Annotated in this window: 108 protein-coding genes and 2 pseudogenes (2 of these 110 running past the window's edge); 61 read left to right on the top strand and 49 right to left on the bottom strand. The window is 68.1% G+C overall.

All coding sequences use genetic code 11. The features are described from left to right. The 8 genes from ACYVKL_RS01355 to ACYVKL_RS01320 form a co-directional block, all read left to right on the top strand. On the top strand, positions 1–263 hold the 3' portion of the coding sequence (locus ACYVKL_RS01355; protein WP_379170330.1) for an NAD(P)/FAD-dependent oxidoreductase. 1,063 nt of this gene lie to the left of the window's left edge; 263 of the gene's 1,326 nt are visible here — the last part of the coding sequence; its start codon lies beyond the left edge, outside the window; the stop codon is at positions 261–263. Further along, positions 260–985 (top strand): DUF1365 domain-containing protein, encoded by a 726-nt coding sequence (locus ACYVKL_RS01350; RefSeq protein ID WP_379170328.1) that lies wholly within the window; start codon positions 260–262, stop codon positions 983–985. Before ACYVKL_RS01355 ends, ACYVKL_RS01350 begins: the two co-directional genes overlap by 4 nt. After that, the gene (locus ACYVKL_RS01345; protein ID WP_379170326.1) at positions 982–2,304 is read left to right on the top strand and encodes a class I SAM-dependent methyltransferase; all 1,323 of its coding nucleotides are present in this window, start codon (positions 982–984) and stop codon (positions 2,302–2,304) included. Before ACYVKL_RS01350 ends, ACYVKL_RS01345 begins: the two co-directional genes overlap by 4 nt. After that, positions 2,301–2,705: a hypothetical protein gene (locus tag ACYVKL_RS01340; protein WP_379170324.1), complete on the top strand. Its 405-nt coding sequence runs from the start codon at positions 2,301–2,303 to the stop codon at positions 2,703–2,705. The genes ACYVKL_RS01345 and ACYVKL_RS01340 overlap by 4 nt, the downstream gene beginning before the upstream one ends. After that, positions 2,702–3,598: a MerR family transcriptional regulator gene (locus ACYVKL_RS01335; protein WP_379170322.1), complete on the top strand. Its 897-nt coding sequence runs from the start codon at positions 2,702–2,704 to the stop codon at positions 3,596–3,598. Before ACYVKL_RS01340 ends, ACYVKL_RS01335 begins: the two co-directional genes overlap by 4 nt. Continuing rightward, positions 3,570–4,586, top strand: coding sequence for a phosphotransferase (locus ACYVKL_RS01330; protein WP_379170320.1), 1,017 nt, complete (start codon positions 3,570–3,572; stop codon positions 4,584–4,586). The genes ACYVKL_RS01335 and ACYVKL_RS01330 overlap by 29 nt, the downstream gene beginning before the upstream one ends. A 172-nt stretch (positions 4,587–4,758) precedes the next feature. Next, positions 4,759–4,968: a hypothetical protein gene (locus tag ACYVKL_RS01325; protein ID WP_379170664.1), complete on the top strand. Its 210-nt coding sequence runs from the start codon at positions 4,759–4,761 to the stop codon at positions 4,966–4,968. A gap of 125 nt (positions 4,969–5,093) precedes the next feature. Then, positions 5,094–5,426 (top strand): hypothetical protein, encoded by a 333-nt coding sequence (locus ACYVKL_RS01320; RefSeq protein WP_379170318.1) that lies wholly within the window; start codon positions 5,094–5,096, stop codon positions 5,424–5,426. 13 nt (positions 5,427–5,439) lie between these two features. Here the strand turns inward: ACYVKL_RS01320 and ACYVKL_RS01315 are convergent, their stop codons facing one another. Continuing rightward, positions 5,440–5,775 (bottom strand): STAS domain-containing protein, encoded by a 336-nt coding sequence (locus ACYVKL_RS01315; protein WP_379170316.1) that lies wholly within the window; start codon positions 5,773–5,775, stop codon positions 5,440–5,442. A gap of 151 nt (positions 5,776–5,926) precedes the next feature. Here ACYVKL_RS01315 and ACYVKL_RS01310 point away from each other — a divergent pair, with 151 nt between their 5' ends. Beyond that, positions 5,927–6,628 carry a PAS and ANTAR domain-containing protein gene (locus ACYVKL_RS01310; protein WP_379170314.1) on the top strand — a complete coding sequence of 234 codons (702 nt, stop codon included), beginning with the start codon at positions 5,927–5,929 and terminating at the stop codon, positions 6,626–6,628. After that, positions 6,625–7,251 carry a hypothetical protein gene (locus tag ACYVKL_RS01305; RefSeq protein ID WP_379170312.1) on the top strand — a complete coding sequence of 209 codons (627 nt, stop codon included), beginning with the start codon at positions 6,625–6,627 and terminating at the stop codon, positions 7,249–7,251. Before ACYVKL_RS01310 ends, ACYVKL_RS01305 begins: the two co-directional genes overlap by 4 nt. A 64-nt stretch (positions 7,252–7,315) precedes the next feature. Here ACYVKL_RS01305 and ACYVKL_RS01300 read toward each other — a convergent pair whose 3' ends face one another. Beyond that, the gene (locus tag ACYVKL_RS01300; RefSeq protein ID WP_379170311.1) at positions 7,316–8,005 is read right to left on the bottom strand and encodes a DoxX family protein; all 690 of its coding nucleotides are present in this window, start codon (positions 8,003–8,005) and stop codon (positions 7,316–7,318) included. Between the two features lie 247 nt (positions 8,006–8,252). On the opposite strand from ACYVKL_RS01300, the gene mbp1 reads away from it, so the two are divergent. Then, positions 8,253–8,498 carry a microaggregate-binding protein 1 gene (gene mbp1 / locus ACYVKL_RS01295; protein ID WP_379170309.1) on the top strand — a complete coding sequence of 82 codons (246 nt, stop codon included), beginning with the start codon at positions 8,253–8,255 and terminating at the stop codon, positions 8,496–8,498. Between the two features lie 399 nt (positions 8,499–8,897). Continuing rightward, positions 8,898–10,790, top strand: a complete 1,893-nt coding sequence (locus ACYVKL_RS01290; protein ID WP_379170307.1) for a potassium transporter Kup — start codon at positions 8,898–8,900, stop codon at positions 10,788–10,790. Positions 10,791–10,816: 26 nt separating this feature from the next. Here the strand turns inward: ACYVKL_RS01290 and ACYVKL_RS01285 are convergent, their stop codons facing one another. Beyond that, complete coding sequence (locus tag ACYVKL_RS01285) at positions 10,817–11,140, bottom strand: hypothetical protein (RefSeq protein ID WP_379170306.1); 324 nt, start codon at positions 11,138–11,140, stop codon at positions 10,817–10,819. Between the two features lie 224 nt (positions 11,141–11,364). Between ACYVKL_RS01285 and ACYVKL_RS01280 the strand changes: the two genes are divergently transcribed. Further along, positions 11,365–12,426: a GGDEF domain-containing protein gene (locus ACYVKL_RS01280; RefSeq protein WP_379170304.1), complete on the top strand. Its 1,062-nt coding sequence runs from the start codon at positions 11,365–11,367 to the stop codon at positions 12,424–12,426. Positions 12,427–12,775: 349 nt separating this feature from the next. Here the strand turns inward: ACYVKL_RS01280 and ACYVKL_RS01275 are convergent, their stop codons facing one another. After that, positions 12,776–13,147: a nuclear transport factor 2 family protein gene (locus ACYVKL_RS01275; protein WP_379170302.1), complete on the bottom strand. Its 372-nt coding sequence runs from the start codon at positions 13,145–13,147 to the stop codon at positions 12,776–12,778. Between the two features lie 193 nt (positions 13,148–13,340). Between ACYVKL_RS01275 and ACYVKL_RS01270 the strand changes: the two genes are divergently transcribed. Together ACYVKL_RS01270 and ACYVKL_RS01265 are read left to right on the top strand one after the other, a co-directional pair. Next, positions 13,341–13,907 (top strand): NADPH-dependent FMN reductase, encoded by a 567-nt coding sequence (locus tag ACYVKL_RS01270; protein WP_379170300.1) that lies wholly within the window; start codon positions 13,341–13,343, stop codon positions 13,905–13,907. A 130-nt stretch (positions 13,908–14,037) separates the two neighbouring features. Then, entirely contained in the window at positions 14,038–14,733 is a 696-nt protein-coding gene (locus ACYVKL_RS01265) for an alpha/beta fold hydrolase (protein ID WP_379170298.1), read from the top strand. Between the two features lie 183 nt (positions 14,734–14,916). On the opposite strand, the pseudogene ACYVKL_RS01260 reads toward ACYVKL_RS01265, so the two are convergent. After that, positions 14,917–15,264 (bottom strand): annotated as a pseudogene (locus ACYVKL_RS01260) (SDR family oxidoreductase); the annotation flags it as partial. A 430-nt stretch (positions 15,265–15,694) separates the two neighbouring features. Between ACYVKL_RS01260 and ACYVKL_RS01255 the strand changes: the two are divergent. Then, a complete protein-coding gene (locus ACYVKL_RS01255) occupies positions 15,695–16,288 on the top strand; it encodes an Rv1733c family protein (RefSeq protein ID WP_460770955.1) in 594 nt (197 codons plus the stop codon). A gap of 15 nt (positions 16,289–16,303) precedes the next feature. Here ACYVKL_RS01255 and ACYVKL_RS01250 read toward each other — a convergent pair whose 3' ends face one another. The 3 genes from ACYVKL_RS01250 to ACYVKL_RS01240 all read right to left on the bottom strand — a co-directional run bounded on the left by ACYVKL_RS01250 (position 16,304) and on the right by ACYVKL_RS01240 (position 17,967). After that, positions 16,304–17,221 carry a 2-hydroxyacid dehydrogenase gene (locus tag ACYVKL_RS01250; protein WP_379170294.1) on the bottom strand — a complete coding sequence of 306 codons (918 nt, stop codon included), beginning with the start codon at positions 17,219–17,221 and terminating at the stop codon, positions 16,304–16,306. Between the two features lie 70 nt (positions 17,222–17,291). Beyond that, on the bottom strand, positions 17,292–17,444 hold the full coding sequence (locus tag ACYVKL_RS01245; protein WP_213554950.1) for a hypothetical protein: 153 nt from the start codon (positions 17,442–17,444) through the stop codon (positions 17,292–17,294). Between the two features lie 46 nt (positions 17,445–17,490). Further along, a complete protein-coding gene (locus ACYVKL_RS01240) occupies positions 17,491–17,967 on the bottom strand; it encodes a LapA family protein (RefSeq protein WP_379170292.1) in 477 nt (158 codons plus the stop codon). Between the two features lie 264 nt (positions 17,968–18,231). Here ACYVKL_RS01240 and ligD point away from each other — a divergent pair, with 264 nt between their 5' ends. The 4 genes from ligD (at position 18,232) to hpnE (ending at position 22,845) form a co-directional block, all read left to right on the top strand. Beyond that, positions 18,232–19,221 (top strand): non-homologous end-joining DNA ligase, encoded by a 990-nt coding sequence (ligD, locus tag ACYVKL_RS01235; protein ID WP_379170290.1) that lies wholly within the window; start codon positions 18,232–18,234, stop codon positions 19,219–19,221. 21 nt (positions 19,222–19,242) lie between these two features. Then, positions 19,243–19,686 carry a pyridoxamine 5'-phosphate oxidase family protein gene (locus ACYVKL_RS01230; protein WP_379170288.1) on the top strand — a complete coding sequence of 148 codons (444 nt, stop codon included), beginning with the start codon at positions 19,243–19,245 and terminating at the stop codon, positions 19,684–19,686. Between the two features lie 207 nt (positions 19,687–19,893). Next, the gene (locus ACYVKL_RS01225; protein WP_379170286.1) at positions 19,894–21,300 is read left to right on the top strand and encodes an amino acid permease; all 1,407 of its coding nucleotides are present in this window, start codon (positions 19,894–19,896) and stop codon (positions 21,298–21,300) included. A gap of 141 nt (positions 21,301–21,441) precedes the next feature. Further along, positions 21,442–22,845: a hydroxysqualene dehydroxylase HpnE gene (gene hpnE / locus ACYVKL_RS01220; RefSeq protein ID WP_379170284.1), complete on the top strand. Its 1,404-nt coding sequence runs from the start codon at positions 21,442–21,444 to the stop codon at positions 22,843–22,845. Here hpnE and ACYVKL_RS01215 read toward each other — a convergent pair. Continuing rightward, positions 22,806–23,465: a TetR/AcrR family transcriptional regulator gene (locus ACYVKL_RS01215; protein WP_379170282.1), complete on the bottom strand. Its 660-nt coding sequence runs from the start codon at positions 23,463–23,465 to the stop codon at positions 22,806–22,808. The two genes, hpnE and ACYVKL_RS01215, sit on opposite strands and share 40 nt — an antisense overlap. A gap of 65 nt (positions 23,466–23,530) precedes the next feature. On the opposite strand from ACYVKL_RS01215, the gene ACYVKL_RS01210 reads away from it, so the two are divergent. Both ACYVKL_RS01210 and ACYVKL_RS01205 read left to right on the top strand, forming a co-directional pair. Then, complete coding sequence (locus tag ACYVKL_RS01210; protein ID WP_379170280.1) at positions 23,531–24,559, top strand: oxygenase MpaB family protein; 1,029 nt, start codon at positions 23,531–23,533, stop codon at positions 24,557–24,559. A gap of 4 nt (positions 24,560–24,563) precedes the next feature. Beyond that, positions 24,564–25,340, top strand: a complete 777-nt coding sequence (locus tag ACYVKL_RS01205; protein WP_379170278.1) for a hypothetical protein — start codon at positions 24,564–24,566, stop codon at positions 25,338–25,340. On the opposite strand, the gene ACYVKL_RS01200 is transcribed toward ACYVKL_RS01205, so the two are convergent. The 3 genes from ACYVKL_RS01200 to ACYVKL_RS01190 all read right to left on the bottom strand — a co-directional run bounded on the left by ACYVKL_RS01200 (position 25,324) and on the right by ACYVKL_RS01190 (position 27,345). Then, a complete protein-coding gene (locus ACYVKL_RS01200) occupies positions 25,324–25,671 on the bottom strand; it encodes a hypothetical protein (RefSeq protein WP_357201055.1) in 348 nt (115 codons plus the stop codon). The two genes, ACYVKL_RS01205 and ACYVKL_RS01200, sit on opposite strands and share 17 nt — an antisense overlap. Positions 25,672–25,785: 114 nt before the next feature. Further along, on the bottom strand, positions 25,786–26,445 hold the full coding sequence (locus ACYVKL_RS01195) for a LysE family translocator (protein WP_379170276.1): 660 nt from the start codon (positions 26,443–26,445) through the stop codon (positions 25,786–25,788). Positions 26,446–26,547: 102 nt separating this feature from the next. Continuing rightward, positions 26,548–27,345, bottom strand: coding sequence for an SDR family oxidoreductase (locus ACYVKL_RS01190; protein ID WP_379170274.1), 798 nt, complete (start codon positions 27,343–27,345; stop codon positions 26,548–26,550). Positions 27,346–27,404: 59 nt separating this feature from the next. On the opposite strand from ACYVKL_RS01190, the gene ACYVKL_RS01185 reads away from it, so the two are divergent. Then, positions 27,405–27,764 (top strand): winged helix-turn-helix transcriptional regulator, encoded by a 360-nt coding sequence (locus ACYVKL_RS01185; protein WP_379170272.1) that lies wholly within the window; start codon positions 27,405–27,407, stop codon positions 27,762–27,764. A gap of 11 nt (positions 27,765–27,775) precedes the next feature. Here ACYVKL_RS01185 and ACYVKL_RS01180 read toward each other — a convergent pair whose 3' ends face one another. Next, positions 27,776–29,779 carry an APC family permease gene (locus ACYVKL_RS01180; protein ID WP_379170270.1) on the bottom strand — a complete coding sequence of 668 codons (2,004 nt, stop codon included), beginning with the start codon at positions 29,777–29,779 and terminating at the stop codon, positions 27,776–27,778. Positions 29,780–29,954: 175 nt separating this feature from the next. Here ACYVKL_RS01180 and ACYVKL_RS01175 point away from each other — a divergent pair, with 175 nt between their 5' ends. Next, entirely contained in the window at positions 29,955–30,731 is a 777-nt protein-coding gene (locus tag ACYVKL_RS01175) for a winged helix-turn-helix domain-containing protein (RefSeq protein ID WP_379170268.1), read from the top strand. A 231-nt stretch (positions 30,732–30,962) separates the two neighbouring features. Here ACYVKL_RS01175 and ACYVKL_RS01170 read toward each other — a convergent pair whose 3' ends face one another. Then, entirely contained in the window at positions 30,963–31,154 is a 192-nt protein-coding gene (locus ACYVKL_RS01170; protein ID WP_379170267.1) for a hypothetical protein, read from the bottom strand. A gap of 390 nt (positions 31,155–31,544) precedes the next feature. On the opposite strand from ACYVKL_RS01170, the gene ACYVKL_RS01165 reads away from it, so the two are divergent. Both ACYVKL_RS01165 and ACYVKL_RS01160 read left to right on the top strand, forming a co-directional pair. Next, the gene (locus ACYVKL_RS01165; protein WP_379170265.1) at positions 31,545–31,775 is read left to right on the top strand and encodes a DUF397 domain-containing protein; all 231 of its coding nucleotides are present in this window, start codon (positions 31,545–31,547) and stop codon (positions 31,773–31,775) included. An 87-nt stretch (positions 31,776–31,862) separates the two neighbouring features. Further along, positions 31,863–32,750 (top strand): helix-turn-helix domain-containing protein, encoded by an 888-nt coding sequence (locus ACYVKL_RS01160; protein WP_213554957.1) that lies wholly within the window; start codon positions 31,863–31,865, stop codon positions 32,748–32,750. Positions 32,751–32,870: 120 nt separating this feature from the next. On the opposite strand, the gene ACYVKL_RS01155 is transcribed toward ACYVKL_RS01160, so the two are convergent. The 3 genes from ACYVKL_RS01155 to ACYVKL_RS01145 form a co-directional block, all read right to left on the bottom strand. Then, on the bottom strand, positions 32,871–33,119 hold the full coding sequence (locus ACYVKL_RS01155; protein WP_379170263.1) for a hypothetical protein: 249 nt from the start codon (positions 33,117–33,119) through the stop codon (positions 32,871–32,873). Positions 33,120–33,427: 308 nt separating this feature from the next. Next, a complete protein-coding gene (locus ACYVKL_RS01150) occupies positions 33,428–33,727 on the bottom strand; it encodes a hypothetical protein (protein WP_379170262.1) in 300 nt (99 codons plus the stop codon). Between the two features lie 90 nt (positions 33,728–33,817). Then, positions 33,818–34,381: a hypothetical protein gene (locus tag ACYVKL_RS01145; RefSeq protein WP_379170260.1), complete on the bottom strand. Its 564-nt coding sequence runs from the start codon at positions 34,379–34,381 to the stop codon at positions 33,818–33,820. A gap of 159 nt (positions 34,382–34,540) precedes the next feature. On the opposite strand from ACYVKL_RS01145, the gene ACYVKL_RS01140 reads away from it, so the two are divergent. Continuing rightward, complete coding sequence (locus tag ACYVKL_RS01140; RefSeq protein ID WP_246597591.1) at positions 34,541–35,392, top strand: acyl-CoA thioesterase domain-containing protein; 852 nt, start codon at positions 34,541–34,543, stop codon at positions 35,390–35,392. A 138-nt stretch (positions 35,393–35,530) separates the two neighbouring features. Further along, entirely contained in the window at positions 35,531–36,931 is a 1,401-nt protein-coding gene (locus ACYVKL_RS01135; protein ID WP_379170258.1) for a lipase family protein, read from the top strand. Between the two features lie 116 nt (positions 36,932–37,047). Here the strand turns inward: ACYVKL_RS01135 and ACYVKL_RS01130 are convergent, their stop codons facing one another. Further along, entirely contained in the window at positions 37,048–38,598 is a 1,551-nt protein-coding gene (locus ACYVKL_RS01130) for an acyl-CoA carboxylase subunit beta (RefSeq protein WP_213554961.1), read from the bottom strand. A 255-nt stretch (positions 38,599–38,853) separates the two neighbouring features. Here ACYVKL_RS01130 and ACYVKL_RS01125 point away from each other — a divergent pair, with 255 nt between their 5' ends. Together ACYVKL_RS01125 and ACYVKL_RS01120 are read left to right on the top strand one after the other, a co-directional pair. Then, positions 38,854–40,221, top strand: coding sequence for an ABC1 kinase family protein (locus ACYVKL_RS01125; RefSeq protein ID WP_379170662.1), 1,368 nt, complete (start codon positions 38,854–38,856; stop codon positions 40,219–40,221). A 103-nt stretch (positions 40,222–40,324) separates the two neighbouring features. Continuing rightward, entirely contained in the window at positions 40,325–40,672 is a 348-nt protein-coding gene (locus ACYVKL_RS01120) for a hypothetical protein (protein ID WP_379170256.1), read from the top strand. A 120-nt stretch (positions 40,673–40,792) separates the two neighbouring features. Here ACYVKL_RS01120 and ACYVKL_RS01115 read toward each other — a convergent pair whose 3' ends face one another. Further along, positions 40,793–41,017 (bottom strand): hypothetical protein, encoded by a 225-nt coding sequence (locus ACYVKL_RS01115; protein WP_379170254.1) that lies wholly within the window; start codon positions 41,015–41,017, stop codon positions 40,793–40,795. A 261-nt stretch (positions 41,018–41,278) separates the two neighbouring features. Between ACYVKL_RS01115 and ACYVKL_RS01110 the strand changes: the two genes are divergently transcribed. Then, positions 41,279–41,707, top strand: a complete 429-nt coding sequence (locus ACYVKL_RS01110) for a hypothetical protein (RefSeq protein WP_379170252.1) — start codon at positions 41,279–41,281, stop codon at positions 41,705–41,707. 21 nt (positions 41,708–41,728) lie between these two features. On the opposite strand, the gene ACYVKL_RS01105 is transcribed toward ACYVKL_RS01110, so the two are convergent. From ACYVKL_RS01105 to ACYVKL_RS01095, 3 genes are all read right to left on the bottom strand, one after another. Further along, positions 41,729–44,737: an alpha-mannosidase gene (locus ACYVKL_RS01105; protein WP_379170660.1), complete on the bottom strand. Its 3,009-nt coding sequence runs from the start codon at positions 44,735–44,737 to the stop codon at positions 41,729–41,731. 88 nt (positions 44,738–44,825) lie between these two features. Beyond that, a complete protein-coding gene (locus ACYVKL_RS01100; protein WP_379170250.1) occupies positions 44,826–45,491 on the bottom strand; it encodes a respiratory nitrate reductase subunit gamma in 666 nt (221 codons plus the stop codon). Between the two features lie 109 nt (positions 45,492–45,600). Continuing rightward, the gene (locus ACYVKL_RS01095; RefSeq protein ID WP_379170248.1) at positions 45,601–46,080 is read right to left on the bottom strand and encodes a pyridoxamine 5'-phosphate oxidase family protein; all 480 of its coding nucleotides are present in this window, start codon (positions 46,078–46,080) and stop codon (positions 45,601–45,603) included. A 126-nt stretch (positions 46,081–46,206) separates the two neighbouring features. Between ACYVKL_RS01095 and ACYVKL_RS01090 the strand changes: the two genes are divergently transcribed. Further along, entirely contained in the window at positions 46,207–48,156 is a 1,950-nt protein-coding gene (locus ACYVKL_RS01090; protein WP_379170246.1) for an FAD-dependent oxidoreductase, read from the top strand. A 22-nt stretch (positions 48,157–48,178) separates the two neighbouring features. Here the strand turns inward: ACYVKL_RS01090 and ACYVKL_RS01085 are convergent, their stop codons facing one another. Continuing rightward, entirely contained in the window at positions 48,179–48,787 is a 609-nt protein-coding gene (locus ACYVKL_RS01085) for a TetR/AcrR family transcriptional regulator (protein WP_379170244.1), read from the bottom strand. Between the two features lie 108 nt (positions 48,788–48,895). Here ACYVKL_RS01085 and ACYVKL_RS01080 point away from each other — a divergent pair, with 108 nt between their 5' ends. From ACYVKL_RS01080 to ACYVKL_RS01010, 15 genes are all read left to right on the top strand, one after another. Next, entirely contained in the window at positions 48,896–50,137 is a 1,242-nt protein-coding gene (locus ACYVKL_RS01080) for an alkane 1-monooxygenase (RefSeq protein WP_379170242.1), read from the top strand. Then, a complete protein-coding gene (locus ACYVKL_RS01075) occupies positions 50,137–50,316 on the top strand; it encodes a rubredoxin (RefSeq protein WP_379170240.1) in 180 nt (59 codons plus the stop codon). Before ACYVKL_RS01080 ends, ACYVKL_RS01075 begins: the two co-directional genes overlap by 1 nt. Next, positions 50,316–50,501, top strand: coding sequence for a rubredoxin (locus ACYVKL_RS01070; protein ID WP_357201012.1), 186 nt, complete (start codon positions 50,316–50,318; stop codon positions 50,499–50,501). The genes ACYVKL_RS01075 and ACYVKL_RS01070 overlap by 1 nt, the downstream gene beginning before the upstream one ends. Next, entirely contained in the window at positions 50,498–51,748 is a 1,251-nt protein-coding gene (locus ACYVKL_RS01065) for an NAD(P)/FAD-dependent oxidoreductase (protein ID WP_379170238.1), read from the top strand. The genes ACYVKL_RS01070 and ACYVKL_RS01065 overlap by 4 nt, the downstream gene beginning before the upstream one ends. 301 nt (positions 51,749–52,049) lie before the next feature. Continuing rightward, the gene (locus tag ACYVKL_RS01060) at positions 52,050–52,877 is read left to right on the top strand and encodes an MlaE family ABC transporter permease (protein ID WP_379170236.1); all 828 of its coding nucleotides are present in this window, start codon (positions 52,050–52,052) and stop codon (positions 52,875–52,877) included. After that, positions 52,877–53,746, top strand: coding sequence for an MlaE family ABC transporter permease (locus ACYVKL_RS01055; RefSeq protein ID WP_213554970.1), 870 nt, complete (start codon positions 52,877–52,879; stop codon positions 53,744–53,746). Before ACYVKL_RS01060 ends, ACYVKL_RS01055 begins: the two co-directional genes overlap by 1 nt. Positions 53,747–53,749: 3 nt before the next feature. Beyond that, positions 53,750–54,781, top strand: coding sequence for an MlaD family protein (locus tag ACYVKL_RS01050; RefSeq protein ID WP_379170234.1), 1,032 nt, complete (start codon positions 53,750–53,752; stop codon positions 54,779–54,781). After that, positions 54,774–55,781: an MCE family protein gene (locus tag ACYVKL_RS01045; RefSeq protein ID WP_379170232.1), complete on the top strand. Its 1,008-nt coding sequence runs from the start codon at positions 54,774–54,776 to the stop codon at positions 55,779–55,781. Before ACYVKL_RS01050 ends, ACYVKL_RS01045 begins: the two co-directional genes overlap by 8 nt. Beyond that, the gene (locus ACYVKL_RS01040) at positions 55,781–56,791 is read left to right on the top strand and encodes an MlaD family protein (RefSeq protein ID WP_379170230.1); all 1,011 of its coding nucleotides are present in this window, start codon (positions 55,781–55,783) and stop codon (positions 56,789–56,791) included. Before ACYVKL_RS01045 ends, ACYVKL_RS01040 begins: the two co-directional genes overlap by 1 nt. After that, a complete protein-coding gene (locus ACYVKL_RS01035; RefSeq protein WP_379170228.1) occupies positions 56,792–57,718 on the top strand; it encodes an MCE family protein in 927 nt (308 codons plus the stop codon). Continuing rightward, positions 57,715–58,716, top strand: a complete 1,002-nt coding sequence (locus ACYVKL_RS01030; RefSeq protein WP_379170226.1) for an MlaD family protein — start codon at positions 57,715–57,717, stop codon at positions 58,714–58,716. The genes ACYVKL_RS01035 and ACYVKL_RS01030 overlap by 4 nt, the downstream gene beginning before the upstream one ends. After that, the gene (locus tag ACYVKL_RS01025) at positions 58,717–59,667 is read left to right on the top strand and encodes an MlaD family protein (RefSeq protein WP_379170224.1); all 951 of its coding nucleotides are present in this window, start codon (positions 58,717–58,719) and stop codon (positions 59,665–59,667) included. 14 nt (positions 59,668–59,681) lie between these two features. Next, entirely contained in the window at positions 59,682–60,314 is a 633-nt protein-coding gene (locus tag ACYVKL_RS01020) for a hypothetical protein (RefSeq protein WP_379170222.1), read from the top strand. Next, the gene (locus ACYVKL_RS01015; RefSeq protein WP_379170220.1) at positions 60,254–60,976 is read left to right on the top strand and encodes a TetR/AcrR family transcriptional regulator; all 723 of its coding nucleotides are present in this window, start codon (positions 60,254–60,256) and stop codon (positions 60,974–60,976) included. The genes ACYVKL_RS01020 and ACYVKL_RS01015 overlap by 61 nt, the downstream gene beginning before the upstream one ends. Further along, positions 60,973–61,647, top strand: coding sequence for a TetR/AcrR family transcriptional regulator (locus ACYVKL_RS01010; protein ID WP_379170218.1), 675 nt, complete (start codon positions 60,973–60,975; stop codon positions 61,645–61,647). Before ACYVKL_RS01015 ends, ACYVKL_RS01010 begins: the two co-directional genes overlap by 4 nt. A gap of 209 nt (positions 61,648–61,856) precedes the next feature. Here ACYVKL_RS01010 and ACYVKL_RS01005 read toward each other — a convergent pair whose 3' ends face one another. Beyond that, positions 61,857–62,777 carry a hypothetical protein gene (locus tag ACYVKL_RS01005; RefSeq protein ID WP_379170216.1) on the bottom strand — a complete coding sequence of 307 codons (921 nt, stop codon included), beginning with the start codon at positions 62,775–62,777 and terminating at the stop codon, positions 61,857–61,859. A gap of 352 nt (positions 62,778–63,129) precedes the next feature. Further along, positions 63,130–63,408 (bottom strand): hypothetical protein, encoded by a 279-nt coding sequence (locus ACYVKL_RS01000; RefSeq protein ID WP_379170214.1) that lies wholly within the window; start codon positions 63,406–63,408, stop codon positions 63,130–63,132. 14 nt (positions 63,409–63,422) lie between these two features. Between ACYVKL_RS01000 and ACYVKL_RS00995 the strand changes: the two genes are divergently transcribed. Next, entirely contained in the window at positions 63,423–64,010 is a 588-nt protein-coding gene (locus ACYVKL_RS00995; protein ID WP_379170212.1) for a hypothetical protein, read from the top strand. A 167-nt stretch (positions 64,011–64,177) separates the two neighbouring features. Here the strand turns inward: ACYVKL_RS00995 and ACYVKL_RS00990 are convergent, their stop codons facing one another. Next, positions 64,178–65,035, bottom strand: coding sequence for a cyclopropane mycolic acid synthase family methyltransferase (locus ACYVKL_RS00990; RefSeq protein WP_213554982.1), 858 nt, complete (start codon positions 65,033–65,035; stop codon positions 64,178–64,180). A gap of 217 nt (positions 65,036–65,252) precedes the next feature. Here ACYVKL_RS00990 and ACYVKL_RS00985 point away from each other — a divergent pair, with 217 nt between their 5' ends. Both ACYVKL_RS00985 and ACYVKL_RS00980 read left to right on the top strand, forming a co-directional pair. Next, positions 65,253–66,155 carry an expansin EXLX1 family cellulose-binding protein gene (locus tag ACYVKL_RS00985; RefSeq protein ID WP_379170210.1) on the top strand — a complete coding sequence of 301 codons (903 nt, stop codon included), beginning with the start codon at positions 65,253–65,255 and terminating at the stop codon, positions 66,153–66,155. An 85-nt stretch (positions 66,156–66,240) separates the two neighbouring features. Further along, the gene (locus ACYVKL_RS00980) at positions 66,241–67,164 is read left to right on the top strand and encodes an alpha/beta fold hydrolase (RefSeq protein ID WP_357200966.1); all 924 of its coding nucleotides are present in this window, start codon (positions 66,241–66,243) and stop codon (positions 67,162–67,164) included. 15 nt (positions 67,165–67,179) lie between these two features. Here the strand turns inward: ACYVKL_RS00980 and ACYVKL_RS00975 are convergent, their stop codons facing one another. Then, positions 67,180–68,580: a WS/DGAT/MGAT family O-acyltransferase gene (locus ACYVKL_RS00975; protein WP_379170208.1), complete on the bottom strand. Its 1,401-nt coding sequence runs from the start codon at positions 68,578–68,580 to the stop codon at positions 67,180–67,182. A 268-nt stretch (positions 68,581–68,848) separates the two neighbouring features. On the opposite strand from ACYVKL_RS00975, the gene ACYVKL_RS00970 reads away from it, so the two are divergent. Beyond that, a complete protein-coding gene (locus tag ACYVKL_RS00970; protein WP_379170206.1) occupies positions 68,849–69,496 on the top strand; it encodes a cutinase family protein in 648 nt (215 codons plus the stop codon). Positions 69,497–69,706: 210 nt separating this feature from the next. Here the strand turns inward: ACYVKL_RS00970 and ACYVKL_RS00965 are convergent, their stop codons facing one another. From ACYVKL_RS00965 to ACYVKL_RS00950, 4 genes are all read right to left on the bottom strand, one after another. Beyond that, the gene (locus tag ACYVKL_RS00965; RefSeq protein ID WP_379170205.1) at positions 69,707–71,752 is read right to left on the bottom strand and encodes an SDR family oxidoreductase; all 2,046 of its coding nucleotides are present in this window, start codon (positions 71,750–71,752) and stop codon (positions 69,707–69,709) included. Between the two features lie 434 nt (positions 71,753–72,186). Then, a complete protein-coding gene (locus tag ACYVKL_RS00960; RefSeq protein WP_379170204.1) occupies positions 72,187–72,438 on the bottom strand; it encodes a hypothetical protein in 252 nt (83 codons plus the stop codon). A gap of 161 nt (positions 72,439–72,599) precedes the next feature. Next, the gene (locus ACYVKL_RS00955; RefSeq protein ID WP_379170202.1) at positions 72,600–73,922 is read right to left on the bottom strand and encodes a GDSL-type esterase/lipase family protein; all 1,323 of its coding nucleotides are present in this window, start codon (positions 73,920–73,922) and stop codon (positions 72,600–72,602) included. An 89-nt stretch (positions 73,923–74,011) separates the two neighbouring features. After that, on the bottom strand, positions 74,012–74,920 hold the full coding sequence (locus ACYVKL_RS00950; protein WP_379170200.1) for an ADP-ribosylglycohydrolase family protein: 909 nt from the start codon (positions 74,918–74,920) through the stop codon (positions 74,012–74,014). A 261-nt stretch (positions 74,921–75,181) separates the two neighbouring features. On the opposite strand from ACYVKL_RS00950, the gene ACYVKL_RS00945 reads away from it, so the two are divergent. Further along, positions 75,182–75,952 carry a GNAT family N-acetyltransferase gene (locus tag ACYVKL_RS00945; RefSeq protein WP_379170198.1) on the top strand — a complete coding sequence of 257 codons (771 nt, stop codon included), beginning with the start codon at positions 75,182–75,184 and terminating at the stop codon, positions 75,950–75,952. Further along, the gene (gene infA, locus ACYVKL_RS00940; protein ID WP_357200941.1) at positions 75,949–76,182 is read left to right on the top strand and encodes a translation initiation factor IF-1; all 234 of its coding nucleotides are present in this window, start codon (positions 75,949–75,951) and stop codon (positions 76,180–76,182) included. Before ACYVKL_RS00945 ends, infA begins: the two co-directional genes overlap by 4 nt. Before the next feature lie 40 nt (positions 76,183–76,222). On the opposite strand, the gene ACYVKL_RS00935 is transcribed toward infA, so the two are convergent. The 12 genes from ACYVKL_RS00935 to ACYVKL_RS00880 all read right to left on the bottom strand — a co-directional run bounded on the left by ACYVKL_RS00935 (position 76,223) and on the right by ACYVKL_RS00880 (position 92,075). Next, positions 76,223–77,083 carry an amidohydrolase family protein gene (locus ACYVKL_RS00935; RefSeq protein ID WP_379170196.1) on the bottom strand — a complete coding sequence of 287 codons (861 nt, stop codon included), beginning with the start codon at positions 77,081–77,083 and terminating at the stop codon, positions 76,223–76,225. An 84-nt stretch (positions 77,084–77,167) separates the two neighbouring features. Next, the gene (locus ACYVKL_RS00930; protein ID WP_379170194.1) at positions 77,168–78,319 is read right to left on the bottom strand and encodes a glycosyltransferase; all 1,152 of its coding nucleotides are present in this window, start codon (positions 78,317–78,319) and stop codon (positions 77,168–77,170) included. Continuing rightward, positions 78,319–79,656 (bottom strand): glutamate-1-semialdehyde 2,1-aminomutase, encoded by a 1,338-nt coding sequence (locus ACYVKL_RS00925; RefSeq protein ID WP_379170192.1) that lies wholly within the window; start codon positions 79,654–79,656, stop codon positions 78,319–78,321. The genes ACYVKL_RS00930 and ACYVKL_RS00925 overlap by 1 nt, the downstream gene beginning before the upstream one ends. Next, entirely contained in the window at positions 79,649–80,974 is a 1,326-nt protein-coding gene (locus ACYVKL_RS00920) for a GNAT family N-acetyltransferase (RefSeq protein ID WP_379170190.1), read from the bottom strand. Before ACYVKL_RS00920 ends, ACYVKL_RS00925 begins: the two co-directional genes overlap by 8 nt. Then, positions 80,971–82,290, bottom strand: a complete 1,320-nt coding sequence (locus ACYVKL_RS00915) for a glycosyl hydrolase family 28-related protein (protein WP_379170658.1) — start codon at positions 82,288–82,290, stop codon at positions 80,971–80,973. Before ACYVKL_RS00915 ends, ACYVKL_RS00920 begins: the two co-directional genes overlap by 4 nt. 116 nt (positions 82,291–82,406) lie before the next feature. Further along, the gene (locus tag ACYVKL_RS00910) at positions 82,407–83,708 is read right to left on the bottom strand and encodes a Wzz/FepE/Etk N-terminal domain-containing protein (RefSeq protein ID WP_379170188.1); all 1,302 of its coding nucleotides are present in this window, start codon (positions 83,706–83,708) and stop codon (positions 82,407–82,409) included. Next, the gene (locus tag ACYVKL_RS00905; protein ID WP_379170186.1) at positions 83,699–85,075 is read right to left on the bottom strand and encodes a hypothetical protein; all 1,377 of its coding nucleotides are present in this window, start codon (positions 85,073–85,075) and stop codon (positions 83,699–83,701) included. The genes ACYVKL_RS00910 and ACYVKL_RS00905 overlap by 10 nt, the downstream gene beginning before the upstream one ends. Positions 85,076–85,152: 77 nt before the next feature. Next, positions 85,153–86,157, bottom strand: a complete 1,005-nt coding sequence (locus ACYVKL_RS00900) for a CgeB family protein (RefSeq protein ID WP_379170184.1) — start codon at positions 86,155–86,157, stop codon at positions 85,153–85,155. Then, positions 86,154–87,437, bottom strand: a complete 1,284-nt coding sequence (locus ACYVKL_RS00895) for a lipopolysaccharide biosynthesis protein (RefSeq protein ID WP_379170656.1) — start codon at positions 87,435–87,437, stop codon at positions 86,154–86,156. Before ACYVKL_RS00895 ends, ACYVKL_RS00900 begins: the two co-directional genes overlap by 4 nt. A 448-nt stretch (positions 87,438–87,885) precedes the next feature. Further along, positions 87,886–89,079: a glycosyltransferase family 4 protein gene (locus tag ACYVKL_RS00890; RefSeq protein ID WP_379170182.1), complete on the bottom strand. Its 1,194-nt coding sequence runs from the start codon at positions 89,077–89,079 to the stop codon at positions 87,886–87,888. Then, positions 89,076–90,137: a glycosyltransferase family 4 protein gene (locus tag ACYVKL_RS00885; RefSeq protein ID WP_379170654.1), complete on the bottom strand. Its 1,062-nt coding sequence runs from the start codon at positions 90,135–90,137 to the stop codon at positions 89,076–89,078. Before ACYVKL_RS00885 ends, ACYVKL_RS00890 begins: the two co-directional genes overlap by 4 nt. 543 nt (positions 90,138–90,680) lie before the next feature. Further along, a complete protein-coding gene (locus ACYVKL_RS00880; protein ID WP_379170180.1) occupies positions 90,681–92,075 on the bottom strand; it encodes an HNH endonuclease signature motif containing protein in 1,395 nt (464 codons plus the stop codon). 334 nt (positions 92,076–92,409) lie between these two features. Here ACYVKL_RS00880 and ACYVKL_RS00875 point away from each other — a divergent pair. From ACYVKL_RS00875 to ACYVKL_RS00860, 4 genes and pseudogenes are all read left to right on the top strand, one after another. Next, positions 92,410–92,832 (top strand): annotated as a pseudogene (locus tag ACYVKL_RS00875) (serine/threonine-protein kinase); the annotation flags it as partial. A 128-nt stretch (positions 92,833–92,960) separates the two neighbouring features. Continuing rightward, the gene (locus tag ACYVKL_RS00870; RefSeq protein ID WP_379170678.1) at positions 92,961–94,031 is read left to right on the top strand and encodes a serine/threonine-protein kinase; all 1,071 of its coding nucleotides are present in this window, start codon (positions 92,961–92,963) and stop codon (positions 94,029–94,031) included. A gap of 182 nt (positions 94,032–94,213) precedes the next feature. Then, positions 94,214–95,569, top strand: coding sequence for a polysaccharide pyruvyl transferase family protein (locus ACYVKL_RS00865; RefSeq protein ID WP_379170178.1), 1,356 nt, complete (start codon positions 94,214–94,216; stop codon positions 95,567–95,569). Then, positions 95,566–96,405 carry a glycosyltransferase family 2 protein gene (locus ACYVKL_RS00860; RefSeq protein WP_379170176.1) on the top strand — a complete coding sequence of 280 codons (840 nt, stop codon included), beginning with the start codon at positions 95,566–95,568 and terminating at the stop codon, positions 96,403–96,405. The genes ACYVKL_RS00865 and ACYVKL_RS00860 overlap by 4 nt, the downstream gene beginning before the upstream one ends. Positions 96,406–96,466: 61 nt before the next feature. Here the strand turns inward: ACYVKL_RS00860 and ACYVKL_RS00855 are convergent, their stop codons facing one another. After that, positions 96,467–97,093, bottom strand: a complete 627-nt coding sequence (locus ACYVKL_RS00855; protein ID WP_357200904.1) for an MspA family porin — start codon at positions 97,091–97,093, stop codon at positions 96,467–96,469. 245 nt (positions 97,094–97,338) lie between these two features. Beyond that, a complete protein-coding gene (locus tag ACYVKL_RS00850; RefSeq protein ID WP_379170174.1) occupies positions 97,339–98,457 on the bottom strand; it encodes a class I SAM-dependent methyltransferase in 1,119 nt (372 codons plus the stop codon). Positions 98,458–98,471: 14 nt separating this feature from the next. On the opposite strand from ACYVKL_RS00850, the gene rfbC reads away from it, so the two are divergent. Next, a complete protein-coding gene (gene rfbC, locus ACYVKL_RS00845) occupies positions 98,472–99,041 on the top strand; it encodes a dTDP-4-dehydrorhamnose 3,5-epimerase (RefSeq protein ID WP_379170172.1) in 570 nt (189 codons plus the stop codon). On the opposite strand, the gene ACYVKL_RS00840 is transcribed toward rfbC, so the two are convergent. From ACYVKL_RS00840 to ACYVKL_RS00825, 4 genes are read right to left on the bottom strand one after another with little or no spacing between them, the layout of a single operon-like run. Continuing rightward, the gene (locus tag ACYVKL_RS00840; RefSeq protein ID WP_379170170.1) at positions 99,025–100,053 is read right to left on the bottom strand and encodes an NAD-dependent epimerase/dehydratase family protein; all 1,029 of its coding nucleotides are present in this window, start codon (positions 100,051–100,053) and stop codon (positions 99,025–99,027) included. The genes rfbC and ACYVKL_RS00840 overlap by 17 nt on opposite strands. Positions 100,054–100,055: 2 nt before the next feature. Beyond that, on the bottom strand, positions 100,056–100,706 hold the full coding sequence (locus tag ACYVKL_RS00835) for a PIG-L deacetylase family protein (protein ID WP_379170168.1): 651 nt from the start codon (positions 100,704–100,706) through the stop codon (positions 100,056–100,058). Further along, entirely contained in the window at positions 100,703–101,485 is a 783-nt protein-coding gene (locus tag ACYVKL_RS00830; RefSeq protein ID WP_379170166.1) for a sugar phosphate nucleotidyltransferase, read from the bottom strand. The genes ACYVKL_RS00835 and ACYVKL_RS00830 overlap by 4 nt, the downstream gene beginning before the upstream one ends. Positions 101,486–101,490: 5 nt before the next feature. Then, entirely contained in the window at positions 101,491–102,747 is a 1,257-nt protein-coding gene (locus tag ACYVKL_RS00825) for a methyltransferase domain-containing protein (protein WP_379170164.1), read from the bottom strand. A gap of 518 nt (positions 102,748–103,265) precedes the next feature. Between ACYVKL_RS00825 and ACYVKL_RS00820 the strand changes: the two genes are divergently transcribed. The 3 genes from ACYVKL_RS00820 to ACYVKL_RS00810 form a co-directional block, all read left to right on the top strand. Next, positions 103,266–104,777 carry a sugar transferase gene (locus ACYVKL_RS00820; protein ID WP_379170162.1) on the top strand — a complete coding sequence of 504 codons (1,512 nt, stop codon included), beginning with the start codon at positions 103,266–103,268 and terminating at the stop codon, positions 104,775–104,777. A gap of 144 nt (positions 104,778–104,921) precedes the next feature. Continuing rightward, entirely contained in the window at positions 104,922–109,406 is a 4,485-nt protein-coding gene (locus ACYVKL_RS00815; protein ID WP_379170160.1) for a caspase, EACC1-associated type, read from the top strand. Between the two features lie 182 nt (positions 109,407–109,588). Continuing rightward, positions 109,589–112,079: the 5' portion of a phosphotransferase gene (locus ACYVKL_RS00810; RefSeq protein WP_379170158.1), read on the top strand. Its footprint extends 1,091 nt past the window's final position; the window shows 2,491 of its 3,582 coding nt (coding positions 1–2,491); the start codon lies at positions 109,589–109,591; its stop codon lies off the right edge, out of view.

The following is a 112,079-nucleotide window of genomic DNA, read 5'->3' as shown; positions in this document are numbered from 1 at the left end:
TCGGGGACGACGACCGGGTGGCGCCCGAGACCGTGCTCGCCGCCATGACCTACGAGCACCCGCAGTACACCCCCTCCGCCATGGCCGCGCGCCGACGGCTGCCCGAAATCGGTGACCACACCGTCGCTTTCGCCGGCGCGTGCCACGGGTGGGGATTCCACGAGGACGGCGCACTGTCGGGCCTGCGCGCCGCCGAACGCCTCGGCGGGCGCTGGGCGACGGGCGCTTCGATGTCGATCGCCTCCGCGCAGGAGGTGCCGTGACCCGAGCACGCCTGGTGCGCACCGTGATCCGCCACCACCGCAGCGCTCCGGTGCGCCATCGCTTCGCCTATCGCAGCTACAGCTGGCTGGTCGATGTGGACGAGCTGCCCGTGCTGCCCTGGCCGTGGCGGGCGTTGGCGGGCTTCCACGCGCGCGACCATCTCGGCGATCCCGACGTCCCCTTGCGTGACAATGTGGTTCGGTATCTCGCCGGGTACGGGATCGATGTGCGCGGCGGTCGGATCCTGATGCTCGCCAACGCCCGGGTCCTGGGATACGTCTTCAATCCCCTCACCGTCTACTGGTGTCACGACCCCGGCGGCGCCCTGCACTGCGTCGTCGCCGAGGTGCACAACACCTACGGTGAACGGCACCGCTACCTGGTGGAGCCGGACACGGAAACCGTTGTCGCCAAACAGTTCTACGTATCACCGTTCAATCCCGTCGCGGGCCGGTACCGGCTACGCCTGCCCGAGCCGACCGATCAGCTGCGCCTGGCGATCACATTGGAGCGCCCCGACGGCCGGACGGTGTTCGCCGCCACCGTCGTCGGCCGGGTACTGCCCGCCGACCGGCGCACCGTGGCCCGCACCCTGCTCGCCCATCCGCTCGAAACGCTGCGGATCGCCGCCCGCATCCGCTGGCAGGGCCTGCGACTGCGGGCCCGCGGTCTGCCGATCGTCGCCCGCGAACCGTCCGTTCCTCAGGAGGCACTTCCGTGACGATATCTCCCTACGCGGCCGAAACCGATACCGCCGTAAGCGATGTCGCGCCCGGTGGCGGATCGGTCGCCGGGCCGCCGCCCCCGCCCGGCGGCCTTCGCGCGGCCGTGGGCGGTCCGGTGGTCATGGCGTTGTTCGGCCGTGCGGTGCGCCGGCTCGCGCTTCGGGTCGAACTGCCCGACGGGCGGATGCTGGGCGGTGCCGTTCATGATCCGGCGGCGCCGCGCATGCTCGTGCACGACTCGCGGGCCTTCGCCGCGCGGGTCGCCGCGACCGGGCTCATCGGTTTCGGTGAGGGCTATATGGCCGGGGACTGGTCCGCGCCGGATCTGCCCGCGGTGCTCACCGTGCTGGCCGCCGATCTCGCCCATCTGGTCCCCGCGCCGTTGCAATCGCTGCGGGCGCTCGTGCTGCCGGGGCATCCGTCCGCGACCCGAGCCGATGCGGCGGGGGCGCGCCGCAATGCGGCCCACCACTACGACCTGTCCAACGAGTTCTTCGCGACGTTCCTCGACGAGACCATGACCTACTCCGCGGCGCTGTTCGACCGGCTCGACCCGGTCCCAGTCTGGTCCGATCTCGCTGCCGCGCAACACCGCAAGATCGATCGGCTGCTGGACGGCGCGGGTGTCGGTCCCGGGAGCTCGGTGCTGGAGATCGGCACCGGCTGGGGAGAATTGGCCGTTCGCGCGGCGCAGCGTGGCGCCACCGTCCGGTCGGTCACCCTGTCCTCCGAGCAGCAGGGATGGGCGCGTCGGCGCGTTGCCGCGGCGGGATATTCGGATCGGGTGTCGGTCGAACTGCTCGACTATCGAGCCATCGACGGGCAGTACGACGCCGTGGTGTCGGTGGAGATGATCGAGGCGGTCGGATACGAGTACCTGCCGGACTACCTGGCGAGCCTGGATCGATTGCTCGCACCGGGCGGGCGCATCGCCTTACAGGTCATCACCATGCCGCACGACCGCATGCGGGCCACCCGCCACACCCACACCTGGGTGCAGAAATACATCTTCCCCGGCGGCTTCCTGCCCTCGGAAACGCTGCTGACACAGCTGCTTTCGACACACACAGGGCTGCACGTCGAAGCACGGCAGGCGTTCGGTGACCATTACGCACAGACGCTGCGACTCTGGCTGGACCGCTTCGACACCGCTGCCGACCGGATCGCCGCGCTGGGCTTCGATGAGGTCTTCCGGCGCATGTGGCGGCTGTATCTGGCGTACTCCGAAGCGGGATTCCGGTCCGGCTACCTCGACGTTCTGCAACTGGTGCTCGCCCGCCCGGCCGGCACCGAGCTACCGGAGGTGCACCGATGAAACCCGCCGGACCCGCCAGGCTGCTGGGCGCGGCGACCGCGCTCTACGGTGCCGCCGTCCTGCTGCGACCCGAGATCCTGTTGCGCCCAACCGGACTCGGCACCGGCGCGGAGCCGGGCCTGCGTGCCACCGCCCGGATGATCGCGCTGCGCGACCTGATCTCCGGCCTCGCCTGGGCGGTGGCATCGACTCCTCGTGCGCGTCGCGCTGCAGCCGCCATTCGCGTGGGGTCGGACGCCGCCGACACCGTGGTGCTCGGGCTCGCGTTGCGGGGCCGCGCCGAACGGGGCAAAACCCTTGCGGTGACGTCGAGTTGGGGACTGCTGTGCGCAGCGGCGGCGCTCCATGAAGTCCGCCGGGACCCGGGGCGGCGCGGCCGGGCGGGGGCGCGCCGACCGTGACCGTCCCGCCGGGCGCGCCCGACCCGGAGGCGGTCACCGAGTTCACCGTCGGTGTTGTTGCGCGGCGGCTGGGGGTTCCCGTGGCCACGCTGCGGAGCTGGAATCAGCGCTACGGACTCGGCCCGCAGCGCCATCGGCCGGGACGGCACCGCCACTACACCGAAGCCGACCTGGCCGTGGTGACCCGGATGGTGGAACTCGTCCGGGCCGGCGCCGGCCCGGCGAGCGCCGCCCGGGCCGCGCGCGTCCTGCTCGAACCCGCACCGCCACCCGACGATGCGCGGCCGGTGATCACGGCCGCGGAACACATGCAGGCCGCCCGGCTGCTCGGCATGATCTCCGTCCACCTGGCGCACTACGGGGTGATCGTCACCTGGAACCAGCTGTGCCGCCCCGCCTTCGCGGAGATCGTGGCGAACCAGCGGCTCGGGCGCGGTTACATCGACGTCGAGCACATCCTGTCCGCGGCGATCACCACGGCCTTGCATCGTGGCGTCCCCGCCCTGACCGACCTGCCCGCAGAACCGGAGATCGTCCTGGCCTGTACCGGTGGCGAGCAACACGTGCTGCCGCTGGAAGTGCTGCGGGCGGCGCTGGCCGAACACGGCCGGTCCGCGCTCCTGCTCGGCGCGTCGGTACCCCCGGAGGCGCTGGCCCAGGCCCTGACCCGGCGGAAGCACCCCGCAACGGTCGTGCTCTGGTCGCAGTCGGAGTCGACCGCGGTCGGCGCGGCGATTGAGGCGGTCGAGAGCTCACGTGGCGCGGTGCTGCTCGCCGGGCCGGGCTGGGAGCATGCCGACATCGCCTCCGGACGAAGACATCTCGATTCATTGGACGATGCCATAGCGACCCTTGTCGGCCCTGATGACACGGCTCGGTTACGCAGCCCTTGACGGCGCGGCGACGTTGCGCTGGGCGGGGGAGGGCTCGGACAATACGCGGGTGGTCGTCTTCGAAGGCGTTGCGCGACGCGATGAATGGCCCGAGCTTCCGGAGCCGGTGCGGGAGGCGGTGGCCGACCGGCTGGGTGGGACGGTCGTTTCGGCGGTCAACCAGCGCGGGGGTTACAGCCACGGCATGGCCGCGGTGCTCACGCTCGCCGACGGGAGCAGGGTCTTCGCCAAGGCGGTGCGCGACAGCGACGGTCTGGCCCGTGCCTATCGTGTGGAAGCAACTGCCGCACAGGGTCTTTCGGAACTCGTATCGACCCCGGCGGTATTGTTCACGCTCGGCTCCGACGGCTGGTTCGTCGTCGTGTTCGAGTTCGTCGACGGCCGTCACCCCGACTTGAGCCGGCCCGACGAACTGCGCGCCGTCCTGGCGTTACTCGCTCGCATGGCCGAAGCGTTGACTCCCAGCCCGCTGGCGGGGATACCCACGGTGGCCGGGAAGTTCGGACCGATCCTGCGATCCTGGACCCGCTTCGCCGAGCAGGGCGCGCCACCGGACCTGAATCCGTGGGCGGTCCGACACCTCGAGCGGTTGGCCGACCTCGAAACCCGCTGGCTGGACCGATCCGGCGGCGACACGCTGCTGCACACCGACCTCCGCCCGGACAACCTCCTGATCGATACGGGCGGATCGGTGTCCGTGGTGGACTGGGCGTGGCCGTGCCATGGCGCGGCCTGGCTGGACCTGGCCGCCCTGGCCCCCGCGATCGCGTCCGCCGGCGTCGACCCCGACCCGATCCTGGCGGAACACCCCGTCACCGCCGACCTCGACCCCGCGGCCATCGATTCGTTCCTGTGCGCGCTGGCCGGATATTGGTCGGTGCAGTCCCGTCAGTCGCCACCACCACGCTCCCCGGGACTGCGGCTGTATCAGGCCCGCGCGGCACAGACGTCGCTGAGCTGGCTCGAGTTCCGGACCCGATGGCCCTAGCGGACTCGCCGATTCGACCCGCCGCTATCGGGTATGCGCAGCATATGACGCAATTCGAACAACGAATCGGATGGTGAAGACCGCATCGGCGTTACAAGATTCAACTGTGGAGTGAGAAATGAGAAGGTATCCCAGGGGCAGCTGGAGAATTCGTGGACGTTCGACGGTGGGGCTGACCCGACTGGTTCCGTTGCTGGTGGTCGTGTGGCTGATCATCGGAGTGGTCGCCGCCGGGCAGCGGCACTACTTCGACAACGCGCCGACCAACTGCGCGACCACCGGCACCATCGCGGTCACCATCATCGCGGGCCCGCTGAATTACTTCGGCGTGAACCCGAAGATCGCCGACTGCCACGTCGATGTGCCGCAACCCAGCCCGTAATCGCCGATAGGGACTATCGGGCGCTGCGGCGGATTCCCGTGTCCATCGTTTGATCCTCCGGCTGTGGGTATCTCCGAAGGGCAGGCATCGGGCAGCTCGCCCGGGCCGGATGGGAGGTATCGACAATGACGACGGAAGAAGCGCTGGAGTTTCCGCCGCTCGACGGCGCCGCGGATCTTTCGCGCGCAACACCGGCGGGGCGCGGCGAGGTGCCGGCCGACCGCCGGAAGTCGGTGGGCTTCGCCTGGATGTACTCGGGCGCCATCGCAGCGGTGATCGCGTTCCTGGGCCTGTGGCTGGATCAACACACCGTGGGCTTGGTCGCCGCGATCCTGGTCGCAGTCGGCGGTGTCGTCGGCGTCGCGCTCATCGTCCTGGAACGACGGAGGAGCTCGACGGTGACGACGGACAACGACGGGCCGTTGGTCTGGCGTCCCGCCGGGCCGCCGCGGTATTGAGATCCGGGTATCGTCATTGCGACGCGATGAGGTCGAAATCCGCTGCGACGCCGGTTGCTTCGAGCACCCGATTGACGCACCGCGGGGCCGAGATACACAGTGAGCCGTGTCGTTGCCGGGCATAGTCCCGGGCGACCATCAGCGCTCTGATTCCTGCCACCCCGAAGAAGGTGACACCGCTCAAGTCGACCAGCGTGGCTTCACCGTCGCGAAGACTGTCGATCAGCGCTCGACGGAAAATTGCCGCGGTCTGGATATCGATTTCGCCGACGACGGTACACAGCGGTGTGGAGTCGGCACGCGTCGTCGCCGTGGCGATCAGCAGTGCAGAATTCGGGAGGTTGTTCATGACAGCACCTCGTCCAGGGCGCGGCGATCGAGAGCATGGCGCGAGCCTGCTGCCACGCCGCGGAAACCACATTCGACCGGGCTGTCTGTTGAACCCGAGAACCTATTCTACCGGGAGGCGCGGCAACGCGCGTCGGGCGGATAATCGGGGGGTGAGTGAGGGTGGCGAGATCTCATCCGAGGACGCTCGGGCGTTCGAGTCGGTGCTGGGGGTGGAGGGGCCGCAGCTGGTCGGCGGCTTCCGGTTCTGGTTCGAGGATCAGCGGTGGGAATGGTCCGACGAGGTGGCGACGATGCACGGCTACGCACCCGGGAGCGTGCGGCCGACCACGGAACTGCTACTCGCGCACAAGCATTCGGACGACCGTGAACAGGTAGCCGGCACCATCGCCCGCTCGGTCGAGAATGCGGAAGCCTTCTGCAGCCGGCACCGCATCGTCGACACCGCCGGGCAGGTGCACGACGTGCTGGTCGTCGGCGATCAGATGCTGGACGGGGACGGGCGAGTGGTCGGAACTGCCGGGTACTACATGGACATGACCGACACGTTCGCCGAGCACAGCCAGGAAACCCTGGCCGACCGGCTGCCCGAGTTGTATGCGGCGCGAGCGGTCGTCGAACAGGCCAAGGGTGCGCTCATGCTGGTGTACGGAATCAGCGCCGAACAAGCGTTCGGCATCCTGGCCTGGAGGTCGCAGGATACCAACGTCAAATTGCGCCTGCTCGCGACCCAACTGGTCGCCGAGCTGCCCTCGATCGCCGATTCGAGTGCCGGACTGCGGACGAGATTCGACCATCTGCTGCTCACGGCGCACGAACGCATTCAGCCCGCCCGATGCGACCTGGGCGATTGATTTCACCGAGTTTCTTTGCCTGCGGAACGGGTACGCGGCTAGTGAACACACGTGCAATCGAACGCTCTACCGATGGATGGTGGACGAAAATGGATTCGCTGCGGAACAAGGGTTGGGGCAACGGTCGGGTGTCGAATCCCGTTGCGGCCCGAATTATCGCGGACCGTGATGCCGAACGATTCGTGTCGTATTTCGGGCTGGAGCGGAAATCCGATCCGGGAATGGTTCGAGTGCAGGTTCCAGCCCATCCCTCATATGTGTTTCTGCTACGGGCCTTTGTCGAGATCCTCATGCTGGCGGAGGATTTCACCCTCGATGTGGTGACCGACGTCTGTGTGGCGCTCGACGAGGTGGCCGGCGAGCTGATCGATTCCGCGGTGCGCGGAGCGATGGTCGACTGCGAATTCCGCTGCGACGCCGAGGGGATCGTGGTTCGGCTGGGTTCGGTGTGTGAGACCGACAGTCCCCTGGAAGAAGACGGTCTTGCCCGGATCGCACTCGGGACCCTGACCGACTCGCTCCGTACCACGCGGGTGGCGTTCGACACGGTGCTCACCGGATATCCCATGGTCGTGCGATTCAGCCGATCGCGGCTGGATATCGATGACCGCTCGCCGGGGTGATATCGGATCCTCCGGTCGCGTGAAGACCTTGCGACGCGTTGACTTCGACGTTCCCCATGTTGTCCTACTCGGATGAAGGCGGCGCCCAGGCGGCCCGGGTCGCATCCGCGAACCGAGTCCCGTGCTGCCGCGCCGCCTCTGCCAGCCGCTCGCTCCGATCCTTCAGCGCCGCAACCAGTTCAGGGCCGTGTTCGCGGGCGGAATCCGCCACGTGCTCGCCGCGGGCCAGCAGTGCCGAGGCAAGTTCGGGTCCGTGGACCTTCGCGGCGTCGGCCAGCCGGTTGGGTGCCGAGTCGTCCGCGTGCAGCCTGGCCACCGCGCGCCGGCCACGCCATCCGAGCGACGGTTTGCCCTGCCGGTCGGTCGAGGCGATCAGCAGCCCGCCCAGCAGGCTCACATCCTCGAGCAGCGCGTTGCGCCGGGCCGAACGCCGTTCGAGGTCCTCCTCGGTCCAGAATCCCGGTTTGGAAAGGGCCGCGGGGACCACGGTCGCGGCGAGCACGGCGGTGGACAGGCGGGGCAGCTTGCCCATGGCCAGCAGCACACCGCTGCCGATGCGGACCGCGGCGGTGATCCGGACGATCCGGGCCGGATCATCGGGCAGGTGGGATGCGATTCCGGGCGGGAGCCGCTGCTCGCCCTGCTGCACCGCCGCGGTCGCGGTCTTGATCCGAGGCTCGGGGTGGATGAGCGTATCGACCCCGTCGGCGACGAAAGCGGTCGCCAGCAGGGGGTGGGCAATGCGTCTCAGCATGGTGGATTCCCTTCCGGAAGGCTTGTCCCGCGAGGGCTGACGTTGTGGCTGTTCCCGGCCTCCCGGTCCTCAAACACGCCCGGTCATAGCGCTCGCCGGCGCTGCGGCGGGCGCCGCCGCGCTACCTCTCCGACACTTGGACGCCGGTCGGATCGCATCGAAACAAATTGGTCGACAGCCCGTTTCGGGTGCGGAGACCCGGGTAGGTCTCGAATGTCCCCGCAATCGATATACGGAGGTACATCGCATGTCAGAGCATGAGAAGAGCGGAACCAGGGAAGGCGTCGAAGGCGTGGTCGAGGGCGTCAAGGGTGCGGCCAAGGAAGCCGCAGGCAAGATCTTTGGCCATGAGGGGCTGCGCGAGGAGGGGCGCGCTCAACAGGACAAGGCCGAGGCCCAGCGCGACGCTGCGAAGCGGGAAGCGCAGGCAGAGCAGGATCGCGCCCGGGCCCAGGCCGAGGAGCTGCGTCAGCGCGCGCACCAGAACCGGTGATGCCCCTTCTGAAATGGTAACCACCATGAAATCCCCTGGCCCGCGTAGGAATAGGCCGGGGGATTTCGGCCGAAACGAACATCGGAACAGATGCGGGGTCGGTCGGTCCAGGCCGAGGGCGTGGGCTCCATCGCGGAGTCACGGACATGCTCGTACCGGCATTCCTCCGATGCTGTGTCGCTGCTCTCCGAACGGGTACGCCGAAGGCATCACCACTCGGCGAGGAGGGTAAGGACATGGTCGACGTGCCCGGAACCGGCGGGGCGAACCTGTCGATCGGCATCGATCCGGAACGCGATCGGGCGAGGTAGCGGGATGCCCGAGCGTCATGATTCGACGGTTTCGGATGACCCGGGGTCAGCCGGGCAGACCGGTGCCCGGTCCGGAAGCGGTTCGAGCATGCGGGACGCGGTCCGTCCAGGTCTGCTGATCGGGGTGGTTGGGGTGGTATTCGGCGATATCGGTACGAGTCCGATCTACACGCTGCGGACGGTGTTCGATCCCTCGGATCCGCATCCGGTCCCGGTGGATCCCGCCACTGTGTACGGCGTCGTGTCGCTGGTGTTCTGGTCGGTGCTGATCATCGTGACCGTCATCTACGTGCTGCTGGCCATGCGTGCCGACAACGACGGCGAGGGCGGGATCATGGCACTGATCACGCTCGTTCGTCGCTTCGCCGCGCGCGGCCGCCGGCCCGCCGCGGTGCTGGCGGCCCTCGGAATCTTCGGCGCGGCACTGTTCTTCGGCGACAGCATGATCACCCCCGCCATCTCGGTGCTGTCCGCGGTGGAGGGAATCGAGGTCGTGGAACCGTCACTGGCCAAGGCGGTCGTACCGGTCACGGCGCTGATCATTGTGCTGCTGTTCAGCTTTCAGCATCGCGGCACCGAGTCGGTGGGCCGATTGTTCGGCCCGGTGATGGTGACCTGGTTCCTGGCGATCGCAGCGTGCGGCATCGGTGGTATCCGGCAGCACCCGGCGATCCTGAAGGCGCTGTGGCCGGGCTACGCGCTCGGGTTCCTCGCCGGGCATTTCGCCGTCGCGTTCTTCGCGCTCGCCGCCATCGTGCTTGCGGTCACCGGGGCGGAGGCGTTGTACGCGGATCTGGGGCATTTCGGCCGCCGATCCATCACTACCGCTTGGTTTGCGCTGGTACTGCCCGCGTGCGTGCTCAGTTATTTCGGGCAGGCCGCGCTGGTCCTCGGAACCCGAGGGCATGTGGCGAGCCCGTTCTTCCTGCTGGTCCCGCACTGGGGACGGCTGCCGATGGTCGTCCTCGCCACCGCGGCCACGGTGATCGCGTCGCAGGCGGTGATCACCGGCGCGTACTCGGTGGCGTCCCAGGCCGCGCGGATCGGGTACCTGCCGCGGCTGCGGATCGCACACACCTCGTCGTCGACGCCTGGGCAGATCTACGTGCCGTGGATCAATTGGCTGCTGCTGGTCGCGGTTCTCACCCTGGTCCTCGCCTTCCGCAGCTCGACCGCGCTGGCGTTCGCTTTCGGTATGGCGGTCACGTGCACGATCACCATCACAACCCTGTTGCTCGGCTATCTCGCCCATGCGAATTGGCGGCTGCCGCTGTGGCTCGTCGCCGTGGTCTGGGCGCCGCTGCTCTCGGTGGATCTGCTGTTCGTCGCGGCGAATCTCACCAAATTCGTGCGCGGTGCGTGGCTGCCGCTGCTGATCGGGCTGGCCGCGTTCTTGATCATGACGACCTGGCAACGCGGGCGCACCGTGGTGGCCGACGAGCGTGCCCGGCTGGAGGGCTCGCTGCGTGAGTTCGTGGACGAGCTGTGGCACGACCCATCGCGATTGACGATCGTCGACGGCACCGCGGTATTCCTCAACCGCGGCAAGGACACCGTGCCCCTGGCCCTGCGCGCCAACGTCGAGCACAACGGCGTCCGCCACCGCCAGACCGTCATCGTCTCGGTCGACACCGAACCGGTGCCCCGAATCGCGCCGGACGACCGGGTGCGCATCGATCACCTCGGCTACCGCGACGACGGCATCGTGCACGTGACGGTCCGCGTCGGATATATGGAAACCCCCGACGTCCCCGCCGCCCTGGCCGCTCTCGATCCCGACGAGGCCGAGGGCGAACTCGACCTGGACAGCGCCTCCTACTTCCTGTCCGAGGTCGAACTACACGCCTCCGACCACCCCGCCATGTCCCGTTGGCGCACAAGACTCTTCATCGCCACCAGCTACCTCGCCGCCGACGTGTCCGATTACTTCAGGCTGCCCCGCCACCGCACGGTGACCCTCGGCGAGCGGATCGAAGTGTGACGCGCCTCCGGGCGTGATGCGCCGGCCTACTTCTTCGGCACGAAGATGCCGGTCAGATCCGCATCCCGGATCGGGATTTCCGGATTGCGTTGCGCCTCGCACATCGCGGTGATGGACGTGATGGACGTGTCGACGACGTCCGGCGCGGCGGTCGGGGTCACCTTCATGTCCTGGTCGAGATATTTGCGGACGGTGATCCGCTGCTCGGCCTGGTTCTGCAGTATGAATTCGCTGCACGGCGTGCTTCCGCCCTTGTTGACCGCTTGCTCGGTCTGCTCGCATGCGCCCGTCAGGGGTATGAGCAGCGCTGCGGCCAGGACCGTTACGGCGCGAATGGTGTATCCGGTCATGGGGAACACTTCCTCGTTCTCGGTCTGCCCTTGTGTCGATTGCCCGCACCCGCGCGCCCGAAACAATCACCTCCGTTATCGAAAAAATTGTCCGGGAGTTGAGGACGCCGAATCGTATGTCCGAGCATTGGAAGAGTGGAGCCCGCGAAGATTTCGATTAGGATCCCCAAGCAGTTCGCGATTCGGAAGAGGTCGACGATGTCCGCGGGTGGATCGGGTCAGAGGTGACAGCCGGCGGGATTGTGCGCGACTGGTGGCGTGATCCGCTCGATTATCGGTGGCTGGTGCGGACGCTCGAGTCGCGTGGCGCACTGCCCATGAACCGGATCTTCATCGCGACATGCGGTGGCGCGGTCGCGCTGATCTCGGCATTGAATCTGATGTCGGCGCAGGGCCCAGTAGGTATGGAGCGGATGGTCACCGTTTTCAACGTGGTCATTGCGCTGCTGTGGGTCGGGTATTGGATGCTGGCGCCGTGGCCGGGCGAGCGGCTCTCACTGGCATTGCTGGGCGGTACGGACGTGCTCATCGCCGCCGGATGCCTCGTGGAGAGCAATCATTTGTTCGGATCAGCGAGCACTATGCTGCTGGTCCTTCCCGGCGGCTATCTCACGGTCTTCCACGGGCCACGTGTCCTGGGTGTTCATGCCGTGTGGTGCCTGCTGGTGGTGCTGACGCTGGCGTTGTTGACGGTGGCGGACTCCAATGGCGATGTGGCCCTGGCCGTGTCGATCGTGTTGACGACAGCGGCCGTCACCGTGGTGCTGCTGCCCTCGCTGCATTTCTGCTATTGGGTGCTGCGGATGGACGCACTGGTCGATCCGCTCACCACCCTGCTGAACCGGCGCGGCCTGGACTACTACGTGTCCAGCTGGTTCGGGCCGAGCGCGCAGGGAACCATCTGCGCGATGGTCGTCGATCTCGACCGATTCAAGAAGGTGAACGACACCTACGGTCACGCGGCCGGAGACCAGGTGCTGGTTCGCGTCGCGGCACGCCTGCGGGCCGAACGTCCGCCCGGATCCCTCGTCACCCGTACCGGCGGTGAGGAATTCGTCGTGTTCGCGCGCCTGGACCGCGATGCCGCCGTCGACGAAGCCGACCGATTGCGCCAGGCCATCGAGGCAGCCGAAGCGTCCACCAGTGCGGTCACGGCCAGCATCGGGGTGACGGTCATCGAGAGCCATTCGAACGAACGCTGTCTCGACGCGATGCTGCACAGTTCGGATTCGGCCATGTACCGGGCGAAGCAGCTCGGCGGCAACACGGTCGTCCTCGCGGACTGAGAGGCTAGCTACCTCTTGGCTAAGTGCTCCAGCACCAGTCCAGAGTGGCTGATCCGGGGGTCGGGATGTGGACGCAGATGGATAGCGAAATGTAGGGCGCGTCCACGTTCGTCCTCGGGGGCTGGTCCACATTCGACGCCGTGGGCTGGTCCGCGGATGCGGTCGGTGCTGCCAGGACAACGAGCGGGACGGCCAGCGCCGCGAGGGCTGTCGAGCGGGTGAATCCTGCGAGCATCGCGTCAACTCCTTCGAGTCGAGAAGTGTGGTTCCGAGCTCCGAAGAAAACAGCTGAATCACGCTAACATTCAGCAACCCATAGATTCACCCGGGGTTCGCGGGCCGATGGCGGCTAGGACGGCGGCCGGACCTCCGTGACGATGGTGTAGAGCTCGGCGATCCGGCCATCCTCGACCCGGGCGATATCCATCCCGCTGACCACCGCAGGTCGGTCGGGCGGCCCGTAGTGGAAGCCGAGGTGACCGATGTCGTCGAGCCCGGACGCCGGGCCCGCGGGCCGGAAGATCCAGTCAGGATTCTCCGCCAGCATCTCCGCGGCGCGACGCTCGAACTCGGTGCGCCCCTGATTGATTCGATCCGGTTCGTGCCACACCACATCGGCGGTGTAGGTCTCGGCGATCACGGCGGCCCGGCGATCCGGATCCGGTTCGTTGAACACGTCGAGCAGGTTGCGTCGCATGAGTTCGGCAGGCGAACTGGTCATGGCCTAATCCCTTCCGATCCCGGTGTCAGCTTCTGATCATTCAGCATGGGCGGGCACGATCCGGCCACAATGCCCCGGCGGCGCGACCCCCGCGAAGTGCTACGTTGTCCATGCACTCTCGTCGAAACCGCCGTGCGTCAACGACGCCGGGCACTCCGTACAGCGCTGGAAATCTCTGGTCAGGAGGCATCGCGTGAGTACCTACACGGTCGGCTACATCATCGGCAGTCTGTCCAAGGAATCCATCAACCGGACTCTGTCCAAGGCGCTGATCCAGTTGTCACCACCACGGTTGGCGTTCACCGAGATTCCGATCAAAGATCTGCCGCTCTACAACCACGACTACGACGCCGACTACCCGCCGGAGGGCCGCGCACTCAAGGCGGCTATCACCGCCGTCGACGCCCTGCTGTTCGTGACGCCGGAATACAACCGCTCGATGCCGGGCGCGCTGAAGAACGCCATCGACTGGGCCAGCCGCCCGTGGGGCGACAACTCGTTCACACTCAAGCCGTCCGCCGTCATCGGCGCCTCGCCGGGCAAGATCGGCACCGCGATTGCTCAACTCAGCCTGCGCAGTGTTCTGGGCTACTGCAATTCCCCGCAGATGACGTCCCCGGAGGCCTACATCCAGTTTCGCCCGGACGTCTTCACCGCGGACGGCGAAGTCCTCGACGACTCGACGAGGCAGTTCCTCACCCGGTTCATGGCGGATTTCGGCACTTTCATCGACAGCATCCACGGCGTGGTACCCAGCTAGGCCGACCGGTCCGCCCGGACGGTGGCGCTCGGGCGTTGCAGGGATGGTATTGCGAAATGTAAGCGAATCTGTGCCGGCGAGGTAGGTCGCTCAGGGCCGACCGGGACCGGCCTTCGTAAAGGAGCAGCGAATGTCATCGCAGACCAAGCCGAGCATTGTTTTCGCCCACGGGCTGTGGGCTGACGGATCGTGCTTCAGCAAACTCATTCCCGCGCTGCAGGCGGAGGGGCACGAGGTGTTCGCCTCGCAGCACGGCCTCAATTCGCTGGAGAGCGACGTCGCATGCGTCAACTTCACGATCGACCACGTGCCCGGCCCGGTCGTGCTCGTCGGCCATTCCTACGGCGGAACTCTGATCACCAAGGCGGGCACGCACGACCGTGTCCGCGCGCTGGTATTCATCGCGGCACTCGCTCCGGACGAGAACGAGACCTCCCAAGACCAGCAGAACCAGTTCGACCGCACCCCGGTCTTCGATCACATCGAAGTCGGCGGCGGGCGCATCTGGCTGAAGCCCTCGGGTGTTCCGGACTTCTGCGGCGACCTACCGGAGGCCGAGCAGCGGCTCGTCCTTGCCACCGGGGCCGTGCCGGACGCCAACCTGTTCGACCAACAGGTGCCGGGCACCGCCTGGAAGACGAAGCCGAGCTGGTACATCGTCGCCAACAACGACCGCACCGTGAATCCCGAACTGGAACGCGCCGCGGCCAAGCGCATGGGTGCCAAGACCTACGATGTCGACAGCAGTCACGTCCCGATGCTGTCGCATCCCGAGTTCGTCCTCGACGTCATCCGTGACGCCGCGGAGTCCATTCAGAGCGCATAGCCGCGCCGACGGATCACGACCGATGCCGAACACCGAACCGGTGCAGCCCGCCATGAATTCACGTTCTGTGCGCTCGCCGCAGGAAGCCGCCGATCGCTTGGCGATCCGTGAGCTGGTCGGCGCCTAAGCCCATTGCGCCGACCGCCGCGGCGCCGCGCAACAGTTTCCGAGCCTGCTCGACCCTCAGGTAGTCGTCAGCAGGCCGCCGTCGATCACGAAGTCGGAGCCGGTGATGTTGGCGGCGCGGGGGCTGGCGAGAAAGACGGCGAGGTCAGCGATTTCGTCCGGGCGGCTGAAGCGGCCGGTGACGGATGCGGCTGCGGCGGACTCGGCGACGGAGTCGCCGCCGGTGGCGTGGGCGTTTGCGTGGGCGACACCGGTGTCGCCCAGCCACAGGTCGGTGGCGACGGGTCCGGGGCTGATGGTGTTGACCCGGATGCCGTTGGGGCCGAGCTGTTTCGACAGCGACTTCGCGGTATTGGTGAGGGCGGCTTTGGCGGCGCTGTAGTCGATCACCGCCGGATCGGCGAGCGTGGCAGCCATTCCGGACGGCCCGGGAACCCGCCGAAGGGTTGTGGCGCAGCCGTTTCGACTGCATTGCGCACATTGTCATCAGCGAAGATCCAGGCTGCCGCAGGAGTATCGAGGACACCCGAGGCAACGGCGTTGAGCGCTACTGATCCCTTGCGCCCCGAACATCGACCCGTAAGCGGCGGGAGACCACTATTGCGACTGCGCAACACATCGACCCCGAGGGTTGCATCCGCCCCGCGGTGGACGAGTGGGGGCGATGGAGTCGCTCCGGGCCGTCACAACGTGCGCAAAACATGAATCTGGAGGCGGGGTGAAGGAGACGCGACGCTGTGACCTTGACGTTCACTGGTTGATGGCGTATCCCTCTGGGTACAGCTACCGATGTAAGCGGTACGACGACGCATGGGGAGAGGTGGTCCAGGTGTCGATGCGTCCTTCGTGGCCGTCACGGTTGTGGCGAGTGCGCCCGTGGAACTCCAGCCCGTTGATGCGCGTCTCCGATCGGGCCGAGGTGGTGTTGCGGGCGCTGGCCGTGGTGGTGGTGGCCGCGGCGGTGCCGGTGGCGGGGGCGGTGGGGACCGTGAGTTATACGGGGGCGCAGGCGCGGATCGTGGCGCAGGACGCGGGGAAGACGCGGGTGGTGGCCACCGAGACGGCGGATGCGGTGCGGGTGCCGGATTCCGACCGGTACGTGGCGCATCAGGTGCGGTATCAGGCACCGGTGCAGTGGGTCGCCGACGGGAAGGTCTCGACGGCGACCGTGGATGTGCCGGGGCCGCAGCTCGCGGGGTCGACGGTGACGCTGTGGGTCAAGAACGGGCAGCCGACACTGACGCCCGCGCGGCCCGGGTCGGCGGCAGCCGAAGGAATCGGCACGGGCCTGGCGATACTGGTCGAAACCTGGTGTGCGGCGGCGGCGACCGTGTGGTTCACCGGCACCGTGCTCGATGCCAGACGTTATGCGCGCTGGGAGCGGGAGTGGCGCGGCATCAACCGGCCCATCGGCAAGGACACGCTCTGATCCCCTTGCGAGGGTTCAGTATTCGCCGGTGATCAGATTCTCCGGCGGCTGGCCCGCGAGGTAGCGGGCGATCTCGGCGGTGGCGATGGTCCAGCCGCGCTCCAGATTTCCGGAACTGCTGCCGCCGACGTGCGGGGTCAGCAGCAGGCCCGGGGCGTCCCAGAGCGGGTGGCCGGCGGGCAAGGGTTCGGGGTCGGTGACGTCGAGAATCGCACGCAGGCGGCCCGATTGCAGCTCGGCGAGCAGGTCGTCGGTGCGGACCACGGGGCCGCGGGCGGCATTGACCAGGATGGCGCGGTCGGGCATGCGGGCCAGGAAGGCGGCGTCGACCATGCCGATGGTGTCGGTGGTGACGGGCACCATGAGGACCACGGCGTCGAAATGCGGTAGCAGGGAAGGCAGTTCGGCGATGCCGTGCACGCCCGGCCGGGCTCGCGTACCGACCAGTTCGACAGTGGTGTCGAAAGGCAGCAGCATGCGTTGCAGTTCGGTGCCCAGATCGCCCGCGCCGATGATCAGAATGCGCTTGCCGTGCAAGGTATCGGTGCGGTGCTGGGTCCAGCGGTGCTCACGCTGCGCGACGGCGAATTCGGTGAATTCCCGGTAGACCGTGAGCAATCCGGTGATCGCCCACTCCGCGGTGCTGGCCCCGTGCGCGCCGCGGCCGGTGGAGATCATGACGTCGCCGGGCAGCCGGCCCACCCAGGTCTCGGCGCCCGCGGTGAGCAGTTGCACCAGCCGCAGTTTCGGCAGGGCGCGTGCCAGTTCCAGATTCTCGGGGCGGCTGGCCAGGAACGCGGGCACGAACACCTCCGCCGCGTCCGCTCCCGCGGGCAGCGGCTCCCCGAGGGTGTAGCGCAGCACCCGCGCCCCGGGCAGCCGGGAGATCGCGGCGTAGCCATGCTCGTCGGGAACCAGCACCGTCACTGTCATGGCAGCGACGCTAGCCGACCGGGCGCGGCCCGGTCGGCTGTGGTCGGCCCCGGTCGGCGCCGGGGGCCGGTCAATAGCGCGGATGGGCGAGCCAGCGGGCGGGGGCGCCCAGCAGCCAGCGGATCAGGGCGACGGCCAGGGCGATGATTCCGAGCGAGTTCAGAGCCGGGGTGGCGAGTAGCCAGCCGGCATCCAGTAACGCCAGGCCGAGCACGGCGAACATGCGGTGTCCTCTGCGGACGGGAGTCCGCGTTTTCCGGACGGTAGTCCTATTTGGTGGCGGATTGTTTTGTCGCGGACGGCGATGCGGCGGGTGCCTTCTTCGCCGGCGCGGGTACTGCGGACGCGCCCGGACGGCCCAAGAAGCGGTTGACCGACCAGTTCGGTTTCGAGAATGCGCGGTTCGGCGCCGTCTTGGCCAGTGGAACCACCGGCTGCCGGGGTGGCTCCACGCTACGCGCGGGCTTGGCCGCGGGCACGGGTTTCGCGAGTTCCTTTCGCGCGGCGGCCATTTCCCGCCGCGAGTGCCGCAGCTCGCGCCGCGCCACCACCCCGCGCCGCGAGGTGGTCCAGATGCCGGCCAGCAGCAGGATCAACCCCGCCGCACCGACCGCGCCGATCAGGATCCCGTAGGCGAACAGCAGCCCGGGGGAACCGTGATAGGTGTGGCCGAAGACGGTGAAGCCGGAGGGAAGTGCGTGCGTGTCACCGCTGTTGGCCGCGACCCCGGCCACGCCAACGGTCACAGCACCCAGTAGAGCGATGAGCCCGATGATTGTGAACATATCGGGGCAATGCCCGCTGGTTCCCAGGTCAAACCCCGAATCGGTGGGTTGTCCGGCGAGTCTCACGAATTGTCCGCCCGCCGGTGGCCGGGCCGGATGGCTCGCTCAGCGCGGTCCATAACGAACCGGCGGTTCCCGGCGTGCCGCCGCCGCAGGAAGGCAACTCGATAGCAAACTCGCGGGCATGTCCCGTTCGCCCGATTGTCGGCGCGGATAGCGGCCCACGTGGCCGCCTCGGTCCGCCGCGGCCCGTCGCCCATGCTGGCGACCGGGGGACCGCCGCCGGGCGGGGCGGGGTGGGCGGTGGAGATGAAGTGGGACGGGGTCCGCATCATCGCGGTCCGCGACGCCGACGGGTGCGGCCTGTTCAGCCGCAACGGCAATGACGTCAGCGCGGCCTATCCGGAGATCGTCACCGCGGTGAAAGACCTGTCCGGCAAGGGATCTCTGATCTTGGACGGGGAGATCGTGGCGCAGGATCGGGACGGGGTGCCGTCGTTCGGGCTGTTGCAGCGCCGGATGCACGTGGCCCGGCCGGGGGAAGCCCTCATCGCGGAGGTTCCGGTGCGGTTCTTCGTCTTCGACGTGCTGCGGGTGAACGGGCTCGACGTCATGGCCGAGACCTATCTCCAGCGGCGCACGCGGCTGGCGGAACTGGCGCTGCCCGAGCCGTTGTCGGCGCCGCCGCACTGGCTCGACGTGGATGCGGAGCAGTTGCTGGAGGTTGCGCGCGAGCATCGGATCGAAGGGATCGTGTCCAAGCGCACGGATTCGGTGTACCTGCCGGGCCGCAGGTCACCGGCCTGGATCAAGACGCCGCTGCGGCACAGCACCGAGGTGGTGGTGGCCGGGTGGACGCCCGGCGCGGGCGGCTTCGGGGCCACCTTCGGATCTCTGGTCATGGGCGCCCACGATGCAACGGGGCGACTGGTCTACATCGGGAATGTGGGCACCGGATTCACTCACGCCGCCCGCCGCGTCCTGCGCGGCGCGCTCGACGGGATCACCATCGCCGCAGCCCCTTTCGATCCGCCGCCGCCCGAAGCCGCGGCCGGCGGCTGGCACTGGGTCGACCCGATCCTGGTCGCCGACGTCGAATATCGCGAATACTCCGGTGAGCGACTGCGCATGCCGAGCTGGAAAGGACTGCGCACCGACAAAGCGCCCGCCCTGGTGGAGGTGCCTCCGGTGCAAGGCAATTGGCGTAATCCGTAGCGATCGACCACAATCGGAGGGATGGGCGGCGTTGGGGCACGAAAGCTGCGCGAGCTTTCGGCTGCCGATTCACTGAAGCGGCTGGCCGGCGCGCAATACGGGCGAATTGTGTACTCGCGCCGGGGACTTCCGATCATCCGGCCGGTCAACCACATCGTCGAAGAGGATGTGGTCGTGGTGCGGGCGCATCTGGGCGCCAGTCTGCTGCGCGGCGACGGACAGGTGGTGGCCTACGAGGCCGACTCCTTCGACGAGCACACCCGGCAGGGCTGGAGCGTCATCGTCACCGGGGTCGCGCGGGTCGTCATGGACCCCGAGCAGGTGCAGCGCTACGAGACGCTGCTCGACCCGTGGATCAATATGCCGATGGACCATGTCATCCGCATCGAGGCCGAGGTCGTCACCGGACTGGAGCTGATCGACGAGAGCGACTGGACCGAGCCACCGCGCCGCACACCCCGCTGACGTCGCCGCGGGCGCCCGACCGGCTCCGCGCCCGTTCCCGGGCTGTTGCGCGCCACGCACGCCGGTGACTGCGGCGACACGAACCTCTCCGGTAGCGTGACACGCCGTTGGACCGAGCACGGCAATCCGCCGGCAAGCTCGGCGCGGCCGGTGTCCCGGGTGCACGACCAGGGGGTTCGGGCCGCGCGCACGTGGAAGGAACCGCATTTGACAGCCTCGGAAAGGCAGCTACCGGACGCCGGTGCTCTCCCCGCGGACGAAGGCTATGCGCGCGGCCTGTCGCCGCGCACCATCCAGATGATCGCCATCGGCGGCGCGATCGGCACCGGCCTGTTCTACGGCGCGGGCGGCGCGATCCAGAAGGCCGGCCCGGCGCTGATCCTCTGCTACCTGGCCGCCGGACTGGCCATCTTCGTGATCATGCGGGCGCTGGGCGAACTGCTCACCTACCGTCCGGTCGCGGGCAGCTTCGCCGAGTACGCCCACGAATTCCTGGGCCGCTTCGCGGGATTCGCCACCGGCTGGACCTACTGGGCGGTCTGGGTGGCCACCTGCATGGCCGAGATCACCGTGGCCGGCAAGTATGTCCAGTATTGGTGGGCCATCCCGCAATGGGTGACCGCGCTGGTGGTGCTGGGCATCATGTTCATCGCCAACCTGGTGTCGGTGCGGCTGTTCGGCGAGGGCGAATTCTGGTTCTCCACCATCAAGGTGACCGCCATCGTGGCCATGATCGTGATCGGCGTCGGCGTGCTGATCTTCCACTTCGGCCACGCCACCAACCCGACCGTCACCAACCTGTGGAACGACGGCGGGGTGTTCCCCAACGGTTTCGGGCAGGCGCTGCTGGCGTTGCAGATCGTGGTGTTCGCCTATGTCGGTGTGGAATTGGTGGGCGTGACCGCCGGTGAGGCGCGCGACCCCAAGCGCACCCTGCGTAAGGCGATCAACTCCCTGCCGCTGCGCATCGGCCTGTTCTACGTCGGCGCGCTCGTGGTCATCATGTCGGTGTCGAGCTGGCGGACCTTCCACGCGGGCCGCAGCCCGTTCGTCGAGGTCTTCGAGCAGATCGGCATTCCGGGCGCGGCCGGCATCATCAACTTCGTGCTGCTCACCGCCGCGCTGTCGTCGTGCAACTCCGGCATCTACTCGACCGGCCGCATGCTGCGCAGCCTGTCGCAGCGCCGGGAGGCCCCGCCCGCGCTGGCGACGCTGAGCCCCCGCTCGGTGCCCGCGGCCGGCATCGCGGTCTCGGCGGCGGTCATGGTGATCGGCGTCGCCGTGAACTACTTCTCGCCGGACAAGGCGTTCGGCTACATCACCTCGGTGTCCACCATGGGCATCATCTTCGTGTGGGGCATCATCCTGGTCTGCCACCTGATCTACCGGATCCGGGTCAAGCAGGGTGTGCTGCCCGGTAGCGACTACCGCCTGCCGGGCGCGCCGATCACGACCGCGCTCGCACTGGCCTTCCTGGCGCTGGTCGTGGTGCTGCTGTTCTTCACCGAGGACGGCCGCAGCGCCCTGGTCGTCGGCGCGGTGTGGGCGGCGCTGGTGTGCGCCGGGTATCCGCTGCTGTCCCGCGAACATTCGGAAAGCGCTGCACAACAGTAAGTCCCGCAATACCCGACGAATGCCGCCGTGCTGTCCGCAAGGACACCGGCGGCATTCGCTGTGTGAGGTAACGAAATACGCGTATGCGACGCGCTCGGCGGGCGTAGCTTGCTTGGTGCAGGGCTAGTTCTAGGGGCGAACATGAACGATCCGCGACGCTACGTGGTCATCGGTGGGGGACTGGCAGGACTGGCGGCGGCGGTGTGGCTCGCCGAAGCCGGCAAACAAGTCACGTTGCTGGAACGGCGCGGCCGGTTGGGCGGGCGCACGCATTCGCTCGAGGTCGCGCCGCTGCGCGACGTCCCCGACAACGGTCAGCACGTGATCGCCAGCGGCTACGAGCACCTGTTCCGGTACCTGACCAGCGTCGGTACCCGGCAGTACGTGAGCTTTCCGCAGCAGGGCGTGCTGCGCTGGCCCGGCGGCCGCACCGCCGTCATGGGCACCACCGGTCTCCCCGCTCTGCGCACCCTGCTCGGCGCGCATCCCGACGCGAGCGCCGCCGATCGGATGCGCGCGGCCGCCGCGACCATGCGCATGGGCTGGCAGTGCCTGCGGCAGCCGCGCGACCTGGCCGACCTCACCACCGACCAATGGTTCCGGCGCCTCGGCATGCCCGACACCGCGCGCGAGGCGCTGTGGGACTGGCTGGCACTGGGCATCGCCGCCGAACCGGTCCGGCAGGAGTCGGCGAAGGTCTTCGCCGACGTGCTGGCCACCGGAATCCGATTGGGCGTCAAGCGGATGCGGCCGGTCTCCATCGGCTACCCGACCACCGACCTCGACACGCTGTTCGTGTCCGGCGCGCAGCGGGTCTTCGACCGGCACGGGGTGCAGGTGCGGCATCGGGCGGTGGCCCGGCGCATCCGGATCGCCGACGGCGCGGTGACCGGGGTCGAACTGGCCGGCGGCGAGGTGGAACCCGCCGACGCGGTGGTTTGCGCGGTCCCCAACTCCTACATCGGCGGACTGCTCGACGAGCTACCCGAGCACGATCAGATCTATTCGGCCGCGGACAAACTCGGCTACACCCCGATCGTCAGCACCAACCTGTATCTGGACCGGCCGCTGGGCACCAAGGCCGCCATGGAAGCCCTGATCGGCGGCACCGGCGTCATCGACGAGGTGTTCGACCGGCAGCGCATGCACGGGCGCGGCACCCTCAACGGCTGGCTGTACTGCCTGACCACCAGTGGTGCGTACGCCCAGATCCACAAGCCGCACCAGGCGGTGGTCGACGAGCAGATGGCGCTGCTGCGCAGCTACTACCCGGAGGCTGCGGAGGCGAAAGTGCTGCACGCGCAGGTGGTTCCGATGCCGCGGGCCACGTTCTCGCAGGTGGTCGGGACCGACGGGTTGCGGCCGGGGCAGCGCACCTCGGTGCCCACGCTGGTGCTGGCGGGGGATTGGACCCGGACCGACTGGTCGGCCACGATGGAGAGCGCGGCCCAGAGCGCGGCCAAGGCCGTCGACCTGCTGCTCGCGCTCCCGGCCGCCGGATCCGATCACTCGCGTTCGACTCGCGCCGCCGGCTCCCGGAAGTAGTTCAGGATCAGCCGCGTGATGTCGGCCAGGAAACGCTCGCGCGGGATGGGCGGGCCGTCGAGCAGGTAGCGGATGGTCAGATGCTCGACCGTGCGCACCAGCATCCAGGCCGCCGCATCGGCATCCACATCGGCGGGAATCGGATGCGGGCGCAGGGACAGCGCCACCCGGGCCAACTCCCCGATCTGCTGCTCGAAGGCCACCACCGGGCCGTCCGCGGACAGCCGCGGCGTCTGTTCGACCACCGCGCGCAGCAGCTCGCGGTCATTGCCGAGCGCGTCCATCAGATACGAGATCGTCTCCGGCACCGACACTTCCGGCGGTTTGCCGATATTCGACAACACCCGGGCACGCACCCGGGCGGCGACGTCAGCGGTGTAGCGCTCGATGACCGCGGCCACGATCGCGTCCTTGTTCGGGAAGTACTGATACAGCGAGCCGGGACTGATATCGGCCGCCGCGGCAATGCGATTGGTGGACGCGCCGTCGTAGCCGTGGGTGATCAGCACCCGCTGGCCCGCGTCGACGATGCGGGCCACCATGGCGCGCGAACGATCCTGCTGCGGGGTGCGGCGCGTCGGCGTCGCGGGGGATTTCGGGGTGCGGCGTTTCGATGTCATGGCGATTCGGGGGAGATCGAGAATGCGAATTGAAAGCGAGTGAAAAGTCGTGTCAGCGTTGGAACATGGTGTCACACAGCGCGGTGTCGGACCAGGGACGCGACCCGCACTTTCAGCCGCGGCCGCTCGGGCCGGACTCGTTGACCTGGAAAACCTTCGGGTCGCTCTATTTTCTGCCCAGCGCATTGTTCGTCGGGATGGTGCAGAACATGCATCCGGGGCTCGGGGCGGGCGTGGAATTCCACTCCGAGATCCACGACGAGTTCTATCGACGAATACTGCGGTCACTGTATCCGATCTACGGGGTGGTGTTCGACGGTGACCGGGCGCCACGGACGGCTCGCGAGATCGTCGGCTACCACCGCGACATCAAAGGCGTGGACGCCCGCGGCCGCCGGTATCACGCGCTCGATCCGGGCACCTTCTATTGGGCGCACGCGGTGTTCTTCGTCCAGAATCTGCGCGCCGCCGACCTTTTCATGGGCGGGCTGAGCGACGCCGAACGCGAGCAACTCTGGCGCGAGCACTACCGCTGGTACGAGCTGTACGGCATGAGCATGCGGGTGGTGCCGACGAGCTGGCCCGCGTTCCAGCGCTACTGGCGCGACATGTGCCGCGACACTTTGGAGTTGACCAAGGCCGCCCGCGACGTCTTCCACCTCGTCGACACCGTGCCCGTGCCTCCGTTCCCACTGGTGCGGCAGCTGCCGAAGCCCTTGTGGGAGCACCTGATCCGCCCCGCCGGCGGTCACTTCTACCAGTTCGTCACCATCGGGCTGTGTGATCCCGAGATCCGCGCCATCATGGGCTTCCCCTGGACCGCCCGCGATCAGCGGCGCTTCGACCGCCTGTGCCGGACGCTGTCGGCGATGAACCGGGTGACACCCGACGGAATCAAATACTTCTTCCCCCGCATTCACGCCGCCCGCCGCCGTGTCGCCGGGAAGCGTCCCGCCTGGCTCGCACCGCCCGAAGCACCCGAAATGTTGTGGCCCGGTGCCGAACACCGCGGCGAGGGCAAGCACTACTGCCCGGTCCATGCCGACCGGGGTTCGGGCTCGATCACCAGATTCCGCCAGTTGACAGGGTTTTGACGCAATGACGCATCCTTACGACAACTACTACCGCGCAGGCATGCCGCTGCGCCCGCCCCCGCCGCGCGCCGTCGCCTCCGACCTGTGGTTCGAGCCGCGGAAGGCCATGCTGGGCGCCTGGATCGACGTGCGCCGTGAGCCCGTCGAGACCGCGCGCACCCGGCTCATGGCCGACCACCTGTGGCAGGGCGACGAACCGATGGACGCGCTGGTCGCCGCGTTCCGGCGGCTCGGATCGGCGGGCGGGCGGCGCATGCTGGACCAGGCCCTGACCCACGGCATCGACAGTCTCGACGATCCGCTGCCGGAACTGGTGAATCTGTTCGCGCTGCTGGACAATCCGCCGGACTGGTACGACCCGGACCTGTGGGAGTACGGTCGCCGGCTCTGGATCAATGTCTCGCTGGCCGGGAAGATGGCCATGGGTGTGCAGGACTTCATGGGCACTTTCGTAGGTGCGGAGGTCGCATCCGCGGTCGGACAGACCGGTCGCTTCGTGCGGGACCCGTACCGGCGCGGGCTGGAATCCTCGGTCTGGTTCCGCAGCGTCACCGCACCCGGCGCACTGGAACGCCGCAACCCGATCTTCCACGACACCGTCCGGGTCCGGCGGCCGCATGGTCCGCCGCGCCCGCCACATCGACCCGATGTGGGACCGCAACACCCGCGTCGCCCGCTATCTCGCGGCCCGGGCCGGAATCCGCGGCACCCCGTTCGACCACCACGACAGCACCGCCGACACCCCGCGCTGTCCCGTCTGACCCTCAGCCCTGGGTGCTGACGATGCCCAGGTACATGACCATCAGCGTGAACAGGAACCACCCGGCGCCCTGCCAGATCGGCCACGCCCGCTCGTGCCGCCACGCCAGGTACGCGAGCACCAGCGCGCCGATGCCCCCGGCGAGCAGAATCAGGCCCGGCACCAACCCGACCACCGCCCGGGAGGTGCCGTCGCACAGCATCGGGCCGTCCAGACAGCGCTGCCGCGCCGAAGCCCACACCACCACGACCACCCCGCTCACCACGGCGAGGCCGAGGACGCTCAGCACATAGCGGGTCGCCTGCCGCAGCATCGACGGATCGTTCCACCGCTTCTCGACGTCGTTCACCATCGCCGCACCTCCTCCCGACGGCAGTATTCGTTCCGGACCCGATACGACCATCGTCGTCCCGCACCCGGGGTCCTGCCAGCCCAGATCCGTCGAATCGAAACTCCTTCGAGCAGGTCAGCGGGCGTCGGCGGCCAGACCCAGGCCCAGCGCCACGAGGATCGCGGCGAGCGTGCGCTCCATCCGCCGGCGGATTCCGGTGCGCCGCAACCAGGTTCCGGCCCGATCGGCGGCCAGCACGACGCCGACGCACCACGAGGTATCGATGACCAGCTGGATCGCGGCCAGGATCAGCACCGTGGGCAGGACCGGGCCACTGCCGGGCAGGAATTGCGGGAGAATCGTCAGCCCGAAGACCGCCGCCTTCGGGTTGGCCGCGATGGACACCAGCGACGCCCGGAACGCGGCGGCCGGGGTGCGGCCGCCGGGCAGCGCCGCGGTGAGCGCCGCGCCGAACGCGTCGTCAGCGCGAGCGCCACGATCGCCCCGCGTGCTGCGCCAGGCCTGGATACCCAGCCAGATCAGCACGAGTGCCCCCAGCAGATGGATACCGACGTTCAGGACCCGGTTGGCCACCAGCAACGCGGACAACCCCGCCCCGCCCGCGACCGTCCACCCGAAGATGCCGATCTCATTGCCCACCACCGCGGCCAGCCCCGCGGCCCGCCCGTCGCGCACCGACCGCTGCAGGAACAGCGCGGTGGCCGGGCCGGGCAGCGCGGCCAGGATCAGCGAGGCGAGAGCGAAGGCGGGCAGCACCTGAATCCAGTGGGGCATGCCCCGATGCTCGCACACCACCCCACCTGCTCGGCCAGCGGATTTCGCCGGATCGCCCGACTTCGCACCCCTGACCGGCGCGTCGCCCCGCACACCCCGATGTCAGTGGTGGGCTGAGGCGGACGTGGCGGTCGGCTCGGTCAGATAGTCGTGTCCGCCCACGTACACGGTGTGGCCCAGCGGCGCGTCGAGGGTGGTGGCGTCGGCGACGGCCGTGGCGAATTCCTCGACGGTGGGCAGGTCGCCCTGGTCGCGGCGCTCGGTGACGGCGTCCGGGTCGCGGCGTTCGAGCAGCTTCACGATGATGGTGCCGTCGATCATGTCGCCGGAGACCACCGTGAATCCGATACCGCGGGCGGCGAATTCGCCGGTCATGGCGCGCAGGGCGTCCTCACCGGCCCGCTTGCTGGCGGCGATCTGCTCGTAGCCGGGCGGCGCGACGCGGGTGGGGGAGAAGTGCGCCTGGTGGCTGGTGACGAACACGATCCGGCCGCCCGCGGGCAGGTGCGGCAGCGCGAGCTCGCTCAGGCGGGTCTGGGCGTCGCGGTTGAGGAGCATGGCGTAGCCGGGTGCGGCGTCGCGTTCCAGGCCGCCGGAAGCATTGAGCACCAGCACATCCAGCCGGCCGAACTCGGCGACCACGGCGTCGACGAGCGTGCGCGCGCTGTCGGGGTCGGCGATGTCCGCGCCCGCCACCGACGCGCTGCCGCCCGCGGCCGCGATCTCGTCGGCCAGGGTCTCGGCGCGTTTGCGCTTCTCCCGGTAGTTGATGACCACGTGGTCGCCGCGGGCCGCCAGCACGCGTGCGGTTTCCGCGCCGATCCCGCGGGACGCTCCGGTGATCAGCACGATGCGCCGCCCGGTCCCTGTCGTCCGCCCGGTCTCTGTCGTCATTGCCATGCGTGTCCTCCATCCACTGCACTGCTTCTGATTCAGAAGCACTACATTGGTACTTCGAAATGAGAAGCGCAAGTCAGCCACCGCCCGCCAACAGCCGCGCCGACGCCTCGACCGCGCCGCTGCTGGCCGCCATGGACCTGCTCGGCCAACGCTGGATCCTGCGCGTGATCTGGGAATTGGAGCCGGGCGCCCTGGGCTTCCTGGAACTGCGCCGCCGCATGGGCAACTGCTCGTCGAGCATGCTCTCGGTGCGGCTGCAGCGCCTCGTCGAAGCCGGCGTCGCCATCAAGCGCGCCGACAAGTCCTACGAACTGACCACCGCCGGCGAGGAACTGGGGCGAGCCCTGGAAGCTGTCTGGACGTGGTCCGAACGCTGGGCCGACAACCTCGAGGGCGATCGGGAGTCCGAGGACGGCTAGGTCCGCTCGGTTCAGGCGCCGCCGGATCTGGTGATGCCACGGCGGATTTCACCGGCGGTGTGCTCCTCGCGCAGCGCGGCGTGGGAGCGGGAGGACCGCAATTGCCAGGGCACGCTGGTCACCATGACACCGGGCTCGAACAGCAGGCGCGCCTTCAGGCGTAGTGAACTCTGGTTGTGCAGCAGGTTTTCCCACCAGCGGCCGACAACGTATTCGGGGATGAAGACGCTCACCACATCCCGCGGCCGGGACTTGCGCTGCCGTTTGATCTCGTCGAGGACCGGACGGGTGATCTCGCGGTAGGGCGATTCGATGACCTTGAGCGGAATGCCCACGCCGAAGCTTTCCCAATCACGGGCCAGTGCACGGGTATCGGCGTCGTCCACGTTCACTGTGACCGCGGTCAGGGTGTCGGGCCGGGTGGCGCGTGCGAACTGCACCGCGCGCTGGGTCGCCTTGTGCCAGCCCGACACCAGCACCAGCGCGTGCACCCGGCCGGGCAGCATCTCCAGATCATCGGGGTCGATGGCCAATTCGCCGCGCACCGAGGTGTAGTGCCGGTGGATCAGCCACATCACCGCCACCAGGATCGGCATGGCTATGACCACCAGATACGCGCCGTGGGTGAACTTGGTGATCATCACGACCACCAGCACCACCCCGGTGAAGCACGCGCCGAAGGCATTGATGAAGCGCGCCCGGTGGATCCGCAGTCGATCGGCGGTGTTCTCGGTGATGCGCAGTTCCCGGTTCCAGTGCTTGACCATGCCCGTCTGGCACAGCGTGAACGAGGTGAACACGCCCATGATGTAGAGCTGGATGAGTCGTGTGGTGGATCCGTCGAAGGCGTAGATCAGCGCGCCCGCCACCACCGCCAGCAGGATGATGCCGTTGGAGAACGCCAGCCGGTCGCCGCGGGTGTGCAGCTGGCGCGGCATGTAGCGGCGTTGCGCCAGGATCGAATTCAGCAGCGGGAAGCCGTTGTAGGCGGTGTTGGCGGCCAGGATCAGGATCAGCGCCGTGGTGACCATCAGGTAGTAGAAGGCGAAACTGTGCCCGCCGAACACCGCCGCCGAGATCTGCGCGATGACGGTCTTCTGGGCGTCGGTGTGGCAGTCGCCCGCGAATCCGATGATGTCGCACGCGTTCTCGGTGACGCGGGTCTTGGTGATCATGGCCAGTGCTGTCACCCCGGAGAACATGGCGATGGCGATGACGCCCATGGCGGTCATGGTGCGTGCCGCGTTGAGCGCCTTGGGTTTGCGGAAGGCGGGCACGCCGTTGGAGATGGCCTCCGCGCCGGTGAGCGCGGTACAGCCGGAGGAGAACGCCCGCAGCAGCAGGAAGGCCACGCCGGCGGTGGACAAACCGACCTGTTCGGCTCGGATCTCGTAGTGCGCGCTCTCGGCCACCGGCGCGTGCCCCAGCAGCGTCTGACCCAGCCCGACCACGATGAGCGCGAAGATGCCGAGGATGAACCCGTAGGTGGGAATCGCGAAGGCCCGCCCCGATTCCCGCACCCCGCGCAGGTTCATGGCGGTCAGGAAGACGATGAACGCCAGGTTGATGGCCACCCGGTAGGCATTGAGGTCGGGCACCGCGGAGATGATGTTGTCCACGCCCGCCGACACCGACACCGCCACGGTCATGACGTAGTCGACCAGCAGCGCGGCCGCGACCACCAGGCCGGGCATCGCGCCGAGGTTCTCGGCGACCACCTCGTAGGACCCGCCGCCGGACGGATACGCCTGCACCACCTGCCGATACGACAAGGCCACCACCGCCAGCAGCACCACCACGCCCGCGGCCACCACGGGTGTCAGATGCAGGTAGGCCAGCCCGCCCAGCGTCAGGATGAGCAGGATCTCCTGCGTCGCATAGGCGACCGAAGACAAGGGGTCGCTGGCGAAGATGGGCAGTGCGAGCCGTTTCGGAAGCAGCGTTTCGCCGAGCCGATCGCTGCGAAACGGCCGTCCGAGCACGAGTCGTTTGGCAACGTCGATCGGTGAAACCACGCTGGTCAGCCTAGGTGTGGGAGCAGCGGGAAGCGCTGCGCCGGGCCGTAGGGATTTCGTAAAGAAACCGAACGGCCCGGCGTTCCTACCTGCGGATTCGAAGACTTGTGCGGTTGATCCAACAACCACCTAGACTGTCTGGGACGTAGAACAGGTTTTGTGGAGAGGTGACACGATGGGAGACCGGACGGTCGTCGCCGACGTTGCCGACGAATTGGCACGTCGCGTGGCATCCGGGGAGTACGTGCCCGGTGGTCTGATGCCGTCCGTCCGCCAGGTCGCCGAGGAATTCGACCTGAATCGTGCGACAGCGCAACTGATTCTGGGCCGGTTGGAGTCCTACGGTTTCGTGGATGCCCACCGCGGCAAGGGATTCGTGATCCGGGACGTGCGCGCCGAGGGCGGCGTGGACGTATACGGCCGCCTGTTCCGGCTGTCGATGCCGGAGCCGGAGATCGCCGCGGAGATGTTCGGCAATATCGTCGAGGAGGAGCGCGGGATCGCGCTCGAGGCGTTGCTCGCCTACACCGGCGGTGAGCGCCCGCTCGATCCGGCGGTCCTCAAGGTCGAGATCGACGAACTGGAAAGCCTTGCGCGCGGCGCGGACCCGGATGCGCATCGGATGCTGAGCATCGAGCTCGGGCTGCTGCGCCGGCTGCTCACCGCGCTCGGGCTCTCGGTGCAGCGGGCGGTGCTCAACTCGATCGGCGAACTGGTGCTCGACGTGCCCGAGGCGGTCGAGGCGTACTTCGCGGTGTCGCCGGATCTGCACGTGCTGGTGTGGCGGGCGCTGGTGGCGGTCTGGGAATCCGACGCCGGGCCGAGTCAGGCGCAGTTGGCGCTGTTCGAGGATCTGTTCGGCATGTACCACCGCAAGGTGGTGGCGCGCTTCGAGGAGTTGGTCGGCACGGCCGAGTCCGGCGCGGCCGGCGAGGTGGCGGCCACCGCGTAAGGCCGGGGCGACGGCCCGAACGGGCTGCATCGCGGCCGACTGATGCCGACGGGTCGGTCTCGTCTCAGACAACCCCTCTTGGCAGAAAACATAGCCCGATATTCGCGTTCCCGGGAGCGCACCGACCGGCGGATCGGGTGACCGGAGTCGGCTGCCGCGCAAGGGATATCGCGCTCTTGGTCGGCGATCGGAGCGGATGCACGAAAGCAATAGTGCGCGCGCCCGGTGTACTCAGTCCACGTCGTTGTCGGCAGACAGGTACGCTATCGCGGCCAGATACTGCCGGCAGGCGAAGTGCTGATCGTGGGTGTGCAGGATCGCGCGGGCCTTGCGGTAGGTGAGCGAGCGCGGTTCGACCGCGCAATCACCGGAATTCTCGCCGCGACCTGCGGAATCGGCGGAACGGACGAGCATCTGCGTCATGGGATGCCTCTGGCCGAGTGGGGGATGGTGCACCGAGTTTAGGATCCCGGATCGTGCAGATGCAAGCACATCTGCACGCTCGTCCTCGGTGTCGACAACAACTTCCGGCGTCACGTGACTTTACGGGCAAAGGGTTGTGGCACAACCGGACTAACGGGACGAACGAGTCAAGTTCTGCGGGGCATCCTTCGCAACTTCGCTTGGTTTACCCGGTCACCAAGATCAGATCTGTTGTGTTGCAAAGGATTATGCCGCCTCGAGGCCATCGATAGCGGGCTACCTGCGTGCTATCGTCGTGCTTGCGGTTGCAACTGTAAGTACACCTGATCGAACATTTGCAAGTACTTGGGAGACCACCGTCCTGTGGGCGGTACCGGCAAGGAGTCTGAAATGACGGACATCTCGGCAACCCCGACCAATCGCTCGAACCTGTTGTGGCGCAAGAGCACTTTCAGCAATCCCAGTGGAAACTGCGTGGAGCTCGCCCCACTCGCCGACGGGCAGGTGGCCGTGCGCAACTCGCGAGACCCCGAAGGCTCGCTGATCGTGTACACCCGCCCGGAAATCGATGCGTTCCTGCAAGGCGCGAAGAGTGGAGAGTTCGACGACCTCGCGCGCTGAGCGGTAGCATTGGCAATCGGCGCGGTGGTTCGCGACAAGGCCGTTGTGAGTCCACTGCCGGCAAACCCGAGCATCGGAGTGGACCTCATGATTGCAGAACCCGTTGCCCACGAGCGGGCGGATTCCGCTGTCGCCGAACGTGGCCCGACCGCATTGCGCATCGCGGTCGGCAGTCAGCTACGGAAGCTGAGGGAGCTCAACAACATCACACGGGAGGCCGCGGGTGAACACATCCGCGGTTCCCATGCCAAGATCAGTCGTCTGGAACTCGGACGAACCGGATTCAAGGAGCGCGACATCCGGGATCTGTTGGCGCTGTACGGCGTTGACGATCCCGGTGAGCGCGAGCTGTTCCTCGACCTGGTGCGCAAGGCGAATCAGCCGGGGTGGTGGCACCGCTACAGCGACCTGCTGCCGCCCTGGTTCGAAACCTATCTGGGGCTCGAGCACGCGGCGAAATCCATTCGCACCTACGAGGGGCAGTTGGTTCCGGGTCTGCTGCAGACCCCCGACTACGCCCGCTCGGTCGTGGCCCTCGGGCACGACGCGGATGGGGAGCGCCGCGTCTCGCTGCGTCGGCGCCGCCAGGAGCTACTCACCCGCGAGGGTGCGCCGAGTTTCTGGGCCGTGCTGGACGAGGCGGTGCTGCACCGTCCCGTGGGCGGTCCCGGCGTGCTCCGTGGTCAGATCGAGCACCTCATCGAGATGTCCCGCCGGCCCAATGTGACCATCCAGTTCCTGCCCTACGCGGCGGGCGGTCATGCGGCCGCGGGAAGTTCGTTCACCATGCTTCGCTTCGCGGAGCCCGAACTGCCCGACATCGTGTATCTGGAGCAGTTGACCAGCGCCCTGTACCTGGATCGCCGTCAGGATCTCGAGCTGTACCGGCAGGTCATGGATCAGCTCAGTGTGCAGGCGGAGCCGCCGGAGCGCTCCCGCAAAGAGCTGGCAAGGATTGCTGCGGAGCTCGACTGAGCTCCGCGCGGGTCCGCCACGGGCCCGCGCTGGTCTCCGTGGAGACGGATAAGGGGCCCCTCACGGGGCCCCTATCAGCGTGTCGCGGACCGGGTGGGTTGCGGCACGGCCGGATTCGGATTACTGCCGGATGAAGCTGGAAGCGATACGCCAGAACGCCTCCGGCTGCATGTGGTGCAGATCCCAGTCGTTCACCATGGCGTGTGCCGTGGTGACGATCCGCTCGATGTCGAAATCATACCGAGTGGCCGCTCCAGTGGATTCGACCTGGCGGATGACGAAAGCGGTTGCCGTCTCACGTGAATAGGTTTGCTCCGGCTGACTTCTGTCAGCAAGCCCGAGTCGGCTGAGGTTGATTGGCTGGTTCATTCGAACGCCCCTGACGCCAGGCCGCCGGCAGACCGTGGGCGAAGAATCGCCGGTGATTCACCGCTCGGCTCTCTGGTTGTCCCCTATTGGTGCCTTGCACGACGAGTCTATGACCGTGCGTTGCGCAGATGCAAGTACATCTGCAACATCGAATTCGCAGTGTCAGAGTGCTTTTCGGGATGCTATGAGTTTGCGAAACGAGGGTTGGCGGAAGGTTGTTTTGAACACGATCAGGGGTTTCCCAGTACTTCCGATCGAAAGTTCCGGAGGAAACGACTGTTCCGCTTTTTCCAGGAATTCGCTGAAGATCAAATATCGCCGCTACAGGCCGTGTCCTGGGCCTTCGCAGCTTCGATCCGACGCTGTTCGACGACCGTCAGACTGATTCCGAAGCGCAGGCACAGCACGCCCGTGAGGCCGCACAGGGCGCTCCACCCGGGCTCACCGTAGCCCGCGGCGGTCAATGTCAATGCGATCGACACGATTCCCGCGGCCAGCAGAATGGGCCCCGGCAGATTGCGGATGCCGCGGGCCCCGTCCCGTGGATTGCGGGCGTCGCCGGGCAGTTTGTGGGCGGCGGGGTAGGCGTACGGAGTGACAGGCAACATCACTGTCCTTTCTCCGGAGGTAATGCAGAACCGATAACAAGCGGATACCCGGACAGGTGCGGCCGAATCACATGGATGTCGACCGGTTGTTCAGCGGCGGCCGTCACTGATCCCCAGATCGTCCAGCAGGCCGAGAAACGCGCGCGCATAGGGTGAGGCCGCGGTGCCGGCCCGGACGAGCTCCCAATCGATCTGCGCGCGCAATTCCCGCGCGATGTGCAGCAGCCGGGTGAAATCCAGCCGCTGCGGATCGGCCACGGTGAGTTCGTTCACCAGGAGGTCGGCGACCGACACCACCGGCGCGTCGATCGGCCCGATCGGCAGCCGCTCGGCCCGCGCCAGCAGCGCGTCGGTGACCGGCCGGTGGTCGGTGCGGAACACCAGATCCACCCGCACCGCGCCGTTGTAGAGGGTGACCCGCTCGGCCTCGGCGCCGCGCGGCGGCCGCAACCCGGCCGCCGCCAGCAGGCTGATCCCGAGCGGCGCGTCCGCGGGGCGCAGCAGCACATCGACCTCGGGCGGGGTGTCGCCCACCGGCCCGCCGCGGGCGTACACCGCGCAGTCGCCGGTGAGGGCGCACGGAATGTCGTTGTCCTGCAGGGTCTGTACAGCCAGGGTGAGGGTGCCGAGTAGCCGGTCGATGGCGCGGACCATATCGATGGCGTACCCGTGCCCGGTCTCGCTAACCCGCGCCCCCGCGCGCCGCTCTCCGCCGCCGGTGGCGCGGTCGGCCGCGGGCCATCCAGCGGACCCCGAATTGATACCGGTTCTACGGCTGTGTTAGCTCTGGGAGCAGTGATTCGATCGATTCGAGTGGACGGAGCCGGTGCCGTGGTGGATGTGCCCGCGTATTTCGACGAGGTGGACGGCGGGTTCTTCCCGACGTCGTTCGCGGCCAGCCAGTGGTCCTCGGCGCAGGTGGTCGGGCCGGCCCTGACCGGCCTGCTGGCCCGCGAGCTCGAACGCACCCAGGCCACCGACGGCTTCGCGCCGGTGCGGCTGACCGTGGACCTGTTCAGCGCCGCCCGCTTCGAGCACACCACCACCCCGGTCGTGCGGGTGCGTGACGGCAAGCGGATCCGGGTCGCGGACGTCAGCGTGGTGCAGGGTGGCACCGTCGCCGCGCGCGCCACCGCGGTGCTGCTGCAGCCCACCGAGCAACCGCCGGGCGAGCTGTGGCGCCGCGAGCGGGAGCCGCAGCCGCCCTCGCTCGAGATCGCGCCGCCCTCGCCGCTGCCCCAGACGCCGCTGTTCAACAGCGGGGAGGATTCGCCGGTGTGGAACTCGGTGCCCACCGATCACGAGAACGGCCACCGCAAGCGCACCTGGCAGAACCCGATTCGGGTGGTGACCGGTGAGGAGCTCACCCCGTTCGTGCGGGTCGCGGTGGTCGCGGAGGCCACCAGCATGATGACCAACTGGGGCGACAAGGGCATCGGGTTCATCAATACCGATATGACGCTGGGTCTTTCACGTCAGCCGGTGGGCACCGAGATCGGCGTGGAGGCCGACAGCCACTTCAGTGAGCACGGCATGGCGGTGGGCGTGGCCACCCTGTTCGACCGGACCGGTTCCTTCGGTAGCTGCATGGTGACCTCGGTGTCCAACGCGGGCCGTCAGATCAGCAATGCCCAACTCGATATGGTGATGCGCAAACGCATCTGACACGCATGGTGTGACACGCTGCCCGGTTAGGGCACGGACCGGTCTCGAAGTGGCGTCGAACGGACCACTCGGGAGTGTCGCAGTGGTGTGTCCCCGTAGGCTTCGCGGACCACCGACCGACCGATCCGTGGGGGTGTTGTGCTGAGTCGCTTCCGAAGACTGGCCGGCGCCTTGATGATCGGGTGCGCCACGATCGTCGCGTTCTGTGCCGCACCGGGATTCGCGCAACCCCCCGAACCCGGATCCGCGCCCGTCCCGCCCGGCATCTCACTGCCCGATATCCAGCGCTGGATCGACCAGGTGCTCCCGGCGCCCGCCCTCGCCCCGGCTCCGGCGGACTCGCCCTTGGTCGACACTCCGGAGCTGGAACCGGATTTGGCGGCACTGCGGGCCGCGACCATGCCCGCCCCCATCAACGACCCCTTCGTCGACGACTGGCCCGCCGGGCTGGACGTCGTCGACCCCGGCGGCATCGTCGCGGTCCGCGACGTAACCGCCACGGCCGCACCCACTCTGATCGTGCCGGTGCGGCAGGTGCTGCAGCTGAAGTACCGCACCGACGACTCGCACGGCAAGCCGTCCTACGGTGTCGCCAGCCTGATCCTGCCGGTCGACGCGTGGACCGGGGCGGGGGAGCGGCCGGTGGTGGTGAACAACCTGCCCATCGACGCGCTGGGCCGCGACTGCAACCCGGGTTACACGCTCGCACACGGGTTTTCCCGGGCCGCCAACTTCACCGGCTACGTGCTGCCCACCACGCAGCTGGCGCTGCTTCGCGGCTACGGGGTGCTCATCACCGACCACGAGGGCCCGCGGATGGCCTACGCCGAGCCCACGGTGGCCGGGCACCTCATCCTCGACGCCATCCGGGCGGTGCGGAACCAGTGGCCGGATGAGCTGGGCGAGAGCAAGTTCGGCATGATCGGCTACTCCGGCGGCGCCATCGCCACCAACGGCGCGGTGAAGCTGATGAGCGAGTACGCCCCCGAGCTGGCGGAGGTGGTGGTCGGCGCCGCCCTGGGCGGGGTGCCCGCGGATTTCAGCCTGCTGGCGCAGTCCATGAACGCCAATCTCGCCTCGGGGGTGTTCCTGGGCGCGGTCTTCGGCATCGGCCGCGAGCGGCCCGAGATCCTGGCCCACATGAACCATCTGGCGCGGTGGGTGGCGGTGACGCCGTTGATCAACAGCCAGTGCAGCGAGGTGTTCGCGGTGCCCGGCGTGCTGCAGCTGCCGATCGACATCGCCGCCGACATCCCCGACCCGCTGAACAGCGATCTGGCGCACGAGATCTACAGCATCACCCGCATGGACGGCAGGAAATCACCGGTGCCGCTGTTCATCTTCAACGGCGAGCAGGAATTCTGGGTCCCCGCCGCCGGCGCGAAGAACCTCTACCACGAGCAGTGCGCGCTGGGTGTGCCCGCCGTCTACCGCAGCGTGTTCGGCGAGCACTTCATCGCGGCCTTCACCGGCTATCCCGAATCCCTGAGCTGGCTCGACCAGCGCTTGCAAGGCATACCCGCGCCCAACGAATGCTGAACGCGGGCAGCCTGTTTCAACACCCCGGCGATATCCGAGGGCTTCCTGGGAAGCCCTCGGCATCTCGTGGCAGTTTCAGGGGAAGCCCCTGAGAGCCCCGAGAGTTGGGCCTGCGCTCACATCGGGAAGAGGTTGTGCTTACGCGGGTTGGGCTTGCGGACCGCGTTCTTGTCGCGCAGCAGGCGCAGCGCCTTGCGGATCTCGAGGCGGGTCGCCGACGGCTCGATGACCGCGTCGATGTAGCCGCGCTCGGCAGCCACCCACGGGTTGTCGATGAGCGCGTTGTAGAAGTCGACCATCTGCTTGCGCACGGTCTCGCGCTGCTCGGGCGGAGTCGCGGCGAGGGTCTTCTTGCCGGTGACGGTGACCATGCCGTCGGCGCCGATGACCGCGATGCGGGCGGTCGGCCACGCCAGGTTGATGTCGACGCCGAGCTGCTTGCAGCCCATGACCGCGTAGCCGCCGCCGTACGCCTTGCGGGTCACGATGGTGACGATCGGGACGGTCGCCTCGATGAGCGCGCGGAACATGCGGCCGCCGCGCTTGATGACGCCGTTGCGCTCCTCCTCGACGCCGGGCAGCACGCCCGGGGTGTCGACGACGTAGACGAGCGGGATGTTGAACGCGTCGCACAGGCGGATGAAGTACGCGCCCTTGTCCGAGCAGGCCGCGTCGAGCGCGCCGCCGAGCACCATGGGCTGGTTGGCGATGACGCCGACCGGCCGGCCGTCGACGCGGGCGAATCCGGTGATGAGGTTCTGCGCGGCCGCTTCGCCGACCTCGAGGAAGGCCCCGTCGTCGAAGATGCGCAGCAGCACCTCGTGCATGTCGTAGCCCTGGCGATCGGAGTCCGGGATGATCCGGTTCAGTTCCAGGTCGGAGTCGGTGAGCTCGGGCTCGAGGCCGGGGTTGATGACCGGCGGTTCCTCGATGCAGCTGCTGGGCAGGTAGCTGAGGTATTCGCGGGCCCAGTTCAGGGCGTCGGTCTCGGTCTTGGCCACGTGGTGCAGCAGGCCGTTGCGGGCCTGCACGGCCGCGCCGCCCAGCTCCTCGGCGCTGATGTCCTCGCCGGTGATGCCCTTGATGACCTCGGGACCGGTGACGAACATGTAGGAGTCGTCGGTGGCGATGAGCACGTCCATGTTGACCGGGCCGTACACCGAACCGGCCGCGCACTTGCCGAACATGACCGCGACCATCGGCACGAAGCCCGACAGGTCCTCCTGCAGGCGGCACATGGTGGCGTACCAGGCCAGCGCGGTGACGCCCTCCTGGATGCGGGCGCCGCCGGAGTCGTTGATCACCACGACCGGGCAGGCGTTGTTGTAGGCGAATTCCATGGCGAGGCGGACGCGGCGGCCGAAGGTCTCGCCGACCGAACCGCCCTGCACTCCGGAGTCGTGGGAGATGACCACGACCGGGCGGCCGTCGATCATGCCGCGACCGGTGACCACGCCGTCGCCGTAGAGGGCGTGCGGCTGACCGGGCGAGCGCATGAGCGCACCCATTTCGACGAAGCTGCCCGGGTCCAGCAGTATGTTCACCCGTTCGCGGGCGCTGGCGACGCCTTTGGCGATTCGCTTCTGGATACCCTTCTCGCCGGTCGGTTCTTCGGCGATCTCCAGGAGCTTGCGCAGTTCCGCCAGCTTTTCCGCTGTACCCGTCATTACTTAGGTCTTGCCTTTCGCCTTCATGGGTCGGGCATGATCGGTGCCCGCGTCGAGCCGGATCACGACTCGACCGCCCACGGTACCGTGCGTGTCCCCTTCCTAACCAGCGAACGCCTGGGTAATGTGCCCGGCCTCGCGCCCGGGGAGCGCGGCTCCTCACAACTCGACTGTTGTTCTTGTGCGGCGACAGCCCGTCCCCGTGCCGCGAACCAGGCCGCCGTCAGCGATACACTGCGGCCCGTGAGCTCACCCATGACTGTGCGAGCGGGGACGCCCGAGGTGATCCGGCCCGATCTCGACACCTTCGGATTCTCGGAGTGGCGGCGGACCGTTGTGGTCGGTGCGGTGCTGGGCGGCTCGGTCGTGAGCAGCGTGCTGCGCGGCGGCCTACGCCCGGCCAAGCGCAAGCGCGCCGCGGCCGAGGGCGTGGTGAACGGCTTCGAGACGCTGGGCCCGATGTTCGTGAAGCTGGGCCAGTTGATCGCGTCCTCGCCGGGCGCGTTCCCGCGCGAGCTGGCCGACGCCTGCCTGCGCTGCCTCGACGACGTGCCGCCCTTCGCCTCGGCGGACGCCCGCGCCATCATCGAGGCCGATCTGGGCAAGCCGATCTCGGAGCTGTTCCTGGAGTTCGACGACGAACCGCTCTCGGCGGCCTCCATCGCCCAGGTGCACGCGTGCGTGCTGCCCGACGGCCGCCCGGCGGTGGTGAAGGTGCAACGGCCCGAGATCGCCCGGCGCATGATCGTGGATCTGCGCTCGGCCATGCGGCTCGCGCGCACCCTGGAGAAGCGGTCGGAGAACGCCCGGGTCGCCAATACCCAGGCGGTGGTGCGGGATCTGTACGAGGCCACCGTCGCGGAACTGAACTTCCTGATCGAGGCCGAGAACCAGACCCGCGCCCGCCAGCACCTGAGCGCCTTCGGCGACAACACCAATGTGGCGGTGCCCGAGGTGTATTGGGACTATTGCGCCCCGCGGGTGCTGTGCATGGAACGCATGCGCGGCATGCCGCTGGACCGCTTCGACGATATCCGCGCCGCCCACCCGGAGCCGGAGCTGCTGATCCGCCGGCTGGTGAAGGCGTGGATGGAATCGGTTGCGGTGCACGGTGTCTTCCACGGCGACGTGCACGCGGGCAACCTGTGGCTGCTCGACGACGGCCGGGTGGCCATGCTCGACTTCGGCATCGTGGGCAAGATGGAGGCCGAGTGGCGCGAGTTCGTGCGCGCGCTGTTCTACGCCAGCTCCATCGACAACGACTTCCGCCCGGTGGCCCGCGCGCTGCGCGCCCTGGACCTGGTCGCCGACGACAGCGGCGATGACGCCACCATCGGCCGTCAGCTCGCGGTCGCGCTGGGCCCGGTGCTCTCGGGCAGCCTGGACAAGCTGGATCTGGGCGTGGTCTCGGCGCGCCTGCTGGAGTTCGGCAAGCGCCGCGGCGCGTCGGGCCCGCAGCAGCTGGTGCTGATGGGCAAGCAGCTAGGCTATTTCGAGCGGTACGCGGTGGCGCTGGCCCCCGGCTGGAAGCTGGGGCGCGATCTCTACCTGTTCCGCAATATCTTCCCCGCCGAGGTGGCGGCCAAGGTCGCCGCCGAGGGCATCGAGCTCCCGGCCGACTGATCGCGCAAGCCTGAGAGAAGCGTCAGGAAACCCTCAGGCTACGGCCAGATTCACCCGGCACTGTGGATGGCAGACAGCGTCGGGCGAGCCTGCGAGGTGCGGAATGGTCGAATTCGAGGTCACCGGAACCACTGTGACGGTGCGGGTCACCGGCGCGCACAAGGTGCTCGCGCTGCGTGATCACGTGAGCTTCGATCTGGCCCAGGTCCGGGCCGTCGGGCCCGCGCCGGTGGATCTGCGTCCTCCGTGGCTGCGGACACCGGGCACCTTCTTCCCCGGCGTGATCGCCGCGGGCATCTTCCGCGGCAAGGGCCGCAAGGAGTTCTGGGACACCCGGTTCGACGGTCAGGGCGTGCTGATCGAGCTGACGGGCGCGGATTTCACGCGCGTGGTGGTGGATGCCGCCGAGCCGGAGTCGGTGCTGCGGCGGTTGACGGCGCTGGCCGCCTGATGTCCGGGGCCCGGAATCGTCCGGGCCCATAAACCCGAATTGCTCGTGCCGCAGGCCCTCTTCTTCGAGGGTGCGGCACGAGCGGGTCGGGGCGGATTTTGGGGGTGATGGGTGGAATTGTCAGGGGGTCGGGCAGAGGAAGGCGCCGGCGGGCGGCGGAACGGGGACGATCCTTTCCGGCGCCGGTGCCGGGACCGCGGCGGGGGCGTTGGGGGCCCCACCCGGGGCGCCCGCGGCGGGCGCACCGACGTCACCGGAACCCCATGCGGCGGACGGATTCATGGTGAAAACGGCGGCACAGACGAATGCACTGACGAGCAAGCCGAGCGCTTTCTTTTGCGTCATGGAGAAGGACGCTACAACCAGTTCGGGATAATTGGTGGGATGCCTGGATCTCCGGGAATGTCGTGACCAGCCGTTCGCATGCGCGGTGGTTCGAATTCGTTTGTCGCGCAACCAGACTAATTGGTCGGAATAGTTTGTTTTCAGATTATTGTGTTATGGACTGTGCCAGAGCACGTTTCGGTCACGAACTGGTGTGTCGGCGGGGATTTTGCCCGTTTCTGTAGTGCACTGCCCGGGAGAACTCGACCGGGAGGATGTGCGATGACTGCTGGATCTGGTTCGAGGATCGCCGTCGCGGCGGCGCTCACGCTTGCCGTTTCCGCCGCGGTGGCCGTCCACGCGCCGTTGAGCGCGGGCGCGGGCACCTGCGGATCGAGTCTGGGGGATTTCCGTGGCGCATTCGCCGTTCAGGACGATCCGGGGACCGTGCTGAGTTTCGACGGGGCGGGCGGCATCGCCTTCCGCGGTACCCGGCTCGGCGCCGGTGAGGGCATCTACGCGGTCATTCCGTCGGGCGGATTCACCGCCACCCTGCGCATGACCGACAGCGGCGAAGACGCCGTCCGGCCGGATAATTCGACCGCGATGGTCAAGAGCACGATCCTGACCTGCCCGGCCGGAACGCAGGTCGGGACTTTCCTCTCACTGGATCAAAGCAGCAGGCGATTCAATTACGCGCGGTCGACCTGAAAAACCTGTGACAGCAATGGTTTACCGGCTGAATCGCAGGGTGACGAGCTGGAAAGGCCGCAGGCGCAGCCGAATTCCGCCGTCGGTGGATTCGGCGGTCATTTCTTCCGGTAATGGCCGCTCCAGCAGATCGCAGCAGCGGTAACCGGTGAACGCGAATCCCGGTGTCAGCACGGCGGTCGCGCGACCGCCGGCGGCCTCGTACAGCCGCACCACGACATCGCCGGAACCGTCGTCGGCCAATTTGACCGCGCTGGTAACCACATCGTCATTGTCGACCGAGAACAACGGCGCGACCGGCTCGGCGACGCCGGGGGTGACCGGCGGGAGGTTGATGCGGTAGCCCGCGCGCACGGCATCGGTGATCGACGCGCCCGGCAGCAGCGCGTGCCGGAATTGGTGTGCGCCATGGTCGGTGTGCGGATCCGGGAAACGCGGGGCGCGCAGCAGGGACGCGCGGACGGTGATGGTGGTGCCGCCGTCGGGTCGCACGGTGCGGGTCAGATCGTGGCCGTAGGTGGCGTCGTTGACCAGGGCCGCGCCCCAGCCGGGTTCGGCGACGTGGATGAAGCGGTGGTTGCAGGCCTCGAATTTGGCGTATTCCCAGCTGGTGTTGGTGTGGGTGGGCCGGTAGAGGTGGCCGAACTGGGTTTCGGAGGCGTAGCGGTCGGCGTGAATGTCCAGGGGGAAGGCCAGTTTGAGGAACTTCTCGGTCTCGTACCAGTCGACCATAGTGGTGATCTCCAGGGCGCCGGTGTCCGCGCGCAGGGTGAGGAGCTGTTCGACGGTGGAGGATCCGAAGGAGCGGCCGACGCGGATCGCGGCCTCGGTGGGGGAGTCGGTCTCCGCCACCAGGAAGTCCACGTCGGTGAGGTCGGTGACGGTATTGCGGTAGAACTGGTCGACGTCCCACGCGTCCCAGGAGTTCGGGTAATCCTGGTGCAGCTGCAGCAGATTCGCGGCCGCGCCCGGCGGCAGCGTCTCGCGCTGCTGCTCGAGGTCGTACAGGGACACCACCAGCCCGCGCGCGTCGACCTCCACCCGCGTCCGGGTGTTGGCGAGCCAGAACCCGCCTCCGGACCGCTCGGTCACCGTGCAGTCGCGGCCGGGTGCGGCGGGTCCCGCGCCGCCGGCCGGAATACCGTTCCAGGCGTGCGGGGCCGGGTTGAAGACGTGTGGCCCGGACCGTTCGCCGCCGAGCGCCCATTGCGCGCGCTCGATGACGGCCGACAGTTCCGCGGCGACCCGGGTGTAGGTGCGCTCGGCCTCGCGGTGCACCCAGGCGATCGAGGAGCCCGGCAGGATGTCGTGGAACTGGTGCAGCAGCACCGTCTTCCAGAGCCGGTCCAGATCGGCGGCCGGGTACTCGTAGTCGGTGCGGACCGCCGCGGTGGCCGCCCACAGTTCGGCCTCGCGCAGCAGGTGCTCGCTGCGCCGGTTGCCCTGCTTGGTCTTGGCCTGGCTGGTCAGGGTCGCGCGATGCAGTTCCAGATACAGCTCGCCCACCCACACGGCCGGATTCGGGTATTCGGCCTGGGCCTTGGCGAAGAAGTCGGCGGGCCGCTCCCACGCCACCTTCGGTGACCCTTCGAGATCGCGCATGCGGGCGGCGCGGGCGATCATCTCGCGGGTGGTTCCGCCGCCGCCGTCGCCCCACCCGGTCGGCGCCAGCGATCGGGTGGCCCGCCCTTTCTCCTTGAAATTCTTGGCGGCGTAGGCGATCTCGCGGGCCTGCATGGAGCAGTTGTAGGTGTCGACGGGCGGGAAGTGGGTGAAGATCCGGGTCCCGTCGATGCCCTCCCACAGGAACGTGTGATGCGGGAAGGTGTTGGTTTGGCTCCACGAGATCTTCTGGGTGAGCAGCCATTTGGATCCGGCGGCCTTGATGATCTGCGGCAGTCCGGCGGCGAAGCCGAAGGTGTCGGGCAGCCACGCCTCCTCGTTCTCGATGCCGAATTCCTCGAGGAAGAAGCGTTTGCCGTGCACGAACTGCCGTGCCATGGCTTCCGAGCCCGGCATGTTGGTGTCCGATTCCACCCACATGCCGCCGGCCGGCACGAATCGCCCGTCGGCCACCGCCGCCTTGACCCGGGCGTACACCTCGGGCCGGTGCTGTTTGAGGAAGTCGTATTGCGCCGCTTGGGACATGGTGTAGATGAAGTCGGGTTCGGCGTCGAGCAACGCGGTCATGTTCGCGGTGGTCCGCGCGACCTTGCGCACGGTCTCGCGCAGCGGCCACAGCCACGCGGTGTCGATGTGCGCGTGCCCGACCGCGGAAATGAGATGCGCGGACGCGATCGCCGGTTGCGCGAGCACCCCGGCCAGGCAGGCGCGGGCGGCGCTCGCGCCCGCGTTGACGTTCTGGAGATCGATCGCGTCCAGGGCCCGTTCGATGGCCCGCACGATGTCATAGCGTCGCGCGGGGTCCTCCGGCATCTCGTGCATGAGCTCGCCGAGCACCTCGAGGTCCTGGACGAGCTGCCACACCTCCTCGTCGAAGACGACGAGATCCATACGCCCCAAACGGTATTGGGGTTCGGTGCCGGCGGTCTCCAGCTCGCCGAGACCGGTCGGCCCGAAGAACGGGATGATCGGATTCGACGCCGCCTCCACGTGCAGCAGCACCTGCTCGCCGCCGCGGGCCGGCGCCGCCACCCGCACCCACTGGTTGCGCGGATGCAGCCCTTTCACCGGTGATCCGTCGGGCCGGTACACCAGCCCCTCGCACTGGAATCCGGTCTGGTTGGCGTCGAATCCGAGATCGATGATCGCCTCGACGGTCCGCCCGGCCCACTCCGCGGGCACGGTGCCCTCGACGGTCAGCCAGCTGGTGCCCCAGGGCGCGCCCCACCGGGCGCCCGGAGCGGTGGGCGTGCGCGGCGCGGCGAGGCCCTCGGCGATCGGAACCGGTTCGCCCGGCGCTTCCCAGATGGATACCCGCATCGGCGTGGACTCCGGGTACACGGCGGGTCTGACGCGGTCGAGCACCCGCCCGAGCCTGCCCTCGATCAACCGGCGGTCATCGTGCATAACGGTGGCTCCCATCGGGCGTGGGTGGTGACCGGCGAACCGTCTCCCGCCCGACTCTAGCGGCCGCGGGTCCGCCGTCCGGGAATGCTCAAACCGTCGGCGCGGACCGGTACGGCGGGGGAACCGCCTGTCGCAGCACGCGCAGCGCGGGCACGGCGAGGATCCCGGCCAGCCGGGTGTAGGGCCAGACCGCGATGATCGCCACCACGATCAGTCCGCGTGCCTGGTACAGCAGCGGCGCGTGATCCATGCCGGTGGGGTCGGGGTGCAGGGCCAGTAGTGAACGCACCCACGGGAACAGGGTTTCGGCGGCCCGGTAGCGGCTGCCGGTGGCGCTGCCGTCGAAGGTCACCAGTACCGCCGACAGCAGTGCCGCGCTCAGCAGCGGCAGGGTGAGCCGGTCGATCGGGGTGACTCGGTGCCGGCTGTCGGCGGCGATCAGCGGGGGGATGAGGATCAGTGCGACTCCGGCGACGGTGACGGGCGCGGCCACGATCTGCGCGGCCCACAGCAGCACCTGGACGTCGTGTTCGGGCCGGGTATGGGGTCCCGACGCCAGCATTTCCGCCACCCGGACCGCGAACACCACCGGGAATCCGGCACGCACGGCCCCGATCCCGATGCGCTGGGCGCGGTCGATGTGCGGGCCGTAGAGGTATCCGCGGAATCCGTCGCGCCGGTACCGCCACACATGTCCGATGGCGCAGGAGAGGACAGCGGCATACGGCAATGCCACCCAGACCGCGAACATCATGCCCTCATCCCACAGGTCGGCATCCGAACCACTCGCCGAGACACTGTCGCATGCCGGACGCCGCCGGAGAAGTGTCCGATCGTGCCAACTCTGCGAGCCGGGTGGCGCGCTATTGCCAGAGGTGGGACATCATGTGCGGGTACCGAACCGGCCGGTAGTCGGTGAAGGTGATGTCACGAACCTGGCTGAAGTCCGACCACAGCAGCGCGCCGCCTTTGAGGCGCACCGGGATTCGCACCCGCGCCCGCACCTGGCGCATCTCGTCCTCGGTGGCGGGGCGCGCGGGGCCCGCGGTGCCGTAGAGCCGGACCCCGGGCGGGCTCGGGAATCGCGCGGTCAGCAGGGACCGGAACCAGTACAGCGGCCGGCCGTCCACGGCCATCAGGCAGACCCGCGGATCGCGGTCCAGGTTGCGGCCCAATGCCTGCGCGTATTGGTCGAAGTAGAACCCGGTGGTGTCGTCGCGCAGGAAGACGGTGCCGATCGGTGCGACGGTCGGCGCACCGTCCTCGTCGATCGAGGCGATCGCGCAGTGCCCGGCGCGAGATATGGTCTCGCGGATGCGATTCCAGTTCTGTTCGAGAGTCAAGGCCGGTCCTCATCGATGCGAGCGGGCAGAACGATTCGAGCGTAATCGAATCCGCGCCGACCCCATGTGAGGGCGGTGTGCCGCAATTGTCGGGACAGCGGCGGGCGGGTGGCGCATGATGGCGGCATGGGTTCAGACGCGGCGCGGCGGGCCGTACTCGAAATGATCTGCGACACCTTCGCGCCCGGGGACGGGGGCGAGCTGGCGCCGGCCTCCGCGTTGGGGGTCGCCGACACCGTCACCGAACTGCTCGGGCGCAATCCGCGCGACGCGGAGCGGCGGCAGTTCGAACTGCTGATGCGCGTGTGGGATTCCCGCGTGTTCGGGGCGTTCAACGGTGCGGGGCTGCGGAAGTTCTCGCGGTTGAGCGCCGAGCAGCGGGAGCGCTGGCTGCTCGGCATGGCCAACTCGCGGTTGGGCCAGAAGCGGGCGCTGTTCCAGGCGTTGAAGGGCGCGGCGGTCACCTCCTACTACCTCACGCCGGGGCCGACCGGCGTGAACCCGGTGTGGGACCGGATGGGTTTCCCGCCCGCCTTCGGCCCGGTCGAGGGCGCACAGCGCGGTCTGAGCCCCGAACGCCCGGACTCCGACACCACCGTGGTGTGCGACGTGGTAGTCGTCGGCTCGGGTGCGGGCGGCGGCACGGCCGCGGCGGTGCTGGCCCGGGCCGGGCTGGATGTCATGGTGCTGGAACGCGGCGACTACCTCGACGACCCGGATTTCGGGATGGGCGAGAAGGAAGGCTTCCTGAAGCTGTACGCCCCGGGCCCGGCCGCCACCGCCGAGGGGCAGCTCGGGCTGGTGGCGGGCAGCGCGCTGGGCGGTGGCACGGTGGTCAACTGGACCACCTCGTTCCGCACCCCCGACGATGTGCGCGCGGAATGGGCGCGGGCGGGTGCGCCGCAGTTCGGCGAGCAGGAGTACACCGACGCCCTCGACGCGGTGGTGTCGCGGCTCGGGGTGAATCTCGAGCACTCGCCGGCCTCGCGCCGCGACGAGATCCTCGAGCGCGGCCTGCGCAAACTGGACTGGCACGTCGAGCCGCTGCCGCGCAACGTGAGCAACTGTGATGCCGGAATCGAATGCGGGCGTTGTGGTTTCGGCTGCCGCATCGGCGCCAAGCAGTCGGTGGTGAAGACCTGGCTGGCCGATGCCGCGCAGGCGGGAGCGCGCCTGTTCGTCGGCACCGACGTGCGTCGCATCGTGGTCACCAACGGCACCGCCACCGGTGTGGAAGCCGTGACGGCGGAGGGCCGTTCGGTGTGGGTGCATGCCCGCGCGGTGGTCGTCGCGGCCGGCGCCATCCAGACCCCGGCCCTGCTGCGGCGCTCGGGCCTGACCAATCGGGCGATCGGCGACTTCCTCCGATTGCATCCCGCCACCGCCGTTTTCGGCCAGTTCGACGAGGAGATCCGCCCGTGGGAGGGCGGCATGCAGACCCGCTACTCCAAGCAGGACCGCGATCTCGACGGCGACGGCTACGGCGTCATCTACGAGACCGGGCCCATGACCCCGGGCATGTCGGTGGGCTTCCAGGCGTGGACCGGCGCGGCGACGCATCGGGACCGCATGCTGAAGCTGGCGAATACCGTCGCCGTCGGCGTGATCACCCGCGACCGGGACCACGGCTCGGTCGAGACCGACCGCCAGGGCGAGGCGGTGGTCCGCTACCGGCTGTCGGCTCGCGACGCCGCGCACATGCATACCGGAATCGTCAATGCCGCAAGCATTCTGGAGGCGGCGGGCGCGCGGCGGATCTTCTCCGGTCATCAGGCCGGTGTCGGATACGAGCCGGGCGTCAGCGGTTCGCACGAGGAGTTCGCCGCGCAGGCCGACGCGGCCGGGTACGCCCCCGGCCAGTGCTCGATGGGCGCGCTGCACATCATGGGCTCGGCCCGGATGGGCGGTTCGCCCGCCGATTCCGCGACCAATCCCGACGGGGTGACGTGGGATGTCCCGAATATCGTGGTGGCGGACGGTTCTTGCTTCCCGACCGCCTCTGGCGTGAACCCGATGGTGAGCATCGAGGCCATCGCGTACATGAACGCCACCCGCCTCGCGGCCCGGCTGGCGTAGTTCGATCGCGCTGCGCGGCAGGCTAGTTCAGCGCCGCGCCGAAGGTGCCGACGATCACCCGATGGATCTGGCCCACGGCCCGATCGATCGGGCCGGTCGGCTGGAACAGATGGCTCAGGGCGAGCCGGACCAGCACCTCGGTCATCGAGGTCAGTTCGGCGTCGCTCATGTCGTCGAGCCCGTACTGCGCCCGGATGGCGGCGGACAGCGCGGTGACCGCGCGCCCCAGCACCGGCTCGGTCTCGGTCATCAGCACCGGGAGCAGAGAGGTGTCGGTGGCCGATCGCCCGGACAGGACCGCCTTGAGCAAGGTGTTGTCGGCGCCGGTGCGCAGCGTGAACTCGACCGCCTCGGTCATGCCGTCGGCGACGTCGGCCGGGTGCGTGGCCAGGCATTCGGTGATGCCGACCAGGAAGGTGTCGACCTCCTGCTGCACGACCACTTCGGCCAGCTCGTGTTTGTTGGCGAACTCCTTGTAGAGCACCGGCCGGCTGACGCCGACTTCCTTGGCCAGCCGTGACATGTTCACCGCACCCCAGCCCTCGGTGATCACGATGCTGCGCCCGGCCTCGATGATCCGCCCGCGCAGCAGCTGCCGCATCTCGGTCTGGAAGTTCGGTGCTTCAACCACGTCCCGATCGTACATGGGCTCAACTTTCGTCTCGTCGTTGACAGACTGGATCACAGTGTATCTAATGAATACAGTTCTTGAGAAAGTGTAAACGCTAGGAGTACGGCAATGACGACGTCTCATTCGCGAATCGGAGGCAGTGGCGAGCCGGAGGCCACGGCACGTCCGCAGTGGCGTGATCGCAAGCGGTATCTGTGGCTGCTCGGTCTCGTTCCCCCGACCGCCCTGTTCCTGGCGATGGCGCTGGTCTGGGCGTTCAACGAGTTCGGCTGGACCGCGGTCTCCCCGGTGTGGTGGTGGATCGGCCCGCTGATCGTGTACGTGCTGCTGCCGATCCTGGACCGCTTCTTCGGCCCGGACGGCCAGAACCCGCCGGACGAGGTGATGGAGTACCTCGAGAACGACAAGTACTACCGGTACTGCACCTACGCCTACATCCCGTTCCAGCTGCTGAGCCTGACCGTGGCCTGCTACCTGTGGACCGCGACCGACCTGTCCTGGCTGGGCGTCGACGGCGGCTTGGGCGTGGTCTCCAAGCTCGGCCTGGCGCTGAGCATGGGCGTGATGGGCGGCGTCGGCATCAACACCGCGCACGAACTCGGCCACAAGAAGGACGAGCTCGAGCGCTGGCTGTCGAAGATCACCCTGGCCCAGACCTTCTACGGCCACTTCTACATCGAGCACAACCGCGGTCACCACGTGCGGGTCGCCACCCCCGAGGACCCGGCCAGCGCTCGCTTCGCCGAGACCTTCTGGGGATTCCTGCCGCGCAGCGTGTGGGGGAGCCTGCGCTCGTCGTGGGAGCTGGAGGCCAAGCGGCTCGAGCGGCTCGGCCAGAGCCCGTGGACGATTCGCAACGACGTGCTCAATGCCTGGCTGATGTCGGTGGTGCTGTTCGGCGTGCTGGCCGCGGTGTTCGGCCCGGCGGTGCTGCCCTGGCTGGTGATCCAGGCGGTCTACGGTTTCGCGCTGCTGGAGACGGTGAACTACCTCGAGCATTACGGTCTGATGCGGCAGAAGACCGCGACCGGTCGCTACGAGCGCTGCACCCCGGAGCACAGCTGGAACTCCGACCACATCGTCACCAATATCTTCCTGTACCACCTGCAGCGGCACAGCGACCATCACGCGAACCCGACTCGGCGGTATCAGATCCTGCGCAGTATGGACGGCGCGCCGAACCTGCCCAGCGGCTACGCGAGCATGATCTCGCTGGCATACTTCCCGCCACTGTGGCGCAAGGTGATGGATCACCGGGTGCTCGAGCACTATTCGGGTGACATCACCCGGGCCAATGTGCAGCCCCGCAAGCGCGCCCGCGTGCTGGCGAAGTACGGGGTGGTGGCGTGATGTCGGCCTACCGCTGCCCGATCTGCGATTACGTCTACGACGAGGCGAAAGGCGCCCCGCGCGAAGGCTTCCCGGCCGGCACCGCCTGGTCGGCCATCCCCGATGACTGGTGCTGCCCCGACTGCGGGGTGCGCGAGAAGATCGATTTCGAACCCACTTCCACCCCGACGGGACGCTGATGAGCACCGACTTCAAACTCTTCCGCTGCCTGCAGTGCGGCTTCGAATACGACGAGGCCCTGGGCTGGCCCGAGGACGGCATCGCGCCGGGCACCCGCTGGGACGACATCCCCGAGGACTGGTCCTGCCCGGATTGCGGTGCGGCCAAGACCGATTTCGAGATGGTCGAGGTCAGCCGCGCGTGAGCGGGCGCATCGTCATCGTGGGTGCGGGCGTGGCGGGGGCCACCGCCGCGCGCACCCTGCGCACCGAGGGCTACACCGGTGAGATCGTGCTGCTGGGCGCGGAATCCGCGCTGCCCTACCGGCGGCCGATGGTCTCCAAGGAACTGCTGGCAGGCGCGGTCGAGGACCGTCGGTTGCTGTTGCATCCCGCAGACTTCTGGGCGGGCAACGACATCGATCTGCGGGTGGGCGTGCCGGTCGAATCCATCGATCCCGGGCCGGGTCTGGTGTGGCTGACCGACGGCACCGCGATCGGCTACGACTCGCTGCTGCTGGCCACCGGTGCCCGGTCGCGGCAGCTGGCGGTGACCGCGGACCGGTCCGTGGCGCCCGACGCCGCGTTGCCGGTACACACCTTGCGGGGCCGGGCCGAGGCCGAGGCCCTGCGGGCGACCCTCGCGCGGGATCCGTCGCTGCTGATCATCGGGGCCGGCCTCATCGGCTGCGAGGTGGCCGCCACCGCACGGGGTCTCGGCGCGGAGGTCGCCGTGCTCGACGCCGGGACCGCGCCGTTGGAGCGGGTCGCGCCCGCCGTCGTCGGCGACTACATCCGAAAGCTGCACGCGGACAATGGGGTGGCCATCTCGACCCAGGTGCGGCTCTCGCATCTGGCCTACACCGGCGCCGAAGTGGTCGCCGTGGCCGAGGACAACCGCACCTGGACGGCGGCGGCTGTTCTGGTCGCGATCGGATCTGTCCCGGACACTGGGCTCGCCTTCACCGGCGGGCTGGCTGTGGACGACGGAATCCGGGTGGACGAGCGGTATCGCACGTCGGCGCCGGGGGTGTTCGCCGCGGGTGACGCGGTGACTCGACTGGATCCGAAATCGGGCCGGTATCGCCGTGAGGAGCATTGGAACAGCGCGCAGGCGCAGGGTGCGGCGGCGGCGCGATCGATGCTCGGATTGCCTGCCCTGACCGCCGAGGTGCCGTGGGGCTGGTCGATGCAGTACGGCCGGAACGTGCAGTTCGCGGGCGTGATTCGGGCCGAGGACGAGCTGATCGTGCGGGGGAGCGCGGAGTCCGGTGACGCCACGGTGCTGGCGCTGCGCGACGGCCGCCCGGTCGGTGGGGTGGCGATCGCCCGCCCGGCGGAGTTCCGGGTCGCACGGGACCTGATCGGCCGGGGAGCGGTGCTGGACGCAGGGGCGTGCGCTGATGAGTCCTTGCCGCTGGCCGAGGCGCTCGCACTGTCCGGACAGTCGTGAGGGCATGTGCCCGCAGTTGAGCTAACACCTCGCAATATCTGAAATGCCACTGGACCAACCGAATGGTCCGGTGGCATTTCTCATTTGCCGATCTATTGCTGAAAGCTGCTGGTAGTAGCTGCTATTCGCGCGGCGCGCGTATCTTTCTCCGCTTTCGCGACCCCTGTCAAGGCCCCGGATATTTCGGTGAAGACTGACACGTCAGTCCGAAATCTGTATTACTGTCTCGGTCAGTCGGAACCGGGTCAACAGAGGGACCGGTCGGCATCGACCAACCAGTGGGGCTGTGGGGTGGTGAACATTGGTCGAGAAGATTGTTCGGGGGCCGGAACCGCTATGGCAGGCAATCGAATTCGTACTCTCGGGACTGCGGACCTTCGGCCGCACCATTCAGCTGGCGATCGCGGCGTTCCGCTTCCTGATCGTCGACATCGTCAAACTCCGCCATCCCTGGCGTGACACCGTGCAGCAGGGCTGGTTCATCGTCAGCGTCACCGCGATTCCCGCTGTGCTGGTGTCGGTTCCGTTCGGTGTGATCGTCGCGGTGCAGGTGGGAAGCCTGACCCAGCAGGTCGGCGCGAGCTCGGTGTCCGGCGCGGCCGGCGGGCTGGGCGTCATCCGGCAGGGCGCGCCGATGGTGACCGCGCTGCTGCTCGGCGGCGCGGCGGGCTCGGCCATCTCCTCCGACCTGGGCGCGCGCACCATCCGCGACGAGGTGGATGCCTTGCGCGTCATGGGAATCGACCCGGTGCGGCGACTGGTCGCCCCGCGGCTGGCGGCCATGATCGCGCTGACCCCGCTGCTGTGCATGCTGATCATCTTCATGGGCGTGTTCACCGGTTACGTGATCGCCGTGGGCTTCCAGGGCGTGACGCCCGGCTCGTACCTGTCGGCGTTCGCGGCCTTCGCCAAGATGAGCGACCTGTGGGTGGCGATCGTGAAGTCGATCCTGTTCGGCGTCATCGTGCTCATCGTGTCCTGCCAGCGCGGGCTGGAGGCCACCGCCGGCCCCAAGGGCGTGGCCAATGCCGTGAACGCGGCGGTGGTGATCGGCGTGATCGCCGCCTTCGGCGTGAATCTGGTGATCACCCAGCTGGTGTCGATGTTCATACCGACGCAGGTGGGCTGATGACCCAGGTACCCGCGCGATACACCCCGCTCGGCGCGGCGGGCCGGGCGATCGGCGCGAGCGCGCAGGCGCCGCTGTCGTTCGCCGAATCCCTGGGCCATCAGGCGACTTTCGTCTACCAGGTGCTGGCCGCCATCCCGCACACGCTGCGGGTGTACCGGCGTCAGACCATGCTCATCCTCTCCGATATCACCTGGGGCTCCGGCTCGCTCATCGTCGGCGGCGGCACCGTGGCGGTGCTGGCCTTCCTGGGGATCGCGGTCGGCGGCTCCATCGGCGTGGAGGGTTTCACCGCGCTGAACATGGTCGGGATGGGCCCGCTCACCGGGTTCGTCTCGGCGTACGCGAACACCCGGGAGATGGCTCCCATGGTGGCGGCCATCGGTTTCGCCGCGCAGGCGGGCTGCCGGATGACGGCCGAGATCGGCGCCATGCGCATCTCCGAGGAGATCGACGCGCTGGAAGCCATCGGCATCCGTCCGATGCCGTTCGTGGTGACCACCCGTGTCATCGCGGGGGCCGTCACCATCGTGCCGCTGCACCTGCTCACGCTGATCCTGTCGTACCTGTCGTGCGCGACCGTGGTGAACGTGCTGCACGGGCAGTCCTCGGGCACCTACTACCACTATTTCGACGCCTTCCTGCAGCCCGGCGACGTTATCGCCTCACTGGTCAAGGCGACGATCTTCGTGGTCACCATCATTCTCATCCACGGCTACCAGGGCTTCTACGCCTCGGGCGGCCCGGAGGGCGTGGGCCGGGCCTCGGGCCGCGCCATTCGCGCCAGCCTGGTGCTGGTGGTCATCCTGGACATGATCCTGACGATCGTGATCTGGGGCCTGGATGTCGGCATCCGGATCTCGGGGTGAAACATGGCCGTCTTCAAGGATCATTCCGGCCGTAGCGCCGGGCCGTGGCTGCTGCGGTTGCGCGGCCTGGTGGTCGCCGTCGTGCTCGTCACTGTGACGATTCTCGTGAGTTCTTATGCGCGTGGATCTTTCGCGGACCGGTTCGCCGTCACCGTCGATGCCGCGACCCTCGGCGAAGGTCTGGCTCCCGGCGCCGAGGTGAAGTTCCGTGGCTACGCCATCGGCACCGTGACCACCGTCGAGACCGTCGGCTACGGCCATCAGCGCATCGGGCTCGCGATCGACCGCAAACAGGCCGATGCGCTCACCGACGACGTGACCGCGCGATTCACCTCATCCAACGTCTTCGGTTCCAGCGCCATCGAATTGGTGCCGGGAACCGATGGCGCGAAGCTGCGTGAACACGCCGTGCTGCGGATCGGCGAGAGCGCCACCAATGCGACTGTCGCGGGTGTCTTCCGGCGCGCGGCCCGCCTGACCCAGGTGCTGGATTCCGCGGCGGTGCGCCGCCTGTTCGATCTGATGCTCGACAATGCCGCGAGCATGGGCCCGGTGCTGCGGTCGTTCTTCGAGACCGCGCGGACGCTGGCGGACGGGCAGCAGAACTCCGTCGCGCACTATCTGCGTATCGGCGGGGATATGACCGGGGCTTTCCGGGATCTGACGCCGTCGGCGGGGCACGCCATTCTGGCGGTCCTCGAGCAGAGCGCCTACTTCGGTGACGCGGGCAATCGGGCGCGCACCAACACCGCGGTGATCGGCGTGAACGACGCTGTGCTGGTCGGACTTTCGAATTTGCTGCAACAGAACAATCCGGAGCTGGAGAAGGTCCTCGACGGGATTCTCGACGTCGCGGTGCCGATCAGCGTGTCGGTCGGCTCGGTGGCCGCGGCCCACAACCGGGTGCCGAACCTGCTGCGGGCCATGGACGGAGCCTTCCCGGTCGTGGACGGCCGGGTCCAGCTGCAACTGGAGTTGATCGCGAAAACCATGCCGTATCTGGCGGATTCGCTGGGGGAGGGGCGAAATGAGTGATATCGCCAAGTCCGCGCTCAAACTGATCGCCTTCCTGGTGGTCGTGGCCGGCTGCACCACCTTCATCGTGACGGCACTGCGCACGCCGATTCCCGGCGACAAGGTCACCTACGATGCCGTGTTCACCGATGTGTCCGGCCTGTTCGCCGGGGACTCGGTGCGCATGTCGGGTGTCGCGGTCGGCAAGGTGGAGACGGTGTCGCTGGACGGCACCCGCGCGCGTGTGCACTTCACCGTCGACCGGTCGCGGCCGGTGTACGACAACACCAAGGCCGCGGTGCGCTACCAGAACCTCATCGGCCAGCGCTACGTCGAGCTACTCACCGATGAACCGGGCAAGACGAAACTGGCTGCCGGGCAGACGATTCCGGTAGAGCGCACGATCCCCAGCTTCGATGTGTCCAAGCTGTTCAACGGTTTCAAACCGATGTTCGACACCCTGGATCCGGCCCAGCTCAACCAGCTCGGCACCAACCTGCTGCGCGTCATCCAGGGCGACGGCTCGGGCATCGGCCCGGTGCTGGCGGACGTGGACACGCTCACCAGGCACGCCCGCAACAGCGAGGCCGTGATCGTGCTGCTCATCCGCAACCTGGGCGTGGTGGCCGATGCCATCGGCGGCAAGTCGAAGGCCGTCGGTGATCTGGTGCAACAACTCTCGGGCATCCTGCACCAGTTCACCGCCAAGACCCAGGCCATGCTGGGCGCGGTCGACACCGCGAAAGCGGTGCTGGCGCCGATGGTCCCGCTGCTCGAACAAGGCCGCGACGCCTACGACACCGCCTACGGACCCGTCGACGGCCTGTTGCGCCGACTGGTCCCGCAGACCGAGCAACTCACCCGGATCCTGGCGCTCGCACCGCAATTGGTGACCGGCCTGAATCAGACGGTCCCAGGCCAGGGCTTCAAGCCGCGCATCACCTGCTCCACCGGTGAGGCCGCGCTGCCCGCGCTGGTCGGCGTCGCCCTGTCCAACCAGAACCTGGTGGTGTGCAACTGATGAGAACGCTCATCGCCCGCATGGGCGAACTGATTCGTGACGTGCTCACCGGTCGCGGCGACCAGAACACGCAATTGCGCTGGGGTATCGGCGGTGTCGTGGTGTGCGTGATCGCCTTGGCCGTCGCGGGCGCGTTGTATGTGATCCCGTTCGGGCAGCGCACCTACGTGGCCGACTTCCGGATGTCGGGCGGCGCGCGTCCCGGCGACGAGGTGCGGGTCGCGGGCATCGATGTCGGCAAGATTCGTGCCGTGGACCTGGTCGGCGATCACGTGGAGGTCAGCTTCACGGTGAATCACGATGTGCGGGTGGGGGACCGGTCGTCGGTCGAGGTCAAGATGCTGACCCCCATCGGCGGCCACTTTCTGGCGCTGGCCCCCGCCGGCGACAAGGACCTGGCGTCGAAGCACATTCCGCCCGAGCGCACCACCACCCCGTTCGAGCTGAGCGACATTCTCGACAAGGGCACGCCGGTCTTCGGCAAGGTGGACGCCACCACCATGCGCGACACCATCGGGCAGCTGAATTCGGCGCTGGCCCAACAGCCCGACGCGCTGCGCGGGGTCATCGGCAATGCGAATGAGCTCACCGGGCTGCTCGCCGAACGCACCGGTCAGCTCAACAGCGCGCTGAACGTCTCCGACGAATACATCGCCGCCATCGCCGACGACAAAGCGCTGCTCGCGGACTTCGTGAGACAGCTGGGCACGGTGGCCGATCAGCTGGGCAATCGCAAGGACGAGATCGTGAGCATGTTCGCCTTGCTCAAACGGCTGCTGGTGGTGTTGCACCGGCCGCTCATGGCCTACGACGGCATCGAGCCGTCGGTGACGCAGTTCGAGCAGTTGTTCTCCAAGGTGATGGAGGACCCGAACCGGCTCGACACCGTGATCACCGGCATGCGTGACGTGATCAACCGGCTCAACGGCCTGCTGGGCAATCAGGTGCAGGTGAAGGACCCGGCCGCCGGGGTCCGGCTCTGCATTCCCTACGAAGGTAAGGCGTGCTGAATGAGTTGGGGCAGAACAGCACTCGCCGCCGGGGTCGCCGTCGCGGTGGTGGTCGCCGGGGTAGCAGGAGTGTCGTGGGCGAACTCGGCCCGCGATCCGAAACAGAGCGTGTGCGCCGAGTTCACCGACACCGTCGGCCTGTACGAGGGCAACAGCGTGACAATGCTCGGTGTCGAGGTCGGCACCGTTTCGAAGATCGAGGCGCTGGGTGACCGTATGCAGGTCACCATGAGCGTCAAGGATTCGGTGAAACTGCCGTCCGATATCCAGGCCGTCACCATGTCCAGTTCCATCGTGACCGATCGGCATGTGGAGCTGACCAAGCCGTTCACCGGTGGAGCGCGGTTCGACAACGCGAAGTGCATTCCCCTGGAGCGGACCAAGACGCCGATCGGCATCAGCGAGGCCCTCGACGCGATGGGCAAGCTCGCCGGTGATCTCACCGGCGGCGGTACCGGCGGTAAGCCCGACACGCTGCTCGACGACACCTTGACCGCGGCGAATACCGCCATCGACGGTACCGGGCAGCAGTGGAATCAATTGCTGCAGCGACTGTCCGCGGTGGTCGGTGATCCCGCGCAGAAGGACGCGGCGTTCCGTCGGCTGGTCGACAATCTCGACCAGCTGACCACCATGTTCGTGACCAACTGGCCGGATATGGCGCTGGTGCTGAACAACCTGCGCAACGGCCTGCAACTGATCGGGCAGTTCTCGGCGGAATTCTCCGGCGCGGTCGATATCGCGGTTCAGTTCCTGCCGGTGATCGCCCGCAATGCCGGCAAATACGATCAGCAGATCTACAGCCTGCTGGATGTGGTGCTGCCGCAGGCGCATACGTTCGTGCAGCAGCACCAGGGCGACATCACCTCGCTGCTCGCGGCCCTGCCGCCGCTGGCCGCACAGCTCCCGCAGGCGGGTGCGAGATGAGGCGCGCACTGCTACCGCTGATCATCGCGGCCGCCCTGGTGCTGACCGGCTGCGGGGTGAAGGCGACCGACATCCCGATCCCGGGCACCTATCCCGCCGGCGACACCTACACGGTGCGTATCGAATTCGGGTCGGTGCTGAATCTGCCCGATCGCGCCAAGGTGATCTCCGACGGTGTCGAGGTCGGCATGCTCGACCACATCGACCTGATCGGCACCACCGCGGTGGCCACGGTGAAACTGCACACCGACGCGAAGCTGTCGAAATCCACGACGGCGGAATTGCGGCAGTCGACGATTCTCGGCGATATCCACATCGCGCTGGAAGCGCCCAAGAACGCCGATCCCACGCTGCTGGGCAATGGTGACGTGATTCCGGTGTCGCAGACCGTTCCCGCGACCAATGTCGAGGACATTCTGCGGGCGCTGTCGAACATCATCACCGGCGGGCGGTGGTCGGACATCCAGAAACTGGTGACCGACGTGAACGCCGCGTTTCCGTCGGATCCGGCCGAGCTGGACCGGGTCAACCGGGCCGGGCGGGCGGCCCTGCACGATATGGCCGCCCACACCGACGAGGTGAACCGCATTCTCACCTCGGCGCAACAGATCACCGGGAAACTGGAATCCGGGCGCGGGGCGGTGGACCGGATTCTCACCTTCGGGCCCGATCGCGCGGCCGGGCTCTCGGATGTGCTGCTCGCGGTGGTCAATCTGATCATCAGCGGCGGACCGCTCGCCAAGAACGCCGGGGACCTGCTGCTGCCGCACGTCGGCGACTTCCGGTCCATCGTCTCGATTCTCGCGCCGACCGCGGTCACGGCCGGATACGCCGATCTGACACTGGCCGCCAACCTCGACACCTTTCACACCCTGCTGAAGGAGAAGATCATCCCCTTCCTGGGGTCCCCGGATGTGAAGGTACGCAACGTATCCGCCGCCGACGCGCAGGCGGATCAGCTGATCGCCACACTGCGCTCGATCGGGATGGTGCCTTAGATGAAACTCTCACTCCCCGGCCCGATGTCGCTGGTGCTGCTGCTGGTGCTCACCTTCGTGTGTGGCAGCTACATGGCGGTCGGCGTGCTGAATCTGGATCCGCGCCGCCAGAACAACACCGTCACCGTGCTGCTCGACGGCTCCGGCGGCTTGATGAAGACCTCCGAGGTGACGTTGCGCGGGCTGCCGATCGGGAAGGTGCGCGATATCGGGGCCACCGCGCACGGGCTGGCGGTCACCCTCGAATACGACGCCAAATACCGGATTCCCGTGGACAGCATCGTGCAGATCGCCAACCTGTCCGCGGCGGGGGAGCAGTTCCTCGACTTCCGCCCGACCGGCACCGCCGGGCCGTTCCTGCGCGACGGCAGCGTGGTGCCGAATCGGCAGGTGCGGGTCGCGACCACCGTCGGTGACGCGCTCGCCAAGCTGGATGCGCTGACCGCGCAACTGGATCCGGCCAAACTGCAGAACCTGGCCACCACCGTCGCCGCCGGGTTCGAGGGCCGCGACGCGGAGGTCGCCAACCTGACCAAGGCGCTGATCGGGACCGCGAACCTGTTGCGGGACAAGCGAGCAGCCATCGCGCGGCTGTACTCCAACGTGCAGACCCTCGGCGACCGCTTCGACGGGCGCGCGCCCGCGCTGAGCGGGGCCGGCAGCGACATCGACATCGCGCTGCCGGAGCTGCTGCACATCATCGCCGCCTTCCAGAACTACTCCTACATCGGCGAGCAGATCTTCACCGATCCGATCGGGCCGCTGGTCTCCAAGATCAACGAGTACCTGCAGTTGATCGGGCCCGACCTCGGGCAGATCGCCACCGTCCTGAAACCCGCCACCAGCGTGATCAAACCGCTGCGCGTGGACGCCGGCTCGATCGTGGATCTGCTGTCCACGGTGTTCCCCGGTGACGGCGCGGCGCACGTCGGCATCGATATTCCTCGCTAGAGAGAAGGCATTCCGTGAGTGACACCGCCACCGTCGAGCAGGTCGTTGAGGTCGTTGAGGATGAGCGGCCCGAGGCCACAGAGAAGCCGGACCCGACCGAGAAAGTACTGTCCGCGACGAGTTTCGGCGAGCGGGCCTATCCCTTCGCGGTCGCTGCCGCCGCGCTGCTCGCCGTCGTGGCCGTGGTCCTCGGGGTGTGCTGGCACCACGCCTCCGGTGACTACGACGCCCTGAAGTCCAGTGCGTCCGACCGCGACCGCGCCGCCCAGGTCGCCAAGGATTACACCCTGCGCTCGCTGACCTACGACTACCGCAACCTGCCCGCCTTCTTCGACGGCGTGCAGCACGGCGCCTCGGATGGGTTGCGCGACAAGTACACCCAGTTCCACGACACCCTCGCCAAGATCATGACCGACGCCCAGGTGGTGGCCTCCGGCGACGTGGTGGGCACCTCGGTGGAGGCCAAGGGCAGCGACCAGTACACCGTCACCGTCTACGCCACCCAGCGCACCCAGAACGTGCAGCAGCCCGAACCCGCCACCGTGCCGAACCTGCTGGTGGTGAACGTGGCCGGGCACGGCGGCGAGTGGCTGGTCACCGATTACGGTCCCAAGGACGCCGGTGTGAAGGGCGGGGCCGCGAAATAGGTTCGGGACGCATCGGCCGGCCGCCGCAGCGGGAACTCCCGGCGCGGCGCCGGCGGGAGATCATCGAGGCCGCCTACGAGGTCTTCACCGCCCACGGCTACGAGGCCACCGCCATCTCCCAGGTGGCCGCGCGGGCCGGCATCGGCCAGGGCACCGTGTACCGCTACTTCGGCAGCAAACGCGAAATCCTGGACCACGTCATCGATCTCGGTGTCGAGAAGGTGACCGACGCCATGGAACTGCACACCCTCTTCGGCGCCGCCGGCGACGTGGGGGAGTTGGTGGGCGCGGTGCGCGCGGCCGTGGCGCGGCTCTACGAGCTGCTCGAACGCGAGCCGCGAGTGCTGCGCCTGCTGGTGGTGGAGGCCGGGGCCATCGATCCGGAACTGGCGCTCCGGCTGCTCGGCCTGGAGGCGCTGACCGCCTCCCTGATCACCGGGGAACTCACGCGTGGCATGGAGGCAGGATGGATCCGTCCCGACATCGATCCGGAAGTGCTGGGGCACACCATCCCCACCATGGTCGGCCCGTGGCTCATGCGGGAACTGCTGGGCGCGGGCAACCCCGCCATCCGCGACCGCAGCACGACCGCGGTGCTCGACTTCCTCGACAAGACCCTGCGCCCGCCCCGTCCGCGAGCGAATCCGAGCCCGCCCCCGTGACCGCCGAGCCCGCTCGTGCTCCCGGCCGCCGCGCCCGCGCCGATCGACGACGCGCCGAATTGATCGGCGCGGCTTACGAATTGGTCGTCACCCGCGGCTTCCGCGCCATCGGCGTCGACGACATCGCCGCGGCGGCGGGTGCCAGCCACGGCACCTTCTACAACTACTTCGCCAACAAACGCGACATCCTCGACGCCGTCATCGACCACTGCTTCGTCCGCATCCGCGACCTGCTGCTCGGCCCGGAGGGCGACGACACCCCCACCACCCTGGACGCATTCTGCGCCCGCTACGCCCGCGTCGTGGACCGCTGCTACGCCCTGGTCGCCACCGAACCGGGCCTGGTGAATTTCTTTCTCCTGGAAGCGTCCTCGATCGACGACGCCGTCCTGGACCGCTGCCTCCACAACGCCCGCCTCTACGCCGCGGAATCGGTCGACAAGATCCGCTCCGGCATCACCCAAGGCTTCCTCGACCCGGCCCTGGACCCGGCAATCGCCGGCGAAGTTCTGCTCTCCATCCTCGTCTCCGCCCTGCTCTCAGCCCTGCGCGCCGGCTCCGACGGCCTCACCCATGACCGGGTCCGGACCCAGCTCGTCGCCTTCCTGCGCACCGCCTTCGCGGCACCGCCCGAACGACCACACGCGGTTGTGACATCGGCAGCCCGGTGAGGGGCAACTGCCGGCGCTCGCGGCCGCGGGCGTGTGGACAGACAGGCGGGCTCCTGGTCGCTGTGGTGTGAAGACAACACCTCGATTACCAGGAGCCCGCCTCGTCCGCGGGTGGATCGACCGGATCCCCGAACATGCTCTGACTCAATGCATCACGCCGAACCAGGGCTCACCGAGCCATGGGCACGAGGCTGCATGTTCTGGCCTTGTCATGCCACTTCGAACAGCGGCGTCCAGTGGCTGCCGTCCCACTCGTACAGCTGACGCGGGCCGACCGACCAAAGCACCTGGTCGCCAGCAGCCGACAAATGGCCGGAGCCAGTGGGCAGGATCAAGTCGGGCGCTTCCAGCGGCACGAGCCGGCGCTCATCCAGGACCAATTCGTAAATTAGATGGGAAGATGCGCAGTACAAGCGATCCCGGAAGCGGCAGATCGACCACAAGTCTTCGAAAACATCCTCATTCTCCAGCACCTTCAGCGCATCGCGCGACGCCAGGACCACCGTTCCGACTTGCCCGCAAATCGCCAACTGGCCGCTGACGCCCGTACTGCAGGCATCGAACAAGTCGACGGAAGTCGGTGAATCGGCTTGTGTCCAGCGTCCCTCGGCGGAGCTCCAGATTTCTCCGTCCCAGCCAAAAGCGAGCATGCGGGTGTCGCTCATACTCGCGGCATGTTCGAACGCGCGCCTGGCCAATTGCATCGTGCCGGTGCTTGCCGCCACGGGCGATTGGCACGACCATTCGCCGTTTCGGAACGTAAATACCTGAAGGAGTGTCCCGACCGCACACATATCCGTGCCCGTGTCCGTCATCAGCCCGAGGAGCGGCCCTGCCAACTTCATATCGATGTTCTTCTCCAGTACAAGAGTCGTGCCATCGTAGATCCTGAACTCCCCTCGGTCGCCAAGCACTGCCGCGGTCCCGTCAGGCATGCGTTTGAGGTCGCACACATTCCAGGTCAGGTTGTCGGAATAGACGTCGCCACCTTGCGCAAACACCAGGATCGTGTGGGGAATGCGGTCAGCAAGCAGTTCATCGACCTGCACGCCGAAGTAGCCGTATCCGGGACCCAGTACCGCGCCCTTTGTAAAAGTCACGTCGCTGAGATCGAGAGTCACTTTTTGCACGATTTTCCTTTAACTCCGTTCAAGTAAAGATTGCATGCCGAGTCGTCGCGGCGGGTGGCCATCACATAGTTCACATCCTGGTCCTCGAGACATTGCCGCAGCTTACGGTTCTGTCCGTAGGTTTCGTTCGCGGTGAACCACGTGAACGGGACGCCCGTGGCCGGCTGCCTGCGGGGATGTCGTCGCATTCGGGGGGAAGGTCGGGGTTCTCCAGGCGTTCGCGCGCATCCCTGATCCACTCCAGATCCGCGGAGGGTGAGGTGGCCTCCGGGGCCGCCGATCGGGATCTGATCACCGGCCGCAGGCTCCGCAGGTCGTCGATGGCGGTCATGACTCGTCCTGTTCTGTGCGGTCAGCTGCGCGAGACATGAGACGGAATGACGAGGGTGGCAAGGGTATCCGTCAGCGTCGCCAGTAGGGCGATCAGGCGATAGATGAAAGGCACTGCAGGCAAGAACATTTGATCCACCGGTGGACGAATGGCGGGGATAGCCGAACATGTCCACTGTGCAACGGTCAAAATCGAGCGCAGCTCGGTGCCGGCCGCTTCCCCGCCGCGGCCGCTGGTGAGCCCGCTGCGGTGTCGGCGACCGCTGCTAGGTTGCGGGACATGGATTTGCAGTTGCCGCACCCGAGGAGAAACTGATGGCTCACGCGAGGCGGGCCACCCCGGCCGATGCCGATCTGGACCCCGGATTGTTCGACCGCGACGCCCAGCAGTCCGAGGCCTGGCTCGCCTGGAGCGACCGAACCGCGATCGACGCCCGCATCGACACGCTGTTCACCGAAACCCTGCCTCGCCTGGAATCGATACGGGGCAGCGACGGCCGCCCCCCGCTCGACGACCGTTTCACCGCCGCCGCCTTCGACTGGATCGTCTCCCTCGTCGACACCGCCGTGCTCGACGAGGACGGCCGGCACAAGCCCGAAAACAACGACCTCGCAGACCAATTCATCACCTACATCGGCGAATGGATGGTCCGCCGCGTCGAGGGCATCTGGTTCAACTCCCCTGAAGACGGCGCACCGATCTTCGACGGATTCGGCCCGGCAATCGGCTACCGCTGGTCGCAGGAGTCGCCGAACGACCTCCTGGCCCTGCTCTTCATGATGGCCGTCTCCGCCGACGACAGCCCCTACGGATACTTCGTGGACCTACTGCACGGACGAGCACTACCGTTCGCGGAGGAGCGCGACCGCCCGGACCTGAAAGCGGAGATGTTCGCGTATTAGTGCTGTCAGCGACACAGTCGAGCATCTCCCGTGCAGCCAACGGGCACGGAATACCGCCGCACACGAGTCGACCTCGTTGTGCTCTACAACGCGAACCACCATGCTTCCGCGCCCGCCCGGCCGACCATCAGCGTGCCCGTTGGTGCCCGCGGGTGCGGGATGACCTTCTACTTCTGCAGCGTGAACTGCATGACGTCGAGGTGGCCGGCGCGGAAGTAGTGGGCGCAGCCGGTGAGGTATTTGAGGTAGCGCTGGTAGACCTCCTCGGAGGTGAGGTGGACGGCTTCGGGGTGGTGGGCTTCGAGGGCTGCGGCCCACAGGTCGAGGGTGCGGGCGTAGTGGGGGCGGAGGGATTGGATGCGGGTGGTGCGGAAGCCGACGGCTTCGGCCTCGTGGGGGACCGTGTTGGGTTGGGGGAGTTGGCCGCCGGGGAAGATCTCGCGTTTGACGAAGATGTGGAAGAGGGCGTCCTCGCGGGTGACGGGGATGTCGGCGGCGCGGAGGTCGGCGAGGGTGTGGCCGATGATGGTGTGCAGGAGCATGCGGCCGCCGGGCGGGAGCATGCGGTGGCAGCGGGTGAAGAACTCCGGGTAGCGCTGTTTGCGGAAGTGCTCGAAGGCGCCGATGCTGACGATGCGGTCGGCGGTGCCGTCGAATTCCTCCCAACCTTGCAGGCGCACTTCGGCTTCGGAGATGCCGAGGTCGCGCAGCTGGGTGCGGACGTGTTCGAATTGGTTGCGGCTCAAGGTGAGTCCGATGACGCGGACACCGTAGGTGAGGACGGCCCGGATCATGGTCGAGCCCCAGCCGCAGCCGACGTCGAGCAGGGTCATGCCGGGTTCGAGCCCTAGTTTGCCGAGCGCCAGATCGATCTTGGCCAGTTGTGCCTCCTCCAGGTTCAGGCCCGGCCGCTCGAAGTAGGCGCAGCTGTAGGTCATGGAGGGGTCGAGGAACAGCGCGTAGAAATCGTCGGACAGGTCGTAGTGAGCCTGGACCTGCCGGTAGAAGGGCGCGAGCTGGGCCATGGCGGACTCCTGAGGCGTGCGGGCATCGCCGAATGCGGACATACGGACATACGCAGCGGCGGGGCCTGCGGTTCTACACCGGTGACACACGGCCAACACGCCGCGCTTTCGACCCGTAATTCCCGATTCGACCTCGGCGTCCCGGCGTCGGCTGCTTTCCTGATGGGGAGTGCAGCATCGCGTCAGCAAACACAATTCGGAGGGTTGGGGACCGGCCATGCACCGCACCGGACACGAAGAGGTCCATCCTGGTAGACCGTGGTTGTGGACGATTCTGGCGGGAGCGGTGGTGATGGGACTGGCCACCTGGTGGATCAGACCGCAGTCGCTGAGCTGCAGCACGGCCGAGCCGACCACGACGGTCGTCACGCTGCCCGCGGAGCCCGCAGCTAGCGCGGTTACTCCCCAGCAGATTCAGGCCGAGGAGCCGCAACCGGCGCCGGAGCGGGGCGAGGCCCGGTTCTACGCCTTCAGTCAGGGTGCGGCCTGCTCGCTGCCGGATCTGCCATTGGACGGGTACTACGTCAGCGTGCCGACGGACGAGTACGACGGTTCCACGCCGTGCGGCTCCTACGTCGACATCGACGGCCCGATCGGCAGCGTCCGCGCCCAGGTCGTCGACCGCTGCCCGGGATGCGAACCGAACCAATACGACTTGAGCCGTTCGGCTTTCGAGGCCATCGCCCATTCCATCGACGGCGTCGCGCCGGTCAAGATCAGCAGGGTGCGCGACCCCGATCCCGCCCCGGAGATCTTCTACCGCGTCCAGCAGAGCTCGTCGACCAGCTGGATCGGAATCCTGTTCTCCGGCACCGGAAATCCCATCGCGCAGGTCGCCTTGCGTCCGGATTCCGGCGGTGACTACCGCCCGCTGCGCCGCGGCTACGACAACTACTGGACGGTGTCGGGCCTCGGCCGGGGCCCGTTCACCGCCCAGGTGACCGACATCTACGGCCACGCCGCGTTCGTCCCGGCCGTCTCCATCGAGCCGGGGCAGTTGCGCCGCACCGGAATTCACCTCTACGAGATTCCCGCCGAGTCGCCGGTCGAGCCGCCCCCGCCCGCGGCGCCGGTGGTCGTGACCACGGTCGTCGCCGCCCCCGCGCCCTGTATGCCGTAACCCGCCGCCCGGCCTCCCGTATGGCATCATCAAAGTGAAACGTGTTCCATTTCGACCGCCGCAGCGGTGTGCCGGGAGGCCTTCGATGACGAACCCCAGCTTGAACCTGACCACGCCCGCCGGCGCGCAGAGCCGCGGCCGCCGCCTGTCACCGCGCATTTCCCGGCTGACCGAGGTGCCGCAGGGCGCGATGGTGGAACTACCCGGCCGCGGCTCCACCTACGTGGTGGATCTACCCGGCCCGGCCGCGGACTCGCCGACGGTGCTGCTGCTGCACGGCATGGCCACCACCGCCATGCTCAACTGGTTCCCGTCGCTGCGTGAACTCAATGCTCGCTACCGGGTGGTGCTGTTCGATCAGCGCTGGCACGGACACGGAATCCGTTCCGAGCGTTTCGATCTCGACGATCTGGCCGACGACGTGATCGCGGTCGCCGACGCCGTGGGCGTCGAGCGCCCCATCCTGGCGGGCTACTCCATGGGCGGGGTGGTGGCCCAGCTGGCCGCGCATCGGCACCCGGATCGGGTGGGCGGGCTGGTGCTGGCGGCGACCACCTACCGGTTCCAGGAGAAGTGGCGCGAGCGCGCCTTCCATCGGGGCTGGTCGGCGACCACCGCCCTGTTCTCGGACTGGTCGTTCCGGCGCGCGGAACTGCGCCGCGACAAGCTGCCGGTACTGCCGGAGTCCTCGTGGCCGGTGGGCCGGATGGACCGCTGGGCGATGGCGGAATTGCGGGCCACCAGCGGCTGGGCGCTGGCACAGGCGCTCGCGGTGCTGGGGCGTTTCGATGCGTCGGAATGGCTGCCGACTTTGAAGGTGCCGACGGCGGTGGTGATCACCACGCGGGATCGGGCGCTGCCCGTGTTCCGTCAGCTGGAGATGGCGAAGGCGATTCCGGGGGCCGAGATCTTCCTGGCCCGGGCCGGTCACGCGGCCTGCGCACTCGAGGCGGACGTCTTTGTCCCGGTGTTCCTCGAGGCCGTGCAATCGGTGGTGGAGCGGGTCTAGCTCAGGCGGCTGCGCTCACGCTTTCTCGCGGGCGGCCTTGAGCAGTTCGGTGATCACCTCGGGGACGGCGTCGGCGATCTTGTCCACGTCGGGCACCAGTTCCTTGCAGGCGATGAAGCCGAAGTCCAGGTGCCCGTTGTTGGAGATGACGGTGGCGGTGAGGCCCGCGCCGTGGAACACCGGTCCGAACGGATACATCGACGACACCCGCACCCCGAGGAAGTACATCGGGAAGTTGGGGCCGGGCACGTTGGAGATCACCAGGTTGTGCACCACCGGGTGGTGATCGGCCAGCTTGAACGAGGAGTAGGCGCGCGCGGCGAGCTGGAAGGTGTTGGGCGGGGCGTACTTTCCCCAATCCTGGAGGAAGTCCGCGCCGATCAAATTGTGCTCTTCCTTGGCCCCGCGGTTGTCCTCGGCGATGGCCAGCACGCGCGCGACGGGATCCTCGATCTCGGTGTAGAGCCGCGCGAAGATGGTCGACACCTTGTTGGTGCCCTCCTCGTGGCGGGAGGTGTCGTGGGTGGACACCGGAACCGAGGCCATCAGCGAGGTTTCGGGCAGTTCGTCGTGCAGTTCGAGGTAGCTGCGCAGCGCGCCGCCGACCACGGCCAGCACCACGTCGTTGACCTTGACGCCGAAGGCGGTCTTTATCTCCTTGATATCCGACAGCTCGGTCTGTTCGAAGGAGATGGCCCGATGCTGGGTGATAGCCCGATTGAACGGCGTGCGCGGCGCGGTGAACGGCAACGGCATACCGCGGCCGCCGGATTCGCGCCGGCGCTGCACCAGACCACCCAGAATGCCGACCGTCTTGGGCACCATGCCGACCATGCCGAGCCGCCCCGGCAGGTTCAGCAGCGCCTCACCGGCGAGCTGCAGGTCGCTGGGTTCGTCCTCGGCCGGTGTGATGTCGGCGGGCGGGGTGTAGGACACGCCCGGCTGCAGATCGCACAGGTGCATCATCATGTTGGTGCCGGTGATGCCGTCCACGATGGCGTGGTGGTACTTGGAGACGACCGCCACCTTGCCGTGCGGCAGGCCCTCCACCACCCACATCTCCCACAGCGGGCGGCTGCGGTCGAGAGGGCGTCCGGCGATGTCGGCGGCCAGTTCCGCCAGGCCGCGGTCGCCGGCGCCGCTGGGCAGCGCCAGCCGGCGCACGTGGTAGTCGATATCGAAGTTCGAATCCCGTACCCAGACCGGATGATCGAGGTTGAACGGGACCGCGTGCAGGCGCCGGGTCATGGCCGGGATGAGGTGCAGCCGCCGGCCGAGTTCGGCTTTGAACGCCGCGTGCTCGTAGACGACCCCGTCGGCGGCGGGGTCGAGTATCAGCAATGCGCAGACGTGCAGCAGCTGGGTGTCTGTTTCGAAATAGAGGAAGCTGGCATCGAGTCCGGTAAGTCGTTCCATACCAACACACTATGAGAACCGGTTGTATTTTGCGTGCGGTTCGCGGTGTGCTCCGGATCCGGTCCGAGGCCGTTTTGTTGCCCCAAAGTTGCACGTAGATAACAAGTTTCATGATGAAACGGTTGGGTACCAATCGGGTGTCTCTCCAGTGGAATTCGTTGCCGCGCCTCCGAGCCGTTCCTACCTTGGGTCACATGGTCCGGTGATCGTTCTCTAGTCAATGACAAGAGTCACCGGGCTTCTCACAACGACGTGAGAGGTGAGGACAATGGGCGACCGGAAGGTGCTGCTGCCTGGAAAATGGCGTACGGCATGGGGATTCGCGATCATGCTGGCGATCGCGACGGTGTTCGTGCCACAATCGAGGTCCCACGCGCAGGGATGTGCCGCCGTGGACGTCGTCGTGGCAAGGGGCACAGGAGAACCCGGCTGGCTCGGCGATCAGATCGGCGACCCGCTCTTCGACATGCTGCAGGACCGGTTGCCCGTCTCGGCGACCGCCTATCGCGTGAACTACCCCGCCGACTACAGCTTCGATGTGGGCGCGGGCAGCGCGGATCTGGTGCGGCACTTGATTGTCCGCGCCGCCGCCTGCCCGGACCAGCAGTTCGTCCTGGTCGGCTATTCGCAGGGCGCCGCGGTCGTGCAGGCCGCGCTGGGCACCGGCGTCGTCTCCTGGTACCCGGGCCGCGTGCAGCTGCCGGGCTACCTCGGAGCCCGCGTCGCGGCGGTCCTGCTCTTCGGCGATCCGGTCCGCGGCCTGGGCTGGAATGTGCCCGGCGAGTACCTGTCCCGCACGGGGGACTGGTGCGTGGGCGGCGATCCGGTGTGCGGCTCGGGCCTCAACGCCAACGCGCACGTCGCCTACGGCAGTGATCTGGTGGACGCGGCCAACTTCACCGCCCACCACCTCTGACCCCGGGGAGGGGAAGGGCCCGGCTCCCGGGCGGTCTCGGCGGACCCGCCCGCGAGACCCCGGAGCGGGGCCCGGGTACCCGCGGTTCGCGGGGCGTCAGGTGTCACGGCATCGGGGGCCCCACCCACCAGCGAGCCGCGGGTATCGCAGTGATCGGCCCGGTGCGCTGTCCCGCACCGGGCCGAACTCTGTCATGGAACAGTCGAACGCCTACCAGTGCAGGCCGGGAATGCGGTTGGTGAACTTGGCCGCCGGGCCGGGCAGGCCCATGAGGGGCTGCACGATCGGGGCGAGCGCCAGCAGCGGACTGCGCGATTCCGGCTTGTCCGTGGCGGTTTCGGTGGTCGCCGCCGGATCCGGGTGCGCGCCAGGGGTGGTCGGCTGCGTGCGCGCCGCCTTGGACTCCCCGAACATCCGGTAACCCTGGTGCAGGATGGCGCGTTTCACCGACGGCATGACCGTGTCCACGAACTGGGCGAAGGTGCCGATCGGGGTGTCGATGCGGCTGGGCCGGTGCTCGAGCGCCCGCACCACGATGCCGGCGGCCTGATCCGGGCTGTGCACCGGGATCGACTTGTACAGATCCGTGGGCGCGATCATGGCGGTGCGCACCAGCGGCATGCGCACCGAGGTGAACGTGATTCCGGCGTCGGCGTTCTCGACCGCGGCGATCTCGCTGAAGTTGTCCAGCGCCGACTTGCTGGCCACGTACGCTGCGAAGCGCGGCACCTTGGTCTGCACCGCGATCGAGGAGATGTTCACGAAGTGCCCGAAGCGGCGCTCCCGCATGGACGGCAGCAGCGCCAGGATCAGGCGCACCGCGCCGAAGTAGTTGACCGCCATGGTCCGCTCGAAGTCGTGCATGCGGTCGGTGGAGTTGAGTACCGAACGCCGAATCGAACGCCCGGCATTGTTGACCACGTAGTCGACGTGGCCGTGGTCGGCGAGCACCTGCTTGACCAGCAACTCGACCGACTTCTCGTCGGTGATGTCGCAGATGTAGGCCTGCGCCGCACCGCTTTCGGCGCGCACGGCGGCGGCCGCGGCGTTCAGGTCCTCCTCGGTGCGCGCCACCATGAGCACGGTGGCGCCGCGCTTGGCGACCGCGTGCGCGGTGGCCAGCCCGATGCCGCTGGACGCGCCGGTGATGAGCACGATCCGGCCCCCGAGACCGTCGCGTTCGTGGCGGCGGGCGCGATCGGGATCGAGGTGGGTGCTCCAGTACGACCACAGCTTGCCGGCGTAGGCGTCGAAGGCGGGAACCTCGATACCGCTGCCGCGCAACTGTGCCCGGGTGGACTCGGAGACGAAGGTCGACTCGAACGCGGTGTGCGGGGCCACCTCGGCGGGAATGCCGAAGCGCTCCAACAGGAAATCGCGCACCGCGGGCACGCCCGGCAGTCCGCCCAGGGCGTGCAGCGCGGTGTGCGAGCCGGGCACGGTGCCGATCGCGGTGGGTGCGCCGGCCGCGCGGGCCAGCGCGTTGTAGATCTCGGTGAACGGCTGCGGCTCGGGGTTGGTGAGGTGGAAGGTGCGGCCGATCAGGCCCGGCTTGGTGATCAGCTCGAGCATGGCCTCGACCACGTAGTCGACCGGAACGATATTGGTGGAGCCCAGATCCGGGATCGGCACGGGCAGCTCCGAGGGGAGCGCGCCCAGCCCGGCGATGGCGGGGAAGAAGTAGTACGGCCCGTCGATCTTGTCCATCTCGCCGGTGCGGGAATCGCCGACCACGATGGCCGGGCGGTACACCCGCCAGCGCAGGTCCGCGGCCTCGCGCACCATCTTCTCGGCCTCGAATTTGGTGCGGTGGTAGGGCGAGTGCAGGCCCTGGCCGAGATCGAAGTCGTCCTCGAAGAACTTGCCGCGGTGATCGCCGGCGACCGCGACCGAGGACACGTGGTGCAGGATCGCGCCGAGTTCGCGGGCCAGCGCGATCACCGAGCCGGTGCCCTGCACGTTGGCGGCGTAGGTGAGTTCGGCGTCGGCGGTCATGTCGTAGACCGCGCCGAGGTGGATGACGTGCTCGGCGCGCGGCGCGTCGTCGATCAGTCCCAGTCCGGGTGCGGTCAGGTCGCCGACCAGCGGGAACACCCGATCCTCGGCGCCCCATCCGATCGCCATCTCGCGCAGCTTGGCCACCGAGGCCTCACGCGTCAGTGCGTGGACCACGGCCTGCGGGTCGCGCTCCAGCAGACCGGCGATGAGCCGCCGGCCCAGGAATCCGGTTCCGCCCGTGACGATGTAGGAAACCATCGTCCCCTCCTTAATGTACGAACCTGTTGATGCCCAACGGGATTCGTCCGACATGCGTCGGTGGATGCGGACGGTGAGTGATTGGCCCCCTAGCAGAATGTCGGGCCGAGGTAGGAACACCCTTGTGCCTAACTAGTGAGTAACTTAAATGATTCACGGTTGGGCATTCAACCTGAATGGCCGTAATGGGCTTGTGGGACTGGTCACCCCGGAGCTATTCGAGTTGGTATGTGTAACAAGCGGTTTGATGTAACTCCGCGGGCCGGTTGGCAATTCATCGGCAACTGGTCATTTGACCTGAGCGGGCGCTCACTTGTTTTGACATCCGGGATTTTTCTCGAACAGTCGTGTATTCGTTCTGAATTCGACAGCGATATAGACGGCTGCCGGCCGATGCCTCTCCGGCAGCGGATTCGCGAGCGGCGACTACGAACTCACCGGCTGACGCAGCGGACGTCCCCATCCACGGTCTGGTCCACGACCGTGAACGGCGGGCACTGCCGCAGGTTGCCCCACTCGCCGTCGATGCACGAGTCGTAGGTGCGCGGATCCTCGGTCGGTACGCGGGTGCCGGAGTGGCATCCCTCGCTCGCCGGTGCGGCCGCCGCGAAGCCCGCGCCCGCGACGGGGGCGCTCAACGCGAGACCGGTGACAACGATCCCGATTGCCACTCGACGGCGATTCATCGACCTTCCACCTCTCCTCGGTGCGACTCGTCCTGAGCACTTCGCTCAGTATGACGATCGGTCTACCTAGGAGTGAAGCCGACAAGTGTCACACTTGCCCCGACCGGCGTTCGGCAGCCGTCGAGCCATGATTCGAGTCACAGCGGGGAGGTCCCGGCAGGTCAGCGACAGCGGCCGCGGAAGGCGCCCAGGTCGACGGCCTCGGCCATGGCCCGGTACCCGGCGGGGTTGGGGTGCAGATTGTCGGCGCCGGCGTAGCGGGGTGCGAGGACCTCGGGGTCGGCGGGATCGCGGAGTGCGGCATCGAAATCTATGACGCTGTCGGAGCGGGTCTGGCTCCGGATCCACGCGTTGACCCGCTGCCGGACCGGTGCGGCCAGGGGGAGGGTGGCGATGCCGTCGGAGAGCGCGTTGCCCGCGGGCAGCAGCGTGCCGAGGTGCACGGCGAGTCCGGCGGCGTGCAGTTGCACGATCAGATCGGTGTAGCCGGCCACCAGCTGGTCGTAGTCGACGCCGATCGGGACGCCGAGATCGTTGATGCCCTCGAGCACGATGACGTCGCTGACGCCGGCGCGGTCGATGGCGTCGCGCTGCAGGCGGGCCACACCCGCCGGGCCGAACTGCGGGATCAATCCGTCTCGGGTGACGCGGTTTCCGCTGATGCCGGCGTCGACCACGGTGAACGGCAGGCCCGCCTCGTCCAGGCGGTGTTGCAGGAAGTCGGGGTAGCGCGCATTCCGGTCGACCACGGCGGGGTCCTGCGGAACGCTCAGATATGTCCCGCCGACGTAGCCGTCGGTGATCGAATCACCGAACGCGACAATGGTCGACACGGTCGCGGGGGCGCGAACATCGAGGCCGGACAGGAACGGCATCGAGGTGGTGCTCAGCGGCAACGCCGCGCCCGAGGGATCGGCGGCGGCGTCACCGGCCAGCGGAAGGCTGTAGTAGCTGGTCGCATTCGCGTTGAAATGTTCGGTCGGCAGCACTGCCAGGCCCGGCGCGTACACACTCACCGCCAGCGGCTGGAAAGCCTCGAACGACAACGCGATCGGATCGCTGACCACCTCTCCACCCGCGGGAACGGTGACCCCGGAACTCCCGCCGAAACTCACTTCCCGCACGGTGTCCGCCCGCACCGTCGCCCCCGCGGCCTGCTCGGCAATGGTGACGTGCGCGAATTCGACCGGCACCGGCCGATTCTGGTTGCTCAGGTGAATCCGCACCTCCGACCCGCCCCGATGCGGAGTGGCGATCAACCGGAAGGTCTGCCCGCCCACGACCACCTGCGGCACCATCGACGGATCCGCCACCCCGAAGGTGTCCGACGGCGCCGCCATCCACCCGCTCACCCACTGCGGCCCCTCGCATCCCGCCGTCTCGGCCCCTGCGGTCCCGACCGGCCCCCCGACCGCCATCGCCGCCAGTACCGCCGCCGACACCGCGGCACCGGAATTGCGCACACCCCACCCACGAGAAGCCATAGCGACCACCATCACCCCACTGATCTGGACATTCCGGCCAACGTAACCGCCGATGATCGACACTGCGGGCGATTCCAGCCAATTTCCTCTCAGCCGACGGTCACCCAGCAGGGGAGTGGTTCGCGCGCCGCCACCCATTCCTCCGGGACGCCGCGAATGCCCCCGCGCTCCCCGATTCCGGTGCGCGCCGCCACGATTCCGCCGACGATGGCCGCGGTGGTGTCCGCATCCCCGCCCGCCTCGACACACGCCGTCACCGCGGCCGGGTAATCATCGAGGAAGGTGGCCGCCGCCCACAGCGTGAAGGGAACCGTGTCCTGCGCGGTGACCTGTGCGCCGTTGCCGAGTTCGTACGCGGCCTCGGCAACCGACCGGCCCAGCAGCCCGCGGGCCCGCCGCACGCCGTCGGCAGTCCGGCTGTCCACGAGATAGGGCTCCACCACCGCGAGCAATTCCGCTGGACCACAGCCGCTTCCGCGCGCCGCCGCGGCTCGGCTCGCGGCGACCGCGACCACCATCGCCCCGATGATCGCCTCGGCATTGCGATGCGTCACCTCCGCCGACAGCGCGGCCTGCGCCGCCACCCGATCCAGTTCTCCGGGAAACGCCGCCCCCAGCGGAGCGACCCGCATCGCCGCGCCGTTCCCCCATGACCCACGCCCGTCGAACAGGGCTCCGGCCGCGTCGGCCCACGGCCGCCCGTCCCGAATCTGGTGCAACAGTGCGACGGTGCCGCCGCTGTACCCGCGATAGGGCTCGCATCGATCCGCGAACGCCGCCGCCAGCGCATCCCGATCGATGCACCCGCGGACACGGATCTCCTCGAACACCGTGCAGGCCATCTCGGTGTCGTCGGTCCATTCCCACGGAGGAGCGGGTGGTTTTCCGGCGATCAGATCAGGGAGGGAACGACCGGGCACAAAGAATTGCGCCCCCAGCGCATCACCGACGGACAGTCCTTCGAGGCTGTCCCGGGCAGTATCGAGTTGCAATGACATACGGGCCGACATCTTGCCGATCACCGTGGTTTGTTGCAACCAAGGTCCCGTTGGGCCTGAGTAATCGCAGGTAGAAAAATGATTGGCCGGTGGCCGACGGGGTCTGTTAGCGTGCTGCCTACCGTGACATCAGGCGAGGAGGTGAGACCCGTGCACACAGTACCGATGTGGGGGCTCCCCCTCGTGGTCGCGGAGAGGCGTACGAAGTAGTCGTCGCCGGGAGCGCCTGTACGAGTAGGCAATCCCGAAAGGTGACGACCGATGAATACGAATTCTGTAGATATCAGCCGAGTCGAATCGACTCGATGGGAAGCCGTGGATAACGACCTGGTGGTCGGGCACGGCGAAGTCTCGCAACGGCCCGACGGGCGGCTGTTCGTCAGCATCGATGCCTGGCACGACCAGGTCTTCGATCAGATCGCCGCGGCGATGCTCGCCACCCTGCGCCGGCCACTGCACACCGTGGTCGACGAGGCCGATGGCGGACTGCTGTCCTGTTGGGGGCGAGCGGGTTTCGTGACCCGGCGACGCGAGTGGGAGTACCTGGTGACCACCGATCCCGGCGCCACCGGGTTGGGGGCCGTGACACCGCCGCCGGACATCACCGTGGTGCCGGCGGGGAGCGCTGCGGAAGAACCGCTGCGTGTAGTCGACCGGGTCATTCGCGACGAAGTCGAATCGACGGTCGGCTGGCAGGAGATGCCCGCCGAAATCCTGCGCGGGCCCGGCGGTGACACCGTGGTGGATCCCTCGCTGTACGTGGCTGCGGCACAGGCCGATCGCTACGTCGGACTGCTGCGTGTCGTGCAGGTGACTCGCCTGCCGCGCCTCGGTCTGATCGCGGTGCGGGCCGATCAGCGGCGTCGCGGTATCGGCCGGGCCATGCTGGCCCAGTCGCTGGGCGCGTTGCACGGTCGCGGAATACCCACCGCGACAGCCGAAGTCAACGAATCCAACGCGGCGGCCATGGCGCTGTTCGAGAGTATCGGCGCGCGTCGCGTGGCCGGCAATCTGGAACTGGTGCTGCGATGACCAATCCCGGGAAGAAAGGCAAGGGCATCGAGATCGAGGGCACCGTCGTCGAGTGCCTGCGCAATGCCAGCTTCACCGTGGAGCTGCCGAACGGCCACCAGGTACTGGCCCATATCAGCGGCAAGATCCGCAAGAACTACATCAAGATCTTGCCGCAGGACCGGGTGCTGGTGGAGCTGAGTCCCTACGACCTGACCCGGGGCCGGATCCTCTTCCGGTACCGGAACTGACGGCCGCGGGGGCGGCGATTCGCCGCCCCCGCACCGGGATTCAGCTCAACCGGTAGGTGTCGAGGGCGTTGGTGCGGTAGAAGTACTCCGCTTCCTGCTCGGTGGCGTCGGTGGCGACGGCCTGGTCGACGGTGGCGACCAGGTCGGTGTAGCTGCCCGCCATCGAGTCCACCGGCATGTTGGAGGCGAACATCAAACGTCGCCAGCCCCACAGCGCCACACTGGATTCCAGCCAGTATTCGACCGTCGGCCAGGACAGATCCCGGCAGATCAGTCCGAAGCCGGACAGCTTGCACAGCCACTGGGTCTCCTTGGCCGCCAGCGAGATCGCGTTGTGCCAGGCGGTGCGGGCCTCGGCGGAACGCCCCTGCGGGAAGCCCAGGTGCTCGAGGACGACGCGCAGGTCGGGGTAGCCGGCCAGGAAGTCGATCCAGTCGAGGATCTCGCCGGGCTTGGCGACCAGGTCGAAGACCACGTCGTGTTCCTGCAGCCAGCCCGCAATGGTGTCGGCGGCGGGAGTGTTCGGTGAGAGGCCCGCGAAGGCTCGTACACCGCGCAGGCGCGGGCTGCGCGCCTGCTGGTCGAGGTGGTCGATCAGGTCGGCGGCGGGCAGGGCCGGGTCGATGCCGCCCACGATGGCGAATGGCCGCGGGTCGGCGTCGGCGATGCCGTCCACCCAACGGGTTTCGGCCAGATAGGCGTGCGGCGCGGTGGTCGCGGACACGTGCACGAGCCCGTCCACCCGGACCGGGCCCAGGTCGCGGTCGTAATCGGCCGGTAGAAAGTTCTGCGCGATCTCGGGTTTTCCGGCATCGACGAACCTCGCCAGACTCGGGTACCAGGCGTGTGCGCTGGTGTCCCACAGGTGCATGTGGGCGTCGACGAGGGGGACGGTGGGCATGTTGGCTACTCCTGGACCATGGTGATGCCCCCGGCGCCGCTCGCGTGCGCCGGGATGGCTTTTTCCAGATCCATGAATAGTCGGTCAGCGGGAATTGTGCGACACGATGTCGGCGATTCGGGTGCGGAACGCCTCCGGGGAGAAGGTCGCGGCGTGCTTGCGAATGGTTTCGGCGTGGTAGGCGGCAGGGTCGAAATCGCGCATGGCGCGCGCGAATCCGGCGGTCACCGCCGCGTCGGAGCCGGCCGGGACGTGCGCACCGGAGATGCCGGGGACCACGGTGTCCAACGCGCCGCCCTCGCCGACCGCGAGCACCGGTGCGCCGCAGGCCATGGCCTCCACCGGGACGATGCCGAAGTCCTCGACGCCGGGCATGAGCAGGGCGCGGCAGCGGCGGTACATGTCCTGCAGCACGTCGTCGGAGGCCGCGCCGAGGAAGGTGGTCTCGGGGCCGGCGAGGGCTTCCAGCTGCTGGCGGTAGCGGCCGTCGCCGAGGATGACCAGGCGCACCCCGGCCTGCTGTGCCGCGCGAATCGCGAGATCGGGGCGCTTGTAGGGGACCAGGCGGCCCGCGAACAGGAAGAAGTCCTCCCGCTCGACGCTGGGGTCGGGGGCGAAACGGGCCACGCGCACCGGCGGATTCACCACCGAGGCGGGCAGTCCCCACCAGTCGCGGACCCGGTCGGCGACGGCCTGGGAATTGGCCACCACGTGCGCCAGCCGCGGCGCGGCGCGCAACTCGTTGCGCCGCGCCAGGGCGCCCAGGACCATCAGCGCCGCCTGCCCGGCGCGCCCGCCGACCTCACGCTCGCGGAACGCCTTGTCCCACGCCCACCGTGCCGGGCTGTGCACGTAGGCGATCACCGGTGCGGTGGTCGCGAACGCCGCCTGGGTCGCGAAGGCGTGATGGCTGACGACCACCGCGTCGTAGGAGTCACGCAGCGGCAGCGTGCGAAACGCGCGCGGCGCGAACGGCAGCAGCGGTGCGTGCGAGCGCCGCCCGCTCGCCGCGTAGGCCCGCGACAGCCAGGTGTCGCGCACCGGTTCCGCCGCCGGGTCACCCGCCGTGGGCTCGAGTCCCGCGGCGGTGAGCAGCGCGCCGGTGCATTCCGGGTCGGCGATGGGCGCGAAAACCGGTGCGCCGGGCCAGGTCTTCATGAATTCCGCGACCACGGCCTCGGAGCCGCCGTACTCGGTGAATCGCTCGTGGACCAGGGCGATCCGGGGTGCCGACATCAGCAGACTCTCCTCGGTCGATCCGCCAGCCGGCGCGGTGCGGCGGTGCGCCGCAGCGCCGGAGCCACCGGCCGCCCCGCGAGCAGGCCCGCGACCGTGCCCTGTTCGAGGGCCTTGCGGTAGGTCTTGGCCGCCGACTGGCAGGCGTCGATGGTGTGGTCGATATCGGCGTCGGTGTGCGCCGCCGAGTTCACGAACGACTGGCCCAGCACGCCGCGATCGAGCAGCTCCTGCAGGAACAGCGTCCGGAAGGGCTGGGAGGCAATGCCTTCGGGATCCCGGGTGAGGAACACCAGACACGACGGGCGGCCCGCCACCTCCAGGTACTCGGCGATCCCCAGGTCCGAGGCGATGGCATTGACCCCGGCGGCCAGGCGGCGGCCCGCCGCCTCCATGCGCGCCACCGGATCGCTGCTCCGGTAGGTCTGCACGACCGCCCGGAAGGCGGCCAGCGACGCGGTCTCCGGCCCGTGCGTGGTGGACAGCAGGAAGACGCGGTCGGCTTCGGTGCGCAGCCCGCCGAGCTCCATGTACTCCCGCTTCCCGGCCAGCGCCGAGAGCGGGAAGCCGTTGGCCATCGCCTTGCCCCAGCACGACAGGTCGGGGACCACGCCGTAGAGCTGTTGCGCCCCACCGGCGGACCAGCGGAACCCGGTGATCATCTCGTCGAAGATCAGCAGCGTGCCGTGCCGATCGCACAGTGCGCGCACGCCTTCGAGGAAGCCGGGCGTGGGATCGGCCAGGGCTGTGGCCTGTTCGAGGATCACGCAGGCGATGTCGTCGCCGCGCAACGCGTCCTCGAGGGACTCCATGTCGTTGTAGCGGAACTTCACCGTGGCGGCGGGCGGGATTCCCGCGTTCATCTCGGTGACCCCGATGAACCAGTCGTCGACCGAGAAGAACGGTTGATCGCAGATCGCCACCGTCTCGCGTCCGGTCACCGCCCGCGCCAGCCGCACCGCCGCGGTCGTGGTGTCGGAGCCGTTCTTGGCGAACTTCACCATGTCCGCGCCCGGCACCAGGCTCAGGAAGTCCTCGGCCGCCAGCAGTTCCAGCTCGGTGGGGCGGGAGAAGTTGACGCCGTCGGCGATGGTGCGCGCGACCGCGTCCACCACCGGAGCGAACCCGTGGCCCAGCGTCACCGAGCGCAGTCCCATGCCGTATTCGACGTACTCGTTGCCGTCGGCGTCCCAGACCCGGGCGCCGTTGCCGCGCACCAGGATCGGGGCCATCCGTTCCGGATACTGGTCCGCGCCACGGGCGTAGGTGTGCGCGCCGCCGGGCACCAGGTCGTGCAGGCGCGCCTGCAGGTCGTTGCTGCGCCGGTAGTCACGCATGCTGATCACCGCCGGCGGTGATGGCCCAAAGCTCGTGGTCGCCGCGCTGTCCGTCGAGTCCGGTGTAGCTGCGCATGGTTCCCTCCTGATGCAGTCCCGCCGCGGCGGCGACCGCGGCCGATGCGGTGTCTCCGGCCGCCACGGCCGTGTAGACGCGGAACAGTCCGAGCTGTTCGAAGGCGTAGGTCAGCAGGGCCCGGGTGGCCGCCGTCCGGACGTCGTCGCCGGCGCGGGCGGGATCGGCCCAGAGCTGGATGCGGGCATTGCGATCGAACAGGTCCAGATCGAAGAGCCGGGCGGTGCCGGCATAGACGCCCGCGGCATCGAGGACGAACAGCAGACCGGCGGGAGAGCGGACACCCGCTGCGCTGAGGGCGATTTCGCGCAGCCACGCCGTTCCGCTGCTACCGATTCCGTCGGACGGGAGCGGCCCGGCGTTACGCACCGCGGCCGTCCGGGCGGCGCCGTCGGCGGGCCGGGCGGAGCGCAGCACCAGCCGGTCGTGGCCGGGCAGCCGTAACAGCACCGGCCGGGCGGGCAGTAGCTGCTGCGCGGCCCGCCACAGCTGCCCGCACCGATAGCGGGCCAGGACGCCGAATACCGTTGCGGCATCCGGGATATGGTCATCGTGCGAGACCGCCGCGGAAGCGCCGGGAGCCGTCGTGGAACCGGCGGGGGGCGGCGGCGGGGTCCGGTGTTGCAGGGTCCGCTCGAGCCACATCTCGGTGAATCCCTTGGGCGGGATCTCCGCCCGCGTCATCGACCAGAGATCGTGGTCGGCGCGCGCCCCGCCCACGTCGAAGTGCAGTCGCATGCGTCCCTCGCGCACGAACCCGATCTGCACCGCGCCGCTGGTGGCCGCCGCGTTGCCGGGGGAGATGGGTGCGTTGACGCGTTCCAGACCCAATGCGTCGAAAGCGAAGTCGAGGATCAGTCCCGCCGCGATGCCGCCGAAGCCGTGCCGGCCCAGGCGCGCGTCGATCCAGATCCCCATCTCGCCCTGTTTGGCCCGGACGTCGATATTGCCGATCTCCACCTGCCCGGCGAAGCGGCCGTCGATCTCGATGACGGTGGCGACCCGCCGCCCGGTGCGGGCATTGGTGGCCGCCTCCAGACACTCACGCACCCAAGCCTTCTCGGTGTGGCGGTCGGCCCAGCTCAGCGGTGAGGTGTGCCAGAACGGCTCCAGGCAGGCCCGATCGCGCAGCCGCAGCTCCCGCCACTGCGAGAAGTCGCTGTAGCGCGGCAGCCGCAGCAGCAGGGTGCTGCCGTGCAGTCGTGCCGGGCCCAGTCGCAGCGCGGTCGGCGTCCCCCTCACGAGTGCGGCCGCTGCTTCCCCAGCGAGGTGGTCTTGACCGCGCCGTCGGTGCCCACCGACATGCGCCAGTACACCCCTGCCGAATCCTTCAACACGATTCCCCCTTCGCTGCGGTCGGACAGATAGGCCCCGCTGTTCAACACGGCCGACAGCACCGACCCGTCACGGTCCTGCACCTGGAAGATGTCGGCGCCCGGCGTATAGGCCTGCGCCACCGTGGTTCCGGCGAAGCGCGCCCCGTGAATGGCGCCGCGGCCGATCACATGCCAGCCGTCCGGGAACGACCTGGGATCCACGTCGTCGAACGAGCCGGAGATCAGGTTGATCGCGGTGCCCTCGGCCACGCCCTTGGGATCGACCCGCACCTCGATCGGCGGCGCGTCGAGATCCGGGTCGAACTGCACATTGGCCAGATACGGCTGGCGGCAATGGATCAGGTCCAAGCACACCTTGCGCGCGGCCACCTTGCAGTTGACCAGACCGAACTGGGCGGGCCCGCCGGCCGGGCCGCCGATCGCGAGCGCGGTGTCGGCCCCTTCGAACCAGACATTGGTCAGCCACCAGTCATTGGCGGGACCGTCGACGAACACGTGCTTGTCGGTGGTGCGGGGATCGTTGTCGGAGACGAATTCGACGTTGGCCATGGCCAATCCGGCATTGTGATCGCCGCCGGTGCCCAGCACCCCGATGCGGTTGTTGGTGAGCTTGGACGAGGTCACGTAGTTCTGGATGCAGGAGGTGACGATGCCGAAGCCGAAATTGTTGATGTCGGAGTTGATGACGGTGGTGCCGCCGGTGTTGCGGTCCAGCACCAGTCCGCGCTGTTCCTGGAATCGGGGCGCGTTGTCGCTGAGGTGATTGCCGCGCAGCACCACCGAGTCGAAGGTGCAGCGGAAGCATTCCGAGAGCCGGACCGCGGTCGCCTTCGCACCGGAGAAGTAGAAACCCAAGCGGGAGAAGCGGACCCGCTGCTTGCGTTGCAGGGTGATGAAGGTGTCGTCGCCGTCGTAGTTGATGGTGGTGACGTCGGCCCCGTCCCCGAGCACGGTCGCGTAGTCCGCGAGCGCCGGGAAGCGGGTCAGCGTGTACTGCCCGGCCGGGATGTAGAGCACCAGCGGCTTGTCGGTGACGGCCGCGGCGCGGGCGAACGCCTCGGTGTCGTCGGCCTTGCCGTCCCCGACCGCGCCGAAATCCTTGACGTTGCGGGCCGCGGGCTGATCGGTCACGTGCGGGGAGCGAAATTCCGTTCCCTCGGAATCGTTCTTCGAGCACGCGGCCGCGACCGGCAGGACGGCCGCGGCGCCCAGCCCGGCCATGAGCAGCCGCCGTCGCCGCACGGCGGCGTCCCGCCGGTCCTGCGGCGTCCCCGCGCCGCTCGAATTCGCGTCGTCGCCCGTCCCCATGCCGGCGTCGTGTCCCCCGCGCCCGTCGATCACCGCTTCACCAGGTCGAGCGGATGCTTCACCATGTCGCCCACGCTGCGGTGCGGCCGTGAGAAGACGACGGTGCCGATCATCCGCTTGTTGTCGACACCGAACGTGGCGACCGCGCCGCGCACCTGATTGGAGGTGGTCTGGCCGAGCTCGATGATGCCGATGGTGGCGTCGCAGCGCCGGGCCAGTGCGATGGCGTCGGCCGCCGCGGTGACCGGCGCGCACTCCACCAGGATGTGGTCGAATTCGCTGCGCAGCTTGGACATGATGTCGGAGAAGCGCTCCGAGTCGAGCAGGTCGGGGGTGCGGAAGTCCATGCCGCCCAGCGGGAGCACATTGATGCCCACCTCCGGCCAGGCCACCACCGCCGACGACGGAGTCGCGCTGTTGCGCAACAGTTCCGCGAGCCCGGCCGACGCGGCCGCCGGACTGCGGCGGGTGGAGCCCTGCCCGGTGGTGTCGGCGTCCACCAGCACCACGCGCGCGCCGGTGTCGGCGAAGGTGCGGGCCAGCCCGATCGCCACGTCCGGTTCCGAATGCGGGGACAGCGAGGTCATCAGCAGGCTGACCAGCCCGGGATCCTCGGTGAGCCGGGTGCGCAACCGCCGCAGCTCGCCGGCCGCGCCGGGCCGCCCGTCGTCCACGATGCCCAGGATCGGCATCGGCAGAAAGGCTTCCAGCTCGGTGGAGGTGCGCACCCGCTTGTCGAGTTTGTCGCGCACGATGGCCGCGCCGAGGCCCAGCGCCAATCCGGCGAGCAGGCCGAGGATGTAGAACCGCTTCTTCTGCGGGGCGCTGGGCTGGGTCGGGGTCTGCGCCTTGTCGATGACCTCGGCGCGGGCGGCGGGCGCGGCGTCGGTCTGGGTGACCTCGAGTTTCGAGACCAGCGCCCGGAACTGGGAGACCACCTCGTCGGCGAGGATGCGCGCCCCGGCCGCGGTCGAGTCCTGCACCGTGATGATGATGATCGTGGTCGCGGGCGGCGAGACCGCGGTGATCCGGCCGCGCAGGTCGTTCACCGAGGACTTCAGGCCCAGCTGGTCGTGCACGAAGGTGACGACGGTGACACTGTTGGCGAGATCCACATACGAGCGCACCCGCTGCTGCGCGGCCAGCCCGCCCTGATAGGAGTCGTTGACCGAGGTTCCGGTCGCCATGGACACGTACACCGAACTCGACGCCGTGTACTCGGTCGGCAGGGTGCTCGCGTAGCCGTAGGCCGCCCCCGTGCAGAGCACCACCGCGGCAACGATTATCGGCCAGCGCCGCCGCAGCAGCCGCCAGTAGTCGATCAAACCCATTGCGCCGTCCTCGTTTTCCCGGATGGAACCGGAGCCCCCGGCAGCTGTTCCATTCGTCTTCGGAATTCACCAACAACCAGATACGCCAGCCACGCCAGCACCACGGCCTGCAAGTATTTGCCGAGCATCTCGACCGTGCCCAGCACGCCGCGCTCGAACAGCACCGGCACCTCGATCACCGACAGGCCCAGGATGGCCATGGCCAGGTACCGGCTGTAGAGGGCCCGGATCCAGATCAGCAGCAGCACGAAGGTGATCGTGACCCCCACCGCGACCCCGATGTAGCCGCCCAGCACGTAGCCCTCGTTGATATTGCCCTCGGCCAGCGACACCTCCACCGTCGACATGTCCACCGACCGGCCGCGCACCTGCTCGGCCCAGGCCGCGCCGGATCGGAACTTCTCCGCGCCCAGCAGCTGGGTGGGGATCAGGCTCTGGAAGGCGTGCAACGCGACTTGGGGCGGGGTGAGCCAGGAATCGGGGCCCGCGAACCAGGAGTCGGTGGCGGCCTCGAGCAGATCGAAGCGGCGCAGCATGCTGAGGAACGGCTGCACCACGGCCGGATACTGCGCATCCACTTGCGCCGCTTCGGCTTTGGCGGCGGTATCGGTCTTGAGTGATTGCAGCCAGCCGAAGCCGCCCAGGGCCAGGGCGATGATGCTGAGTACGCCGACCACATTGCGCCGGGTCCAGCCGGTCATGGCGAACCGCACGGCGATGGCCAGGGCCGCGCCCATGATCGGGGTCTTGGACTGCACGGTCGCGGTCCACACCAGTTCACCGCCGACCAGCGCGCCCACCACCAGCGCGGTGCTGCGACCGGATTCGTTGCGGTAGAACACGATCAGGCCGACCGCGCCCAGGGTCGCCAGAATGGTGACCAGGTTGATGAGCGGGTTCGGGCTCTCCAGCTCGCCGGCCTTGCCGGTGGAACCGGTGGCGTAGGCGGCCAGCCGACCCAAGGTGCCGATGCCGTAGAGCAGGAACAGGGTCTGGGTGAAGACCGGGTCGCCCGCGAAAGGCGCTGTGCGCGGGGTGGACTCGTGCGGTCGCAGGCGCACCCACAGCACGTAGGCGATGATCAGGCCGGTGTAGAGCCACAGCCCGAAGATCACCGGCTGCAGCACCGCGGCGATGCCCTCGTCGTATCCGTACTCGTAGAGCCGGGGATCGGGCACATTGTCGCCGAAACCGGGGACGGGTTTGACCCACAGCAGCACCACCGGCCGCGCGATGTAGGACAGCGACCAGTGCGCGGTCTGCGCGATGAGGAACACCCGGGCCACGCCGGGCAGGAACATCGCGGCCACGACGATCGTCGCCAGGGCTGCGGCGACGAGGAACACGGCGAACTGAGCGGAGGCCATCACTCTCCCATCACCCCCTTATGTCCGACGGGGCGGCCGCGGTGTTACCCGCTTGCAGGGCTGATGTTTTCGGCCGTTCATGCCAGGGCGCCGAGGATTTCACGGGCCCGATCGGCGTAGGAGTGGGCGCCGGTGACGATGCGGTGGTGTCCGGCCTCGGCGACCTTGGCGGCCTGGTCGGGGTACTTGGTGCAGCGGCGCAGGATGTCGCGCAGTTCGGCGGGGCCGGAGAACAGATAGCACTCGGCGTCGTCCTGCAGCAGTTCGGCGTGCTCGTCGGTGCGTTCACCGACGAAAAGCCCGCCGGCCGCCGGAACTTCGAAGGTGCGGCAGGTGTGGGTATCGCGGTTGTCGGAGTTGAGCAGCACCAGGTTGGCGGTGACCGCGGCGACGGCGGCGGAGAAGTGCTCGCCGTACACCGCGCCGCCGACATCCGCGCCGGTCTGCCACAGCGCGCGCACACGCCGCCAGCCCGGACCGCGCAACAGCATGTCCCCGTGATGCTCTCGGGCCAGCGAGACCAAGAGGTCTTGACGGTCGGGGCGCACCGCGCCGACGAATCCGACCAGATAGCGGCGCACGGTGCGGCGGGCGGTGATGTGATGCAACGCCGGATCATAAGCGCTACGAACGAATTTCACGTGCTGCGCGCCGCGGGCGGTGAGCTCGGGAACGTTGTGCCACTTGGTGGTGACGATCAGGTCCCAGGCGGACTCGTGCGCCAAGTATTCCGGGCTGGTGTTGTACGGATTGGACACGTCATCGGGGCTGTAGTGCACATGCAGACCGGCCGGGGCGCTCAACAGCCGCTGCTGATCCAGGTGCACGGACTTGAACGCGAAGAGCAGGTCCGGCTTGAACGTGTGAGCGGCGCTGTCGATCTCGCGGTGCAGCCCCTCGATATCCCACGGTGCGCGCCGATGCGCGAACTTCGAGTACACCCACGGCGGGGACAGTCGCGGCGGCAGGGTCACCGAGGTCGTGTCGATCACCACCACCTCGTGCCCGGCCTGCCGGAATCCGTCGGCGAGGGAGCGCGCGTTGCTGCCCACCCAGTCGTCCCCGACGAAGAGCACCTTCACGCCACATCCCCCTTGGTCAGCAGTGCCGTGGCCGGTTCGATCGGCCCGGCCCGCCGGGCCCGTTCCCGGACCATGAGCCACCGCACCCGGATGATGTACCACAGCGCGACACCGATTTCCGCGGAAACCGTGCCATAGACCAGGGTCCAGACCGATCCGGTGCGCATCGCGACGACCAGGGCGGTCGCCGCCACACAGGTGCCGATGATCGCGCCGATCAGCACGCCGATGGTGTCCTGTTTGACCGGCAGCACGGCGGTGGTGACATACGAGGTGATGGTGGTGGCGGGCAGAATCAGAATCTCGACGCGCAGCATGCCGATCGCGCCGTTGAAATCGTCGGTGTAGATCAGGTGGATCAGCGTCGGGGCCATGATCCAGACCGAGACCACCGCCAGGCACGCCAGGGTCACGGCGCCGATCAGCATCTGAATCTGATTGCGCCAGAACTGATCATCGGCGCTACGCCGGGCCATGCGGGGCAGCAGCGCGAAACCGATCGGGTCCAGGGTGGACTGGATCGCGCGAACCAGGCGGTCGCCCGCGGAGTACAGGCCCAGCGAGGCGGCCTCCAGCACCGCGCCGTACACCGCGGCAGAACCCTGACCGTAGCCGGTGACCAGCAGCCGGGAGGTGAAAATCGGTGCGGCCATCCGCAGCACGGCCCCCACGCCGTACGGTCTGGCCGGTGGGCCGAACTTGCGGAACGAATCCCACCAGGTCAGCGCGACCGTCGCGATCGACGAGATGAGCAGGCACAGCACGGCCATGGACGCGCTCGGGAAACGGGGTAGCAGCCCGACCAGCAGCGCGAGATAGCCAATGCGCCCGACACCTTGATACATGGTGGAGGTGCCGAATCTGCCCTGCCCGATGAGCAGCCAGTCCTCCGACACCGACCAGAAGCCGCCGGCGAACAGGCCCAGCAGCACCATGTGCAGTTTGGGGGACACCCCGACGACGAGCGTCGCGAGCAGCGTCGCGCCGATGATGGTCAAGGTGGTGGCGCGAATGGCCAGGTAGGTGCCGCGCAGGCGGTTCACTTCGCGGTGACCCGGATCGTCCTCGGGCACTTTGGCGGCCAGGAACGAGGTGACGCCGAGATCCACCACCAGCGAGCCGATGAAGTACGAGGACATGCCGATGGCCAGCAGCCCGGTGCCGTGCGGACCGAGCATGCGGGCCAGCAGCGGGACGGTGACCAAGGTGATGACGTATTGGCCGTACTTGCCGAACGTCACCAGGCCGATGTCGCGAATGATGCCGCCGACCCCGCCCAGGCTCGACGAGGATTGCTTCCGGTGTTTGCCGTTGGCGGCGGAATGGTCTGTGGCGGCACCGGACTCGTCCTCGGCCGGTCGGTACGCGCCGGAGGCGTCGCGCTGCGGGGCGACGACGGGCAGCCGCACGGTCGGCGGCTCGACCGGGTCGCCGTAGAAGGTGGGCAGCACCGGACCCCGCGACGGCGCGGCGTAGCGGGCGGCCCGCGATTCCTCGTACGAGGGTCTGCTGAAGGCCGGGCTCCGGTCCGCGCTGCCGGTGGTGCGGTTCGGGTGGTGGGTGGCCGGGCCGTGGTCGCGCCGCGAGTGATCGTGCTCGTAGGCGGCGGCCTGCTGGTCTACTTCGGGAATGGCGTGCCGCATATGGCGGCGCTGCCGCAGCCGGCCCAGGGTGCCGAGGCTCTCCATCCGGACGGTCGGCGGGTCGTAGGGGAGCGGGTCCGTCGGATCATCCACGGCGCCACCGGCTTCCGGAGAGCCCGGACAGGAAGGCGGTCACGATCCGGCCCGACTCGGCCACGTCGAAATCCCGGGACCGGAGCCGCGCGGCATCGGCCAGCTTGGTGCGCAGCTCCTGATCGGCGATGAGGGTGTCCAGGGCGCGGGTGAGTTCGGTGCGGTCGCCGGCGGTCACGAGCAGACCGTCGACACCCGGTTGGACGATCTCTTCCGGACCACCCGGCCGGGTCGCGATGACCGCGCAGCCCGCCCGCATGCCCTCGACCACGACCTGACCGAAGGGCTCGGGCAGGACGGAACAGTGCACGAGGATATCGGCGTGGCGCAGATAGGTTTCCGGATCGTCGACATGGCCGGTGAACGTCACCGGGAGGTTGAGGGCGGTCGCGTGCACCTCCAGCTCGGTGCGGTACGGCTGCTCGTCGAAGAACGTACCGCCGACCAGGAACACCTCGCGTGGAAGGGTTTTCACGTCGGCGAGGGCGCGCAGGAAGAGATCCTGGCCCTTCCATGGGGCGAGGCGGCCCACCACGGCGACGATGGTCTCGTTCGCGGGGCGCTGTTGCTGCGGACGCGTTCCGCCGAGGATGTCCGAATCCGATAGGGACTGCGACGATTCGAGCTCGGCCGGGAACTCGACGCCCGGGTAGGCGACGATGGCCTGCCGCCGCCACGTGTAGAGCGAGGCTCGGGTGCCACGGCTGTTGGCGATCACACCACGGGCCACCACCCAGCCCAGCAGGCGGATGATCAGGGCCAGGGCGCGGCCGAAGTACTCGCGCGAAACCCGGTCGTGCACATGCCAGACCAGCGGAACGCGTGCCCGGCGAGCCGCCACCGCGCCCATGAGCAGGGCCTTGGTGCTGCCCGCGACGAGCACGGTGGCGTCGAGTTCGCGGACCGTCTCGCCCAGCGTCCAGCCCAGCCGCAGCAGGCCGGTCGCGCCGGCCAGCAGACTGCGGATCCCGGCCTTGTCGATGGTCATCGCGCGCGAATCGAAACTGTTGCTCACGACGCGGGTTTCGATGCCGCGCTCGGTCATCAGCCGCAGCATCGGCCCGTCTTCGGTGTACACCACCGCGGTGCGACCGGCCGGCATCGCCGAGACCAGGCGCAGCGTCGCGAGTTCGGCGCCGGAGGGTGCCGCGGTATGTGCCAGGAAGACGGCCTTCAGCGGGGTCATCGGCTGAGAAGCTCCGTATAGAGGTCTCGATGGCGTCGGGCCGCGACCGTCCAGGAAAACGTCTCGGCGTGCGCGCGGCACTGCTTCGCGTCGGGGCGGACACCATCGAGTGCGGCGACGAGCCGGGCGGCGAGCGCCTCCGGATCACCGGGCGGCACGATGAGCGAAGAATCCAGATCCCTGACCGAATCCGGTAATCCGCCGCAATCGGACACGACGGGTGGGCGGCCGGCGGCGAGCGATTCGAGGGCGATGAGGCCGAACCCTTCCAAGGCCAGGGACGGCACCACGGTGAGATCGGCCCGGGTGTAGAGGTCGGTGAGTTCCTCGTCCGAGACCGTGCCCGTGAAGTGGATCGAGGACTGCTGCTGCCGGCCGAACAATGTGGCTGCCAGCTGGCGTAATTCGGCTTCGGCGGTACCGGTTCCGACGATGATGAGGCGGGCGTCCCGATGCCGCGATGTCACGTCCTGCCAGGCACGGATGAGGACGTCGATGCCCATGCGCTTCTCCAGGCGGCGTACGCACAGCACGGTGCCGGAGTCTTCGGTGCGGTCCGACGGGGTGAACCGGTCCAGATCCACGCCCGGCGGGATCACCTGAACCTTGTCTGCTCGGATGCCGTAGTCGGCTACCAGCAACCTTTTGAAATGGTCTGACAGGACTACGAATCGATCGGCTCTGGCGTATCTGAGGCGTTCGATCAGAAACTTGACTCGGACTGCTCGGGGGTGTTCTCCGGCCATTCGGCTTTCGGCTGCCCAGGGGCCGTGGAAGTGCACTACCAGTGGGTTTCGTATCGCTGCGGGGCCGTAGAGGCAGAAGTGGCGATCGATGACTGTGTCTCGGGTCAGCGTGTTTCGGTCCAGGAACGCGGCGCGGGTGCGGGCGAGTGTGGAACCGCCGGTAGGTCCCCAGGAGTCCGCACCGACCGGTGCGTCTCCGAAAGCCCTTGCGCTGAGCGTCATTCCGTTGTCGCGGGCCAGCGCTTCGTACAAATCGGTGAAGTATCGATTGAGACCCCCGTGAGCGGCCGTGAACCACTCCGACCCCGTCATGAACACCCGAATGGGCCGCGTCAAAACCCTCACCCCCGGGTCCGTTACCCACATCCGGACCGACATCCTGATCCGAACGCCCTTGCAGCGCAAGTGTATGCCAATCCGGGGAGGGAGGCGGGCTATCGAGTGGCAATCATACGACCGGCCAGTACTTCGGGCGTAAAAGATCAAAGAGAACAAGACCAAAAGAAAAAGAAGACTAAAAGATAAAAGACGCCTGGATAAGGGAGAGGGTGGCCGAGCTTGCGAGGCCCCCTCACCTACCAGCCCCACTCACGGTTCGGCCGCGCAGCATCCCGGGGAAGACGAAGGGATGGGGGTTGGGGGTTTCTGTAGAAGGTGATCCGTGCAGTCCCTGGGCCGGGATCGGCGGGATACGGCTCCCAACCTGGCGTCAGCCTAAGTGCGGTAGGGCAGGCGAGGCGACCACACTCTGTGTAGTTTTGCGGACGCGCTTGCGGCACGAGCAGCCCTGACGCACGCAGCCCGAAGGGCCCCACCTTGGGTGAGGCTCCGGCTTTGAATTCAGGGGAGCAACAACTAGGGGCGTGACCACCAGCGGGCCGGTGGACGCGTGCGGTCGCGGAGTCGCGCCAGTGACGCGGCCATCAACTCACCGGCATGATGCCGGTCGTTGACCTTGGGCATACCGGTCGGATCGATGTGGCGTGGCGCTATCCACCCGGTCCGGCCCGCATGTTCCGAATCCGCTGGCATGGCAACGGTTTTCCAACCACCCGGCCCATCGTGGATCATGGCGTGGCAAGCATCGCAGGCCAAGGTCAGGTTTTCGATGTCGGTGGTCCCGCCCTTGGCCCACTCGGTCACATGATGCACCTGAGTGAGAGTGGCGGGGGCGCTGCAACCGGGTCGGGTGCAGCCTCGTTCGGTGGCGATCAACGCCAGTCGTTGGGCGGAGTTGGCGAGGCGCTTGGTGCGGCCGAGGTGCAGGGGCTGTCCGGCGTGGTCGAAGATCGCGAGGAACGGCTTGGACTTCTGGGCCAGCTGCAACGCCTGCTCCAACGGCACCGTCCCGCCGGAGGCGGTGGTGGCCACACCGGCAGCGGCTTCGACCTCGGCCAGGCTCATGGTGATGATGGTGGACACGGGCAGCCCACGGTGCTGACCGAGGTTCGCGGGACCCATCTCGGGGCGCAGGAATGCGACCATGGCGTCGTGGTTGCGCTGGGCTGCGGTGCGGGTGTCGCGACGTGCAGCCCGCTCCAAACCGGCGAGCGCTTCCTCATCGAGTCCGTCTGTGGTCCAGGGGCTTTCCGCGTCGTCGGGGTTGCACATACCCGGCTGGGCGAGGCTGGCGAAGATCGGATCGAACAACGCCCGCGCGGCCGGGGTGAGTTCGGCGGTCATGGTCGACATGCCGTCCACACCCTGCTTGCTCAACGTGATCCCACGCCGCCGCTGCCGATCGGTGTCATCAGTGAGACGCCCATCAGGGTCGAGGTAACCCAGCAGCCGGTCGCCCACCTTGGGCAGGTCATCCGGGGTGGAGGTGGCGGCGAAGTGGGCCAGCTGGAATTCGGCCCGGTCTCGGGTATCGGCGTCGACCTTCCCCGGAATCCGGTTCACGATCTTCGCGATCACCCGAGCCGAATCCGCTGACACCAAACCCATTTCCTGAAACGCGGCCGTCCACGCCAACCACGGCTCGACCACCCGCCCGGCCTCCTGCCGCAACCCCAGCAGTTCCGCCGCCCGCACCCGCGCGCAAGCATCGGCGTGTCCGATCCGCAAAGTCTGCTCGAGGTACTTGGAAGTCCGCTTCACCCCGACCTTCTCGGGTAACCCGCGGTTCTCCACCTCACGAATCAACTTGTGCTCGAAGCTGGCCATCCGTCGCCGCGTCGATTCCCAATCCCGCAGCACATCCACGAGATCGTCATCGGAAAGCGAGTCCAAAGAATCGTGAACGAGCACGCTCACAGCATCGGAAACAAGCCCGGTGGCATCCGCCACCGTGACTTCATTCCCGAGTACCTGCCCGCCCCAATTCATATCCCTATTCTATCGCGAATTGCACCTCAATTCACTCGAATCCGATTGTGGCATACAGATATTCACTTTCGACGACCCTCCGTCCGGGCCTGTCGTCGCGCTGACCCTGATTAACGCCGGGACCGCCGTCCGGGATCTGGGTTACGGTGGGCGCGGGATTGACGTAGTCGGAGGTAGGCGGACTGTGGGGCGGACACTCGCGCAGGGGCAGGTTTTCGCGGGGTACACCGTTGAACGACTGCTCGGTGTGGGCGGTATGGGCGAGGTGTACCTCGCCCAGGATCGAGACCTGCCCCGATCCGTCGCACTGAAGGTGCTGGCGTCGGGGAAGGCCGACGATCCCGAGGTCCGGGCGCGGTTCCTGCGGGAGGCCGATACCGCCGCCCGGCTGGCGCATCCGAACATCGTCGCGGTGTATGCCCGCGGGAACGACGACCATCGGCTGTGGATGGCCATGCAATACATCGAGGGCACCGACGTGGCCGCGATCCTGCGGGACGGGCCGGTGCGGCCCGATCACGCGGTGCGGATCATCGGCGAGACCGCGCGGGCACTCGACCACGCGCATCGCGCCGGCGTGCTGCACCGGGATGTGAAACCGGCCAATATTCTGCTGGCCTGGGGGCCCGATCAGCGGGTCTATCTGGCCGACTTCGGAATAGCCAAAGCGGTCGACCATACGAGTACGCTCACGCGAACCGGCGAGATGTACGCGAGTTTCCAATACGCCGCTCCGAACAATTCGAAATGCGTAGCGACACCGATCATCGCGCGGACGTTTATGCCTTGGGCTGCACCCTTTTCCATATGCTTACCGGGCAATTGCCTTATCCGGGTGAGAGCACCGCGCAACTCGTCGCGGCCCACCTCGGCGCTCCCATTCCGCGGCCGAGTCAAGTGCACGGCACTGTGCCGCCCGCCTTCGACGCGGTCATCGAGCGCGCACTGGCCAAGAAGCGCGACCACCGCTTCCGCAGCTGCGGTGAACTGGCCGCCGCGGCCGCGCAGGCCCTCAGTGTGACCACCGGTGGCGCTGGGCCGTGGTCGCATCAGGAGTGGCCGACTGGAGTGCCGAGTTCAGGCGTCCCGCTGAATCCCGGTGCGGCACAGAACCCCGGTGGACCACGCTCGAGGATGGGCTTCGACCCGGGTACCTTCACCGGCGCGACCACCCAGCCCAGCCTGCCCACCAGCTCCGGACTGACACCCGCGCAGCGCGAGCAGTTGCCGACCCAGGTGGGTGGGTTCGCCTCCATGCCGTATCCGGTGGTGACCGATACCGGATCGAATCGGGTCGACGCTCCCGCGACCCCGCTCGCCGCAACCGGTCAGGCCACCGCGGCCGCGCCGCCCCGCCGCGGGCGCAAGCGACTGATCGCGGCATTCGTCGTCGCACTCGTGGCGGCAGGCGGGGTCGGCCTCGGATTCGGAACCGGCGCATTCCGTTCGGTCACCGGGGGTCGGTCGATCGGGCAGCCGCCCATCGCCGCGGGGGCGTCCCAGGACGCCGCGGTGCAGGCGGCCTGTGACTACGGCAAGCTCATGAGTTCCTACGACTACAGCAATGGTGACGGCTGGCAGGCCAAGGTGATCGCCGGGGCGACGGGCACCTGGAAGTCGCAGGCCGAGACGCTGCTGCCCACCATTCGTGTGCTGCTGGAGAGCGATTCCGAGCACACCTGGTCCGACCAGGCCGTCTGTACCGTCAACTCGGGCGGCGGGACCCACTACGAGCTGGCGGCCGACATCACCGAGTCGACCGCGGCCACCCAGAAGAAGCCCGATACCGCCAAGCATCAGAAGATCACCATGTCCATGGATTACGTGGACGGCAAGTGGCTGTGCAGCAAGTGGGTCAGCCCGTTGTTTCCCAGCTGACCGCTGCGCTCACGGCGCGGGTGATGATCCTGTGAGCGAAGCGATTTGGCGGCTGCGGCCCCATCGTTCGCGTAGCGTGAAGGTCCGGTGGTGCGATAGATTCGCTGCGGATTCGTGCTCCGAACGGGCGTTGGAAGGAATCGCGCGTGGGGAACTCTGGCGCGGGGGATGGTGCCGGGACTATGAAGGTGCTCGTCGACAACGGTGAGTACTGGCTACGCAATCGGGGCGACATCGCCATGATGGTGATGACCGTCGAACGACTGCGGGAACGGTGGCCGCATGCCCGCATCGGCATGCTCACCGATGAACCACACATTCTGCGCGGCGTGCTGCCGCAGGCCGAACCCGTGGTGGCGCACGCGGGCGGGCCGTGGGGGCGCGACGGCATCGCGGGGCGGCTCGAGGAGACCGCCGGGGTGCACGTGATCGGGCCGGCGGCGCTGCGCTGGCGGTCGGCCACCGAAGTGCCCAAACACTATCTGCGCGGGGTGAAGAACTGGGCGCGCCAGGAAGTTCACGCGCGCACCACCGGTGCACCCGAACCCGAGCCCACCGGCATTCCCGAACTGCCGCCGGTGCCCACCGCCCTGGCCGGGGCCGACCTGGTCATCGCCCAGGGCGGCGGCTACATGACCGATGTCGACCTCTACCAGGCGCATCGCACCCTCAACCTGCTCGAAGCCGCCCAGCGCCACGGCATTCCGAACGTCATGATCGGGCAGGGACTGGGCCCCATGCGCGATACCGAACTGCTGCGCCGCGCGGCCGAAGTGCTGCCGGGCGCGGACCTCATCGCCCTGCGCGAGGGGCTGCGCGGACCGGCACTGCTCAGCGAACTCGGTGTCCCGCGCGAGAAGATTCTGGTCACCGGTGACGACGCGGTGGAATTCGCCTACCGGCTGCGCCGCCCCGGCATCGGCTCCGATCTCGGCCTGTGCCTGCGGATCTCGGACTACTCCAAGGTGACCGACTCCGCGCGCGACACCCTCGGTGAGGTGTTGCGCCGCGAGGCCGCCGCCCTGGACACCGCGCTGGCCCCGCTCATCATCTCCGAATACGACGACGAGGACCGGCGCCACACGCTGCCGCTGCTGGCGGGCGCCGCCCGCACCCGGCCGGTCATCGGGCGCGCGGGCACCGCGCAGGACGTGGCGCGGCAGGTCTCGCGCTGCCGGGTGCTGGTGACCAGTGCCTACCACCTCGCGGTCTTCGCGCTCTCGCAGGGCATTCCGGCCGTCGCTGTAACGGCCTCGCAGTACTACGACGACAAATTCTATGGGTTGGCCGACATGTTCGACGCCGACACCGACGCCGGACTGCGCATCGTGCACCTGGACGTGGACAATCTCGACGCCGAATTGACACGTGCGATTCGCCAGTTGTGGGAGTCCGCGCCGGAGCTGCGGGATACCCTGCAGCAGAGGGCAGTTGAGCAGATCGACGCCGGCCGGGCGGGCCTGGATCGGGTGTTCCGGCTCGTGGCGGGAGGTGAGGGCCGACTCGGCGAACCTGCCGAACCACTTCAGGGGGAATGATGAAGAACATTTCGGTGTGCGTCCCGGCCTACAATTCCGGCCGCACGCTCGAGACCACGCTGCGCTCGATCCTGGACCAGGACACCGATATCGAGGTGATCGTCCTGGACAACGCCAGCACCGACGACACCGGCGCCATCGCGAAATCCATCGACGACCCGCGCGTGCGCGTGCATCGCAATCAGGAAACCCTGCCCATCGGCGAGAACTGGAACAAGGCCGTCTCGCTCACCTCGGGCCGCTTCGTCAAGGTCGTCTGCGCCGACGACATCCTGCTGCCCGGCGCGCTGGCCACGCAGCTCGAGATCATGGGCGACAACGGAATCGCCATCTGCTCCTCGAAGTTCCAGGTCATCGACGAGCACGGGAAGGTCGAGGAGACCGACCTCGGACTGCCGAACCTGCTGGGCCGCCGCGACGCCCGCGCGCTGATGCGCACCATCGTGCACCGCGGCCCCGCCGACTTCGGCCCGACCGCCGCCGCCATCTTCCGCCGGCAGGACTTCGACCGGGTCGGCGGCTTCCGCGGCGACCTGGTCTTCCCGATGGACGTGGACCTCTTCGCCCGCGTGTGCGCCTTCGGCGACTTCTACGGCATGGCGGAAATCCTGGCGGCGTGGCGCAATTCGAGCTTCAACCTGTGCAGCCAGACCTCGACGGTCAGCAAGCTCACCGAGATGCTGCGCTTCCACCACCGGCTGGGCTCGGAGTATCCGGAGTACGTCGGGCGCGGCGCCGTGTTCGGCGGGGACTGGCGGCTGGCGCGCGCCGCCGCCGAACGCTTCCGGGTGCGGACCCTCGCCACCGCGCTGCGCCGCCCCGACCTGCTGCATTGACACATTCGACACCGCGGGCCCGGGCGGTCGTCGAGGCGCGAGACCGCCCGGACCCGAGGAATCAGATCCGCGCCAGCGGACCGTAGGCGACCACGGTGTCGCCGGAACTGCTCACCAGGCGCACGAACGGGCGAATGGTGGTGGTGCCCAGCACGCCGGTCACGGTGGCGTGGAAGCCGGACATCGTGATGCAGCCGTCGGTGCCGGAGACATCGCCGCCGGCCACGTCGACCGACTGGATGCCCGGGCCGAAGCCGACATCGAGCTGAACGCCCAGCGTCGGAATCAGGTTGTAGATATCGGCCTTCGGGCCGTCCCCGCCGATCTCCAGCTCCAGACCCGGGGTCTGATACTGGAAGGAGATCTTGCCCGAGAGCGTGGCCGGGTAACCCACCTGGTAGCCCATGGTGAGATGGCCGTTCCAGGGATCGCCCGCGGGCAGGGCGACCTTGAAGCAGGCCTTGCCGCTGTGGAACCACTCGCGGGTGAGCGGATTGCCGTCCAGCGGCGGCACGAAATCGATCCGGGTATCGGCGGAGAGCGCCTCGACCGTGCGACCCTGCTGATCGACGACCGAGTTGTTGCCGTCGATCGCGGCGGAGGTCGATCCACCACTCAGGACGATTCCGATGGTGCCGGCAACCGCGACCACCGCGGCGCGCGAGAGCGCAGTCTTGTTGTTGCGCATGGTAATTACCATTCCCTCATCAGGTACAGCTGCGTAAATGCGTACGCTCGCTTGATGATTCCCCTGTGTGCTCAGGACACGGGTCACGAACCCCCCGTCCCCCTCGGCCGATGATCGGCCTCACGCTGAGACTATCCCACTCGATTACCCTGCGTATGGCCACAATCGCATGATCGGTATCACAAGCCGACGAGTTGCGGATGCCCGGTCCGCTGCCGCGGCCGCCGGGCGAGAATTGCTGGGTTTCATAGCGATTCTCGCACGTCGATCACCCACTTCCCGTCGAGTTCGGGCCACCGGGACGACACCTCCGGCAGGAGGTCCGGCAGCGTCAGCAGGACCCGATCAGGCTGCGCCGCAACCAGTTCCGCGGGCGAGATGATCGGGATGTCGGTGCCGGGCATGCGGCGGCCCTGCTTGCCGGGGGAGGCGTCGGCCACCCCGGTCAGGAGTCCGCGGTGCGCGCCCGCCAGGTGCAGGAGGGAAACGGCTCGCGATGCCGCGCCGTAGGCGTAAACGGTTCTGCCCGAACCGAGTTCGGCTTCGAGCCAGGTCCGTAGCGACCGTGCCTGATGGTCGGCGGCGTGCTGGAGTTCCCGCACCGCCTCCGGGTCGGCGACGGCCGCCTCCGCGGCGCTGATGCGCGCGATGACCGGGTCCGCGTCGGCGGGGGCACGCACCGCCGCCACCAGCACGGTGCCGCCGTAGAGGTCGAACTCCCACGCCGTCACCGCCGCCAGGCCCGCCGAACGCAGCAGCGTCCGCGCCGCGTCCATCGAGTAGTAGGCGAAATGGCCGTGCCGCAACGCGTTCCACTGCCCGTGCCGCACGATGGCGTGCAGCGAGTGGAATTGCAGCAGCAGCACGCCACCCGGCGCGAGGGCCGCCGCGCGCCGCGCGAAAGCCGCCCGCTGATCGGGTTCGTGCATGATGCCGAAACAGTCGATCACCACGTCGGCGGGGCCCTCGACCGGGGTGTAGCCGCGCTCGGTCAGCAGCGGCAGCCAGCTGCCGCCGTGCGGGCTGCCGAACTCGCGCACGGTGCCGCCGCCGGGGAGCCACCCGCCGGCCGCCACCCGCGCCACCGCGTCGGCGGCCTGAACGCGCAACGCCTGCGGCTCCACGCCCCGCGGTTCGGCGGTGACGGTGTCGTCCTCGGCCAGCTGCGCCAGCCCGCATCGAGCGCACAGGTCCATCGCCAGCGGGTGCGCCGCCTCGGTCGCGCCGGATGGCATGTCCAGGCTCGGAAAGTCGTCCGCCGCAGGCATTTTCCCGAGATCCAGCACCCGGATCAGCGGGCCCTGGCCGCAGCCGCGACAGCGGTGCGGCGCCGCGTCGATGCCGCCCGGCTCCGCGCCGCTCATGGCAGCATGGCCTGGTGCGTATCGAATCGACCGACCTCGCCGACGTCCTGCTGCTGATCCCGCAACCGTTCCGCGACGATCGCGGTCTGTTCACCAGAACCTTCGACGCCGCGGAATTCGACGCCCACCTGGGTACGCCGGGCTTGTCCGCGAGCTTCGTGCAGGACTCGCAGTCGCGTTCGCGCCGCGGCGTGGTGCGCGGCCTGCACGGGCGCTCCGGCCGCGGCGAGGCCAAGCTGGTGCGGTGCGCGCACGGGGCGGTGCACGACGTGCTCGTCGACATCCGGCCCGAGTCGCCCACCTTCGGCGAACAGCGGGCCTTCCTGCTGGACGACAACGACTTCCGGCACCTGTACGTGCCGCCGGGCTTCCTGCACGGCTTCCAGGCCCTCACCGAGGCGGCCGACGTCTGCTACCGCATCGACCGCCCGCACGATCCCGCCGAAGACCTCGGCGTCGCCTACGACGACCCCGACCTGGCCATCGCCTGGCCGGAACCGGTGACCGTGGTGTCGCAGCGCGACGCGGGCGCGGGGTCGTGGCGCGAGCTGCTCGCCACCCATCACCTCACACCCCGGTCCTGATCCGGCGCAGTTCGCCGTCCAGCACCCCGGCCTCCCGCAGCGACGTCAGATGCGCCAGGCGCGTGAACCGCTGGAAGAAGGCCTCGGAGGTGAGGCCGCGCTCGGTGTACTCGCGATACAGCTCGGCCGCGCCGTCGGGAATGCTCCAGCGGGCCTCGAAGCCCAGTTCCTTACGGGCGTAACCGAAATCGACCCGGTAGGAGCGCGGGTCCGCGCCGCTCTCGCCGGTGATGGCCAGCGTGGACTCCGGGACCACGTCGACCACCGCCTGCGCGATCTGCGCGACGGTGAGGTTGTTGGCTTCGGTGCCCACGTTGTAGGCGCGGCAGTGCACGGCCTCGAGCGGCGCCTCGAGACAGGTGGCGAAGGCGAGCGCGATGTCCTGCGCGTGCACCAGCGGCCGCCACGGCGTGCCGTCGGAGAGCACCTTCACCTCGCCCGTCAGCACCGCGTACCCGACCAGGTTGTTGAGCACGATGTCGGCGCGCAGACGCGGCGAGAAGCCGAACGCCGTGGCATTGCGCAGGAATACCGGGGAGAAGCCCGAATCGGCGATGGCGGCCACATCGTCCTCGACCCGCACCTTGGACTCCGCGTACGGGGTGAGCGGACGCAGCGGCGCGTCCTCGGTCACCAGGTCGTTCCCGGCCGCGCCGTAGACCGAACAGGTGGAGGCGTAGAGGAACCGGCGCACCCCGGCCGCCTTGGCCAGCCGGGCCAGGCGCACCGACGCGTGATGGTTGATGTCGTAGGTGATCTCGGGGGCCAGCGCGCCCAGCGGATCGTTGGACAGCGCCGCCAGGTGCACCACCGCGTCGAAACCGGCGAGCTGGTCGACGGTCACCTCGCGCAGGTCCGCCTGGATCGCGGGCGGCGCGGGCGGGGCGTCACCCAGCACGCACTCGGCGAAATAGCCGATGTCCAAACCGGTGACGTCGTGGCCGGCCTGTTGCAGGAACGGCACCATGACCGTCCCCAGATACCCCTGATGTCCGGTGACGAGCACCCGCATGACTAAGCACCTCCGAAAGTGATGGTGGCCTTCTCGAGCAGAAACGCCTCGGCGTGCCGGGCGCGGCACTGCACCCCGCGCAGCCGGGACAAGGCCAGGAAGGACTGCTCATCGAACCAGTCCCGATCGCGTTGCGAGGGATAGTGTTTCATCAACAGCTCGGCTTTGCGCTCCGCCTGCCCCGCGGGCAGCGGATGAAACACCGCGGGCTGCGGAGTGTCGTTCTCCCACTTGAGTATCTCGTAGCCGAGCACCAGGTGATCGCGAAATTCCGTGGGCGCCAGCTCGGCCAGCAGCCGATGGTCCTGGTGGGCGTCGCCGCGATGGGGCGCGAAGACCAGCTGGGGTGAACAGCTCCGGGCCAGCGTGCCCACCGCGTCCTTGACCCGGACCCAGTGCGCGGGCAGGTAGCCGTCGGGGAGGTCGAGCACGGTCAGATCGATATCTGCTCCGGGACAGAAGGATTCGAGGGCCGCCCGCTCCTCCTCGGCCCGCTCGGTGCCCGCGCCGGTGAGCACCAGCGCCCGCACCCGCAGCCCCGGCGCGGCCTGCGCCAAGGTCAGCAGCGTGCCGCCCAGGCCGATCGCCAGATCGTCGCAGTGGGCCCCCAGCAGCGCGATCTCGGTGATCTCGCCGGTGTCGAAACGGATCATGCGCCGCGTCGCTCCCACACCATCCACGGGCGATCACCCTGCTGATAGCCGGTATCGAGCTCGGCGCGCTCCTTGAAGGTGTCGGCCGGCTTCCAGAAGCCGTGATGCTGATAGCCGAACAGCCGGCCCTGCGCGGCCAGCGCGCCGCACGCGTCCTCCACCAGATCCCCGCCGACCGGCAGATGATCGAAGACCTCCGGGGTCAGCACGAAGTAGCCCCCGTTCTCCCAGATCGGCAGCTGCGACACCGGCGTGATGTTCTTGACCTCGCCCGCCGAGTTCACGTCCACGCAGTGGAACGAGGACTGCGGCGGGACGATCATCATCGAGGCCGCGGCGCCGGACTCCTGGAATCGGCCGATCATTTCGTCGAGCGGGGCGTCGGTCAGCACGTCGGCGTAGTTGGCCAGGAAGTACGGCTCGCCCTCGAGGTGGCCGCGGACCCGGCGCAGCCGCTCGCCGATCGGCGACTCCACCCCGGTGTCGACGAAGGTGATGGTCCAGTCGCTGATATCGGACTGCAGCAGCTCCACCTTGCCGCCCCGGATGACGAAGTCGTTGGACACCGACTCCTGGTAGGTCAGGAAGAAGTTCTTGATGTGGGCGGCCCCGTAGCCCAGGCACAGCACGAAGTCCTTGTGCCCGAAGTGCGCGTAGTAGCGCATCACATGCCAGATCAGCGGGCGCGGGCCCACCATCTGCATGGGCTTGGGGATGATGTCCTCGGTTCCGTTGCGCATGCGCATGCCGTAACCGCCGCAGAACAGGACGACCTTCACGAGCTTTACCTTTCGGCAGGTGTGGATGCGGCGGCGTCGTCGAGCGTCGCATGATGAAGATGGGGGAGCGGGTAGACGAGCTCGCCGCCCCACTCGATGACATGACGCAGCTGCGCGGTGATCTCGCGCTCGAGATTCCAGGGCAGCACCAGCACCACGTCGGGGCGATCGGCGTCGATCCGCTCCGTTTCGTGTATCGGAATCCGGGTGCCGGGCGTGAACCGTCCGTGTTTGTAGGGGTTGCGGTCGACGGTGTACTCGAGCAGGTCGGTGCGGATACCGCAGTAGTTGAGCAGGGTGTTGCCCTTGCCGGGGGCGCCGTAGCCGACCACCCGCTTGCCGGAGGCCTTGGCCTCCAACAGGAATCGCAGCAGATCCTGGCGCACGCGCTCGGTATCCGGGCGCAGTTCGAGGTAGCCCGCGACCTCGTGCAGTCCGGCGTCCGCCTCGAGCCCCAGCACCTCGGCGACTCGCTCGGTGGGTGTGCCCACGCCCTCCGGGCGGGCCCAGATGCGCAGGGAGCCACCGTGGGTGCCGATCAGTTGGCAATCCACCACTTCGAGCCCGGCGGTGGCCAGGGCGCGCTGCGCGGACAGCAGCGTGTAGTACTGGAAGTGTTCGTGGTAGATGGTGTCGAACTGGGCCAGCGCCACCAGATTCAAGGCGTGGTGCACCTCGATCGAGAGCCAGCCGTCGGGCGCCATCAGTGCGCGCAGCGAGCGGGTGAAGCCGATCAGGTCGGGGATGTGGGCATAGACATTATTGGCCACCACCAGGTTTGCGGGTCCGTGCTCGGCCCGCACCCGGGCGGCCAGCTCTTCGTCGAGGAACCCGGTTTCGGTGGGAACGCCCTTGTCCCGTGCTGCCGCACCGACATTCACCGACGGCTCGATGCCCAGGCAAGGGATGCCGGCGGCCACCGCGTGCTGCAGCAGATAACCGTCGTTGCTCGCCACCTCAATTATGAAACAATTGTCGTTCAGTTTTAGCTGTCCGATTGCTTGCTCGACAAACAGTTTCGCATGCCGAACCCAGCTGTCCGAAAATGATGAAAAGTAGGCGTATTCGGTGAATGTCTCTTCCGGGGTGATGAGCGCCGGAATCTGCAATAGCAGGCAGTTCTCGCAGAGCCGCAGATGCAGCGGATATGTCGCCTCGGGCAGGTCCAGCTCGTCGGCGGTGAGAAATTTCTCGCAGGGCGGTGTCGCGCCCAGATCGAGAACGCTCAATAGTCGATCGGAATCACAAAGACGGCATTGCACGAAGTTTCCCCACCTTTCACCGAGTCCGGGCCGCCCGCGCAGCGCCGGATGACCAGTGGGTCGGCTCGGTCCGGCCATACGTTACAACAGGATTGCGATGTGCTCGGGGGCTCGACGACGACCGATGGTGCCAAGACAACTGGATTTCTGCGACCCGCAGAACCGGGCGTACGGGCGGCAACCCGTCGTGCCTTGCGCCTCAAGGGTTTCGACCAGCTCACACGGTGTGTGTTGCGTAGAGCAACCTGCGATTTTGCGAATAGGGGAAATAGGGGGGTGGGGGCGAGAAACTGGTCGTCTTACAACCCGTTACTTTCTGGAAACGTTGAGCCGGACCAAGATTCGTCGTACATGACACCTGGGGTGTGTAACATTCGGCATCTGGCCGCCGAAAGACCCGGCGGCATCATCGGTTGTCATGGTCTGAAAGCCCTTGGGAAGCCGGCGTCAGCCTGGTCGTGGAACTGATCAGCGGGGATCGGAACCGAGTTCTCCCGTGGGGGAGGTGCGTTCGCTTCATGTCTTACGAAACTTTTGCCGGTCGCGCCGTGCGCGTATCCCGGCCACCGCGTCCCGAGCCGCGCTCGGATCGTGAACGCTGGCAAGCGGATTACGCGAGTCGGCTATTTATCAGCGACCTCTGCGTATTAATCCTATCCGTCGGTTTCGCTCAATGGATTCGTTTCGGCGGATCCGGTGCCGAACCCCCACTGGCCTCCCAGCTCCCGCTCGAGGTTCGCTACACCATGGTGTCCGCCGTGCTGGCGCTGGCGTGGTCGATCACGCTGACCCTCAGCGGCACCCGCTCACCACGGGTGATCGGTAGTGGCACAGAGGAATACCGACGCGTGGTGGCCGCCTCCCTGAAGCTCTTCGGCGGGATCGCTATCGTTTCGCTACTCCTCCGGATCGATATCGCCCGCGGCTATCTGGCGATCGCGCTTCCGCTCGGGATGATCGGTCTCATGGTGGAGCGGCGCATCTGGCGGCGCTGGGTCGCGGGCCGGCGAGCCCGCGGCGCCTACCGCACCGCCATGCTCGTGGTCGGCAGTCCCGAGGCGGCGCGCGCCATGGTGGCGGCCTTCTCCCTCGACCGCGACTCCGGCTATCAGGTCATCGGCGTGTGCACCCGCACCGAAGGACCGCTGGCGGAATCGGTGCTCGAGGTCGGCGGCCGGGAAATCCCGGTGGTCGCAAGCGATCACGACGTGATCAACGCGGTCCGGCGCACCGGGGCGGACACCGTCGCGGTGACCGCGACCGACAACCTCGGACCCGCCGACTTCCGGCGTATGGCGTGGGAACTCGACGAACTCGGGGCCGAACTCATCGTCACCCCAGGCCTGGTCGACATCGCCGGCACCCGGCTCACCCACCGGGTCGTCGCGTCCATGCCCATGCTGCACGTGGAGAAGCCGCAATACGACCGTGCGAAGTCGATTCGCAAGGGCATGTTCGACTTCTGCTTCGCCATCGCCGCCCTGCTGGCCATCGCCCCCGCGCTGGCCATGATCGCCCTCGCGGTGAAGCTCACCAGCCGCGGTCCGATCTTCTACCTGTCCGAACGCATCGGCCGCGACGGGCAGCCCTTCCGGATGATCAAGTTCCGCAGCATGTACGCCGACGCCGAATCGCACATCAACGCGCTCATCGAGAGCAACGGCGGCAACCCGCTGTTCTTCAAGATCCGCGACGATCCGCGAATCACCTCCGTCGGCAAGGTCATCCGCAAGTACTCCCTCGACGAACTACCGCAGTTCTTCAACGTGCTGCGCGGGGAGATGAGCATCGTCGGCCCCCGGCCGCAGGTGCAGCGGGAGGTGGACTCCTACGACGGCGTGATGCGGCGGCGGCTGCTGGTCAAGCCGGGCGTCACGGGGCTGTGGCAGGTGAGCGGGCGTTCCGACCTCACCCCGGAAGACGCCATGCGCCTGGACCTGTCCTACGTTGAAAACTGGTCCATGGTTTTGGATCTGCTGCTGATCGCCAAGACGATCGGCACGGTGACCCGGGGCGAGGGCGCCTACTGAAACAAGCGACGAGAACCAAGGTCGCGCATCGCACACATGATGCGCGCCCTGGCGTATTCCCGGACCCCGGTAGGGAACTCGCCGCCTTCCCAACCGTGGCAGACTCTTCGCGAACAGTGCCGGACGGGGGAAGGACGAGGGCGGATGGCGCTTCCTGATCCGGAAGCCGCGCGCGCGATACTCATCGGGACCGCGCGCTACGCCCCGGACTCGGGCTTCGAGTCCTTCCCGGAAGTCGAACGCAGCCTGCGCGACTTCGCCGAATTCCTGTGCACCGAAACGGGATTGCCCGAGCAGCACATCGAGATGGTGCTCGATCCGCCGGACAGCCGGACCATCGCCGCCCGGGTCACCGCCGCCGCCCAGGCCGCGACCGGACTGCTCCTGGTCTACTACGTCGGCCACGGAGTGGCGGTCGACAATCAGCTGCACCTGACCCATGTCGGCTCCCGGGCGAACGACGCCGACGTGACGGCGCTGGGTTACCCCATCGTCCGCTCCCGGATCAAGGCCAACGCCCGCGGGCCCGTCGTCGTGATCCTCGACTGCTGCCACAGCGGAAGAGCCTTCGGACGTGACGTTCTCGCCATCGACGGTGAGCCGCTGCGCGCCGCCACCGACATCGACGGCGCGTTCGTGCTGACCGCCACCGACGAGAAGACCAAGTTCGCCCGCGCCAAGGGCGAGGGCGGACGCACCGCGTTCACCGGAATGCTGCTCGACACCCTCCGCACCGGAACCGCGACCGACGACCGCTACCTCACGATGTCGCTGCTCTACCGCGAACTGCGGGACCGGCTGCCCGCCGCGAACCTGCCCAAACCCAAAGCCCTGGAACGCGGGACAGCCGGGCAGCTGGCCCTGGCGGAGAACCCGCGCTGGACCGGCCGCAGCCATCCCGCCGGGTTGCCATCCGCGGCGACCAGCGTGTACATGGCGCAGATCCGCGACATCGCACCCGCGGACGGACTCGCCGATCGCGACGCCGAACTGACCGAACTCGCCGACTTCTGCCGCGGCGACCGGCCGTACGTGTGGTGGCAGGCGGGACCGTGGGCGGGCAAGACGGCTCTGATGTCCTGGTTCGCGCTGAACCCGCCGCCGGACGTCCGAGTGGTGGCGTTCTTCATCACCTCGCGGATGGCCGACCAGGACGACTACCGGGCCTTCACCGACGCTGTGCTGGAACAACTCTCGGCCCTGCTGCCCGACCAGGCCGCCACCGTCGCGAGCACGACGGGCGGTCGCGACGCGCTCCGCCGCCACCTGCTGGCGGTCGCCGCCGAACGGGCCGCGGACGCCGGGCAGCGCATCGTGCTGCTGGTGGACGGACTCGACGAGGACCGGGGCCGAACCAGCATCGCCTCGCTGCTACCGAAGAATCCCGGGCCGGGCTTGCGGGTCATCGTCGCCGGCCGCCCGAATCCGGGGCTCCCGCTCGACGTTCCCGCCGCGCATCCGCTGCGGCACTGCCGACGTCGCGAACTCGGACCGTCCGCGAAAGCCTTCGACATTCGCGATGCCGCACAGCTCGAGCTGCGGGGGATTCTCGAGCGCTCCGACGCGGATCAGCAGATTCTCGGACTGGTCACCGCGGCCCGCGGACTGACCGGCACCGAACTCGAGGACCTGACCGGTTGGCCGCCGTTCCGGATCGAGGCCATTCTGTCGGGCGTCACCGGACGGACCTTCCGGGTGCGGACCAGCCGTTTCGGACCCGCCCAGGTCTACCTGCTCGCCCACGAGACACTGCAACGCGAAGCCGAAACCACCCTCGGGCGCGCGCTCATGGAGCAGTACCGGCAGCGCTTCCACACCTGGGCCGAACGCTACCGCGACCGCGGCTGGCCGGTCGAGACACCGACATTCCTGCTCACCCGGTACTTTTCGATGCTGCGCAGGCAGGGCGACATGTCACGGATGACTGCGCTCGCCCTCGACACCGCGCGCCACGATCGGCTACTGCTGCTCTCCGGAAGCGACCAGATCGCGCGCACCGAGATCGCCACCGTGTCGGGAATCTGGTTGGAGCAACGGGATCCGGATCTGGTCGCGGTCGGTGAGCTCGCCCTGCGGCGGCACCGCCTGACCCAGCGCGGGCGGGACATCCCCCTCGAATTGCCCGCCGCCCTGGCAACCCTGGGTGAACTCGCTCGCGGACGGCGGCTCGCCGACGGCATTCTCGATCCGAGTCGCCGCTCGCGGGCGCGGATCGGCGTCGTCGCCACCCAATTGCTGCAGGGCCGCCCGCAGCACAATCGGGAACTGATCGACTCGCTGCGTGAGTCGGAGACCGCGGTCGTGGGCGGAGCCGACCTGCGCCGCCTGGTCGATGCCTTGATCGCCGTCCCCGACTTCGAGAGCGCGGAACGGGTGGCCGGCGAGATCACCACGCCCGTGGATCGGGTTCGGGTGCTGGCTCGGTTGATTCCCGCCTGGACCGAGGCCGGCCGGCTCGCGGCCATCGATACGGCGAAGGCCGAGATCGACCGCCACGTGGTGTGGGTGAGCAGTGCCGAGCGTGACGATGTGCTGCGTTTCGCGGTGCGCGCCTACGCGGCGATCGGCGAATACGAACGCGTGGACGAGTTGTCGGGTGACTCCGAATCCGTCGTGGTGCGGATGGTGGCCCTCGCCGCAATCGCACGGTCATTGGCGGAGCGGGGGAACGTCGACACTGCCGAGGGCTACGTGCGATCGATTCGGTCGGAGCTCGGGGAAGTCGTCAGCCAGGTGGTCCGCGCACGACTGTTGTCCGCTATCGCCGATGACATGGTCGCGGCCGGATTCGGTGACATGTTGCGCGCCGAAGTCGATGCCGTGCTGGCCGGTGTCGAAGGCTGGCGGGCCGAGCTGGAGGCGGCGAACACCGGGTACGAGGTCGCCTTCGACGACGCGATCAGCGGGATCGTCGACTACCCCTGGGGTCACATCGAGGCGGCGGTCGTCGAGCTGGCCCGGTGCCTCGTCGCGCTCGGGGACGCGGATCGCGTGGTCGCACTGGGTCGGCGATTCGCCAGGGGGACAAGCGGACTCGCGGTATCGAGCCGGGCGCTGTCCGCCTTGCTGGCGGCCGATCGGACCGCGGACGCCCGGCGCCTCGCCGCGGAGATCGAACTCCACGCGTATCAGCGCACCGACCCTCGTGAGCGTGATGTCGTGCTGTACAGCGTGGTGCGGGCGCTGGCGGTTGCGGGGGAAAAGACCCGTGCTGTCGTGGTGGCCGAGCGGGTCGCGGGCAAGGACCATCAATTCCTGAGCTTCATCCATCTCGGGGCGCATGCATCCGAATCCGGCAGACAGATAGACGTATTCCTCGAGCGAACGCTGAGCGCGATGCGCGTCGCCGCCTCCCGGGCGGGGGCGGGCTACCTGCGAACGGACAGGCACTTTCTCACCACGATCTTCGCCACCAACCGGCTCAGCGGTGAGCCGGTGTCGGACACGCACACGCCGGTCGCCGAATTGGTCCGGATGCTGCTGGCCCGAGGCTCGGTCGAGAGTGTGCGCGAACTGATCGACGAGCTCGTGACGGTGTACCACGGATCGATCGAACCAATCGACGGTCTGGCCCGGGGCCTGGCCGGTCTCGTGATGGTGCTCGCCGACGCGGAGCAGCCGGACACGGCCCGCGAACTGATCCACCGGATCGCGTTCGCTCCGGTCCGATTGACTGCCGGGATGACCGCGACCGGAGGGCTGTGGACCGAACCATCCGCCGTCGCGGGGCTGCTCGACGATGCCGCGCAGACCGCTGTGGCGCTGCGAACCATCGCCGAACAAGGCGGCAGCGAGCTCACCGCCCTGGTTCTCGCGCGCGTGCGCGACGATGCCGAGCTAGCCGTCGCGGCCGGTGATTCGCCGGACGTTCTGGCCAATCGCATTGTCCGCGCACTGTTTTCGGCGGCGGTCGGAGATGCCGAAGCCGTGACCAGGCTACTGACCTGCCAGTGGATGCCCGCACTCGCCCAGCAGCGCGTGACAGCCATGCTCGCGAGCTCGATGGCCCGCACCGGCGCGGTCGACGAGGCGCTGACCGTCGCCGAGGACCTCACCGACGATTACGCCCTGTCCGTCACCTACCGGGAAGCCGCGGCCGCGTTGGTCCGGGCGGGTCGAGAACTCGACGCGCTGCGTCTCTGCGATCGAATTCCGCTGCCCGGTCACCGAATCCGCGCCCTGGCACCGGTCATCCCGGCGCAGGCGGCGACCGGAACGGCCGAGCGTGCAAGGTCAACGCTGTCAGCGGCAACGTCCCTGCTCGATGAGATCACCTCATCCGATGCACACGACCGCGCGATCACCCCCCTGATCGACGCCGCCCTCGCCATCAACGCCCTCGACCACGCCCTCGAAATCGCGCGCGCCGCCGCCCCCGAGATTCGCGGCGTCCTGCTGACCCGAATAGCCGACTCCTTGGTCCACGCCTACCCCGACGTGCCACCCGGCCACCAAGGCGCCGCCCGCCGCACCATCCGCCGCCTCCTCGCCGAAGCCTGGAGCTCCGCCCCCTGGTACACGCTGCTCGACACAGTGGCCCACTTCGACCCGGTCCTGCTGGTCGGCATCACCGACGAGGCCCTGCGCCTGGACTCCTTGGAACGCATGGCAAATCAAACTGCGCGGTAGCTGGACGTCGCCCATTTCGCCGGCGTGATCGGTGGCGAATGCGACGGTCCAGTTTGGAGTTCTCGATCGTGAATGATGTTCTGCTGAAGCGGAATTGGATCGTCGAGAACCGGCGAGCTGCCGTATAGTCGAGGTCCTACGGTAGGCGTTGGTACACGGTCGCCGTCGGTGGGGGGTACAGGGTGTCCGGCTCGTCTGATCTGCGATCGCTGTTCAGCTCCGGTGGGGACGACATCGCCGCCGTGGACGTCTTCACCAATCGCCACGACGAATGGTCCGCGGTAGCCGAAAGTCTGGTCACCCACGTCAACGACCAGCGGGACGGTCACTTCCGAATCGATGATTTCGCGTGCCCGCGCCGGAACGTTCTGGTGTTCTACGGTGTCGGAGGGATCGGGAAGACCACCTTCTCGCAACGCCTCGAAACCCACCTCGGTGTCACCGGAGCCCGTGGCGCGGAGACCTTCTGGTCTCCCATCCCCGACCAGATCGGACGCTTGCTGCCGGTCCGCATCGACCTCGCACGCCAGGGCGGCGTCGGATTCGAGGACGCGCTGCTGGCGGTCCGGCTGGCATTGGGAAGGCTGGGGCGCCCGCTGCGGGCGTTCGACATCGCGTTGCGATGCTACTGGGAGATCAACCACCCCGGCGAACCGCTCGAAGGCTACCTGCATCGGCATGGGCTGCTACGCCGACTTTCGGAGAAGGCCGCCGTCCCCGAGGACCTCCGCGCGGTGATGGAAGACCTGTCCGGCGCGGTCGAACTGCCCAGCGCGGTCGGTGCGAGCGCACTCGGATTCGTCACCGGTCTCACGAAAGCCTTGCGGGAACGCCACGACAAGGTCCGCGCACTGTCGCGGTGCACCCGGCTGCCGGACCTCCTCGATGCGCCACAAGACATCGATACGCTGTCCTATTTTCCACACCTGCTCGCCTGGGATCTCGCGCAGATTCCCGCGAAACATGCTGCGACGCCGGTGATCCTGCTCGATACCTTCGAAGACATCACCGAACGTGGACATCGGGACGTGGAGAAGCTGTATCAGCGCATGGTGTGGTTGATGCCGAACGCCCTGTTCGTCATCACCGGCCGCAATCGGCTGCAGTGGGATGAGACCCGCCTCGAAGGCCAGCTCGACTGGACCGGGCCCCACCGATGGCCGAACCTGGCGGGCGACGCCGCCACCGAGCCCCGCCAGCACCTCGTCGGATACCTTTCCGACTCCGATCGCGACCACTACCTGCGTACACGCCTCACCCGCAGTGGCCGACCCGTCATCCCCGATAATGTGCGCGCGGAGATAGCAACTCGCTCGTACGGTCTTCCGCTGTACCTCGACCTCGCGGTGATGCGGTTCCAGGACGTCCTCGCTCGCACCGGCGCGGCCCCCGGGCCCGAAGAATTCCAGCGCGACTTCCCGGCGCTCGTCGCCCGCATCATGCGGGACCTCTCTCCGGACGAGCGGACCGTCCTCAGGACGGTGAGTCTGCTCGACGCGTTCTCGATCGACCTGGCTACCACCGCATCCCGACTACCCCGGGACTCCGCCGCCCTGAACCTGGTGGAGCGACCGTTCATCACCAACGACCGCGAATCCCCCTGGCCCTACCGGCTCCATGAACTGCTTCGCACCGCCGTCCGTGCCGCCGACGCCGCCACCGAAGACCGGTGGTCGCCCGCCGACTGGCGGCGTGCCGCGCAATCGACCTTCACGGCTCTCCGCGACCAAGTCCCCACAGCTTCCGGTTACCGATCGCGGCGACAGTTGATGGCATGTCTCACCCAAGGGTTGTGGCTGGCCTGCGAATTCGACCTCGAACCCAGCTGGCTGCTCGAGTCCGCATGGCGTTATGTCCTGGAATCCATCTGGGAACCTCTCGCGCTTCCCGCCCCGGACAGCGACGGGGCAGCCGCAGCCATAGCGCGTACGCTGCACGCGATCTCACTCGGGCAGCGGGCACATCGCCGCGACAGCGTGGACGAGCTGTCCGCGGTGCTGTCGATAGCGGGGTTGCCGCCGAGCGTGGAAGACCTCACTCGCTACTACCTCGGCGAGAATCAACGTCACCTCGGCCTCTATCGCGAGTCCGCGGACAATATGCGCCATGTTGCCGTCGGCGACAGTCCTCTTGCCCGGCAAGCACTACGCGGACTGTCGCACATCGCCCGTCACCTCGGCGACTTCCCCGAGGCGCTGTCCACGATCGAAGCGCTCGACCACGACACCCACTACTTCCGCGCTTTGGGACACCTGTGGTGGGTCCACGGCGAAATCACCCTCGCCTGCTCCGCGTATCACGCTGCCCGGCAGGTCGCACTCGACCAGGATCAGCCCGGCCCAGCCGCCCTCGCCCAAGCCGGTCTCGCATTCGCCGCGGCGTTCGACGATCCCGCCCGTGCCACCAGCCAGATCGCCCTCGCCAACGCACTGCTCCATGGACTGAACCAAACCTGGTCCCAGGCGCAGGTTTCCACCGCAGTGCTGCTGCAAGCGGCGGGCAGTGACAACGGGCTCGCCGGGCACGCCGCCGAACTCGAATACTCCTACACCCGTGCAGGGCTCGGCTCCGCGCTCGCCTACCTGCGGTTCGCAGTCTGCTACCACCACGCCATCCGGGGCGAGCAGCCCGAACTCCGTGCAGCGCTGGCCTCCCTGGAGGAATCCACCAGCG

It is taken from the genome of Nocardia tengchongensis (assembly GCF_054781395.1).
Note: the sequence above shows the minus strand (reverse complement) of the source record. Positions and strands in the feature narration are given on the sequence as shown.

Excerpts from the sequence above, each read along its gene's own strand:
- ACYVKL_RS01340 (WP_379170324.1), top strand. The coding sequence starts at position 2,301 with ATGAAACCCGCCGGACCCGCCAGGCTGCTGGGCGCGGCGACCGCGCTC.
- ACYVKL_RS01330 (WP_379170320.1), top strand. The coding sequence starts at position 3,570 with ATGACACGGCTCGGTTACGCAGCCCTTGACGGCGCGGCGACGTTGCGC.
- ACYVKL_RS01320 (WP_379170318.1), top strand. The coding sequence starts at position 5,094 with ATGACGACGGAAGAAGCGCTGGAGTTTCCGCCGCTCGACGGCGCCGCG.
- ACYVKL_RS01315 (WP_379170316.1), bottom strand. The coding sequence starts at position 5,775 with ATGAACAACCTCCCGAATTCTGCACTGCTGATCGCCACGGCGACGACG.
- ACYVKL_RS01300 (WP_379170311.1), bottom strand. The coding sequence starts at position 8,005 with ATGCTGAGACGCATTGCCCACCCCCTGCTGGCGACCGCTTTCGTCGCC.
- mbp1 (WP_379170309.1), top strand. The coding sequence starts at position 8,253 with ATGTCAGAGCATGAGAAGAGCGGAACCAGGGAAGGCGTCGAAGGCGTG.
- ACYVKL_RS01290 (WP_379170307.1), top strand. The coding sequence starts at position 8,898 with ATGCGGGACGCGGTCCGTCCAGGTCTGCTGATCGGGGTGGTTGGGGTG.
- ACYVKL_RS01285 (WP_379170306.1), bottom strand. The coding sequence starts at position 11,140 with ATGACCGGATACACCATTCGCGCCGTAACGGTCCTGGCCGCAGCGCTG.
- ACYVKL_RS01275 (WP_379170302.1), bottom strand. The coding sequence starts at position 13,147 with ATGACCAGTTCGCCTGCCGAACTCATGCGACGCAACCTGCTCGACGTG.
- ACYVKL_RS01265 (WP_379170298.1), top strand. The coding sequence starts at position 14,038 with ATGTCATCGCAGACCAAGCCGAGCATTGTTTTCGCCCACGGGCTGTGG.
- ACYVKL_RS01255 (WP_460770955.1), top strand. The coding sequence starts at position 15,695 with ATGCGTCCTTCGTGGCCGTCACGGTTGTGGCGAGTGCGCCCGTGGAAC.
- ACYVKL_RS01250 (WP_379170294.1), bottom strand. The coding sequence starts at position 17,221 with ATGACAGTGACGGTGCTGGTTCCCGACGAGCATGGCTACGCCGCGATC.
- ACYVKL_RS01245 (WP_213554950.1), bottom strand. The coding sequence starts at position 17,444 with ATGTTCGCCGTGCTCGGCCTGGCGTTACTGGATGCCGGCTGGCTACTC.
- ACYVKL_RS01230 (WP_379170288.1), top strand. The coding sequence starts at position 19,243 with ATGGGCGGCGTTGGGGCACGAAAGCTGCGCGAGCTTTCGGCTGCCGAT.
- hpnE (WP_379170284.1), top strand. The coding sequence starts at position 21,442 with ATGAACGATCCGCGACGCTACGTGGTCATCGGTGGGGGACTGGCAGGA.
- ACYVKL_RS01215 (WP_379170282.1), bottom strand. The coding sequence starts at position 23,465 with ATGACATCGAAACGCCGCACCCCGAAATCCCCCGCGACGCCGACGCGC.
- ACYVKL_RS01210 (WP_379170280.1), top strand. The coding sequence starts at position 23,531 with ATGGTGTCACACAGCGCGGTGTCGGACCAGGGACGCGACCCGCACTTT.
- ACYVKL_RS01205 (WP_379170278.1), top strand. The coding sequence starts at position 24,564 with ATGACGCATCCTTACGACAACTACTACCGCGCAGGCATGCCGCTGCGC.
- ACYVKL_RS01200 (WP_357201055.1), bottom strand. The coding sequence starts at position 25,671 with ATGGTGAACGACGTCGAGAAGCGGTGGAACGATCCGTCGATGCTGCGG.
- ACYVKL_RS01195 (WP_379170276.1), bottom strand. The coding sequence starts at position 26,445 with ATGCCCCACTGGATTCAGGTGCTGCCCGCCTTCGCTCTCGCCTCGCTG.
- ACYVKL_RS01190 (WP_379170274.1), bottom strand. The coding sequence starts at position 27,345 with ATGGCAATGACGACAGAGACCGGGCGGACGACAGGGACCGGGCGGCGC.
- ACYVKL_RS01185 (WP_379170272.1), top strand. The coding sequence starts at position 27,405 with ATGAGAAGCGCAAGTCAGCCACCGCCCGCCAACAGCCGCGCCGACGCC.
- ACYVKL_RS01175 (WP_379170268.1), top strand. The coding sequence starts at position 29,955 with ATGGGAGACCGGACGGTCGTCGCCGACGTTGCCGACGAATTGGCACGT.
- ACYVKL_RS01170 (WP_379170267.1), bottom strand. The coding sequence starts at position 31,154 with ATGACGCAGATGCTCGTCCGTTCCGCCGATTCCGCAGGTCGCGGCGAG.
- ACYVKL_RS01165 (WP_379170265.1), top strand. The coding sequence starts at position 31,545 with ATGACGGACATCTCGGCAACCCCGACCAATCGCTCGAACCTGTTGTGG.
- ACYVKL_RS01160 (WP_213554957.1), top strand. The coding sequence starts at position 31,863 with ATGATTGCAGAACCCGTTGCCCACGAGCGGGCGGATTCCGCTGTCGCC.
- ACYVKL_RS01155 (WP_379170263.1), bottom strand. The coding sequence starts at position 33,119 with ATGAACCAGCCAATCAACCTCAGCCGACTCGGGCTTGCTGACAGAAGT.
- ACYVKL_RS01150 (WP_379170262.1), bottom strand. The coding sequence starts at position 33,727 with ATGTTGCCTGTCACTCCGTACGCCTACCCCGCCGCCCACAAACTGCCC.
- ACYVKL_RS01145 (WP_379170260.1), bottom strand. The coding sequence starts at position 34,381 with ATGGTCCGCGCCATCGACCGGCTACTCGGCACCCTCACCCTGGCTGTA.
- ACYVKL_RS01130 (WP_213554961.1), bottom strand. The coding sequence starts at position 38,598 with ATGACGGGTACAGCGGAAAAGCTGGCGGAACTGCGCAAGCTCCTGGAG.
- ACYVKL_RS01125 (WP_379170662.1), top strand. The coding sequence starts at position 38,854 with ATGACTGTGCGAGCGGGGACGCCCGAGGTGATCCGGCCCGATCTCGAC.
- ACYVKL_RS01120 (WP_379170256.1), top strand. The coding sequence starts at position 40,325 with ATGGTCGAATTCGAGGTCACCGGAACCACTGTGACGGTGCGGGTCACC.
- ACYVKL_RS01115 (WP_379170254.1), bottom strand. The coding sequence starts at position 41,017 with ATGACGCAAAAGAAAGCGCTCGGCTTGCTCGTCAGTGCATTCGTCTGT.
- ACYVKL_RS01110 (WP_379170252.1), top strand. The coding sequence starts at position 41,279 with ATGACTGCTGGATCTGGTTCGAGGATCGCCGTCGCGGCGGCGCTCACG.
- ACYVKL_RS01105 (WP_379170660.1), bottom strand. The coding sequence starts at position 44,737 with ATGCACGATGACCGCCGGTTGATCGAGGGCAGGCTCGGGCGGGTGCTC.
- ACYVKL_RS01100 (WP_379170250.1), bottom strand. The coding sequence starts at position 45,491 with ATGATGTTCGCGGTCTGGGTGGCATTGCCGTATGCCGCTGTCCTCTCC.
- ACYVKL_RS01090 (WP_379170246.1), top strand. The coding sequence starts at position 46,207 with ATGGGTTCAGACGCGGCGCGGCGGGCCGTACTCGAAATGATCTGCGAC.
- ACYVKL_RS01080 (WP_379170242.1), top strand. The coding sequence starts at position 48,896 with ATGACGACGTCTCATTCGCGAATCGGAGGCAGTGGCGAGCCGGAGGCC.
- ACYVKL_RS01075 (WP_379170240.1), top strand. The coding sequence starts at position 50,137 with ATGTCGGCCTACCGCTGCCCGATCTGCGATTACGTCTACGACGAGGCG.
- ACYVKL_RS01070 (WP_357201012.1), top strand. The coding sequence starts at position 50,316 with ATGAGCACCGACTTCAAACTCTTCCGCTGCCTGCAGTGCGGCTTCGAA.
- ACYVKL_RS01055 (WP_213554970.1), top strand. The coding sequence starts at position 52,877 with ATGACCCAGGTACCCGCGCGATACACCCCGCTCGGCGCGGCGGGCCGG.
- ACYVKL_RS01050 (WP_379170234.1), top strand. The coding sequence starts at position 53,750 with ATGGCCGTCTTCAAGGATCATTCCGGCCGTAGCGCCGGGCCGTGGCTG.
- ACYVKL_RS01045 (WP_379170232.1), top strand. The coding sequence starts at position 54,774 with ATGAGTGATATCGCCAAGTCCGCGCTCAAACTGATCGCCTTCCTGGTG.
- ACYVKL_RS01040 (WP_379170230.1), top strand. The coding sequence starts at position 55,781 with ATGAGAACGCTCATCGCCCGCATGGGCGAACTGATTCGTGACGTGCTC.
- ACYVKL_RS01035 (WP_379170228.1), top strand. The coding sequence starts at position 56,792 with ATGAGTTGGGGCAGAACAGCACTCGCCGCCGGGGTCGCCGTCGCGGTG.
- ACYVKL_RS01030 (WP_379170226.1), top strand. The coding sequence starts at position 57,715 with ATGAGGCGCGCACTGCTACCGCTGATCATCGCGGCCGCCCTGGTGCTG.
- ACYVKL_RS01025 (WP_379170224.1), top strand. The coding sequence starts at position 58,717 with ATGAAACTCTCACTCCCCGGCCCGATGTCGCTGGTGCTGCTGCTGGTG.
- ACYVKL_RS00995 (WP_379170212.1), top strand. The coding sequence starts at position 63,423 with ATGGCTCACGCGAGGCGGGCCACCCCGGCCGATGCCGATCTGGACCCC.
- ACYVKL_RS00990 (WP_213554982.1), bottom strand. The coding sequence starts at position 65,035 with ATGGCCCAGCTCGCGCCCTTCTACCGGCAGGTCCAGGCTCACTACGAC.
- ACYVKL_RS00985 (WP_379170210.1), top strand. The coding sequence starts at position 65,253 with ATGCACCGCACCGGACACGAAGAGGTCCATCCTGGTAGACCGTGGTTG.
- ACYVKL_RS00980 (WP_357200966.1), top strand. The coding sequence starts at position 66,241 with ATGACGAACCCCAGCTTGAACCTGACCACGCCCGCCGGCGCGCAGAGC.
- ACYVKL_RS00975 (WP_379170208.1), bottom strand. The coding sequence starts at position 68,580 with ATGGAACGACTTACCGGACTCGATGCCAGCTTCCTCTATTTCGAAACA.
- ACYVKL_RS00970 (WP_379170206.1), top strand. The coding sequence starts at position 68,849 with ATGGGCGACCGGAAGGTGCTGCTGCCTGGAAAATGGCGTACGGCATGG.
- ACYVKL_RS00965 (WP_379170205.1), bottom strand. The coding sequence starts at position 71,752 with ATGGTTTCCTACATCGTCACGGGCGGAACCGGATTCCTGGGCCGGCGG.
- ACYVKL_RS00960 (WP_379170204.1), bottom strand. The coding sequence starts at position 72,438 with ATGAATCGCCGTCGAGTGGCAATCGGGATCGTTGTCACCGGTCTCGCG.
- ACYVKL_RS00955 (WP_379170202.1), bottom strand. The coding sequence starts at position 73,922 with ATGGCTTCTCGTGGGTGGGGTGTGCGCAATTCCGGTGCCGCGGTGTCG.
- ACYVKL_RS00950 (WP_379170200.1), bottom strand. The coding sequence starts at position 74,920 with ATGTCATTGCAACTCGATACTGCCCGGGACAGCCTCGAAGGACTGTCC.
- ACYVKL_RS00945 (WP_379170198.1), top strand. The coding sequence starts at position 75,182 with ATGAATACGAATTCTGTAGATATCAGCCGAGTCGAATCGACTCGATGG.
- infA (WP_357200941.1), top strand. The coding sequence starts at position 75,949 with ATGACCAATCCCGGGAAGAAAGGCAAGGGCATCGAGATCGAGGGCACC.
- ACYVKL_RS00935 (WP_379170196.1), bottom strand. The coding sequence starts at position 77,083 with ATGCCCACCGTCCCCCTCGTCGACGCCCACATGCACCTGTGGGACACC.
- ACYVKL_RS00930 (WP_379170194.1), bottom strand. The coding sequence starts at position 78,319 with ATGTCGGCACCCCGGATCGCCCTGGTCCACGAGCGATTCACCGAGTAC.
- ACYVKL_RS00925 (WP_379170192.1), bottom strand. The coding sequence starts at position 79,656 with ATGCGTGACTACCGGCGCAGCAACGACCTGCAGGCGCGCCTGCACGAC.
- ACYVKL_RS00915 (WP_379170658.1), bottom strand. The coding sequence starts at position 82,290 with ATGGCCGGGCTGGGCGCCGCGGCCGTCCTGCCGGTCGCGGCCGCGTGC.
- ACYVKL_RS00910 (WP_379170188.1), bottom strand. The coding sequence starts at position 83,708 with ATGGGTTTGATCGACTACTGGCGGCTGCTGCGGCGGCGCTGGCCGATA.
- ACYVKL_RS00905 (WP_379170186.1), bottom strand. The coding sequence starts at position 85,075 with ATGGCCTCCGCTCAGTTCGCCGTGTTCCTCGTCGCCGCAGCCCTGGCG.
- ACYVKL_RS00890 (WP_379170182.1), bottom strand. The coding sequence starts at position 89,079 with ATGACCCCGCTGAAGGCCGTCTTCCTGGCACATACCGCGGCACCCTCC.
- ACYVKL_RS00885 (WP_379170654.1), bottom strand. The coding sequence starts at position 90,137 with ATGACGGGGTCGGAGTGGTTCACGGCCGCTCACGGGGGTCTCAATCGA.
- ACYVKL_RS00870 (WP_379170678.1), top strand. The coding sequence starts at position 92,961 with ATGCTTACCGGGCAATTGCCTTATCCGGGTGAGAGCACCGCGCAACTC.
- ACYVKL_RS00865 (WP_379170178.1), top strand. The coding sequence starts at position 94,214 with ATGAAGGTGCTCGTCGACAACGGTGAGTACTGGCTACGCAATCGGGGC.
- ACYVKL_RS00860 (WP_379170176.1), top strand. The coding sequence starts at position 95,566 with ATGATGAAGAACATTTCGGTGTGCGTCCCGGCCTACAATTCCGGCCGC.
- ACYVKL_RS00855 (WP_357200904.1), bottom strand. The coding sequence starts at position 97,093 with ATGCGCAACAACAAGACTGCGCTCTCGCGCGCCGCGGTGGTCGCGGTT.
- ACYVKL_RS00850 (WP_379170174.1), bottom strand. The coding sequence starts at position 98,457 with ATGAGCGGCGCGGAGCCGGGCGGCATCGACGCGGCGCCGCACCGCTGT.
- ACYVKL_RS00840 (WP_379170170.1), bottom strand. The coding sequence starts at position 100,053 with ATGCGGGTGCTCGTCACCGGACATCAGGGGTATCTGGGGACGGTCATG.
- ACYVKL_RS00835 (WP_379170168.1), bottom strand. The coding sequence starts at position 100,706 with ATGATCCGTTTCGACACCGGCGAGATCACCGAGATCGCGCTGCTGGGG.
- ACYVKL_RS00820 (WP_379170162.1), top strand. The coding sequence starts at position 103,266 with ATGTCTTACGAAACTTTTGCCGGTCGCGCCGTGCGCGTATCCCGGCCA.
- ACYVKL_RS00815 (WP_379170160.1), top strand. The coding sequence starts at position 104,922 with ATGGCGCTTCCTGATCCGGAAGCCGCGCGCGCGATACTCATCGGGACC.